The sequence below is a fragment of the Roseibium sp. AWQ4_254 genome (assembly GCF_056161025.1).
In genome coordinates, this window is record NZ_JBSWYH010000017.1 from 1 (window position 1) to 113,455 (window position 113,455).

General features: G+C 59.7%; 106 protein-coding genes and 1 pseudogene (1 of these 107 cut by a window edge). 61 read left to right on the forward strand and 46 right to left on the reverse strand.

Annotated features, from left to right (window positions below; genetic code table 11):
• The first annotated feature begins 621 nt into the window (after positions 1–621).
• A complete protein-coding gene (locus ACXAIC_RS14060) occupies positions 622–867 on the forward strand; it encodes a hypothetical protein (RefSeq protein WP_475180160.1) in 246 nt (81 codons plus the stop codon).
• Positions 868–1,199: 332 nt separating this feature from the next.
• Here ACXAIC_RS14060 and ACXAIC_RS14065 read toward each other — a convergent pair whose 3' ends face one another.
• Together ACXAIC_RS14065 and ACXAIC_RS14070 are read right to left on the reverse strand one after the other, a co-directional pair.
• Positions 1,200–2,279, reverse strand: coding sequence for a Gfo/Idh/MocA family protein (locus ACXAIC_RS14065; RefSeq protein WP_475180163.1), 1,080 nt, complete (start codon positions 2,277–2,279; stop codon positions 1,200–1,202).
• A gap of 55 nt (positions 2,280–2,334) precedes the next feature.
• Positions 2,335–3,120, reverse strand: coding sequence for a ThuA domain-containing protein (locus ACXAIC_RS14070; RefSeq protein WP_475180164.1), 786 nt, complete (start codon positions 3,118–3,120; stop codon positions 2,335–2,337).
• A 259-nt stretch (positions 3,121–3,379) separates the two neighbouring features.
• Here ACXAIC_RS14070 and ACXAIC_RS14075 point away from each other — a divergent pair, with 259 nt between their 5' ends.
• Positions 3,380–3,907 carry a hypothetical protein gene (locus ACXAIC_RS14075; protein WP_475180165.1) on the forward strand — a complete coding sequence of 176 codons (528 nt, stop codon included), beginning with the start codon at positions 3,380–3,382 and terminating at the stop codon, positions 3,905–3,907.
• On the opposite strand, the gene ggt is transcribed toward ACXAIC_RS14075, so the two are convergent.
• Positions 3,901–5,643: a gamma-glutamyltransferase gene (gene ggt, locus ACXAIC_RS14080; RefSeq protein WP_475180168.1), complete on the reverse strand. Its 1,743-nt coding sequence runs from the start codon at positions 5,641–5,643 to the stop codon at positions 3,901–3,903. The genes ACXAIC_RS14075 and ggt overlap by 7 nt on opposite strands.
• 178 nt (positions 5,644–5,821) lie before the next feature.
• Here ggt and ACXAIC_RS14085 point away from each other — a divergent pair, with 178 nt between their 5' ends.
• Entirely contained in the window at positions 5,822–6,190 is a 369-nt protein-coding gene (locus ACXAIC_RS14085; RefSeq protein WP_475180172.1) for a c-type cytochrome, read from the forward strand.
• A 29-nt stretch (positions 6,191–6,219) separates the two neighbouring features.
• Here ACXAIC_RS14085 and ACXAIC_RS14090 read toward each other — a convergent pair whose 3' ends face one another.
• Positions 6,220–7,179 carry an endonuclease/exonuclease/phosphatase family protein gene (locus ACXAIC_RS14090; protein ID WP_475180173.1) on the reverse strand — a complete coding sequence of 320 codons (960 nt, stop codon included), beginning with the start codon at positions 7,177–7,179 and terminating at the stop codon, positions 6,220–6,222.
• A 108-nt stretch (positions 7,180–7,287) separates the two neighbouring features.
• On the opposite strand from ACXAIC_RS14090, the gene ACXAIC_RS14095 reads away from it, so the two are divergent.
• The 3 genes from ACXAIC_RS14095 to ACXAIC_RS14105 all read left to right on the forward strand — a co-directional run bounded on the left by ACXAIC_RS14095 (position 7,288) and on the right by ACXAIC_RS14105 (position 10,647).
• Positions 7,288–7,686, forward strand: coding sequence for a YchJ family protein (locus tag ACXAIC_RS14095; protein WP_475180175.1), 399 nt, complete (start codon positions 7,288–7,290; stop codon positions 7,684–7,686).
• 407 nt (positions 7,687–8,093) lie between these two features.
• Complete coding sequence (locus ACXAIC_RS14100) at positions 8,094–9,518, forward strand: lipopolysaccharide biosynthesis protein (RefSeq protein WP_475180178.1); 1,425 nt, start codon at positions 8,094–8,096, stop codon at positions 9,516–9,518.
• On the forward strand, positions 9,508–10,647 hold the full coding sequence (locus ACXAIC_RS14105; protein WP_475180180.1) for a GNAT family N-acetyltransferase: 1,140 nt from the start codon (positions 9,508–9,510) through the stop codon (positions 10,645–10,647). The genes ACXAIC_RS14100 and ACXAIC_RS14105 overlap by 11 nt, the downstream gene beginning before the upstream one ends.
• Positions 10,648–10,664: 17 nt before the next feature.
• Here the strand turns inward: ACXAIC_RS14105 and ACXAIC_RS14110 are convergent, their stop codons facing one another.
• The 3 genes from ACXAIC_RS14110 to ACXAIC_RS14120 form a co-directional block, all read right to left on the reverse strand.
• Positions 10,665–12,281, reverse strand: coding sequence for an AMP-binding protein (locus ACXAIC_RS14110; RefSeq protein ID WP_475180184.1), 1,617 nt, complete (start codon positions 12,279–12,281; stop codon positions 10,665–10,667).
• A gap of 188 nt (positions 12,282–12,469) precedes the next feature.
• On the reverse strand, positions 12,470–13,393 hold the full coding sequence (gene xerD, locus ACXAIC_RS14115; protein WP_475180187.1) for a site-specific tyrosine recombinase XerD: 924 nt from the start codon (positions 13,391–13,393) through the stop codon (positions 12,470–12,472).
• Positions 13,393–13,536 carry a hypothetical protein gene (locus tag ACXAIC_RS14120; protein ID WP_475180189.1) on the reverse strand — a complete coding sequence of 48 codons (144 nt, stop codon included), beginning with the start codon at positions 13,534–13,536 and terminating at the stop codon, positions 13,393–13,395. Before ACXAIC_RS14120 ends, xerD begins: the two co-directional genes overlap by 1 nt.
• Positions 13,537–13,722: 186 nt before the next feature.
• On the opposite strand from ACXAIC_RS14120, the gene ACXAIC_RS14125 reads away from it, so the two are divergent.
• The 3 genes from ACXAIC_RS14125 to ACXAIC_RS14135 are packed head-to-tail and all read left to right on the forward strand — an operon-like array spanning position 13,723 to position 16,849.
• On the forward strand, positions 13,723–14,370 hold the full coding sequence (locus tag ACXAIC_RS14125; RefSeq protein ID WP_475180192.1) for a shikimate kinase: 648 nt from the start codon (positions 13,723–13,725) through the stop codon (positions 14,368–14,370).
• 17 nt (positions 14,371–14,387) lie between these two features.
• The gene (aroB, locus tag ACXAIC_RS14130) at positions 14,388–15,530 is read left to right on the forward strand and encodes a 3-dehydroquinate synthase (protein WP_475180196.1); all 1,143 of its coding nucleotides are present in this window, start codon (positions 14,388–14,390) and stop codon (positions 15,528–15,530) included.
• Positions 15,527–16,849, forward strand: coding sequence for an HlyC/CorC family transporter (locus tag ACXAIC_RS14135; RefSeq protein WP_475180197.1), 1,323 nt, complete (start codon positions 15,527–15,529; stop codon positions 16,847–16,849). Before aroB ends, ACXAIC_RS14135 begins: the two co-directional genes overlap by 4 nt.
• Before the next feature lie 48 nt (positions 16,850–16,897).
• Here the strand turns inward: ACXAIC_RS14135 and ACXAIC_RS14140 are convergent, their stop codons facing one another.
• The gene (locus ACXAIC_RS14140; RefSeq protein ID WP_475180199.1) at positions 16,898–17,200 is read right to left on the reverse strand and encodes a BolA family protein; all 303 of its coding nucleotides are present in this window, start codon (positions 17,198–17,200) and stop codon (positions 16,898–16,900) included.
• Between the two features lie 181 nt (positions 17,201–17,381).
• On the opposite strand from ACXAIC_RS14140, the gene ACXAIC_RS14145 reads away from it, so the two are divergent.
• From ACXAIC_RS14145 to ACXAIC_RS14160, 4 genes are all read left to right on the forward strand, one after another.
• The gene (locus tag ACXAIC_RS14145; RefSeq protein ID WP_475180201.1) at positions 17,382–17,972 is read left to right on the forward strand and encodes a DnaJ domain-containing protein; all 591 of its coding nucleotides are present in this window, start codon (positions 17,382–17,384) and stop codon (positions 17,970–17,972) included.
• Positions 17,973–18,037: 65 nt separating this feature from the next.
• The gene (gene cobS / locus ACXAIC_RS14150; protein WP_475180203.1) at positions 18,038–19,024 is read left to right on the forward strand and encodes a cobaltochelatase subunit CobS; all 987 of its coding nucleotides are present in this window, start codon (positions 18,038–18,040) and stop codon (positions 19,022–19,024) included.
• 7 nt (positions 19,025–19,031) lie between these two features.
• The gene (gene cobT, locus ACXAIC_RS14155) at positions 19,032–20,939 is read left to right on the forward strand and encodes a cobaltochelatase subunit CobT (protein ID WP_475180206.1); all 1,908 of its coding nucleotides are present in this window, start codon (positions 19,032–19,034) and stop codon (positions 20,937–20,939) included.
• Between the two features lie 2 nt (positions 20,940–20,941).
• Positions 20,942–22,015, forward strand: a complete 1,074-nt coding sequence (locus ACXAIC_RS14160) for an esterase-like activity of phytase family protein (protein WP_475180209.1) — start codon at positions 20,942–20,944, stop codon at positions 22,013–22,015.
• A 10-nt stretch (positions 22,016–22,025) separates the two neighbouring features.
• On the opposite strand, the gene ACXAIC_RS14165 is transcribed toward ACXAIC_RS14160, so the two are convergent.
• The 3 genes from ACXAIC_RS14165 to rpmB form a co-directional block, all read right to left on the reverse strand.
• Positions 22,026–22,400, reverse strand: a complete 375-nt coding sequence (locus ACXAIC_RS14165; protein WP_475180211.1) for a GFA family protein — start codon at positions 22,398–22,400, stop codon at positions 22,026–22,028.
• A gap of 138 nt (positions 22,401–22,538) precedes the next feature.
• Entirely contained in the window at positions 22,539–23,225 is a 687-nt protein-coding gene (locus ACXAIC_RS14170; protein ID WP_475180215.1) for a VUT family protein, read from the reverse strand.
• 17 nt (positions 23,226–23,242) lie between these two features.
• On the reverse strand, positions 23,243–23,539 hold the full coding sequence (gene rpmB / locus ACXAIC_RS14175; RefSeq protein ID WP_475180219.1) for a 50S ribosomal protein L28: 297 nt from the start codon (positions 23,537–23,539) through the stop codon (positions 23,243–23,245).
• A gap of 345 nt (positions 23,540–23,884) precedes the next feature.
• On the opposite strand from rpmB, the gene ACXAIC_RS14180 reads away from it, so the two are divergent.
• From ACXAIC_RS14180 to ACXAIC_RS14190, 3 genes are all read left to right on the forward strand, one after another.
• A complete protein-coding gene (locus ACXAIC_RS14180) occupies positions 23,885–24,715 on the forward strand; it encodes a DUF3108 domain-containing protein (RefSeq protein ID WP_475180223.1) in 831 nt (276 codons plus the stop codon).
• Positions 24,716–25,070: 355 nt separating this feature from the next.
• Entirely contained in the window at positions 25,071–26,030 is a 960-nt protein-coding gene (locus ACXAIC_RS14185) for an acetyl-CoA carboxylase carboxyltransferase subunit alpha (protein ID WP_475180225.1), read from the forward strand.
• Between the two features lie 401 nt (positions 26,031–26,431).
• Positions 26,432–27,595, forward strand: coding sequence for a L,D-transpeptidase family protein (locus ACXAIC_RS14190; RefSeq protein WP_475180228.1), 1,164 nt, complete (start codon positions 26,432–26,434; stop codon positions 27,593–27,595).
• A gap of 119 nt (positions 27,596–27,714) precedes the next feature.
• On the opposite strand, the gene ACXAIC_RS14195 is transcribed toward ACXAIC_RS14190, so the two are convergent.
• Positions 27,715–28,767: a MaoC family dehydratase gene (locus ACXAIC_RS14195; protein WP_475180229.1), complete on the reverse strand. Its 1,053-nt coding sequence runs from the start codon at positions 28,765–28,767 to the stop codon at positions 27,715–27,717.
• 399 nt (positions 28,768–29,166) lie between these two features.
• Between ACXAIC_RS14195 and ACXAIC_RS14200 the strand changes: the two genes are divergently transcribed.
• Positions 29,167–30,333: a glycine cleavage T C-terminal barrel domain-containing protein gene (locus tag ACXAIC_RS14200; RefSeq protein WP_475180232.1), complete on the forward strand. Its 1,167-nt coding sequence runs from the start codon at positions 29,167–29,169 to the stop codon at positions 30,331–30,333.
• Between the two features lie 189 nt (positions 30,334–30,522).
• Here the strand turns inward: ACXAIC_RS14200 and typA are convergent, their stop codons facing one another.
• Positions 30,523–32,346 carry a translational GTPase TypA gene (gene typA, locus ACXAIC_RS14205; protein WP_475180233.1) on the reverse strand — a complete coding sequence of 608 codons (1,824 nt, stop codon included), beginning with the start codon at positions 32,344–32,346 and terminating at the stop codon, positions 30,523–30,525.
• A gap of 200 nt (positions 32,347–32,546) precedes the next feature.
• On the opposite strand from typA, the gene ACXAIC_RS14210 reads away from it, so the two are divergent.
• The 4 genes from ACXAIC_RS14210 (at position 32,547) to folK (ending at position 35,712) form a co-directional block, all read left to right on the forward strand.
• Positions 32,547–33,008 (forward strand): MarR family winged helix-turn-helix transcriptional regulator, encoded by a 462-nt coding sequence (locus tag ACXAIC_RS14210; protein ID WP_475180238.1) that lies wholly within the window; start codon positions 32,547–32,549, stop codon positions 33,006–33,008.
• The gene (locus tag ACXAIC_RS14215; protein WP_475180242.1) at positions 33,005–34,216 is read left to right on the forward strand and encodes a multidrug effflux MFS transporter; all 1,212 of its coding nucleotides are present in this window, start codon (positions 33,005–33,007) and stop codon (positions 34,214–34,216) included. The genes ACXAIC_RS14210 and ACXAIC_RS14215 overlap by 4 nt, the downstream gene beginning before the upstream one ends.
• A 118-nt stretch (positions 34,217–34,334) precedes the next feature.
• Complete coding sequence (gene folP, locus ACXAIC_RS14220; RefSeq protein WP_475180245.1) at positions 34,335–35,153, forward strand: dihydropteroate synthase; 819 nt, start codon at positions 34,335–34,337, stop codon at positions 35,151–35,153.
• Between the two features lies 1 nt (position 35,154).
• Entirely contained in the window at positions 35,155–35,712 is a 558-nt protein-coding gene (gene folK / locus ACXAIC_RS14225) for a 2-amino-4-hydroxy-6-hydroxymethyldihydropteridine diphosphokinase (protein ID WP_475180247.1), read from the forward strand.
• Here the strand turns inward: folK and ACXAIC_RS14230 are convergent.
• Both ACXAIC_RS14230 and ACXAIC_RS14235 read right to left on the reverse strand, forming a co-directional pair.
• The gene (locus ACXAIC_RS14230; RefSeq protein ID WP_475180250.1) at positions 35,643–36,380 is read right to left on the reverse strand and encodes a hypothetical protein; all 738 of its coding nucleotides are present in this window, start codon (positions 36,378–36,380) and stop codon (positions 35,643–35,645) included. The two genes, folK and ACXAIC_RS14230, sit on opposite strands and share 70 nt — an antisense overlap.
• Positions 36,381–36,390: 10 nt before the next feature.
• Positions 36,391–37,611 carry an argininosuccinate synthase gene (locus tag ACXAIC_RS14235; protein ID WP_475180254.1) on the reverse strand — a complete coding sequence of 407 codons (1,221 nt, stop codon included), beginning with the start codon at positions 37,609–37,611 and terminating at the stop codon, positions 36,391–36,393.
• Positions 37,612–37,876: 265 nt separating this feature from the next.
• On the opposite strand from ACXAIC_RS14235, the gene ACXAIC_RS14240 reads away from it, so the two are divergent.
• The 3 genes from ACXAIC_RS14240 to ACXAIC_RS14250 are packed head-to-tail and all read left to right on the forward strand — an operon-like array spanning position 37,877 to position 41,002.
• Positions 37,877–38,287: a DUF3302 domain-containing protein gene (locus ACXAIC_RS14240; protein ID WP_475180258.1), complete on the forward strand. Its 411-nt coding sequence runs from the start codon at positions 37,877–37,879 to the stop codon at positions 38,285–38,287.
• The gene (locus ACXAIC_RS14245) at positions 38,284–39,435 is read left to right on the forward strand and encodes an HlyD family secretion protein (RefSeq protein WP_475180260.1); all 1,152 of its coding nucleotides are present in this window, start codon (positions 38,284–38,286) and stop codon (positions 39,433–39,435) included. Before ACXAIC_RS14240 ends, ACXAIC_RS14245 begins: the two co-directional genes overlap by 4 nt.
• Before the next feature lie 46 nt (positions 39,436–39,481).
• Positions 39,482–41,002: an efflux transporter outer membrane subunit gene (locus tag ACXAIC_RS14250; RefSeq protein WP_475180263.1), complete on the forward strand. Its 1,521-nt coding sequence runs from the start codon at positions 39,482–39,484 to the stop codon at positions 41,000–41,002.
• Between the two features lie 102 nt (positions 41,003–41,104).
• Here the strand turns inward: ACXAIC_RS14250 and ACXAIC_RS14255 are convergent, their stop codons facing one another.
• The gene (locus ACXAIC_RS14255; RefSeq protein ID WP_475180267.1) at positions 41,105–41,695 is read right to left on the reverse strand and encodes a TetR/AcrR family transcriptional regulator; all 591 of its coding nucleotides are present in this window, start codon (positions 41,693–41,695) and stop codon (positions 41,105–41,107) included.
• A gap of 168 nt (positions 41,696–41,863) precedes the next feature.
• Here ACXAIC_RS14255 and ACXAIC_RS14260 point away from each other — a divergent pair, with 168 nt between their 5' ends.
• The 5 genes from ACXAIC_RS14260 to ACXAIC_RS14280 all read left to right on the forward strand — a co-directional run bounded on the left by ACXAIC_RS14260 (position 41,864) and on the right by ACXAIC_RS14280 (position 48,984).
• Positions 41,864–42,325, forward strand: a complete 462-nt coding sequence (locus ACXAIC_RS14260; protein WP_475180270.1) for a (2Fe-2S)-binding protein — start codon at positions 41,864–41,866, stop codon at positions 42,323–42,325.
• Positions 42,326–42,328: 3 nt separating this feature from the next.
• Positions 42,329–44,518, forward strand: coding sequence for a xanthine dehydrogenase family protein molybdopterin-binding subunit (locus ACXAIC_RS14265; RefSeq protein ID WP_475180273.1), 2,190 nt, complete (start codon positions 42,329–42,331; stop codon positions 44,516–44,518).
• A gap of 355 nt (positions 44,519–44,873) precedes the next feature.
• On the forward strand, positions 44,874–45,164 hold the full coding sequence (locus tag ACXAIC_RS14270; RefSeq protein WP_475180277.1) for an XRE family transcriptional regulator: 291 nt from the start codon (positions 44,874–44,876) through the stop codon (positions 45,162–45,164).
• Positions 45,165–45,257: 93 nt separating this feature from the next.
• A complete protein-coding gene (locus ACXAIC_RS14275; RefSeq protein WP_475180280.1) occupies positions 45,258–48,359 on the forward strand; it encodes an HsdM family class I SAM-dependent methyltransferase in 3,102 nt (1,033 codons plus the stop codon).
• Positions 48,346–48,984: a hypothetical protein gene (locus tag ACXAIC_RS14280; RefSeq protein ID WP_475180283.1), complete on the forward strand. Its 639-nt coding sequence runs from the start codon at positions 48,346–48,348 to the stop codon at positions 48,982–48,984. The genes ACXAIC_RS14275 and ACXAIC_RS14280 overlap by 14 nt, the downstream gene beginning before the upstream one ends.
• Before the next feature lie 149 nt (positions 48,985–49,133).
• On the opposite strand, the gene rlmN is transcribed toward ACXAIC_RS14280, so the two are convergent.
• Complete coding sequence (gene rlmN, locus ACXAIC_RS14285; RefSeq protein WP_475180286.1) at positions 49,134–50,363, reverse strand: dual-specificity RNA methyltransferase RlmN; 1,230 nt, start codon at positions 50,361–50,363, stop codon at positions 49,134–49,136.
• Positions 50,364–50,708: 345 nt separating this feature from the next.
• The gene (locus tag ACXAIC_RS14290) at positions 50,709–51,218 is read right to left on the reverse strand and encodes an invasion associated locus B family protein (RefSeq protein ID WP_475180290.1); all 510 of its coding nucleotides are present in this window, start codon (positions 51,216–51,218) and stop codon (positions 50,709–50,711) included.
• Positions 51,219–51,721: 503 nt separating this feature from the next.
• Between ACXAIC_RS14290 and ACXAIC_RS14295 the strand changes: the two genes are divergently transcribed.
• A complete protein-coding gene (locus ACXAIC_RS14295) occupies positions 51,722–52,243 on the forward strand; it encodes a sigma-70 family RNA polymerase sigma factor (RefSeq protein WP_475180294.1) in 522 nt (173 codons plus the stop codon).
• Between the two features lie 14 nt (positions 52,244–52,257).
• On the opposite strand, the gene ACXAIC_RS14300 is transcribed toward ACXAIC_RS14295, so the two are convergent.
• Positions 52,258–52,806 carry an RNA methyltransferase gene (locus ACXAIC_RS14300; protein ID WP_475180298.1) on the reverse strand — a complete coding sequence of 183 codons (549 nt, stop codon included), beginning with the start codon at positions 52,804–52,806 and terminating at the stop codon, positions 52,258–52,260.
• A 213-nt stretch (positions 52,807–53,019) separates the two neighbouring features.
• On the opposite strand from ACXAIC_RS14300, the gene ACXAIC_RS14305 reads away from it, so the two are divergent.
• Positions 53,020–53,994, forward strand: a complete 975-nt coding sequence (locus tag ACXAIC_RS14305) for an NADPH:quinone oxidoreductase family protein (protein ID WP_475180301.1) — start codon at positions 53,020–53,022, stop codon at positions 53,992–53,994.
• A gap of 51 nt (positions 53,995–54,045) precedes the next feature.
• Here ACXAIC_RS14305 and xth read toward each other — a convergent pair whose 3' ends face one another.
• A complete protein-coding gene (gene xth, locus ACXAIC_RS14310) occupies positions 54,046–54,855 on the reverse strand; it encodes an exodeoxyribonuclease III (RefSeq protein WP_475180304.1) in 810 nt (269 codons plus the stop codon).
• Positions 54,856–55,498: 643 nt separating this feature from the next.
• On the opposite strand from xth, the gene ACXAIC_RS14315 reads away from it, so the two are divergent.
• The gene (locus ACXAIC_RS14315) at positions 55,499–56,626 is read left to right on the forward strand and encodes a porin (protein ID WP_475180307.1); all 1,128 of its coding nucleotides are present in this window, start codon (positions 55,499–55,501) and stop codon (positions 56,624–56,626) included.
• A gap of 209 nt (positions 56,627–56,835) precedes the next feature.
• Here ACXAIC_RS14315 and ACXAIC_RS14320 read toward each other — a convergent pair whose 3' ends face one another.
• Complete coding sequence (locus ACXAIC_RS14320) at positions 56,836–57,474, reverse strand: TetR/AcrR family transcriptional regulator (protein WP_475180310.1); 639 nt, start codon at positions 57,472–57,474, stop codon at positions 56,836–56,838.
• Positions 57,475–57,796: 322 nt separating this feature from the next.
• On the opposite strand from ACXAIC_RS14320, the gene ACXAIC_RS14325 reads away from it, so the two are divergent.
• The gene (locus ACXAIC_RS14325; RefSeq protein ID WP_475180314.1) at positions 57,797–58,516 is read left to right on the forward strand and encodes a glycoside hydrolase family 25 protein; all 720 of its coding nucleotides are present in this window, start codon (positions 57,797–57,799) and stop codon (positions 58,514–58,516) included.
• Between the two features lie 111 nt (positions 58,517–58,627).
• Here the strand turns inward: ACXAIC_RS14325 and ACXAIC_RS14330 are convergent, their stop codons facing one another.
• Positions 58,628–59,119: a hypothetical protein gene (locus tag ACXAIC_RS14330; RefSeq protein ID WP_475180318.1), complete on the reverse strand. Its 492-nt coding sequence runs from the start codon at positions 59,117–59,119 to the stop codon at positions 58,628–58,630.
• A gap of 196 nt (positions 59,120–59,315) precedes the next feature.
• Between ACXAIC_RS14330 and ACXAIC_RS14335 the strand changes: the two genes are divergently transcribed.
• The gene (locus ACXAIC_RS14335) at positions 59,316–59,732 is read left to right on the forward strand and encodes an SH3 domain-containing protein (protein WP_475180323.1); all 417 of its coding nucleotides are present in this window, start codon (positions 59,316–59,318) and stop codon (positions 59,730–59,732) included.
• 120 nt (positions 59,733–59,852) lie between these two features.
• Here ACXAIC_RS14335 and ACXAIC_RS14340 read toward each other — a convergent pair whose 3' ends face one another.
• Positions 59,853–60,353 (reverse strand): CAP domain-containing protein, encoded by a 501-nt coding sequence (locus tag ACXAIC_RS14340; protein ID WP_475180329.1) that lies wholly within the window; start codon positions 60,351–60,353, stop codon positions 59,853–59,855.
• A gap of 278 nt (positions 60,354–60,631) precedes the next feature.
• On the opposite strand from ACXAIC_RS14340, the gene ACXAIC_RS14345 reads away from it, so the two are divergent.
• Complete coding sequence (locus ACXAIC_RS14345) at positions 60,632–61,429, forward strand: response regulator (protein WP_475180333.1); 798 nt, start codon at positions 60,632–60,634, stop codon at positions 61,427–61,429.
• An 81-nt stretch (positions 61,430–61,510) separates the two neighbouring features.
• Here ACXAIC_RS14345 and ccrA read toward each other — a convergent pair whose 3' ends face one another.
• Complete coding sequence (gene ccrA, locus ACXAIC_RS14350) at positions 61,511–62,809, reverse strand: crotonyl-CoA carboxylase/reductase (protein ID WP_475180338.1); 1,299 nt, start codon at positions 62,807–62,809, stop codon at positions 61,511–61,513.
• A gap of 286 nt (positions 62,810–63,095) precedes the next feature.
• Between ccrA and ACXAIC_RS14355 the strand changes: the two genes are divergently transcribed.
• The 6 genes from ACXAIC_RS14355 to ACXAIC_RS14380 all read left to right on the forward strand — a co-directional run bounded on the left by ACXAIC_RS14355 (position 63,096) and on the right by ACXAIC_RS14380 (position 68,551).
• Complete coding sequence (locus ACXAIC_RS14355) at positions 63,096–65,093, forward strand: methylmalonyl-CoA mutase family protein (protein WP_475180341.1); 1,998 nt, start codon at positions 63,096–63,098, stop codon at positions 65,091–65,093.
• A 123-nt stretch (positions 65,094–65,216) separates the two neighbouring features.
• A complete protein-coding gene (locus ACXAIC_RS14360; RefSeq protein ID WP_475180344.1) occupies positions 65,217–65,594 on the forward strand; it encodes a hypothetical protein in 378 nt (125 codons plus the stop codon).
• 269 nt (positions 65,595–65,863) lie between these two features.
• The gene (locus ACXAIC_RS14365) at positions 65,864–66,838 is read left to right on the forward strand and encodes a sodium-dependent bicarbonate transport family permease (RefSeq protein ID WP_475180348.1); all 975 of its coding nucleotides are present in this window, start codon (positions 65,864–65,866) and stop codon (positions 66,836–66,838) included.
• A gap of 4 nt (positions 66,839–66,842) precedes the next feature.
• Positions 66,843–67,154, forward strand: coding sequence for a DUF3240 family protein (locus ACXAIC_RS14370; RefSeq protein ID WP_475180352.1), 312 nt, complete (start codon positions 66,843–66,845; stop codon positions 67,152–67,154).
• Between the two features lie 132 nt (positions 67,155–67,286).
• Positions 67,287–67,964 carry a carbonic anhydrase gene (locus ACXAIC_RS14375; RefSeq protein WP_475180554.1) on the forward strand — a complete coding sequence of 226 codons (678 nt, stop codon included), beginning with the start codon at positions 67,287–67,289 and terminating at the stop codon, positions 67,962–67,964.
• 68 nt (positions 67,965–68,032) lie between these two features.
• On the forward strand, positions 68,033–68,551 hold the full coding sequence (locus ACXAIC_RS14380) for a DinB family protein (protein ID WP_475180356.1): 519 nt from the start codon (positions 68,033–68,035) through the stop codon (positions 68,549–68,551).
• A 363-nt stretch (positions 68,552–68,914) separates the two neighbouring features.
• On the opposite strand, the gene ACXAIC_RS14385 is transcribed toward ACXAIC_RS14380, so the two are convergent.
• Positions 68,915–69,709 (reverse strand): MipA/OmpV family protein, encoded by a 795-nt coding sequence (locus ACXAIC_RS14385; protein WP_475180358.1) that lies wholly within the window; start codon positions 69,707–69,709, stop codon positions 68,915–68,917.
• A 125-nt stretch (positions 69,710–69,834) separates the two neighbouring features.
• On the opposite strand from ACXAIC_RS14385, the gene ACXAIC_RS14390 reads away from it, so the two are divergent.
• A complete protein-coding gene (locus ACXAIC_RS14390; protein WP_475180363.1) occupies positions 69,835–70,461 on the forward strand; it encodes a TetR/AcrR family transcriptional regulator in 627 nt (208 codons plus the stop codon).
• Between the two features lie 358 nt (positions 70,462–70,819).
• The gene (locus ACXAIC_RS14395) at positions 70,820–73,612 is read left to right on the forward strand and encodes a bifunctional aconitate hydratase 2/2-methylisocitrate dehydratase (protein ID WP_475180369.1); all 2,793 of its coding nucleotides are present in this window, start codon (positions 70,820–70,822) and stop codon (positions 73,610–73,612) included.
• Between the two features lie 198 nt (positions 73,613–73,810).
• Here the strand turns inward: ACXAIC_RS14395 and tnpB are convergent, their stop codons facing one another.
• Complete coding sequence (gene tnpB / locus ACXAIC_RS14400) at positions 73,811–74,224, reverse strand: IS66 family insertion sequence element accessory protein TnpB (RefSeq protein ID WP_475180373.1); 414 nt, start codon at positions 74,222–74,224, stop codon at positions 73,811–73,813.
• A 345-nt stretch (positions 74,225–74,569) separates the two neighbouring features.
• On the opposite strand from tnpB, the gene ACXAIC_RS14405 reads away from it, so the two are divergent.
• From ACXAIC_RS14405 to ACXAIC_RS14455, 11 genes and pseudogenes are all read left to right on the forward strand, one after another.
• The gene (locus ACXAIC_RS14405) at positions 74,570–74,860 is read left to right on the forward strand and encodes a DUF4189 domain-containing protein (RefSeq protein WP_475180557.1); all 291 of its coding nucleotides are present in this window, start codon (positions 74,570–74,572) and stop codon (positions 74,858–74,860) included.
• A gap of 393 nt (positions 74,861–75,253) precedes the next feature.
• Positions 75,254–75,796: pseudogene (locus ACXAIC_RS14410) on the forward strand (transposase family protein); the annotation flags it as partial.
• A 284-nt stretch (positions 75,797–76,080) separates the two neighbouring features.
• Positions 76,081–76,728: a helix-turn-helix domain-containing protein gene (locus tag ACXAIC_RS14415; protein ID WP_475180377.1), complete on the forward strand. Its 648-nt coding sequence runs from the start codon at positions 76,081–76,083 to the stop codon at positions 76,726–76,728.
• A gap of 132 nt (positions 76,729–76,860) precedes the next feature.
• On the forward strand, positions 76,861–77,748 hold the full coding sequence (locus ACXAIC_RS14420) for a class II glutamine amidotransferase (protein ID WP_475180383.1): 888 nt from the start codon (positions 76,861–76,863) through the stop codon (positions 77,746–77,748).
• A 2-nt stretch (positions 77,749–77,750) separates the two neighbouring features.
• Positions 77,751–78,479, forward strand: a complete 729-nt coding sequence (locus ACXAIC_RS14425) for a protein GlxC (RefSeq protein WP_475180389.1) — start codon at positions 77,751–77,753, stop codon at positions 78,477–78,479.
• A gap of 10 nt (positions 78,480–78,489) precedes the next feature.
• Complete coding sequence (locus tag ACXAIC_RS14430; RefSeq protein ID WP_475180394.1) at positions 78,490–79,815, forward strand: FMN-binding glutamate synthase family protein; 1,326 nt, start codon at positions 78,490–78,492, stop codon at positions 79,813–79,815.
• Between the two features lie 71 nt (positions 79,816–79,886).
• Complete coding sequence (gene glnT / locus ACXAIC_RS14435; protein ID WP_475180400.1) at positions 79,887–81,206, forward strand: type III glutamate--ammonia ligase; 1,320 nt, start codon at positions 79,887–79,889, stop codon at positions 81,204–81,206.
• 761 nt (positions 81,207–81,967) lie between these two features.
• Positions 81,968–82,852, forward strand: a complete 885-nt coding sequence (gene purU / locus ACXAIC_RS14440; RefSeq protein WP_475180406.1) for a formyltetrahydrofolate deformylase — start codon at positions 81,968–81,970, stop codon at positions 82,850–82,852.
• A 257-nt stretch (positions 82,853–83,109) separates the two neighbouring features.
• Entirely contained in the window at positions 83,110–84,066 is a 957-nt protein-coding gene (locus ACXAIC_RS14445) for a TAXI family TRAP transporter solute-binding subunit (RefSeq protein WP_475180412.1), read from the forward strand.
• 131 nt (positions 84,067–84,197) lie between these two features.
• Positions 84,198–85,994 (forward strand): TRAP transporter permease, encoded by a 1,797-nt coding sequence (locus ACXAIC_RS14450; RefSeq protein ID WP_475180417.1) that lies wholly within the window; start codon positions 84,198–84,200, stop codon positions 85,992–85,994.
• A 227-nt stretch (positions 85,995–86,221) separates the two neighbouring features.
• The gene (locus ACXAIC_RS14455; RefSeq protein WP_475180421.1) at positions 86,222–87,607 is read left to right on the forward strand and encodes a peptidoglycan DD-metalloendopeptidase family protein; all 1,386 of its coding nucleotides are present in this window, start codon (positions 86,222–86,224) and stop codon (positions 87,605–87,607) included.
• A gap of 139 nt (positions 87,608–87,746) precedes the next feature.
• On the opposite strand, the gene ACXAIC_RS14460 is transcribed toward ACXAIC_RS14455, so the two are convergent.
• The 7 genes from ACXAIC_RS14460 to ACXAIC_RS14490 all read right to left on the reverse strand — a co-directional run bounded on the left by ACXAIC_RS14460 (position 87,747) and on the right by ACXAIC_RS14490 (position 95,211).
• Positions 87,747–89,399 carry a methyl-accepting chemotaxis protein gene (locus ACXAIC_RS14460; RefSeq protein ID WP_475180425.1) on the reverse strand — a complete coding sequence of 551 codons (1,653 nt, stop codon included), beginning with the start codon at positions 89,397–89,399 and terminating at the stop codon, positions 87,747–87,749.
• 511 nt (positions 89,400–89,910) lie between these two features.
• Positions 89,911–90,624: a TenA family protein gene (locus ACXAIC_RS14465; RefSeq protein ID WP_475180431.1), complete on the reverse strand. Its 714-nt coding sequence runs from the start codon at positions 90,622–90,624 to the stop codon at positions 89,911–89,913.
• Between the two features lie 85 nt (positions 90,625–90,709).
• Positions 90,710–91,744, reverse strand: coding sequence for an aspartate-semialdehyde dehydrogenase (locus ACXAIC_RS14470; protein WP_475180435.1), 1,035 nt, complete (start codon positions 91,742–91,744; stop codon positions 90,710–90,712).
• Positions 91,745–91,853: 109 nt separating this feature from the next.
• Positions 91,854–92,003, reverse strand: a complete 150-nt coding sequence (locus ACXAIC_RS14475) for a hypothetical protein (protein WP_475180438.1) — start codon at positions 92,001–92,003, stop codon at positions 91,854–91,856.
• A gap of 130 nt (positions 92,004–92,133) precedes the next feature.
• Positions 92,134–92,883, reverse strand: coding sequence for a maleate cis-trans isomerase family protein (locus tag ACXAIC_RS14480; protein ID WP_475180443.1), 750 nt, complete (start codon positions 92,881–92,883; stop codon positions 92,134–92,136).
• 116 nt (positions 92,884–92,999) lie between these two features.
• Positions 93,000–94,136, reverse strand: a complete 1,137-nt coding sequence (locus ACXAIC_RS14485) for a M24 family metallopeptidase (RefSeq protein WP_475180446.1) — start codon at positions 94,134–94,136, stop codon at positions 93,000–93,002.
• Positions 94,129–95,211 carry a pyridoxal-phosphate dependent enzyme gene (locus ACXAIC_RS14490; RefSeq protein ID WP_475180450.1) on the reverse strand — a complete coding sequence of 361 codons (1,083 nt, stop codon included), beginning with the start codon at positions 95,209–95,211 and terminating at the stop codon, positions 94,129–94,131. Before ACXAIC_RS14490 ends, ACXAIC_RS14485 begins: the two co-directional genes overlap by 8 nt.
• Before the next feature lie 174 nt (positions 95,212–95,385).
• Here ACXAIC_RS14490 and ACXAIC_RS14495 point away from each other — a divergent pair, with 174 nt between their 5' ends.
• Positions 95,386–95,718, forward strand: a complete 333-nt coding sequence (locus ACXAIC_RS14495) for an ArsR/SmtB family transcription factor (protein WP_475180455.1) — start codon at positions 95,386–95,388, stop codon at positions 95,716–95,718.
• 84 nt (positions 95,719–95,802) lie between these two features.
• Positions 95,803–96,300, forward strand: coding sequence for an arsenate reductase ArsC (locus ACXAIC_RS14500; protein ID WP_475180458.1), 498 nt, complete (start codon positions 95,803–95,805; stop codon positions 96,298–96,300).
• Positions 96,301–96,347: 47 nt separating this feature from the next.
• Here ACXAIC_RS14500 and ACXAIC_RS14505 read toward each other — a convergent pair whose 3' ends face one another.
• Entirely contained in the window at positions 96,348–97,568 is a 1,221-nt protein-coding gene (locus ACXAIC_RS14505; RefSeq protein WP_475180462.1) for a multidrug effflux MFS transporter, read from the reverse strand.
• A 232-nt stretch (positions 97,569–97,800) separates the two neighbouring features.
• On the opposite strand from ACXAIC_RS14505, the gene ACXAIC_RS14510 reads away from it, so the two are divergent.
• The gene (locus ACXAIC_RS14510; RefSeq protein WP_475180468.1) at positions 97,801–100,014 is read left to right on the forward strand and encodes an esterase-like activity of phytase family protein; all 2,214 of its coding nucleotides are present in this window, start codon (positions 97,801–97,803) and stop codon (positions 100,012–100,014) included.
• A 68-nt stretch (positions 100,015–100,082) separates the two neighbouring features.
• Here ACXAIC_RS14510 and ACXAIC_RS14515 read toward each other — a convergent pair whose 3' ends face one another.
• Positions 100,083–100,985: a LysR family transcriptional regulator gene (locus ACXAIC_RS14515; RefSeq protein WP_475180472.1), complete on the reverse strand. Its 903-nt coding sequence runs from the start codon at positions 100,983–100,985 to the stop codon at positions 100,083–100,085.
• Positions 100,986–101,169: 184 nt separating this feature from the next.
• Here ACXAIC_RS14515 and ACXAIC_RS14520 point away from each other — a divergent pair, with 184 nt between their 5' ends.
• Positions 101,170–101,580, forward strand: a complete 411-nt coding sequence (locus ACXAIC_RS14520) for a DoxX family protein (protein ID WP_475180476.1) — start codon at positions 101,170–101,172, stop codon at positions 101,578–101,580.
• A gap of 77 nt (positions 101,581–101,657) precedes the next feature.
• Positions 101,658–102,455: a DODA-type extradiol aromatic ring-opening family dioxygenase gene (locus ACXAIC_RS14525; RefSeq protein WP_475180481.1), complete on the forward strand. Its 798-nt coding sequence runs from the start codon at positions 101,658–101,660 to the stop codon at positions 102,453–102,455.
• A gap of 303 nt (positions 102,456–102,758) precedes the next feature.
• On the opposite strand, the gene ACXAIC_RS14530 is transcribed toward ACXAIC_RS14525, so the two are convergent.
• From ACXAIC_RS14530 to ACXAIC_RS14580, 11 genes are all read right to left on the reverse strand, one after another.
• Positions 102,759–103,163 carry a VOC family protein gene (locus ACXAIC_RS14530; protein ID WP_475180484.1) on the reverse strand — a complete coding sequence of 135 codons (405 nt, stop codon included), beginning with the start codon at positions 103,161–103,163 and terminating at the stop codon, positions 102,759–102,761.
• Positions 103,164–103,169: 6 nt separating this feature from the next.
• Positions 103,170–103,589 (reverse strand): hypothetical protein, encoded by a 420-nt coding sequence (locus tag ACXAIC_RS14535; RefSeq protein WP_475180487.1) that lies wholly within the window; start codon positions 103,587–103,589, stop codon positions 103,170–103,172.
• A gap of 75 nt (positions 103,590–103,664) precedes the next feature.
• Complete coding sequence (leuB, locus tag ACXAIC_RS14540; protein WP_475180491.1) at positions 103,665–104,777, reverse strand: 3-isopropylmalate dehydrogenase; 1,113 nt, start codon at positions 104,775–104,777, stop codon at positions 103,665–103,667.
• A gap of 148 nt (positions 104,778–104,925) precedes the next feature.
• Positions 104,926–105,690, reverse strand: a complete 765-nt coding sequence (locus ACXAIC_RS14545) for a sulfite exporter TauE/SafE family protein (protein WP_475180496.1) — start codon at positions 105,688–105,690, stop codon at positions 104,926–104,928.
• A 4-nt stretch (positions 105,691–105,694) separates the two neighbouring features.
• On the reverse strand, positions 105,695–106,489 hold the full coding sequence (locus ACXAIC_RS14550) for an AlbA family DNA-binding domain-containing protein (RefSeq protein ID WP_475180499.1): 795 nt from the start codon (positions 106,487–106,489) through the stop codon (positions 105,695–105,697).
• A 128-nt stretch (positions 106,490–106,617) separates the two neighbouring features.
• A complete protein-coding gene (locus tag ACXAIC_RS14555) occupies positions 106,618–107,793 on the reverse strand; it encodes a M20 aminoacylase family protein (RefSeq protein ID WP_475180503.1) in 1,176 nt (391 codons plus the stop codon).
• A gap of 163 nt (positions 107,794–107,956) precedes the next feature.
• Positions 107,957–108,610: a class I SAM-dependent methyltransferase gene (locus ACXAIC_RS14560; protein ID WP_475180561.1), complete on the reverse strand. Its 654-nt coding sequence runs from the start codon at positions 108,608–108,610 to the stop codon at positions 107,957–107,959.
• 22 nt (positions 108,611–108,632) lie between these two features.
• A complete protein-coding gene (locus ACXAIC_RS14565; protein ID WP_475180507.1) occupies positions 108,633–109,058 on the reverse strand; it encodes an EVE domain-containing protein in 426 nt (141 codons plus the stop codon).
• Entirely contained in the window at positions 109,059–109,349 is a 291-nt protein-coding gene (locus ACXAIC_RS14570) for a YciI-like protein (RefSeq protein WP_475180510.1), read from the reverse strand.
• Between the two features lie 94 nt (positions 109,350–109,443).
• A complete protein-coding gene (locus ACXAIC_RS14575; RefSeq protein ID WP_475180514.1) occupies positions 109,444–110,451 on the reverse strand; it encodes an NAD(P)H-dependent glycerol-3-phosphate dehydrogenase in 1,008 nt (335 codons plus the stop codon).
• Positions 110,438–110,914, reverse strand: a complete 477-nt coding sequence (locus ACXAIC_RS14580) for an NUDIX hydrolase (RefSeq protein ID WP_475180518.1) — start codon at positions 110,912–110,914, stop codon at positions 110,438–110,440. The genes ACXAIC_RS14575 and ACXAIC_RS14580 overlap by 14 nt, the downstream gene beginning before the upstream one ends.
• A 462-nt stretch (positions 110,915–111,376) precedes the next feature.
• Between ACXAIC_RS14580 and pstS the strand changes: the two genes are divergently transcribed.
• Both pstS and pstC read left to right on the forward strand, forming a co-directional pair.
• Positions 111,377–112,432, forward strand: coding sequence for a phosphate ABC transporter substrate-binding protein PstS (gene pstS, locus ACXAIC_RS14585; RefSeq protein WP_475180522.1), 1,056 nt, complete (start codon positions 111,377–111,379; stop codon positions 112,430–112,432).
• A 128-nt stretch (positions 112,433–112,560) separates the two neighbouring features.
• Positions 112,561–113,455, forward strand: the 5' portion of a protein-coding gene (gene pstC, locus ACXAIC_RS14590; RefSeq protein WP_475180567.1) for a phosphate ABC transporter permease subunit PstC. It continues 83 nt past the right edge of the window; the window shows 895 of its 978 coding nt (coding positions 1–895); it begins with the start codon at positions 112,561–112,563; the stop codon falls past the right edge of the window.

The following is a 113,455-nucleotide window of genomic DNA, read 5'->3' on the forward strand; positions in this document are numbered from 1 at the left end:
TCATTAAGGGCCCTTAAATGTCCATTTAATTAAGCGGACACTTAACGCACCAAATCGAAAAGCGGCAGGTCGGGTTCAACGGACGCTCACGGTCCTGTTGCAGTGCGTCAACAAGTCTTTTGGTGAGTTTGGGCATTGCCGGTTTCCTTTCAACTTGAAATGTCGTTTGGAGTCAGTGGACTGCTGTGAACGTGGAGAGCGGTGGCGGCACGATTTGCTTCCCCACGCAGTTGCAGCATGAGCGGGGAAGCAGGGGGGAAGCAGATGAACGGAAATCAAGGGTATTTCCAGCGTACCGCCGGCGGCGCGCCGGTCAATGCAAGTTATTGACTGATCGTAGATTTTCGCGTTATGGCGTAGAATAACCAGGCATGGCGAAAACGATCTGGTCCGGTTGCCAAGGTTGGGGTCGAGGGTTCGAATCCCTTCGCCCGCTCCAGTTTCCAAAAGGCTCAGGAACCGTCCTGGGCCTTTTGCTTTTTTGCACGCCTTTCCAGATATTTGCCAACAAGAAGCTTTTTGGGAAGTCTGGCTTTGGCGGATCTGCCTGAAAGCCTTGAAATCATTTGGGTGCCACTTTATCGTGTGCTGTAAATATATTAGATTCGTGGTGAAATATCAGTGATTTATAGAAAATATTTGTTTGTGGTCCTGGCTGTCTGTCTGGTGTCAGGATGCCAGAGTGTTGTGTCGTCCAATCCGTCCAATGTGCTCGTTCAATACGATCCGGCCATGTATGATCCGGCCAAGATGGCGCAATTGGCGCAAGAGGAATGCCAGAAACACGGTAAGAATGCGGTTTACGCCTCCACCATTCCGACAGGTGGATGGTCGCTGCCGACGGCGTCTTTCCGCTGTGAAAAATAAGGGCGGCGCTGCTGAATAGACGGGTCAAAAAGCCGGCCCTGAAGGGGGGGGGGCTTTCGGGTCCTTGAAAAAAATCCGGATTTTTCTGCATCCTAGAACCGGGTTTTTTTCTCGTCTTTTTCTGGATCGGCGGGTTTCGTCTAAAATTATCGGAAAACCTGAAGACCGGGGTGAACGAAGTGTCAGAAAGACTGCGCTAGAGTTACCTCACATCGCGCGCAAACCGCTTCCAGAGGCCAGCGGGCGGTGGTGCCTTGCGAAAGTACCCTTGTGAACGGCGGAGCTTCCAGCTCCGCCGTTTGGCATTTCAAGCCGGATGACCGTGCCACGTGTCAAAGGATGTCAGGAACCGGCAGGAACCGGCCATTGTCCGCATCGGATTGTTCGGCGGTATCGAGGGCGGCCTGAAGCCGGGCGCCATGGGCAAAATCCGGCTCCGGGGACCCCTTGCCGCGGATGGCGCCGACGAAGCGCTCATAGACGGTTTTCACCTCGGGAACGTCCAGTTTTTCCCAGCGGGCGCTGTCAAGATCCGGCCCCTTGCAGATCCGCAGGCTTTCAACGGCGTTTTCAAACAGCACTTCGAGGCCGCCGAGATCACCATAGAGGCGCAGCCGCAGGTCATTCAGGTGGCCGGAGGCAAAGCGGCTGGCGCTGATGGTGCCAAGCGCGCCATTGGCAAGCTCCGCCTGCAGGGTGAAACTGTCATTGGCATCCAGCGGATACTCTCCGATCCGGTTGCCCTCTGCCTTGTCAAAGGTCTTCAGCCGGCAGGAGAGTTCGGTTACCGGGCTTCCGGCGGCAAAGGTGGCAAAGTCCAGAATGTGAATGCCCACATCCCCCAGGCCCCCCTTGGAGCCATGGGCCTTTGAAAGGCGCCACAGCCACTGGCTTTCCGTGCGCCAGTCGCCCCAGGCGGACTGGGTCAGCCAGCTTTGCAGATAGGAGGCTTCAAAGTGCCGGAGGTGGCCAACTGCCCCTTCGGCCACCAGCTGCGCCGCCTTTTGCAGGACGGCGACATTGCGGTAGCTGAGATTGACCATGGCAATGACGCCCTTTTGCCGGGCCCGCTCGGCCATCGCGGCCGCATCTGCCTGATTGGTCGCAAGCGGCTTTTCGCACAGGACATGTTTTCCGGCATCCAGTAGGGGCAGGGTGGTCGGGTGGTGGGCGGCATCGGGAGTGACATTGGAAACCGCGTCAAACGCACCCCAGGCGAGTGCCTCTTCCAGGGTGTCAAACCGGTGCCCGATGGCAAAGCGGTCGCAGAACGCATTCAAGGGGCCGGGGCGGCGGTCAACCCCGCCCACCACCTCAACGCCGGGCAGAGCCTGATAGGCCTCCACATGATGGGCAGCCATGTTGCCGGTGCCGAGGATCAGAATGCGGACCGGAGTGTCCTGTTGGGCCATGGTCTGTTTCTTCCTGAAAAGAGGGGGCGGGCCGGAAAAAAGGGCGCGCGCGGGATCAGCGGAAGCCGTCTTCGCCTTCAGCGTGAAGTTTTGGTCCACGTTCCTCAATGGGTTCGAGGGCCTCGGACACGGGTACATTCGGCGCCACATTGGGGTCTGCCAGCCGGGCCATGGGGTTGAAGGCCCATTTGACCCCGTTTTTCAAGACACGCTGTACGGTGGGGTCGTGATAGGTCGGGTAGGTCTCATGGCCGGGACGGAAATAGAAGACATTGCCCGCGCCGCGTTTGTAGGTGAGACCGGAGCGGAATACTTCTCCGCCCTGGAACCAGCTGATGAAGACGGTTTCCAGCGGCTCCGGCACACCAAAAGGCTCGCCATACATTTCTTCCATCTCCAGCTCGAAACTGTCGCCCAGCCCTTGCGTGATCGGGTGGTTGCGGCTGGTGACCCACAGGCGCTCGCGCTCTCCGGCCTCGCGCCAGGTCAGGTTGCAGGGGCTGCCCATCAGCCGTTTGAAGGGCTTGGAAAAATGAGCCGAATGCAGAAACAAGATGCCCATGCCGGACCAGACCGCGTCGCAGACCCGCTCCACCACCTTATCGTCCACATCTCCATGAGCGGCATGCCCCCACCACAGCAGCACATCGGTCTCAGCCAGCCTGGCAGAGCTCAAGCCATGCTCCGGCTCCTGCAAGGTGGCCGTCGTCGCGGAGATCCCGGGGTCGGTGTTCAGGGCATCGGCAATGCAGGTGTGCATGCCGCCTGGATAGGTCCGGGCGACAATCTCGTTATGCTGTTCATGGACGTTTTCGCCCCAGACCACGGTTCTGATCGGCATGACCGTTTCTCCCTGTTGATTTCATGTGTTTGGAAGGGCGCTCCGCAGAGGTTTCAAAGCGCTTTGAACTAGCGCTAGCACCGGGGTTTCAGGCTGTCAATCGCCGGAATGCCGGCAGCTCCGCAGGCGCTTGCGCATCGGGATTCGAGAAATGGTAACCTAAAGGAACTTTTTTGGGGCGCAGGACATTTTCCTTACCTTATTTCAAGTAATGGTTGCTAAGGGTTGTGTTATCTTCAATTTTACAATGTAAGATATTATGAACGTGTTTCGTCACCCCATTACTGCAAGTGTCATCCTGTTCTGGTTCTCATTCTGGCTTTTGAACGGGCTCGACAAATTCTTTGCCCGCACGGATCTGGGCCTGTTGAACTGGCACGGCAATCACCGGGTGGAAAAATTCACGCTCTATTTTGACAAGCTGGCGCTGGACCCGGCTTTTGTGCAGGCCACACTTGTCTTTGCGGGCTTGGTTGAATTTGCCGCTGCGGGCTTTTTCGTCTGGGCTGGCCTGCGCCTGCTGCGGGGGTTGCCGGGGGTGGCCTACCGGACGGATCTTGCAATTGCCGTCTCAATTGCCGTCTTCCTCGGCTTTACAGTTTTCGATGTCGTTGTTGGCGACCGGGCGGAGCTTCTGGAGCATTCCACCTATGTCGGCGTCCTGCTGGCCTCGTTCCTGGCCGTGTCGGTGGAAAGTTTCTTCCGCCACCTGAAGGATCTGGACGGGCAGGGCCTGGTGCCCCATCCGGACACCGGCCCTGACCTGCCGCCGCAAGCGGCTCAGTAACCAGCTGTCAGGGCGCCTTCCCGGCGTGGATCGGAAGCGCCCGCAAGCGCGCCGTCCACGGCCATGACCGACTGGGTCGAGCCCATGGCATTCTTGACCGTGACCGTGTGGCCCCGGCTTTCCAGCAGCCGGACCGTATCGGGAGAGACGCCTTCCTCGATGCGGATTTCGTCCGGCAGCCATTGATTGTGGATCCGGGGGGCGGCGGTCGCCTCGGCGATGTTCATCTTGTGATCGACGATGTTCATGATCACCTGCAAGGTGGTGGTGATGATGCGGCTGCCCCCGGGCGAACCGGTCGCCAGAAAGAACTTGCCATCCTTGAACACAAGCGTCGGGCTCATGGAGGACAGCGGGCGCTTGCCACCTTCCACCGCATTGGCGGTTCCCCCGATCAGCCCATAGGCATTGGGCGTGCCTGGTTTAGCGGAAAAGTCATCCAACTCGTTGTTCAGGAGAACACCGGTTCCGTCGGCGGTCAGGCCCGCGCCATAGGAAAAGTTCAGCGTGTAGGTGTTGGAGACCGCATTGCCGTCCTTGTCGACAACGGAAAAATGGGTGGTCTCGTTGCTTTCATAAGGATAGGGATCGCCGGGGCGGACCTCTTCGGAGGGCGTCGCGGCATCCATGCGGATGGCCTTGGCCAGTTCGGCGGCATAGGTCTTTGAGGTCAGTCCGGCCACCGGCACATCGACAAAATCCGGGTCGCCGAGGAATTTCGACCGGTCGGCATAGGCCCGGCGCATGGCTTCGGCCATCACATGCACAGTGTCGGCCGCGTTGGGGCCGAATTCGGCCATCGGAAAGCCTTCCAGAATGTTCAGGATCTGGACGATATGCACCCCACCGGACGAGGGCGGGGGCATGGAGGCGATCTCATAGCCCCGGTAGCTGCCAGTGACCGGCTTGCGCCAGACCGGCGCATAGGCCGCCAGATCCTCTGCTGTCATGCCGCCACCGGCCTGTTGCACCTTGGCGGCGATCCGTTCGGCGGTCGGCCCCTTATAAAAGCCGTCAGCGCCCTTCTCCGCGATCAGCTTCAGGGTCTGGGCCAGGTCCTTTTGCACCAGAGTTTCCCCCGGCTGATAGGGTGTGGTGCCGTTTTTGAAGAAAATCGCCGCCGTGGCCGGATCCTTGGTCAGCCGCTCGGCGCGGGCGGACAGGGCCGAGGAGAGCCCGGGGGTTACCGTAATGCCTTCCTCGGCCAGCTTGATGGCCGGCGCGAGCAGATCCGCCCAGGTCAGCTGACCGCTGCCATACTTTTGAAACGCGGCCTCAAATCCGGCCACCGTGCCCGGTACTCCTATGGCAAGGCCGGAAAAGCGCGACTTCTGCTTGTCCGGTTCGCCGTCCGAGCCCAGAAACATATCCTTGAAGGCCGCAACCGGAGCCTTTTCCCGGTAGTCGAGCGCCTGGGTGTCCCCCGTTCCGGCCATGTGGATCATCATGAAGCCACCGCCGCCCAGATTGCCCGCGCGCGGCAGGGTGACAGCAAGCGAAAAGCCCGTGGCAATGGCGGCATCCACCGCGTTGCCGCCTTTTTTGAGGATCTCAAGACCAACGCCGGTGGCCACCGCCTCCTGGCTGGCGACCATGCCGTGTTGTGCCGTCACCGGGTGAAACCGGTCCTTCAGGGAATAGATCGGTGTCGTCTCCTGGGCAAAGGACACCGATGCGGACAAGCTGAAGACGGCAGCAGCGGCCGCGCGGATCAAGGGTCTCAGGCGGGGGGACATATCACTCTCCTGGGATTGCACATGAGCTGAGTGTGTCGAAGCCTCAGGGCAGGTGCAACAGAAAAAGCGCGACTAAGTTGCTGATGCCGGTGCTGCAATTGACGTAGCGCAAGGAGAGGCGCCCGCAAACCCGGCAGGCTTCAGGTCTCAGAGATCCATCAGCCACAAGGAGCAATCCATGCACTGGTATGCCGATGACCTGGCCTTTTCCGCCCTGCCCAGGCTTCCCAAAGGCTTTCTGCACTTGGTGATTGCGGGTGTCCTGACTGCGGCAATGGCCTCCGCCGCACATGGGGCCGATCGTGTTGCCGGCAAGAAGCTGGCCCTGCAATGGTGCGCAGCGTGCCATATCGTTTCTGAAGATCAGGCGCGCGCGTCCAGCGTCTCCCTGCCGAGCTTTTACGATATGGCAAAAGATCCCGAGTGGAGCGAGGCGGCGCTGGCAACCTTTCTGGCCGATCCCCATCCCAACATGCCGGATATGAACCTGGGCACCATCGAGACGGCCAATCTGGCCGCCTATATCCGCTCACTCGCGCCAGACTGAGCCGCGGGCGGCCTGCTCTTGACCATCTTCTAGAGATCGAATTCGGCGCACATGGCGGCGTGATCCGATCCAGGGTCCTGCTTAGAAGCTTCTGCGTCGAGCCCGGCATTGAAGACACGGACGCTAATGGTTCTGCCGGTCATGGCGGGGCTGGCCAGGATATGGTCGAGCGCTCTGCCCTTGCCCCTGTGCAGCACGGTCTTGCGCTGTTCAAGCGGCAGGGACGCATCCAGCTGGTAAAGGCGCCGGTGCTCCAGCCCCGGCGTGCGGGTGTCCGCAGGGTCGGCCCTGAGCAGCCGCAAGGTAACCGCTTCGCCGCTGGCGTTGAAATCCCCGGTCACAATGATCCGGGCGCTCTCGTCCTGATCGAACACGGCATCCACCGCCAGCCGGAGCTCCAAAGCCTGCGAGATCTGCTTCAGCATGGACAGCTGGTAGCCCTCTGCCCAGGCCGCGGTGCTTTTCCAGGTCCGGGCGGAGGTCTTGCCGCCCCGGACCGGCGCGGCGCGCAGGGCGCGCAAGTGAACGGCAAAAAGATGCAGCGGGCCGCCGCCGCCCGTATCCAGCCTGGTTCTGAGGATCGGCCGTTCGAACGTGATCTCCTGCGGGCTGTCATAGGCGGGATCGGCGGTCACGGGCTGCCAGAGAGGAGGCCGGGCGTGCTGTTGAAACAGGCTGTCCTGGGCGAGTATCGGGTACCGGGACAGAATGACCAGATTGTGCCGGGAATTGGGGCCTTTGCCGGGCGCCCGTTCACTGGTGGCCCTATGGTAGTGCTCATAGGGTGTTCCGGTGATCAGACGGTCAAGGGCCAGGAACTGGCGTATGCTTGCTCCGGAGACTTTCTGGGCATTGACTTCCTGAAGGCACACGATGTCGGCCTCCAGCTCGCAGAGCCGGGGACGCAGGGCGGTGAGGCGCGGGGCAAGCGTCTCCGGATCAAACCGGTCCGAGCCGAAGGATTCAAGATTGAACGTGGCAAGTCGCATGAGGCTCGGCCCGGCTCCGTGGAAGCTGCCGGGAGACCATAGCCGGGCGGGAGAACAAGTGGTAGAGACCGCAGGACACTGTCATGAAACACCCCGGAGGATCACCCCGTGTCTGAGGAAATCTGTGCCTGTGGCTCCGGGCGGCCTTTCACAAGTTGCTGCGGACCTTTTCTGGATGGCCTGGCGGTGCCGGATACGGCCGAAGCCCTGATGCGCTCCCGCTACACCGCCTATGTGCGCCAGGAGATTTCCTATCTCAAGGCGACCTTGTGGCCAAAGTTCCAACCGGGATTTGATGAGACCGGGGTGGCCGCCTGGGCGGCGGAAAACCACTGGACCGGTTTGAGGGTGCTGGACAGCGAGGCGGGGGGACCAAAAGACCGGGACGGGACGGTGCTTTTTGAAGCGAAATATCTCTCCGGAGGCCGTTTGAACATTCACCGGGAATGCAGCCGGTTCCGGAAAAAAGCTGGCCGCTGGTACTATGTTGAGGCGGTGGACGCATAGAGTCCGGCCGGACCTGAGAGGCTGGCAGCTGGCGGTACCAGTCACCTGGTGTCAAAAAAATCCGGTCCCCTCTCAAAGCGGCGGGAGGGGGACCGGATCGAACAGGCGGGACAGTACACACCGGGGAGGCAATCCGGACAGCCCGCAAAACGGTTCAGCCGGAAGAAGATCTTCGGCCAGCTTGAATCGTTTGTTCCTTATTTGTTCTAATTTGCAGCCGCCTGTCAACAGGCAAAGCCCAAAGGCCTGCCGTCTTTGTGTCCAGAGAGGCCGTTTTGCCTCTTTCCAGGTCCCTGCAAGAGCCCATCTGATTGAAGAAACGCTGTCTTTCATGGGGGCATTCCGGCGACGGAATGTTAAGCCCCTCGTGTCATAAATACGGAAAGAGTGTTTCAAGGGCCTTGCACGTGCGATCTACCGCGACCTCCTGGACGAAGCGTTTCCAAGACGCCGCTTGGTTTCAGGGGCTGTGCCGGATCGTGCCACTGCTGGCGTCTCTTTGCGGGTCCGGCAGTTCGGACGACCGCGCGGCAGGCCGCATGGCCATGACCACTTTCGCCGTGCGTGTTGCGGGCGCTGCGCTTGCCTTTCTGTCCCAAATTGCCTTGGCGCGGCTCCTGGGGGCCCATAACTACGGCATTTATTCGGTTGCGTGGACCTGTGTGATTGTTCTTGGGGTGATGGCCTGCGGCGGCTTTTCCACCTCCGCCAGCCGCTTCATTCCGCAATACCGGCAATCGGGGGATCTGGACGGGCTGCGCGGGTTTCTGCGCACAAGCCGCCAGCTGGCCTTTGTGATCGGCGCCGGGGTCTCGGTGCTGGCTGCCAGTCTGGTTGCTCTGGCCCGGCCGCTTCTGGACCCGTCCTATGTGCAACCGCTGCTGATCGTTTCGCTGGCGCTGCCGTTCTTCGCCTTTGGGCTTGTGCAGGACGGGATTGCCCGCAGCCATGACTGGCCGTCGCTTGCCATGCTGCCGACCTATATCTGGCGCCCGTTGACCATTCTCGTCCTTCTGATCGTGGCCCTTGTCGCCGGATACCCGGCGACGGCCACCTCCGCTGCCACTCTTGCGGTCGTGGCGACCGGTCTGGTCGCCGTCTATCAATACCTCCATCTGCGGCGCAGATTGCCGCAACAGGTGCCAAAGGGGCCGGTGCGGATCGATATGAGGTCCTGGCTGGCGATTTCCCTGCCCATGCTGATGGTGGAAGGATTTTTGCAGCTGATCACCAGCGCCGATGTGATCATGGTCAGCCTGTTCCGGGACCCGCATGAGGTGGCTGTCTATTTCGCGGCCTCCAAGACGCTGGCGCTGGTGCATTTTGTCTATTTTGCCGTTCGTGCGGCTTCCGCCCACCGGTTTTCCAGCTACATTCACACCAGCGATCTTGCCGGCCTGGCCGCCTATTCCCGGCAGGCCACCTTGTGGACCTTCTGGCCTTCCCTGGCCGCCGGGGCCGGGCTATTGCTGGTAGCGCCCCTGCTGCTGCGGCTGTTTGGTAGCGGTTTTGAGGCCGGATATCCGCTGATCGGTCTGCTTCTGATTGGGGTGCTGGCGCGGGCATCGGTCGGTCCGGCGGATGCGCTCTTGTCCATGACCGGCCACCAGAACAGCTGCGCCGCCATTTACGGGGTCACTTTCGCGCTCAATGTGGGGCTGAACCTGCTGTTCATTCCCCTTCTGGGCCTGGAAGGAGCGGCGGTTGCCACCAGCCTGGCCATCATCGCCGAGGCGGCTCTGCTGGCCCGGGCCGCCCGGCGGCACCTGAACGTGACAACCTTCGTGCTGCCCCTCATGGCGCCGTCGAAAGGCCGCGCCCATGGCGGTTGAGGCGGGAGAGGCCAGCGCTCTGGAGGCCGTGTTTCTGGATCCTGTGGACGCGGATCTGCCGCTGGACGCCTGGTTGGCGCTCGCGGAGGCCGCGCTTGATCCCAATCCGTTTTTCGGGCCGGGCTTCTTGCGGGCTTATCTTGAGGGTATGGGCGTGGCGCAGGTCCGTCTTTTGGTGGTCCGGCACAAAACCACCGGGCTTTGGCTGGTGGCTGCGCCCATCGGGCGGCGTGCCGCCGGTCTTGTATGCCCCGCCGCCATGGTCTGGACAACGCACTATGCCCCGCTTGGCACACCGCTCCTGCATCCGCAGGCCGATGACGCGGCGCTCCGCCTGTTTGTCACGGCGGCGGCCGGGGCCGCTCAGGTGCTGGTTCTTCCCTATCTGCCCCTTGCGTCTGAGACGGCACACCGGCTTCAGGGTCTTGCCGGTGTGCAAATGGTGCTGGAAGGCCGCGCCGCGCGGGCGTGTCATGCCGGTGCAGAAGAGGGCGAAGACCAGTTTGAAGAAGCGTTTTCAGGCAAACGTCGCAAGGAAAAACGGCGCTTGCTGCGCCGGCTGGAAGATCATGGCCCGGTGCGCTTTGAGACCGCGCGCGGTGCGGATGCCTGTACGCAGTTCGAAGCCTTTCTGGATCTTGAGGCCAAGGGGTGGAAGGGCCAGGGCGGTACGGCCCTCAAGAGCCGCGACGGGACGGCCCGGTTCTCCCGGCAGGCGGTGCAGGCGCTTTCCGAGGCCGATGCGGTTCGCATCGATACGCTTTCAGCCGGGGACACGCTGGTGGCCGGTCTGGTGTCTTTCGAAGATGGCGGCCATGTCCTGACCTGGAAAATTGCCTTCGATGAAGACTTTGCGCGTTATTCTCCAGGTGTCCAGCTTATGATGAAAGTGTTCCGGGACAATCTGGCGCGGCCGGGATTCAGGCAGGCCGACTCTCTGGCCATTCCGGGCCACCCCATGATCGAGCCGCTCTGGCGCGGCCGTTTGGAACTGGCCACGCTGGTGCTGGGCACGGGCTCTGCAGGCGCCGTGGCCATGGGGATTTGCCGGGCCGATATGGCCCTGGAACGCCGCCTGAAACAGGCGGTGCGCAAGGTCAAAGCCTGGCTGGCGCGTAAACCAGGCTAATACTTCAGAAATAGTGTCTACCCCTGATCCCGCAGCAGGCGGCGGATCACCTTTCCGGTGGTGGTCATGGGCAAAGAGGTCACAAACTCCACCTCGCGGGGATATTCATGGGCCGACAGGCGGGTACGGACAAAATCGGTGATTGAAGCTTTCAGTTTTGCACTCGCGGTCTCACCGGGTTTCAGCACGATAAAGGCCTTGACGATCTCCGTGCGCAGCGGGTCTGGCTTGCCGACAACCGCGGCTAAAGCCACTGCGGGATGTTTGAGCAGGCAGTCCTCAATCTCCCCCGGCCCGATCCGGTAACTGGCGGATGTGATGATGTCGTCATCCCGTCCGATGAAATGGATATAGCCGTCTTCATCCCTCTGGCCCTGATCACCTGTGACCATCCAGTCACCGATGAATTTGGCAGCAGTTTCCTCTGGCTTGTTCCAGTATTCCAGAAACATGACCGGGTCCGGCCGTTTGACGGCAATCTGGCCCAGCACCCCTGCAGGCAGCGGGTGGCCGGTCCCGTCGATCACCGCCACCTCATGTCCCGGGGTCGGTTTGCCGATGGCCCCGGAGCGGCTCACCTTGAGCGCCGCAGCGGACCCAAGCACAGCATTGCATTCGGTCTGGCCGTAAAATTCGTTGACGGGAAAACCAAATTCTTGCGCGAACCAGTCGTAGGTTTCCCGGCCAAGGGCCTCTCCTGCCGACCCGACACTGCGCCATTTCAGGGTGAAGCGGCTGGCTGGGCGCTCGACGGCGCGCAGCATTTTCAGCGCCGTTGGCGGAATGAAGGCATTGCGGATCGCCTGGCTCTGAAGCAGGTGAAAAGCGCCTTCCGGGTCAAATTTGCGCACGGCCTGGGAGACAACCGGAACCCCGAGGGCCAGGGCGGGAAAGAGAGCGTTGAGCAGACCGCCGGCCCAGGCCCAGTCCGCAGGGGTCCACAAAAGATCTCCCTCTTGGCCGAGGAAGTTCTGGGAAAGCTCAATACCCGGCATATGGCCGATCAGGACCCGGTGCCCATGAAGCACACCCTTGGGCTGGCCGGTTGTGCCGGAAGTGTAGATCATCAGAGCAGGATCGTCCGGTGTGGTCGCAGCCGTGTCAAACCGGTCGCTCGCAGCCTCCAGCAGGGCGGTCAGGCTGTGAACATCTGCCTCAGGCCCGTCCACCGAGATGACGGTGGTCAGCTCCGGCAGACCTGCGCGCAGCACGGTGGCTTTTTCGAGACCGGCCGTATCGGTGACAAGCGCCTTGGCGCGGGAATCGGCCAGCCGGTAGCGCAGCGCGTCACGGCCGAAAAGGGCCGCAAGGGGCACGGCAATCGCGCCGAGCTTGTAGGCCGCAAGATGAGCCATGGCGGTTGCTGGGCCCTGGGGCAGCAACAGCGCCACCCGGTCGCCCCGCATAAGCCCAAGGCCGCGCAGCGCATTGGCAAACTGGTTGGCGGTCCGGTTAAGCTGGCGGTGGCTCCAGTCTTCTGCGGTGCCATCTGCCAGGATATGCCGGATGGCCAGCCGGTCCGGATCGCGTGCCGCCCAATGATCGCTGACAGCTGCGGCCATATTGTAGCTATTTGGAAGCGACCAGCGAAATCTGTCGATCAGCGTGTCATAGTCGCTGGTGGGCTGCAGCATGAAAGTGTCCGCTTGGAAAGGTCAGGCCAATGAAGTCAGGCGCGCGAGTTTAAGGTGTTGTTTGCTGCAGTGCAATAGAACCGGTTTGCAGTGTTTCGAATTTGGCTGGAAACACGCAGTATTCGTTAATGCGTTGAAGTCTTTTCTGTCAGGCAGCAACCGACGGTTCCGATTTTCCCGCAACCGTTCTACCGCTTGGCCAGCGGGTGGGCGCTCTCCACCAGGGCGCGCAACCGTTCGTCCAGCACATGGGTGTAGATCTGCGTCGTTGAAATATCCGCATGGCCGAGAAGCTGCTGGACCACCCGCAAATCCGCCCCGTTTTGAAGCAGATGCGACGCAAAGGCGTGGCGCAGCACATGGGGCGAGACCTTGGCCGTATCGAGCCCGGCAGCCAGGGCCAGATCCTTCAGGTCGCGCCCGAAATGCTGGCGGGTCAGGTGGCCGCTGCCACCATGGGAGGGGAATAGCCAGGGGCTTTTGTCATTGGCGCCTTGGGCAGCGCGCAGCGCCACATAGTCTTTCATGGCGGCCTGGGCCGCGTGGGACAGCGGGACCAGACGCTCCTTGCCGCCCTTGCCACGGATCTCGATCAGCCGCGCATCCCGCAAGGCGGCGGTCAGGGGCAGGGCAACCAGCTCCGACACCCTTAGCCCGCTGGCATAAAGCACTTCGATCAAGGTGTAGAGGCGCTGGGCGCGCAGGCGGGCGGCCGGGCTACTATGGGGTTTGAGAGTGCCCTCCCGGGCGGTTTCGATCAGCCGGTCCACTTCCTCCATGGACAGGACCTTCGGCAGGCTGGCCCGTTTTTTCGGAGCCGACAGGGTCCGGGTCGGGTCGTCTTGTCTCAGCCCTTCCGTATAGAGAAATTTGAAAAACTGTTTGAGGGCCGACAGGCGCCGCGCCTGAGAGGTTTCGGCAAAGCCGCGCCGGGTGAGGTCGCTCATATAGGCGGAAATGTCACCAGCCTGTGCTGCGGCAATCTTTGTCTTGCCGAGAAAGTCTGAAAAATCCTCCAGGTCGCGCCGGTATCCGGCGAGTGTGTTTTCCGCCGCGCCGCGCTCTGCGGCCAGCATTTCCAGAAAAGTCTCCAGATCGAAACCGGTTGCCATCAGCGTCCGAAGCCGTCCTTTTTCACCCTGACAGTGATCTCCCGTTCGCGCGGGTCGACATAGGTCGCAAGCGAATAGACGGCCCCATAGCCAAGCGCGCCAAGCAGGGCGATGACAACAATCAGACGGGTCAGGGTCGGCACGCGATATCTCCCGGTGCGAATCGGTTGGGGAAATGTTCCAAAACCGCAGCGTTCTGTGCAAGGCCTTGTGGGCCCTGAAAGCGCGGGCTGCAAGGCCGGAGGGTGAGCATGTCCGACAGCACGGCGGAAATGCGGCGGCTGTCTTCCACAGCGTGTCTTTTCTTCCGAATATGATACAACGCAGCCATGACTGAAACGGACAAGACGCGGGACAGTGACGTGTATACCGCCGAAACAAAAGCAAAACCTGTCGATCCCGGCCGTCTCGTTGCGGCACTCGGGAGGCGTTCGATCGTTCTGGTCGGCATTATGGGCTGCGGAAAATCAACGGTTGGCAAGCGCCTGGCGCACCGGCTCGGCCTTGAATTCATTGATGCCGATTCCGAAATAGAGCGGGCCGCCAACATGACGGTCTCTGAAATTTTCGCAGCGCATGGGGAGAGTTATTTCCGCTCTGGAGAAGAACGTGTCATTGCCCGGCTTCTGGGCGAGGGGCCACAGGTGCTGGCCACCGGCGGCGGCGCCTTCATGAGCGCGGCCACACGGGCCGAGATTGCGGCCAACGGCCTGTCGATCTGGCTGAAAGTGGATTTCGACACGGTCATGGCCCGGGTCCGGCGCCGGTCGACCCGGCCGCTGCTGCAGACCCCTGATCCGGAAGGCACCATGCGCAGGCTCATGGTTGAGCGCGAGCCGGTCTATGCCAAGGCGGCGTTGACGGTCACCTCAAAAGACGTGCCCCATGACGCGGTGGTGGATCAGATCATCACCACGCTGGCCGGGCACCTGTTTTCTGGTGAGGACACCGGGTCCTCGCCAGCTTCTTCTTCCTGATTTGGACTTTGATACCCATGACAGACACATCCGTCACGGACACCCTCCCGGACAGAAGGTCCGTTCATGTCGACCTCGGCGCGCGCAGCTATGAGATCAGGATCGGCCGGGGCGTTCTGGAGCGCGCCGGTGCGGAAATTGCGACCTTGCTGCCGGGCGCCCGCCTGGCCGTGGTTGCCGACGAAACCGTCGCAGGTCTTCATCTCGATGCTTTTGGCGCCAGTTTGCGGGCTGCCGGACTGGACTATACGGCGCTGACGGTTCCCCCTGGTGAAAGCACCAAATGCTTCCGGGAATTTGAACGCCTGTGTGACGAGGTTCTGGCAGCCCGACTGGAGCGCGGTGATGCGGTTGTCGCGCTGGGCGGGGGGGTTGTCGGCGATCTGGCAGGCTTCGTTGCCTCGGCCACCCGGCGCGGCATGGCCTTTGTGCAGGTTCCAACCTCGCTTCTGGCCCAGGTTGACAGCTCCGTCGGCGGCAAGACCGGCATCAATGCCCGCCAGGGCAAGAACCTGATCGGCGCTTTTTACCAGCCGGCGCTGGTGCTGGCCGACACCGCAGTGCTCGACACCTTGCCGCTTCGCGATTTCCGGGCCGGCTATGCAGAGGTTGCCAAATATGGCCTGCTCGGGGATGCGGCCTTTTTCGACTGGCTGGAGAACAACTGGCAGGCGGTCTTTGCCGGCGGGCCGGAGCGGGACGAGGCGGTGGCCTGGTCCTGCCAGGCCAAAGCGGATGTGGTCGCGGCGGACGAGTTGGAAAGCGGCCGCCGGGCGCTGCTCAATCTGGGTCACACTTTCGGCCACGCGCTGGAATCGGCCGTTGCCTATGAGACCGACCGGCTGGTGCATGGCGAAGGGGTCGCCATCGGCATGATGCTGGCCTATGAATTTTCCGAACGGCTGGGCCTGACCGGCGAGGACACGGTGCTTCGGGTGCGCAGGCATCTAAGCGACGTGGGCCTGCCGGTCACCATTCAGGACATTCCCGGGCAACTGCCGGGTGTGGACCTGTTCATGGATATCATCGCCCAGGACAAGAAAGTGAGCCGGGGGGCTCTGACCTTCATCCTGACCCGGGGCATTGGCGAGGCCTTCGTGGAAAAGGGCGTTGATCCGGCGCTGGTATCCGGTTTTCTCAAGGAGAAGCTTGACCCATGATGGAAACGGCTCTTTGGCTGGCGGTTCTCGCCATTTTTGTGCTTCTGTTCCTGTCCGGCTTCTTTTCCGGCTCGGAGACCGCGTTGACTGCGGCCTCCAGGGCGCGCATGCACCAGCTGGAAAAGACCGGAGACTGGCGGGCCCGGGTGGCTAGCCGCCTGATTGCCTCCCGCGAGCGGCTGATCGGGGCGCTGCTTCTGGGCAACAATCTGGTCAACATCCTTGCATCGGCCTTGGCAACCACCGTCTTTCTGAAGCTGTTTGGCGAGGCTGGTGTTGCGCTCGCCACTCTGGTCATGACGGCGCTGGTTCTGGTCTTTGCCGAAGTTCTGCCGAAAACCTGGGCGATTTCCAATCCGGAGCGGTTCGCGCTCATGGTCTCGCCCATCGTGCGCTTCATCGTGGCAATCTTTGGTCCGGTCGTGGTGGGGGTGGAATGGATCGTGCGGCTGCTCCTGCGTTTTGGCGGCGTGAAGATCGGCGATGATGCGTCGATCCTGTCCGCCCATGACGAATTGCGCGGCGCGGTGGATCTGCAGCATATCGAGGGTGGCCTGGAAAAAGGCGAGCGGGACCGTCTCGGCGGTCTTCTGGATCTGGCTGAGCTGGAAGTGTCCGACGTCATGGTGCACCGGACCAACATGCAGGCCCTCAATGCGGATGATGCGCCCGCCAAGCTTGTCGATGCGGCGCTGGCTTCCCCCTATACGCGCCTGCCGCTCTGGCGTGGCGAAAGCGACAATTTCATCGGGGTGCTGCATGCCAAGGATTTGTTGCGTGCGCTCCATGCGGCGGACGGCAAGGCGGATGGCATCGATATTCTGGAGATTGCGGCCCCGGCCTGGTTCGTGCCCGACACCACAAGCCTGCAGGATCAGCTCAACGCGTTTTTGCGCCACAAGGCCCATTTCGCCCTCGTTGTCGATGAATATGGCGAGGTGATGGGGCTGGTGACCCTGGAAGATATTCTGGAGGAGATCGTCGGCGAGATTGCCGATGAGCATGATCTGGAGCTGGAAGGCCTCAGGCCCCAGGCGGACGGGTCCGTGATTGTTGACGGCTCGGTGCCGATCCGAGATCTCAACCGGGCCGCCGACTGGAGCCTTCCGGATGATGAGGCCACAACCATTGCCGGGCTGGTGATCCATGAGGCCCGCATGATCCCGGAAGAGCGTCAGATCTTCACCTTCCACGGGTTCCGCTTCACGGTGCTGCGCCGGGAAAAAAACCGGATCACCCGGCTGCGGATCATGCCGCTTGGTCAGACCCGCCCGGTTGCGGGTGCTGAGGCGCCGCGCACGGCAGCCCCGGCGGAATAATCCGCCAGGGGCAAGAAGACTTGTTGTGATCGAGACGGGTGCTGCGGGTCAGCCCTGGTTCGCCAGACGCGCTGCACGCGGGTCCGTCTCACCGGTGGCCCGGATTTCCAGGGCCAGGGCATGAACGCCTCCGGCCAGTTCCTCAGCCAGCAATTCGTTGATGGCCCGGTGCCGGGCAACCCGGCTCATGCCCTCAAACGCTTTGGCGGCAATCTGAACGCGAAAATGCGTTTCACCGCCTTCCCGCCAGCCGCCATGGCCCCTGTGCTTGTCGGATTCGTCAATAACAGTCAGGGCATCAGGGGCATAGGCCGCTTGAAGCTTGGCGGTAATGGTTTCTTTTATGCTCATGGGTTCCAACGTGTGGCCGGAGTTTTCAAAGTCAAGTCTTTGCGGGTTCAGTCGCGGCTGATAGAGTATCGGGCTGTTCCTGAGCATTCAGCATCAGGCACCGGAAATTAGCTTTGGACACCGGCGAAATGCAACAGCCCGCAGCTTGCCCGCCGCCCTTCGGACATTGATATTCGACCATATGAAACTGAATTCAAAACTCTTCGACAGCATCCGGGTGAAACCGGACAAGGAGCGCGCTGCGCAGGAGACGCATCCGGTGTGCGATCACCCGGGCTGCAAGCGTCCCGGTGTGCACCGGGCCCCGAAAGGCCGGGACCGGGAAGGGCAATATTTCAATTTCTGCGTGGATCATGTCCGTGAGTACAACAAGTCCTACAATTATTTCATCGGTATGGGGGATGACGACGTCCGCTCCTACCAGAAGGACAGTCTGACCGGACACCGGCCGACCTGGAAAATGGGCGTGAACAAGCAGGCGGCGGACGGTCCGGACGGGTTCGACCCTCGTGCAAAAATGCGCGGCCACGCCCAGCAGCGGGCCGAGCAGGTGCGCCGTCCGCGGCAGAGAAAGCTGCTGACGCTTGAAAAACGGTCCCTGGATGTGCTCAATCTGCCCTATACAGCCCGTGGCGCGGAGATAAAAGCGCGCTATAAGGAGCTGGTGAAATTGAACCATCCGGACGCCAATGGCGGAGACAGATCTTCCGAGGACCGCCTGCGGGAGATCATTCAGGCCTATAACGTTCTGAAGAAAGCCGGTTTCCTTTAAGTTTGCAGGGTCCTGCAAACTTTCCCCAAATGATCCCTCCCGGCATCCGGGACAGCGGAGGACTAATGACTGAGACGACGACTGCCGCCATGGCCATGCCGGATATTGAAGTGTCTGTTGAAGAGGTGTTCGGATTTGCTTCCAGCCTCAAGGTTCCAGCCTTCTCTGCCCCGTCCGAGCACGTGCCGGAGCGCGACGAGGACTACCTGTTCGACAAGGCGACGACGCTGGCGATCCTGGCAGGCTTTGCCCATAACCGACGCGTCATGGTGACCGGCTATCACGGCACCGGCAAGTCGACCCATATCGAGCAAGTGGCCGCCCGGCTCAACTGGCCCTGTATCCGCGTCAATCTCGACAGTCACATCTCGCGGATTGATCTGGTCGGCAAGGACGCCATTGTCATCAAGGACGGCAAGCAGGTCACCGAATTCAAGGACGGCATTCTGCCCTGGGCCTACCAGCACAATGTGGCACTGGTCTTTGACGAATATGATGCGGGCCGCCCGGACGTGATGTTCGTGATCCAGCGCATTCTGGAATCGTCCGGCCGCCTGACCCTTCTGGACCAGAGCCGGGTGATCCGGCCCCATGCGGCCTTCCGCCTGTTTGCCACAGCCAACACGGTCGGCCTTGGCGATACCTCCGGTCTTTATCACGGCACCCAGCAGATCAACCAGGCCCAGATGGACCGCTGGTCCATCGTGACCACACTCAACTATCTGCCCCATGACAAAGAGGTCGATATCGTCCTGTCCAAGGCCAAGCATTTCCAGTCGGATGAAGGCCGCAACACGGTGTCGAAGATGGTCCGTCTCGCGGACATGACCCGCAACGCTTTCATCAATGGCGACCTGTCGACTGTGATGAGCCCGCGCACGGTGATCACCTGGGCGGAAAATTCCGAGATTTTCGGCGACACGGGCTTCGCCTTCCGCCTGACCTTCCTCAACAAATGCGACGACATGGAACAGTCGCTGGTGGCCGAATTCTACCAGCGCTGCTTCGGCGAAGACCTTCCCGAGTCCTCCGTTAATGTCGTGATGAGCTGAGGCACCCATGGCACCACGTCCTGGCAGTAATTCCATGCCGGGCAACAAGCCCGCGCCGACCACGGAACCGTTCAAGCAGTCGGTTACCGGAACCATGCGGGCGATTGCCGGCGAGGCGGAACTGGAAGTCGTCTTTTCCGGCGATCGGCCGGGATTGAGCGGCCTGACGGCCCGTTTGCCGGAGCCCTCGCGCAAGGTCACCGGGCGCGACATTGCCATCACACGAGGCCTGTCCGATGCCATGGCTCTGCGCCTTGCCTGTCATGACAAGACGGTGCATTCGAAGAACATGCCACAGGGCGCTGATGCGCGGGCAATTTTCGAGGCGGTGGAACAGGCCCGGTGTGAGGCGGTCGGAGCCCGGCGCATGCAAGGGGTGGCCGACAATCTGGCCATCATGCTGGAAGACCGGTTCCGCAAGTCCGGCGCGCCGGACATTGCCAGCCGGGAGGAGGCCCCGCTTCAGGACGCGCTTTCGCTGATCGTGCGCGAACGTCTGACCGGCGCCACACCGCCGGACAGTGCCAAACCGCTGGTGGACATGTGGCGTGGCTGGATCGAGGAGAAGGCCGGCGGGGATCTGGATCTCCTGTCTGACGCGCTTGAGGATCAGGACGGCTTTGCCACGCGGCTGCGCGACGTGCTGAAATCCCTCGATATGGGCGATGAGCTGGGCGATCAGGACCAGGACACCGATCCGGACCAGAGCGAAGACCAGGGCAACAATGACGACGCCGAGACCGGCGACGACGATGAAGAGACCGGCGGCGAGCAGGAAGCCTCGCCGCAGGAGATGGAGCTGTCCGGCGAAGAGCAGGACAGCGGCGAGACCGAAGCCGCCGATGCCGAAATGGACGAGTTTGCCGAGCAGGATATGGCGGAGGAGTCGGAAGACGCCGGTGAAAGCGACCGCCAGGAGATGCCGTTCTCCAATCGGCCGGAAACCGACTACCGGGTGTTCACCAGGCAGTTTGATGAAACAGTGACGGCGGAAGAGTTGTGTGATGCGGCCGAACTGGACAGGCTGCGCGGCTTTCTGGACAAGCAGCTCACCCATTTGCAAGGGGCCGTGGCCCGCCTGGCCAACCGGCTGCAGCGCAAGCTGATGGCGCAACAGAACCGCTCCTGGGATTTTGATCTGGAAGAGGGCCTGCTCGACACGGCCCGGCTCACACGGGCGGTCACGGACCCCATGGCGCCGCTGGCCTTCAAGCAGGAGCGGGACACGAATTTCCGCGACACGGTGGTGACGCTGCTTCTGGACAATTCCGGCTCCATGCGCGGTCGCCCGATCACGGTGGCGGCCACCTGTGCCGATATTCTGGCGCGCACCCTGGAGCGCTGCGGCGTGAAAGTGGAAATTCTCGGCTTCACCACCAAGGCCTGGAAAGGCGGACAGTCCCGGGAAAGCTGGATCGGGGCGGGCAAGCCGCCGTCACCGGGCCGCCTCAATGACCTGCGCCACATCATTTACAAATCCGCCGATGCGCCCTGGCGGCGGGCCCGGCGCAATCTCGGCCTGATGATGCGCGAGGGCCTGTTGAAGGAAAATATCGACGGGGAGGCGCTGACCTGGGCGCATGAGCGTCTTCTGGCCCGGCCGGAACAGCGGCGCATTTTGATGATGATCTCCGACGGCGCGCCGGTGGATGACACGACCCTGTCGGTCAATCCGGGAAATTATCTGGAACGGCATTTGCGCTATGTGATCGAGGAGATCGAGACCCGGTCCCCGGTCGAGCTGATTGCCATCGGCATTGGCCACGACGTCACCCGCTATTACCGGCGGGCGGTCACCATTGTGGATGCGGAAGAGCTGGCCGGGGCGATGACCGACCAGCTGGCTGACCTTTTCGACGATGAAGTCCAGGACGCCCAGCAGGGCCGCAGCCGGCGCCGGGGCGGGCGCAGATAAAGATGGCCTGGCAGTTCAGGAGCGCGCCCTGGCCGCGCCGGAGCCTGCGGGTCGCATCTGCCGTCTTTTTTTTTGGGGTGCTGGCGCTTGAGATAGTGTTTGGTCCCACTCAAGCTGCTGCCCGAACCGCGTCAGATCTGCTCTCGGAGGGCCGGCCGGTCACCGTGCGTACCAAGCCGATCGGCGCCTTTCATATCGGGTTCAAGGACACACGGTTCGGCGCCCTGACCTTTCTCGGCGGGCTGGAACTTCTGGCCTCCAGCCGCAACGTCGGCGGGCTGTCCGGGCTGCTTACGCTGGATGGCGGCGCAGAATTTCTGGCGGTCACCGACAATGGCCATTGGGTCACCGGCAAGGTTCGCCAGACCGGGGAGGGGGTGCCGCTCGGGATTGAAGAGGTGCGCTTTGCGCCGCTGGTGAATGCCTCCGGCAAAACACTCCGGGCGGCCTGGGGTCATGATACCGAGGCGCTGGCCCTGGCCGCCTCCGGTCTTTATGTGACGGCGGAATATCAAAACGCGATTTATCATTATCCATGGCCACTGAGAACCGGTCAGGAGCGGATGACCGGTCAGGTTGCTGTGTCTGAGGCGATCAAGACTCTGCCGCGCAATGCGGGGCTGGAAGCGCTTGCGGCGGGGCCGGCAGGTGGTCCGTTGGCAGGCAAGCTGGTGGCGGTGGCCGAATCCAGCCCGAGTGAAGCCCATGACCTGTCCGCTTTTCTCATCGGCTCCGAGGGGGGGGCGCGCTTTACGATCAAACGATCCGGCCGGTTTGACGCTACTGATGCGGCCTTTCTGCCCGGTGGCGATCTTGTTTTGATGGAGCGCCGGTTCAACCTGCGCGACCTGATTGGTCTGCGCCTGCGCCGTTTTTCAGGCGACAGGATCAAAGCCGGGGCCGTGCTGGAAGGCGAGGTGCTGCTGGAGGCCGGTTTTGACTATCAGATCGACAATATGGAAGGTCTGGCCGTTCATCAGACCCCAAAGGGCGACACCATCCTGACGCTTGTCTCCGACGACAACCGCTCGATCCTGCAGCGGACACTGTTCTTAAGGTTCCGGCTGGAGGAGTAGGTGGCGCTCGTCAAGGCTCCCGGTCCCGCTCATACCGGTCTTGCAGCGGAAACGGTGGCAGCCAGCTCTCGCGGCGCAGGGTCCAGAGTTCGTATGTCGGGGTGAGCTGATCCGGCGCGTCAAAAGATCCGAGATGCAGTTCTATCTCCTCTCCCGTGCAGGAAAAGACGGAGGAGCCGCAGGCGGGGCAGAAGTGGCGGCCCTGATACTGTCCTGTTTCTCCTTCAACCTGAACCGCGTCCCGGGGGAAGATTGCGGAGGCGTGAAACAGTGCCCCGTGGTGTTTGCGGCAATCCAGGCAATGGCACAGGCCGACACGCAGAGGGGGACCCGCTGCTTTGAAGCGGACTTTGCCGCATAGACAGCCGCCTTCATAGGGTTCCATGCTGTTTCTCCCGTGATCTGGTCACCTTCCAGACGCGATCAGCCTAACAAAAGGAACCTGGACCGACGCTGAGCGCTTTGAAATCCGGATTTGTGTCCAAACAAAATTGGCGCCGTGCGGCGACAGATTGCCGTGCGATCAAGCAGCTGTTCCGTTGGGCTCCTGCTGGAACAGGCTGAGCACAATCCGGTAGGGGGCGAGCAGGGCCAGGGCGACGAGCATTTTGACCAGGAAATCTCCGGCGGCCAGGGACGTCCACAGCAGAACGTCCGGCGCCGAGCCGATGCCTAAAAGCGGCACGGGAAAGGCAAGAGAGCTGTCCTCCATGCCGAACAGGCCGTCGACAAAGGCAAAGCTTGCTGAAAAAGCAATGCCGAAAAAGAGCAAGGTATCGACCACTGAGCCGATCAGGGAGGAGGTCACCGGGGCTTTCCACCAGGCTAGGCGGCGCAACCGGTCGAAAACCGTCACGTCCAGCAGCTGAGCCACCAGGAACGCGGTGCCGGAGGCAATCAGGATACGCGGTGTCGTGAAGGCTTCATTGGCGGCCCAGAACCCCAGCGGCACCAGAATGGCAAGGGCAAAGCCTGCCAGCACCACCTTGCGCGCGGCGGAGGGGCCGAAGCGGCGGTTGGTCAGGTCGGTCACCAGAAACGCTACCGGATAGGTGAAAGCGCCCCAGGTGAGGGTGTCGGCCAGATTGACGCCTCCGATCACCTGATCGACCGGAAACTGCACCAGATAGTTGGAGGCCAGAACGACAAGCGCCATCGCGGCAATCGCGATGGCGTTATGGCCCACGGAGAAGCTCCGGGTATCCGTCATGGGGTGTCCCCGAAAGGTTAAGCGGCAGCGGCCTCAGCCTGCTTGCGCTTGACGCTGACCTTGATCTTGCGGGCGGCGTCGGACAGCTGGTCGTCGGACGCCTTCAGCAGATAAGCGTCCAGGCCGCCACGGTGCTCAACGGAGCGCAGGGCATGGGCGCTGACTTTCAGCTTGAAGGTCTCGCCGAGCGTGTCGCTCATCAAGGACACATTGCACAGGTTCGGCAGGAACCGGCGGCGGGACTTGTTGTTTGCGTGCGAGACATTGTTGCCCGTCATCACATCTTTGCCGGAGAGTTCGCAACGGCGTGCCATGGTATCACCTTTTGTTTTCGTGGCTGGGCCGTTCCATGGAACCCAGCAAGTCCAAACCGGACCCGGCGCGGACCTGAGGCCCGGCGACATCGTCTCCGGCATTTCTCGGAAAAAGTTGCCCCGCTATAATGGCAGTGTGCGTCAACGTCAAGACATCTCATGCCCTTCGGCGCGATTCTGTGATTTTATTCGCATGAAGGCGACCTGTTAACCACTGAGTTACCATAATTGAGAATGATTGTGGCAGGTCTCCGGGCGGGTTTCATGGTACTGTGACGCACGGGGACCAGTGTTTGGCGCGGGGGCGCATGTCGTTGCCGGAAGGCGGCGCGGAGGTTTTTTGAAGTGTTTGGTCTGACGTCACTCGGACGCTTTGCCGTCCTTCCCATGCTCGCCGCTGCGCTGATGGTATCTCCGGCGCAGGCGAAGAAGAACGGCGTTGGCGGCGTCTATTCCATTTCTCTGGCCGGCTTCAAGATCGGGCGGGGCACCTTGTCCCTTGCCATGCAGGGCAATGCCTATTCAGCCAAGGTGACGGTGGAACCCGCCGGGATCGGCACGCTGTTTTCCACCGGCAAGGGCGGGGCGGAAGCCTCCGGCTGGCTGGTCGGCTCGAAAGTGGTGCCCTCCAAATACCGCATGGCCTCCCATGCGGCCAATCTGGATTTTTATGTCAACCTGACCCAGGGCTCGCGCAACATCCGCTCCATGGAAGTCGCACCCCAGTTCAAGCCCAATCCGGAGCGCATCAAGATCACCAACCGCCACAAGCGCAACGCCATCGATCCGCTCAGTGCGGCGCTGATGCCGGTGGGCCGGGCCAAAGACAGCCTCGGGCCCAAGGCCTGCTCGCGCAAGCTGCCGGTGTTTGACGGCTGGACCCGCTTTGACATCAAGCTGAGCTATTCGGGCACCAAGGAAGTGTCCGGGCGCGGCTATGACGGTACGGTTGTCGTGTGCAAGGCGCAGTGGGTTCCCGTTGCCGGGCACCGGCCCTCCAAAGAGTCGGTCAAATATATGGCCAAGGCCAATATGGAAGTGTGGATTGCCCCGATGGGCCGGGAGAATGTCCTGCTGCCCTACCGCATTTCCATCGACACCAAAAACGGCCGTCTGCTTGTGGAAGCCAGCAAGCTGGCCATTGATGGCGCCGGTGACGTCCAGGCGGCCCGCTAAGCTCCCGTTGCCAGCCGCCCGGACCCGCCGGGTGGTGAGCGCGGCAAAAAGGGCTCTCCTTTCTCTCCAGCCTTATATGCCTGCGCAGGTGGGCTGTGCTGCTCAAGACCGGCGGCGGGCGTAAACGGGTTCCCCCGGGCCGGGGAGATTTTCGCCTAAGTTTCAGAAGCCCGGATCAGGCCCAAGGCTTGCGCCCTCTTGCGTCTCTTGATAGAGCGCTCCACATTACGTCCCTGGAGCGGCGGGAGATCGGTCCTGCTGCCTGCCTTGGGCGTGGCCATAAGGCCGTACTGTCGGTTTACCGGTTCTGGCGGGCTGTTGCTCCCGGGCCGGGTTGTTTCGGGTAAACACATACATGCACAGCTATCTCGAGTTCGAAAAGCCCGTTGCGGATATTGAAGGCAAGATCCAGGAATTGCGGGCAATCGCGGCCGAAGATGGCGAAGCCGTCAATGTGGACAGCGAAATTGACCGGCTGAAGACCAAATCCGCCCAGACCCTGCAGGATCTTTACGCCCGGCTGACCCCCTGGCAGAAAACCCTGGTTGCCCGGCATCCGGACCGTCCCCATGCGGTCGACTATATTGCCGGACTGATCGAGGATTTCATGCCGCTGTCCGGCGACCGCAAATTTTCCGACGACCATGCGCTGATTGCTGGCATCGGCCGGTTCCGTGGCCAGTCGGTGGCCATTCTGGCCCAGGAAAAGGGCCATGACACGGAAACCCGGCTCAAGCATAATTTTGGCATGGCCCGTCCGGAAGGCTACCGCAAGGCGGTCCGCGTCATGGAGCTGGCGGAACGCTTCGGCATTCCCCTGATCAGCTTTGTCGACACGTCCGGCGCCTATCCGGGCCGGGGCGCGGAAGAGCGCGGCCAGTCTGAAGCCATTGCCCGGTCTACCGATGTGGGCCTGGGCCTTGGCACGCCGTCCATTGCGCTGGTGATTGGCGAGGGCGGCTCCGGCGGGGCGATTGCCATTGCTACGGCCAACAAGGTGTTGATGCTGGAACACGCAATCTATTCCGTGATCTCGCCGGAAGGGGCGGCCTCCATCCTGTGGCGAGACAGCGCCAAGGCCCAGGATGCGGCCACCGCGCTGAAGATCACTGCGCAGGACCTGAAACAGCTTGGCGTGATCGACGATATCATCTCCGAACCGGTCGGCGGTGCCCACCGGGCCCGCGAAATCGTGATCGATGCGGCTGGCCGCTCCATTGAGGCAGCTCTGGAAGATCTGGCCGGTTTGAGCGCCGAAGAGATCCGCAAACACCGGCGCGAGAAGTTCGTGGCCATTGGCCGCAACCTGACCTGACAGCAGGGTTAATGGGGCTAACGCTCTGGAAAATAGACCAAAACGGTGAGGAGGCGGCCTCGGGGTGCGCCTCTTTTGCCATTCTGTGGCCAGATTTTGCCTGCATTCAGGTGCTTCAAGGGCTTAAAGAGAGGGCCGGGACGGGGTTTTCTGTTCCTATCACCGGATTGTGCTTCGCGGGGATAGGAACGTTTCAGTAACTTATCGTCAACCATCCTTGCCTAGCCTTTGCGCGGGGGCATGACGCGGGAAACCGGCTCCGCTGGGCAGAAAATCTGCCGGGGCTCCAGGGTTTTCAGACAGTTTGGGAACGAAACATGGTCTTTGGGCGCCGTTCATATTTGCCAGCCGGTCTTCATAAAGGCCCAGCCGGGCCGGGCCGCCGCAGGGCGGTGCGGGCCGTGGCGCTGGCCGTTGCGGCCGGTCTTCTGGCGGCCTGTCAGGCCGATGAGTTCGGCACGGGCCCCAAACATCTTCGTCCGGTGTCGGACTCCGTCAAGCGCAAGATGTCCGACCTCAACATGAGCTCGACCTCGCCGATCATGATCCGCATCTTCAAGGAAGAATCTGAGCTGGAGGTTTGGAAACAGACCCGGACAGGCAAATACAAGCTGCTCAAGGATTTCGAGATCTGCAAATGGTCCGGCAAGCTGGGCCCGAAATTCAAGGAAGGCGACCGGCAGGCCCCGGAAGGCTTTTATGAAATCACCCCGGCGCTGATGAACCCGAATTCCAGCTATCATCTGGCGTTCAATCTGGGCTATCCGAACAAGTATGACCGGGCCCACGGGCGCACCGGCTCGCATCTGATGGTCCATGGCGCCTGCTCCTCGCGCGGTTGTTATGCCATGACCGACGAGCAGGTTCAGGACATTTATGCCCTCGCCCGCGACAGCTTCAAAGGCGGGCAGAAATCCTTCCAGGTGCAGGCGTTTCCCTTCCGCATGACACCGGAAAACATGGCCCGGCACCGGGACAGCGAGCATCTGGATTACTGGAAGATGCTGAAAACCGGATATGACCATTTTGAGGTCACCAACCAGCCGCCGAAAGTGGCGGTCTGCGAAAAGAAATACGTCTTTGACGCCACCCCGCTGGTGCAGGGCGTGCCCTTCCGGGCCAGCGCCAAATGCCCCGACTATCAGATCAGCCCGCGCATTGCCTCGGCCGTCGCCGCCAAGGAACGCAAGGATGATGAAAAGTTCCAGCAGCTTGCTGCCCGGTTCGAGGCCCGCGAAGAGCGCCAGAAGCGCTGGGAAGAACGCTCCGAGCGGTTTGCCGAAGCGCTTGGCGGCGGCAAGCAGGACGGCGAGGAACCGCTGACCACGGCGGCCATTCCGTCAGAAGGTTCCAAGACCGCCCAGACACCGGTTCCCGAGGCACCTCCGGCCGCTGCCGCTGCAGCAGGCACGCCGGTGGAAACCGCCTATGCGCCGGATGACAAGGCGAAGAGCGGCGCGGCTGGGGGCTTCCTGAAACGCTGGATGCCCTTTGGCAGCAAGACTGCGGAAGATGTTGCTGTCGGGCCGATCGCAACGGATGTGGTGCCAAGCGCCAAACCCTGACGTGCCGTCTTATACATAGCGTAATTCCGGCGGCCACTCTCCTTTTATGCCTCTTGGGGCGTGTGCTACGACCCCGCATCATAGGCTCAGGAGAGTGGCCGCCGGAATTACGCTATGTATTATTTGGGCATGAGCGCCCAAAGGTCGAAATCCAGAATGACATTGTCCTGATAGGCGCCGTCCGCGTCTTTCAAGGGAAAGTCGTGACAGGGGCGGTTTTTGGTGGCCACAAGGCGCAGGCGCAGGGCGCCCACATCTGCCCGGCCGTCGATGGAGGCCTTGTCCAGCACTTCTGACCAGGCATAAACGGTGTCGCCCGCAAAAAGCGGCGCCACATGGCGGCCGCCATTGATCCCGGCAATGTGGAACGCATTGGCCAGCCCGTTGAAGGACAGCGCCCGGGCCAGCGAAATCACATGGCCCCCATAGACCAGCCGTCTGCCGAACCGGCCCTTGGCTTCGGTATTCTGGTTGAAATGCACCTTGGCCGTGTTCTGGTACAGCCGGGTCGCCATCTGGTGCTCGGCCTCTTCCACGGTCATGCCATCCACATGGTCGATTTTCTCGCCAATGGCATAGTCGGAAAACCGGAAGCTGGCGCCCGACAGGTTGTCGTCCCAATGAAGCGTGTCCAGAAGGGGCACCGCCGTGCCAAGTGCCTGTGGGTCAAGGGCGGCGGGCAGCTCCGGCACCACCGGGTCTGGGGCGGGGCTGGCCGCCTCCCGCTTGTTCACCATCACCCAGCGCACATAATCCAGCACTTCTGTGCCATCGGACGTGTAGCCTGTGGAGCGCACATAAACGACCCCGGTCCGGCCGTTGGAATTTTCCTTCTTGCCGATCACTTCCGAGACGGTCGACAGGGTGTCGCCCGGATAGACAGGCGCCAGAAACCGCCCGCCCGCATAGCCCAGATTGGCCACCGCATTGAGGGAAATATCCGGCACGGTCTTGCCGAAGACAATGTGGAAGGTCAGAAGATCATCCACCGGCGCATGGGCATAGCCTAGGGATCTTGCCAAGGCGTCCGACGACTGGACGGCGAAGCGGGAGCCATAGAGCGCGGTATAGAGCGCCTGATCGCCGCTGGTCACCGTGCGCGGCACTGCATGGCGGATCACCTGGCCAATGTCAAAATCCTCAAAGAAATTGCCGCGATTGGTCTTGCTCACCAGATCCTCCCAGGCTGCGGGTGCAAAGCGGACGGATTAGAGCCTATCGCAGTGCACATGGGCAAGTCAGACGTTTTGCGGATGGGAAGTTCATTTGGGTCGTTTGACGATTGTTGTTCTGTTCCGGAAAGCTGATATGCGTTGAGCACAAATGAGTGCGGTGCGGACAAAACTGCCATCCGTCTTCCTCAAGACTGGTGTCGGTTTCGCTCGATATTGCGTCGTTCCAGACACACACAGAAAGGGGTTTGGGCCGCAGTTTAAGCATGATGCAATAGGACTATGCGCGTGGCCTGAACCCCTCAGGCGGGGCGGCGTATCCCAAGGGTCAAACGACGTGCCAAAACCAAGGGGCACGATGACGTATCACTCGGACATGGTAGGGTCCACACGATGTTAATGTCGCAGACCGTCACCCCGCAGCGCTTCGGCTTCGGCACGCAGATCCGAAAGTCGCCCTTTTTCGACGCCACGGTGCGTTGGGGGGCCAAAGCTTTTTCCGTCTATAATCACATGTACATCCCGCGCGATTTCGGCGATCCGGAGCAGAACTTCTGGAACCTCGTTAACAGCGCGATCCTTTGCGATGTTGCTGTCGAGCGGCAGGTTGAGATTGCCGGCCCAGATGCCATGCGCTTTGCCCAATTGCTAACGCCGCGCGACCTGTCGACAATGGCGGTGGGCCAGTGCAAGTACGTCCTGATGACGAACGCACAAGGGGGGATCCTCAACGACCCGGTTGCCTTGCGGCTGGCCGAGGATCGTTTCTGGCTTTCGCTCGCGGACAGCGACATCCTTCTCTGGGCTCAGGGGGTGGCAGTGCATTCAGGTCTGGATGTGACGATTCGCGAACCCGACGTTTCACCACTACAGCTACAAGGACCGCAATCGGGACGTATCATGCAGGCGCTATTCGGCGACGATATCCTAGATTTGCGATATTTCTGGCTGCGTGAGCTGGATCTCGACGGTATCTCGCTGGTCGTGTCACGAACCGGCTGGTCCAGCGAGTTGGGCTACGAAATCTATCTTCAAGACAGCTCCCGTGGCGATGAATTGTGGGAAAAAATCATGGCTGCGGGTCTGCCTTTCGGTTTGCAGCCGGGCCATACCTCGACCATTCGGCGGATCGAGGCGGGAATGCTCTCCTACCACGCAGACATGGACGCGCACACCAACCCCTATGAACTCGGCCTGGGTCGGCTGGTTAACGTGGACATCGAGTCGGACTTCATTGGCAAAGCTGCGCTGCGCCGGATTCGCGATGAAGGTATCGCGCGAAAACAGGTAGGATTGGTCCTGAACTGCTCACCGCTGCCTGGTCCGAATACTGTTTTTTGGCGGGTCGAGAAAGCCAACGCCGCCATAGGAAGGGTGACCTCGGCGGTGTATTCCCCGCGCCTGAACAAGAACATCGCGCTTGCGATGATTGCGGCCGAGGACGCGGTGCTTGGTGATACGGTCATCGTTGACGTGGACGGGAACGGGGTCGAGGCCGTAATCGTTGACCGCCCCTTCTACGATCCAAAGAAGGCACTTGCGACTGGTGCGTCTCAGGCCATTTGACCGACACCCCTGGGCAAATTCTCCCGGAACCCCTTGTATCAAGCGCAGTTGCTCATGACCTATTTGATGAGGCTGGTAAAATCGTCCCGCCTCATCCAAAGCCGTCCCGGCGCGTCGCCCCGCCAAAAGCAAAAAAGCCCGGGACACGGCCCGGGCCTTTCAGATCGTTTCAAGCAAAACCTGCCGCGTTTAGGCGGTTTCCTTGTTGGCGGCGCGTTCGGCGCGTTTGCGGGCGTGCGGGTCGAGTTCGGCCTTGCGCAGGCGGATGCTGTCCGGGGTCACTTCCACCAGCTCGTCATCGGCAATGTAGGACAGCGCGGCTTCCAGGGTCAGCTTGATCGGTGTGGTCAGCTTGACTGCGTCGTCCTTGCCCGCCGAGCGGATGTTGGTGAGCTGCTTGCCCTTCAGCACGTTGACTTCCAGGTCGTTGCCGCGTGTGTGCTCGCCCACGATCATGCCCGGATAGACCTTCGTGCCGGGGTCGATCATCATCGGCCCCCGGTCTTCCAGGTTGAAGAGGGCATAGGCCACAGCCTCACCCGTGCCGTTGGACAGGAGCACGCCGGTGTGGCGGCCGGTGATCGGGCCTTTATAGGGCTCGTAGCCGTGGAACAGGCGGTTGAAGATGGCCGTGCCGCGCGTATCGGACAGGAGCTCGGCCTGATAACCGATCAGCCCCCGGGTCGGCGCGTGGAACACAAGGCGTGTGCGTCCGCCACCGGAGGGTTTCATTTCCAGAAGATCGGCCTTGCGCTCCTGAAGCTTCTGCACGACCACGCCGGAATGTTCCTCATCCACATCGATGATGACCTCTTCCACCGGCTCCAGGCGGCTGCCCGCCTCGTCGAACTGGTAGACCACACGCGGGCGGCCGACGCCCAGCTCAAAGCCTTCGCGGCGCATGTTCTCAATCAGGATGGCCAGCAGCAATTCGCCCCGGCCGGAGACGATGAAGGCATCCGGCTCGTCGGTGTCTTCCACCTTCAGGGCCACATTGCCTTCCGCTTCCTTCAGCAACCGCTCGCGGATGACGCGGGACTGGACCTTGGAGCCTTCGGTGCCGGCCAGTGGGCTGTCATTGACCCGGAAGGTCATTGAGAGGGTCGGCGGATCAATCGGCTGGGCCTGCAGCGGCGTGTCCACGGCCGGAGAGCACAGGGTGTCAGCCACGGTGGCCTTGGTCATGCCGGCAATAGCGACAATGTCGCCAGCCTCGCCCTGCTCGATCGGCTGGCGCTCCAGGCCGCGGAAGGCGAGGATTTTCGAGACCCGGCCGGTTTCCACCTGGGAACCGTCCCGGGCTAGGGCCTTTAGTGGCATGTTGGGCAGGGCGGTGCCGGAGACAACCCGGCCGGTCAGGATGCGGCCCAGGAACGGGTCGGATTCAATGGTGGTGGCAAGCATGCGGAATTCTCCCGGCTCGGCTTCCGGCGGGGCCACCTTGTCGAGGACCATGTCGAACAGCGGGTCCATATTGTCCTGCGGGCCGTCGGTTTCCAGCGCCATCCATTCCTGTTTGGCAGAGCCGTAAAGCACCGGGAAGTCCAGCTGCTCCTCGTTGGCGTCAAGCGCTGCAAAGAGGTCGAAGACCTCGTCCAGCACCTCGTCGGCGCGCTGTTCGGGCTTGTCGATCTTGTTGATGGCGACAATCGGCTTCAGGCCCAGTTTCAGCGCCTTGCCGAGCACGAATTTGGTCTGCGGCATCGGGCCTTCGGCCGCGTCCACCAGCAGGATCACGCCGTCCACCATGTGCAGGATACGTTCCACCTCGCCGCCGAAATCGGCGTGGCCCGGAGTGTCGACGATGTTGATGCGGGTGTCTTTCCAGACCAGCGAAGTGACCTTCGCCAGAATGGTGATGCCGCGCTCGCGCTCGATATCGTTGGAATCCATCATGCGTTCTTCGGTGCGCTGGTTGTCGCGGAACGCGCCGGACTGTTTCAGCAGAACGTCGATCAGGGTCGTTTTGCCATGGTCAACGTGCGCGATGATGGCAATATTGCGAAGGTTCATATGTGGCTCCAAAAGACAGAGCGGGCCCGACCAGGGACCCGCAACACGTCTGGATTAAGAAAATCAGCCTCGGCGCAGCCGCCGAATTCGGCGCCTTTATACGTGGATCGGGCAAATTGTGCAATGCGGTGTCAAGAGTAACATTGACAGACCGGGGGCAGGCTCCTAGTTCGTAAGGATACCTTATGAATGGGGCACCCATGAACATTGCTTATCCCAATGTGAGCGTCACGATGCTGGTCGTGGATCTGGCACGGCTGCTGCGGCGCCGGTTTGAGGCCGCGCTCACAGAGGTGGAAACGGGGTTGACGGTGGGCGAAGCGCGCACGCTGGCTTATGTCTGGTGGCATCCTGGCCTGCGTCAGGCGGCCCTGGCCGACCTGATGTATGTGGAGCCGATGACCCTGGTCGGCTATCTGGATTCCCTGGAAAAAGCCGGGCTGGTGACACGGCGGGCCGACCCGAAAGACAAGCGGGCCAAGCTGGTGGACGTGACACGGGAAGCCGACCCGCTGCTGGAACGCATCAGCGCTGCGCTGCAAGCCGTGCGCGCGCAGGCCCTGGAAGATATGCCGGACGCCGACCGGTCCCAACTGGAAAGCCTTCTGCAGGACATGAAGGACAATCTTTTGGCCGAGGCGGACAAGGGCAAGCGCAAATGAAACTTTGCCCTGATCAGATGAGTGCCCGGCGCACCTCTGTTCTGGGCGCTGGATTGGTGGCCATCGGTCCGGTGTCGATGGCGCTCTATACCCCGGCCATGCCAGCACTGGTGCAGGCGTTCGGCACCACAGAGCCCGCCGTCAAGCTGACTTTGACCGCCTATTTCGCCGGATTTGCCCTGGCCCAGCTGGTTTGCGGGCCCTTGTCCGATGCATTCGGGCGCAAGCCGGTCACACTGCTGTTCCTGCTGCTTTATCTGGTGTCCAGCTGTCTGGCGGCCTTTGCTCCGACGGTTGAATTCATGGTGTTGGCCCGCGCGCTTCAGGGCATCGGGGCGGCGGTCGGCATTTCTGTTTCCCGGGCGATTGTGCGGGACCAGTTCACCGGGCAGGCCTCCGCCCGGATCATGAACGCCATTGCCATGATGCTGGCGCTCGGCCCTGCTATCTCGCCGACCATTGGCGGGGTCGTTCTGGAGCTTTTCGGCTGGCGTGAAATCTTCTGGTGCATGGTCGTTTACGGCATCGTTCTGATGGTTTCGGTGATGTTCTTTCAGGTGGAAACCAATGCCCGGCCCGGACTGCATCATCTTAATCCGGGCCAGCTTGCACGCAATTATCTGACCCTCTTGAAGGACCCGCGCTTTCTGGCGCGGAGCCTGCTGATCGGCTGCGGTCTTGGCAGTCTTTATGCGCTGGCTGCCGTTCTGCCCTTTGTGCTGATCTATGAGGTTGGCCTGACCCCGTCCCAGTTCGGCCTGACCATGATGATCCAGTCCGGCTCGTTTATGGCCGGAACCATGGTGACCGGGCGGCTGTTGCGCTTTTACGAGGCTCACCGGCTGGTGCCCTTCGGCATGGGGCTGTGGATTGTCTCTTCCTCGCTCATGTGTTTCCTGACGCTCACCCAGGAGCCCGGTATTGCAACGGTGATGGGGCCGGTGGCCCTGTTTGTCTTTGCCCTGGCGCTTGTGCTGCCAGCCTGTTTCACCGATTCCATGGCGCCCTTCCCCCATATTGCCGGGGCCGCGGCCGCCATGGTCGGCTTTCTGCAGTTTGGCGGCGGCATTGTCGCCAGCCTGATCGTGGCCTGGATGGGCAATCCGCTGCTGGGACTTGCCACCGTGCTGCCGCTGATGCCAATCGCCGGAATGGTCCTCTATCTCTTCTTCCGCAGCCAGAGCGCCCGCATGGCCGCCGCCGAATAGGCCGGTACAGACCCCAGGGCCGCTTTCTTCTGACGTGCAGATGGCCTTCGCGGACCGCTCCGCTTGACCGGGCGGCGGCAACAGGGCATCTGTCCCTCTTCAATTGAAAGGGACCTGAATGGCGAAAGCCCCTGACTATATCCTGCCGGGGACCCGGGCGCATGTGATGGGCATCTTGAATGTCACCCCGGATTCCTTTTCAGATGGCGGGCAGCATGACGGCAAGACGGCAGCGCTTGCGCATGCACGGGCCATGATCGCGCAAAAGGCCGACATTCTGGATGTGGGCGGGGAAAGCACGCGCCCCGGCTCGGTGCCTGTGGCGCTGGAGGAAGAATGGCGGCGTCTGGCTCCGGTTCTGGAGCCGGTCTGCGACCTGGGGGTGCCGGTCTCCATCGACACCTACAAGGCCGAGATCGCCCGGCGTGCCTGTGCGGCCGGGGCGGTGATCGTCAATGATGTCTGGGGCCTGCAGCGCGACCCGGCTATGGCCGATGTGGTGGCAGAGGCCGGTGTTCATGTGGTGATGATGCACAATCGGGAGACTGCGGATGAAAGCCTTGATATCCTGAGTGATATTGACCGCTTCTTTGAAACCTCTCTCAACCTTGCACAAAAGGCCGGAATTGCCGCGCACAAGCAGATCCTTGATCCGGGCTTTGGCTTCGGCAAGACCATTGACCAGAATTTTCTTGTGCTCAACCGGTTCGGCACTCTGCAAAAACATGGCTTTCCGTTGCTTGCCGGGGCCTCACGCAAACGCATGGTCGGCGCGGTGTTGAACGCGGAGATGGAAGACCGGCTGTACGGCTCCCTGGCCGTTCACATGGCCGCGATCCAGAACGGGGCCGGGATCGTGCGGGTGCATGATGTTGGTCCGCATGCCGATTGCGTGCGTATGCTGCAAGCCATTCACCTTGAAAGATCTTCTGCCTGACATGACCTCCACTTCGACTGCTCCCCTTGAAGCGCCGACCCGCTGTGCCCTCGGCCTTGGCTCCAATCTCGGCGATCCGGTGCACAATCTTCAAGCGGCCCTGGGCCTTCTGGAGGCCACGGACGGGCTGGAGCTGGTGGCCTGTTCCTCCAACTACCGGACCCCGCCCTGGGGACCGGTGCCGCAGGATGATTTTGTCAATATCTGCGTGATTGTTGATACGGTGCTGAGCCCGCGCGCGCTTCTGGAGCGCTGCCTTGCGGTGGAACAGGAGCTGGGCCGGGTGCGGGATGTGCGCTGGGGCCCACGCATCATCGACGTGGATGTCCTGATCTGCGGCATGCAGCGGGTGCAGGAGCCGGATTTGGAAGTGCCCCACCCGCGCATGGCCGACCGGGCCTTCGTGCTGATCCCGCTCGCCGAAATCTGGCCCGATGCCCCCCTTGCCGACGGCCGCACCGCCGCAGAGGCTCTGGAAACCTGCCCGGATCAGGAAGGGGTGGTGAGGTTCTCCGGGCCGTTGACGGTTGACCGCAAGCCTAAAAAGCTTTCCATGTGAAAGCGGGCATTGGCGGAAGCCGGCTTATGGCCCGTTCCAAAGGGGCAGGCGTGTCGGGCACCGCAGCCGGACCAGCAGGCCGCCTCGGGGGTCCTGTGCAAATGGGTCTGGCAGGCGGCAACGTCATAGCCGTTTTGTTCTGAAATCGCACTGACCGGGCAAGCGCTCAGACAGGGCTTGTCATGACAGGCCGTGCAGGGGCCGTTTTTCCCGCTGGAAGCCGATGGGCCTGTTTCAGGCAGAAAGGGCTCCGGGCTCAGAAACGCGGCTCGGAAGCCCGCCCAGGGGCCGAAGTCTTCGTGGACCAAGACACCAAGCGGGCTTTGGGAAAAGCCACCGCATTTCAGCGCCCATTGCTGAAACGGGCAATAGGGCGGCCCTTCGAAGGGAAAGGCAGCTTCGTAACCGCAGGTTTCGGCAAGGCCCTGAAGGCAGCGCCGGGTGTAACGGTCGAGCGGGTCCGGCTGGCCGCTCCTGTATTCCGGACTTGCCGTCAGGTGCGGCCAGATCGAGGGACCGGTGCTGCCGATCAGGAAAAGGCTTCGGGGCTCCTTGCCACCTGAAAGCAAGGGGACGGAGTCAGCTCCGTCCAGGGCAAAACCGCCGAGCAACAAAAACCCGGCGGCAGCAAGGTCCTGTTCGAGCTTTGCTGCCACTGGGCGTGTCATTTCAGGGGTCTCAGCTGAGCCGGTTGCGCTTGGCCAGGGTCCGCAGGCGCAGGGCGTTCAGCTTGATGAAGCCCGCAGCGTCCTTCTGGTCATAGGCGCCCTGGTCGTCCTCGAACGTAACGAGTTCTTCCGAATAGAGCGAATAGGGTGAGGCCCGGCCGGCGACAATCACGTTGCCCTTGTAGAGTTTTAGGGTCACGGTGCCGGTGACATGCTCCTGGCTGTGGTCGATCAGGGCCTGCAGCATTTCACGCTCAGGCGAGAACCAGAGACCGTTATAGATCAGCTCCGCATAGCGGGGCATCAGCTCGTCCTTCAGGTGGGCGGCCCCCCGGTCCAGGGTGATGGATTCGATGGCCCGGTGCGCGGATAGAAGGATCGTGCCGCCCGGGGTCTCGTAAATGCCGCGGCTCTTCATGCCAACGAACCGGTTTTCCACCAGATCCAGCCGGCCAATGCCATTGTCACGGCCATAGTCATTCAGCTTGGCAAAGAGTGTGGCCGGGGACATTTTTTCGCCGTTCAGGGACACCGCGTCGCCTTTTTCAAAGCCGATCTCGATCTCGGTGACCGCATCCGGAGCTTCGGTCGGGTCAACCGTGCGCTGGAACACGTAGTTCGGGGCTTCTTCGGCCGGGTCTTCCAGAACCTTGCCCTCGGAGGAGGAGTGCAGCAGGTTCGCATCAACGGAGAACGGGGCTTCGCCGAGCTTGTCCTTGGGCACCGGAATCTGGTGCTTTTCGGCAAAGTCGAGAAGGTCTGTGCGCGACTTGAAGGACCAGTCGCGCCAGGGGGCGATGACCTTGATATCCGGGTTCAGCGCATAGGCGGAGAGTTCGAACCGGACCTGGTCGTTGCCCTTGCCGGTGGCGCCATGGGCAATGGCGTCGGCGCCGGTTTCCTCGGCAATCTCGATCAGGCGCTTGGAAATGAGCGGGCGGGCAATGGACGTGCCGAGCAGATAGACCCCCTCATAGACCGCGTTGGCGCGGAACATCGGGAAGACGAAGTCACGGATGAACTCTTCGCGCAGGTCATCAATGAAAATTTCCTTGATGCCAAGCATCTCGGCTTTGCTGCGGGCCGGTTCCAGTTCTTCGCCCTGTCCGAGATCGGCCGTGAAGGTGACGACCTCGCAGTCGAGATCGGTCTGCAGCCATTTCAAAATGATGGATGTGTCGAGGCCGCCGGAATAGGCCAGCACGACTTTTTTGATGTCTCCAAGCGCCATCTTAGGGAAGGTCCAGTTCGAGGTTGTCGGCGGGTTGACCGCACTGTTGAAATTTTGCGGCAATTTAGCCGTTTCTTTGCGCTGCGCAAGCCCCACAATCTCGTTGAGGACCAGTCAGAAAGCGACCCTCTGGCGTGCAAAAGATGCGGTCAGCACGTTCGCTGAGGGCCGTTTCGGTTGACCTTCTGCCGGTGAACCATGTTAACACTACGTAAGAACAAGGTGTGTCCGGCTCACATTCTGTGACGCTTGGATTGGGGGTGGAATGGATCTGATCGACTTCCAGCTCGATAGATATGACTACGCAACGTTTGTCGTGCTGCTTCTGGGCGTAATTGCTTTCTTTTACGCCATGATCACACTGGGTGGCCTGCCTGGAAAGCTGGCGGAAAAGCGCAATCACCCCCATGCAGATTCGGTAAAGCTTGGCGGCTGGATCGGTCTCTTTACAGTCTTTCCCTGGATACATGCCCTGATCTGGGCCTATCACGACAGCCTGACCGTGGATGTGCGCAAGCTGCCTGGAAAGGGGGCTGAGGCGGGGCCTCAGAGTGCTGAAGCGGCTGCGGATGCGGACGGGGTACTGCAGTCACCGGTTCCAACCGCAGAGGCGCCGGGCCCGGTTGAAGCGCCGGAAGTCGCCGGGTCAGGTCCGAAGGACGGGGCAGCCTCATGACCGTCGCGTTGCTGATTCTGGCCTTTTACGCGCTGTTCATGTGGCTGGTTTTCTACAAGTTCCGCTGGCTGAAATTTAACATCGCCTGGGGCGTGGTCACGTTCTGGGTGGGGTTTCATGTCCTGTTTCTGCTGGTGGTGTTCCTGCGCTTTTATACGCCCTACACGATTGACGGGCATGTGATCCGCCAGACGGTCCAGATCGCCCCGCGCCTGCCGCATCCGACCCTGCTCACTGAGGTCTATGTGGCGCAGAACCAGAAGGTGAAAAAAGGCGACAAACTCTATCAGTTCGATACGGCGCTCTATGCTGCGCAACTGGCCGAGGCCCAGGCCAATCTGGCCAGCGCCCGCCAGAACGCGCTCATCCTGAACGAAGATGTTGCGCTGGCCCGGGACACACTGACTGAGGCGCAGGCCAATGAGGCCTTTGCGCAGGAGCAGGTCAAACGCTACACCAACCTGGTGCCAAAGGGTGGAGCAAAGCAGGAAACGCTTGATAAATGGACCTCCCAGCTGACTGCGGACACGGCGCAGGTGGCAGAAGCGCAAGCCGATTTGAAGAAGGCCCAGCTTGCGGTTGAGGCGACGTTTGACGGGGTCAATGCTCAGGTTGCAGCCGCCCAGGCCCAGGTGGATCAGGCGCAGTACTATCTGGACCAGACCACGGTCTATGCCCCCGAAGACGGGGTGATTATCAGCCAGCAGGCCCGGCCCGGTCTGGTGGTCGGCGGTTTCCGGATCGGGGCCATTGCGGCCTTCGTGGCGGATGCGGACCCCTATTTTCTGGCGACTTTCTATCAGGAGCATCTGAAATTCGTTAAGCCGGACCAGCCGGTGGAAGTGGCTCTGGACATTTATCCCGGCCAGATTTTCACCGGCAAGGTGAAGGCCATCTGGGAAGGCACGGGCCAGGGACAGATCGTGCCCCATGGACGTGTGCCGGAGTTCTTGTTCATGAGCCCCCAGGGGCGGTTCGCCGTCGAAATTGTTCTGGATGAGGATCCTGCCTTGAAACGCTATCCGGCGGGCGCCCATGGGGCTGCGGCGATCTATACCGGAGGTGGTGGAGGCTGGGTCGCGGTGCTGCGGCGCATGAACATGCGGCTTTACACCTGGGTCAATTTCATTGTGCCGTTTGATGTTTAGGGGCTGGGCGCAAATGGGGCGGCTGACACAAACAGGACAAAAGCTCGTGGTTGGCGCAGGCCTGCTGCTGGGCGGTTGCATGGTCGGGCCTGATTTTGAGCGCCCGGAAGCGCCCCGCCTGGACAGCTGGAGCGCGGGCACGGATCTGCCAGTCGACAGCCGCACCGGGTTCACCACCCGGAGCGCTGTGTCTGTGCCCTGGTGGCATGTGTTCGCAGATGACACGTTAAACGGCCTGATTGCCGAGGCCTACCGGCAGAATGTGGAGCTGCAGGCGGCCGGGGTGCGGGTCTATCAGGCCCGGGCGCAGCTCGGCATTGCCCGAGGCGAGCTCTTTCCCCAGGTGCAGGAGATCAATGGAGGCTCCAGGAGCATCCGCTTCAGCGCCAAGGACCCGTTCATCCGCGATCTGGAGCGGGTTGGCCTGGTCAATGATCACATCACCCGGGTCTCTACCGGCTTTGACGCGGCCTGGGAACTGGATGTCTGGGGCAAGATCCGCCGGGATGTGCAATCGGCCGATGCCAATTTGAAGGCGATGCTGGCCTCCTATGACGATGCCCTTGTCACTCTGACGGGCGACATTGCGGCGACCTATGTGACCGTGCGGGAATTGCAGCGCCTGATCGTGGCAGCCCGGCGGAATGCGGCGCTTCAGAAAAAGTCTCTCGAGATCACCCGGCTGAGGCTCGAAAACGGCACGGCGGCCAAGCTGGATGTGGACGAGGCAGAGGTGCTCTATAACAGCACTCTGGCCAGTATTCCCGGCTATCAGGCCGAGCTGGCACAGGCGTATAATGCGCTCAGCCTGTTGTTGAGCGTTCCTCCGGGCCGGATGAAGGCCCGGCTGGGCCCGTCCGGCCGGTATCCGAAGGTTCCGGCGGAGGTGGCGATCGGGGTGCCGGCCGATCTCCTGCGCCGGCGGCCGGATATCCGCTATGCGGAATATGTGGCGGCGGCGCAATCGGCTCAGATCGGTGTCGCCAAGGCGGATCTGTTTCCCGCTTTCTCGATTTCCGGTGCCATCGGGGTGCGGGCGGATGATTTTTCCAACCTGTTCAACAACGGCACCACAGCGGGGTTTATCAATCCGGGGTTTTCCTGGAACTTCCTGAATTACGGGCGCATCCAGAACAATGTGCGGGTGCAGGACGCCAAGTTTCAGGAAGCCTTGCTCAGCTACAAGAACACGGTGCTCAGCGCCTATTCGGAAGTTGAAAATGCGTTGACCGCGTTTTTGCGGTCCAAGCAGCAGGCGGTCTATCTGCGCCGTGCCGTGACAGCGGCCCGCAGCTCCGTTTCGGAGGTTGCGGCCCAATATGAGGACGGCACCGCTGCCTATAACCGGGTCGTGGATGCCCAGAAGAACCTGCTTACCGCTGAAGAGCGCCTGATTGCGGCCGAGGCGAATGTGCTGACCAACCTGATCGCGGTCTATAAGGGGATCGGCGGGGGCTGGGTGCCGGACAATGTTGAGGGCCTGATTTCGGAAGACACCCGCCGCCAGATGGCAGAGCGCACCCGCTGGGGCCAGCTTCTGGAAAAGACACCGGACGGGTCGGGGTAATACCGACCGCAATAAACAGGCTCCAAACACGGCCTCTGGCGGCGGGCGTCTACATCATCAGGCCCGGGTAGGGGGGGCGCCGGAAGGTGTCACTCTGGAGGCTCAAGCGCCGTATCGGGCCAAAAACAAATCCACGCTCTCTTCAATGATTTTGCCCACCTCGTTCCGGCCGGGCACGCGGGCGGCGTAGATATTCGGAAAGAAGGCGCGGGATTTTATCAGGCCCAGAAACTGCTCGGCGGCAACAGACGGGTCTCCGGCGGTCAGTTTGCCTTCCCGGGTCGCCTTGCCGATGATGTCTGCAAAGACGCTCAGTTTCGTCATGCGCGTATTCAGGTCGGCGGCCAGATCCGGGTCGCGGATGGTTTCGCTCAGGACCATGCGGGCAAGGCTCATGAAAGAGGGGGTGACCATCAGCTCGCCTTCCGCCCAGCCAAGGCGCACCAGCGCCTCGCGGATGGGAAGCGCGGGATCATAGGACAGCTCCAGCGCCTGGTTCACTTGATCGGCGAGCGACTGGCTGATCGCCCGGAACAAGGCGTCCTTGCTGTCGAAGTGGTTGTAGACTGTGCGTTTGGAGACATGGGCCCGCTCGGAAATCCGGTCCATACTGGCGCCTGCATAGCCCTTTTCCTGAAATTCCGCGATGGCCGCGTCAATGATCTGCTGTTTCTTCTGGTCGGATAAGGACATGTCCTGCGCGCGTCAGCTCCTTTGCATCTCTTGCCGCTCCGCTCTTTCTTCCCAAAAAAAGTACTCTATGTAAACTGAAGCGTTTACAAAAAGAAATCCGCGCAATAAACTGCACGGTGTAGTTTACATTCTTCAGCCAGTGAGAGCCAGCCAGGGGAGGAACCTTGCATGTCAGTGACACTCAAGATCAACGGGCAAACGCGGACGCTTGAAGCCGATCCGGACAGCCCGCTTTTGTGGGCCTTGCGCGACGAACTCAAGATGACCGGAACGAAATTCGGCTGCGGCATTGCCATGTGCGGTGCCTGCACCGTTCACTGGGACGGCGTGCCGGTGCGGTCCTGCCAGACCTTTGTCGGCGATCTGGACGGGGCCGAGATCACCACCATTGAAGGTCTTGATGGGGTTGCGGCTGCCGCTGTTCAGGACGCGTGGACCGAGCTGGATGTGCCCCAGTGCGGCTATTGCCAGTCCGGCCAGATCCTGGCCGCCGCCGCTCTTTTGAGCGAAACGCCCAAGCCAAGCGACGAGGATATCGACGCGGCCATGGACGGCAATGTCTGCCGCTGCGCCACCTATGCCCGTATCCGCAAGGCCATTCACCTGGCCGCCGACAAGATGGAGGGCTGACCCATGCTGCATCATCTGACACAGCCGTTGCAGACGGCCCAGCCAAGCCGCCGCTCCTTTTTGAAGCTCACCGCCGGAACCGCCGGGGGGCTGGTGCTGGCTCTTTCCCTGCCTCGCGGCGCCGAAGCCTCCGCAGACGCCGGGGAGTTTGTTCAGCCCTTTGTTCACATCAGCCCGGACAACAAGGTGATTGTGCTTTCCAAACATCTGGACAAGGGCCAGGGCACGGCCAGTGGTCTTGCAACCCTGGTCGCGGATGAGCTTGATGCGTCCTGGGATCAGGTGTCGGTCGAGTTCGCCCCGTCCAATCCCAAACTCTATGCCAATACGCTGTTTGGAGTTCAGGGCACCGGCGGGTCGACCGCCATGGCCAATTCCTTCCTGCAATACCGCCAGGCAGGAGCCGCCGCCAAAACCATGCTTGTGGCCGCTGCCGCCGCAGACTGGGGCGTGCCTGCAGGCGGCATCACCGTGTCCAAGGGCGTTGTCAGCCATCCGTCCGGACAGTCCGCCAGCCTCGGAGAGCTTGCCTCTCTGGCCGCCCGGCAGCCGGTCCCGGCAGATCCGGTTCTCAAAACCCCGGATCAATGGGTTTATATCGGCAAGTCATTCCCGCGTCTGGATGTGAAGAACAAGACGGTCGGTGCGCCCGGCACCTACACGATGGACTTCCAGCGCGATGGCCTGCTCGTGGCAACGGTGGCCCGGGCGCCCCGCTTCGGCGGCAAGGTCAAATCCTTTGACGCCAAAGAGGCCATGGCCGTGCCCGGTGTGGTCAATGTGCTGGAAATCCCGACCGGCGTGGCCGTGATCGCCACCTCCACCTGGCCGGCCATCAAGGCCCGGGATCTTCTGGAAATTGAATGGGATGACAGCGCGGCGGAAACCCGGTCCAGCGACGCGATGATGGGTGAGCTGAAGGAGATGACGGCCCGGCCCGGCATTCCCGTGCGCGAAGATGGCGATGTGGACGCAGCCCTTGCGGCCTCGAACCGGGTGATTGAAGCCGATTTTGAGTTTCCCTTCCTGGCCCATGGGGCGATGGAGCCACTCGATGCGGCGATCCTGTTTGACGGAGAGACGGCAGAGTTTTGGCTCGGTTCGCAGATCCAGACCATCGATCACAATGTGGCGGCCACCGTGCTCGGTATTCCCTTTGAAAAGGTGTCGATCAACACGCTGTGGGCGGGCGGCTCTTTTGGCCGCCGGGCGCAGCAGGACAGCCATCCGGTGGCCGAAGCCGCGTTCCTGGCCAAGGCCATGCTGGCAGACGGCATGGACCCTGCGCCGGTCAAGATTGTCTGGACCCGGGAGGATGATATGAGCGGGGGCTATTACCGGCCCATGTCCGCGCACAAGGTCAAGGTGGGGCTGGATGCGGAGAACAATGTCACCGCTTTCAAATACACCATTGCGGCCAAATCCATCATCAAGGGCTCGGCCTTTGAGGCGATGCTGATGAAGGATGGCGTCGATCACAACATGACCGAAGGCGCCCATGACACGACCTATGCCTTCCCGCTCATGAACATGGATCAGGCCTTTCAGGAAACGGCCGTGCCGGTCTTGTGGTGGCGGTCCGTGGGGCACACCCACACGGCCTATGTGATGGAAACCATGATGGACCGTCTGGCCAGGGAAGCGGGCAAGGACCCGGTGGCCTACCGGCTGGAGATGATCAAGGACGATCCGCGCAAGGCCGCCGTTTTGAAACTGGCGGCCGAAAAGGCGGGCTGGGACAAACCCCTGCCTGAAGGCCGTTACCGGGGTGTTGCCGCCCACAAGTCCTTCGGGTCCTATGTGGCGGAGGTTGCGGAAATCTCCTTTCGCGATGACGGCACGATCAAGGTGGAGAAGGTCGTGGCAGCTGTTGACTGCGGCATTCCGGTGAACCCGGACAATATCCGCGCCCAGGTGGAAGGCGGTATCGGCTATGGCCTTGGGGCCATCCTGCGCAATCAGGTGACGCTTGTGGACGGGGTGGTGGAGGAGACCAATTTCGACACCTATGAGCCGATCCGCATGTCCGGCATGCCGGAGGTCGAGGTGCATATCGTTGCTTCAAGCGAAGCGCCGACGGGCATAGGCGAGCCGGGCACACCGCCGATCGGACCGGCGGTCGCCAACGCGATTGCAGCCGCCAAGGACGAGTGGGTCACCAGCCTGCCGCTGACAAAGGCCGGTCTGGTCTGATCCCGTCTGACCGGCAAAAAAGAAAAGGCCGCCTTTCAGGCCAGCCCCTATCTTGAGTGCGGTTTCAAGTAAACCGGCTCTCGCCTCCCTTCAAAAGGCGAGAGCCGTGGCCCGGGGCAGCCGTTCTTTTGCCGTGCAGGTTTCGGCTCACCCGATGAGCAAAGTCGGCATTGACGCGGCGGGCGAAGAGTTGCTTCCGGCCCTTTGCAGTCGTTGATGCTCAGACTGTATGCGGCATTGCGGCGCTGCAAAGCGGACGTCCATGTGACGGCTCCCCACCCATGACACCGCGTGTACATAGTTGCAGCCTCACTATTTTATGTGTAGAACACATAAAATAGTGAGCATTCACGCAGTGACCTACGATGATTTCATTGTTGAACTAAATAAAGCCGGGCTTACCGTTCGGCGCTTTGCGGACCTTTTGGAAATGCAACCCAACTCCATTTCAAACTATAAGAAGAAGGGGGATGTTCCCGACCACCTCGCAGTTATTGCTGGTCTTCTAGCAGAGTTATCGCTTCATAATATCGATTTTGAACCAATTTTTTCTCGCCTCGAGCCAAGTAGGAAGAAACCGCGCGGCGCTGCAAAGCCTGGTAAGTTTGCAGGTGACCCTCAAGGGGTATTGGAGTTGGGCGAATGAACGTTTTCAACCAAATTCCGAAGCAAATGTTCTTTATTTGTTCCAGATTCCGTTCTAAGTTCTCAGGCCATGTAGATGCGAAGGGAACGGCTGATGGCTGATGGGTTGACGCCAGAATGGAGGATGGCTCTATCCCTTGATCGTCGTTCCTCTCCTGAATTTTACACGTCGACCGAAAAGGTCGTTCCTGGTCCTCATGCACCTGCGATCAGCTTTGCACTGGATGAACTCGGCCTCTCTGCCGTTTTTTGCATTGAGGGCGTCCCGACGATTGGGTTTCTGAGCCAAACTGAAGCAGATCTGTCCAGAATTGACGAATTGCATCGTATCCTTTGGAACCAAGGACTTATGAGCTTGCTTCTCGTCCTCAGAGAAGAGGAACTTGTTGCATATTCTTTGGTTCAACGGCCTTTCCAGCGTGAAGAGGGGCAGATGAAGGATCCTCGGCTTGTTAAGACGCTTTCGCTCATTACCGATGCAGTAGCGCTTCGCGGGCTAATTGATTCCACAGAGTCAGGCAGGTTTTGGTTCGAGAACGATGAATTCTTCGAACCCGATGATCGTGTCGATAGTGTTTTGCTGGCCAATCTTCTGGAAGCATTTCGCGACCTGCGCCAAGACCTGGGTGGTGACGGGGCTCAAGCACTGTTGATGCAGACGATGTTCATCGCGTACCTTGAGGATCGTCAAGTAATCAAAGAAGATGTTTTCCAAAAATCTTCAAATGATGCCTGTTCATCGCTCGCCAACATGTTGGAAGCGGATACTTCAGAGTATTTCGAAACACTATTCACATGGCTGAATGATGCCTTTAATGGCAATGTATTTAACGCCCCATGCGCCTTCGAAGCTGGGGATGAGTTGCCGCCGAAGCTATCTTCTTCGCATTTGAAGGTTCTTGCTCGCTTTCGCCACGGTCGCGAAGAAATGGCTTCCGGCCAGCTCCGGTTGTGGGGCTACGATTTTCGATATATGTCCATCGGGCTCATCAGCGCTGTTTACGACCGCTTTCTGAAAGAAGAAGCTGACAAAAAGAGCGCAGATGGCGCTTTCTATACACCGATGTTCCTAGCGGATGTCGCGGTAAATCAGCTTTGGGACGAACTCTCTGAAAACCAGCGTAACAGCGGTATCTTTTGCGACCCGGCTTGTGGTTCAGGCATTTTTCTTGTGCGGTTGTTCCAGCGTCTCGTAGCCTACCATTGCCGGATTAATGACAAACAGCACGCAAGTTGGGACGAGTTGCAGGTTATGGCACGCCGCCTTCACGGCGCTGACATCAACCCCTCGGCTGTCCGGGTGGCGGCTTTCTCCTTGTATATCGCGCTTTTGGAATTATCCAATCCGCCCGACCTACCTGCCCTGATCGAAGCAGGTAAACTCCTACCTTCGCTTTATGGAGATACACTTCTTCCCGCCTCCGATTTTTTTACCAACGAAGACACTCAAATATTTGATGCAATCATTGGCAATCCCCCTTGGAAAGGGCGAAGCGGGCAGGTCACGACTGCACAAAATTGGGCAAATCTGCATGGGCATCCAGATCCGGCAAAGGATATTGCTTGGAGCTTCGTTTGGAAGGCCCTGGAAGTTGTAAAACCAGATGGTTTCGTCGCATTTTTGCTACCCGCAATGGGCACTTTGCACAACACTTCGTCAGAAGCTCTCAAAGCCAGACGAAAACTCTTAGAGCAAACAAAGGTAAAGCGGATCATCAATCTTTCAGATTTGTGCTTTCAATTGTTTGATGGCGCACAACGCCCAACGGCATTTGTGCTGTACGCTCCAGGAAGTAATGACCAAATACCTTATCGCTTCGAGTATTGGGTGCCGAAAGCCGATTTGAATTTGCGCCTCAAGCGCCTGATGACGCTTTCTCGCTCAGATCGGATCAGATTCCGATCTGATAGGGTTAGTGAGGACCCTACACTGTTCAAGCGACGTTTGTGGACACGCGGGCCGGAAGAAAAACTTCTTCAATACCTGCGCACTGTATCACCTTTGAGCGACTTGGTTTCTGAAAACTCGGAAATCAAAAGGTCCAAGCGTGCGATAAACCGCGAGACCGATTGGATAATCGGACAGGGTTTCCAACCTACATACCCAGACCGTGTGGCTGAAGGAAAATACACACCTAAAGTGTCCGATACGATCACGCTGTATCCTCACTTGGATAAGAGTGCGTTTAGAACGATCGCCATTCCAACTCATGCAGGAGATCCGTGGCCTACAGCAGAAGTTAGACGTACTGGCTTCGAAGAAGGCTTTGTAGGTCCCCACATTCTTATCCCCCAGGGGGTTGAGCGTTCAACCGGACGAGTGCGTGCCGCCTACTCAGAGCAAGACCTAACCTTTCGAGATTCCATTCAAGCTATCGCTTTTCCTTGGTCAGAAAAGCGGCTTGCCAAAATCCTCACAGCGACGCTTAACAGTAGTCTTGCAGCGTGGATCTATTTTCACGATACCGCGAATTTAGGTGCAGAACGGGCCAAAGTTCATCAAAGCGAATTGCTCAAACTACCATTCGCTGCTCCTGAAAGCATGCCAGATCCAATCAGAGCAAATGCTGTTGCAGATAAGATTGTTCAGTTGGTGGACCGGGAAATTACAGAAGCCAACCAACTTTTGACGATTCAAGGCGATCCGCTAGCTGAAATTGATCAGTTGGTGTTTGAATACTACGGCCTCGATGGGCAAGACATAGCGCTGATTGAAGACACATTCCAATACATCATTCCAGCAATGCAACCACGACGAAATGCTGGAATGCAAATGATTTGGGCCAATAGTCAATCAGACCATCGTGCGTCTTACACATCTATGTTGTGCGATGCGCTTAAACCATATTTTCAGCAGCCAATAGGCGCTTCACTAGCAGCAATGTCTAGCGACATCGCCGTCATGAAATTGACGATCAATTCTGAAGTCCGTGGTTATTACGAAAGCTCCGTACCAGAGTTCTCGTATTTCATTGATTCAATTAAGGAAAACTTACCCGTGCAGCTGCCTGGTAATGTTCAAGCCATGCCGGATTTCCGTTTCGTAGTCGGTACCGATATGTATCTCGTGAAACCCTTGCAGCTTCGGCATTGGTTACGATCAGCCGCACTGGCCGACGCAGAACAAATTGCAGCAGATTTCAGTATTGCTCTAGCGCGTCATTCTGCGGAAGGAGTTGTACATGCTGGAAGGTAACTTGGAAGGTTGGCTGCCACATTTTCAAAGCTTAGAGCAAAAAGTTTCGGACGCTGTAGAGGTTGCTTGGCCAAAATGTGTCGCGCCTCTTTTGTCTTTGAAAAACGATATGACGCTTGAAGATCGAATTACCGATCACCTCGTGCAGTCCTTAATTCGCACAAGATCCTTGCCAGGTCGTCTCGTGAGCCAGTACGTCCTGCTGGTTGAGGATGATAGTGGCAATGTCTCACTATCAAGCAAGATCGACTTTGCCCTGACAGTCGGCGACGATGAAGATGTTTATTTGGCTTGCGAGTGTAAGCGATTGAACGTGCCTTACGGGAAAGGCACCAAGGGGCTTTTCGGCGAGTATGTTGAAGAAGGTCTAATGCGTTTCGTAAGTGGCCAGTACTCAAATGGGCTGCCTGTTGCAATGATGCTAGGCTATGTGATGGACGGAAGAGTAGATCACGCACGCAGTGGTATCGCACGTGCTATGAACGCTCGCAGTTCGTCAATTCGATTGAATTCCGAAAGAGATGTTTCGGTGGCAAAAGGGAAACCTCCTCGGTTTTACACCAATCACACCAGTGTCCCCGGGCATGAAATCGAAGTGGGTCATTCACTTTTGGCATGGCCTTAGGTCATCATCAATCGCGATTGGTATGAATGTCGCGTTTTCTTACTCAAAGGTTGTCTTTGGCGCATACAGAAAACGTCCGCTCCCCGCCCACATCTCCGTTCGGGAGCTGGCCTTTCGGGCGGCCTTTTCTTTCTTCAAATATTAAGAGCTCAGGAGGCGGTGGCGGCGAGTGCGTCCCGGTCCTTCTTGCGCATCCGCTCAGAGGCCGATTTCAGCTGGCCGCAGGCGGCAAAGATATCGCGGCCGCGTGGTGTGCGGATCGGAGAGGCATAGCCGGCCCGGTTGACGATGTCGGCAAATTCCTCGATCCGCTCCCAGTTCGAACACTCATATTCGGAGCCCGGCCAGGGGTTGAACGGGATGAGGTTGATCTTGGCCGGAATGCCCTTCAGCAGGCGCACCAGTTCCAGCGCATCCTGATTGCTGTCATTCACGTCCTTGAGCATCACATATTCAAAGGTGATGCGTTTGGCGTTGGACAGGCCCGGATACTGGCGGCAGGCATCCAGCAGGGCGTCAATGTTCCATTTCTTGTTGATCGGCACCAGAACGTCGCGCAGCTCGTCCCGCACCGCATGGAGCGAAATGGCAAGCATGCAGCCGATTTCATCGCCGGTGCGGAAAATTTCCGGCACAACGCCGGAGGTCGACAGAGTGATCCGGCGTTTTGACAGGGACAGGCCGTCACCGTCCGAGGCGATCAGCAGGGCTTTCTTGACATTGTCGAAATTGTAGAGCGGCTCGCCCATGCCCATCATGACGATGTTGGACACCAGCCGGCCTTCGGACGGCACAATCATGCCCTGGGGCGTGTCGGCGTCGGGAAAATCTCCCAGCCGGTCGCGGGCCATCAGCACCTGGGAGAGGATTTCCTCAGTGGTCAGGTTGCGCACCAGCTTCTGGGTGCCGGTGTGGCAAAAGGTGCAGGTGAGCGTGCAGCCGACCTGGGAGGACACACACAAGGTGCCCCGGCCTTCTTCAGGGATATAGACCGTTTCCACTTCGACCGGCCGGCCGGCACCGCGCGGGGGAAAGCGGAACAGCCATTTGCGGGTGCCGTCGACCGAAATCTGTTCAGAGACAATCTCCGGGCGGGCAATGGAAAAGGCTTCGCTGAGTTTTGCGCGCAGGTCCTTGGCAATGTTTGTCATGCCGGCGAAGTCGGAGACGCCGCGCACATAGAGCCAGTGCCAGAGCTGGGAGGCGCGCATGCGCCATTGCTTTTGCGGCACACCGATGGTGCCGAGGGCTTCGCCCAGTTCCTCCCGGGACAGGCCGATCAGGGTCGGCTTGTCTTCGCCTGCCAGACCAAGCGGTGCTGCGGCGGTTACGGTTTGCGCATTCGGATTGTCCCGCGCAATGTCGAGCGTGATGGCCATGTCGTGATCCGTTTCACATCCGGAAAATCTGTCACACGGCCCTGGAACATCTCGTGTTTCACAGGATTTGCCTTGCGCTGCCTGACATCCGGGATGTCAACGCAAAAGACGCTGAAGGTCCAATCCATATGAACGTGACACGCTCCCGGGCCGCGGCTGCCGGGTGTCTGCCTGCGCAGACTGAAAATCAAGCGCTTCCAAAACCACAAAACCGGTCAAAAATCAAGCTGGGCTCTGCAGAGCAGCCATGCACAAGAGCCCGGCCGGGACACCCGGCCGGGGCGATAAATGCATCTGAAGGAAGACTGCCGCAAACAGGGCCGTGCGCTTGAAACGCGCCGGTGTTTAGCGGCAGGCCTGTGCGGCGGTTTCGATGGCAGCGGTGACACCGGACAGGGAGAATTTGTAGGTCGTGCGGGTGCCACGGCTCGATTCGCCGTTCACCGTCATTTCCCGTCCAGCCTTCATGGCGCTGATGAGCTGGGCTTCTGTCGCGGCATTTTCGACCCAGGCCCCGTCATTGTTGGTGAACAGGGTGAAGGTCTTGCCATCCACATCCACGGTTACGGACGATTTTTCCTTGAAAGGATATCCGACCACGAGGCTGGGCTCGGAGGAAACGCCTTCAGCGGGACGGTTTGTCACGAAGAAGAACACCTCCCCGTGGTTCCGGTCTGCTGGAAGCATGCTCGTCGGTTTTGTCAGCGCATAACACACCTTGCCGCCGCTGCCTGAAAGCGAATAGGCCGCCCAATTCTTGTGCTGCTTCAGGGACGTCGGGGTTTGTGCGAAAGCTGCTGCACTCGAAACGGCCAGGCCTGCAAGGACCAGTACCAGCGATTTTGCTTTCATCATCTCCACACCGTTTGGCTATGAGTTTTCGTCAAGTTTGATGCAATTGCCGTCTGTCATATAAACCTTGCTTTAATGATAACTTAAAGCGGGTTACGAAAGTGTTGAAGCTGCGACGCGGCAATTTCGGGTTTCTGACGTTTCTGCCTGTTGATTTCAGTTCTCTTTGTTGTGTTTTGGGTCCGGACTCATGAAGGAAACCGATTCGACCCCTTGCTGGCGCCTGAGCCCTCAAGACGCCGCGTGGCGGGGCCGCTTCGGCGCCGGGCACGGCGCTTCGCTCCTTTGCAGGCACACGTGCCACGATTTTGAAGGAGCAAGCAAATCCTCTTCCTTCATGAGTCCGTACCCTAGGCTGTTGCGGTAAATCGCGGCAAGAGTGAGGCGGAAAGGCTTGAACCCTCTTTCGAAAAGTTTCGAACCTGCTAAAGAATAGGGACGCATAGGGAGCAAGTTGGTTTTTGGTGCAGGCTGAGTATTTTTCAGATCTGATTGTGAAGGTCGCGGTGGATCGCGACAAGGCCGCGTTTGTTGAATTGTTTGATCATTTCGCGCCGCGCCTGAAGGGCTATCTCATGAAACAGGGGGCGGATGACGCCGTCGCCGAAGAGATTGCCCAGGATGTCATGGTCACCCTGTGGCGCAAGGCAGAGTTGTTTGATCCGTCCAAATCCTCTGCCAGCACCTGGCTGTTCCGCGTCGCCCGCAACCGGCGGATTGACCGGCTGCGGCGCCAGAAAACCGCCGAGCTTGATCCCGATGAACCGGCCCTGCAGCCGACACCTCTGCCCGACGTGTCTGAGGAGATGGATGCCAGGCTGCGGGAGACGCGGATCAGGGCTGCTCTGGAAAAACTGCCGAAGGAACAGGTGGAGGTCGTGCATCTTGCCTTTTTCCTCGGCCAGTCCCACAGCGAGATTGCCGAAACCACCGGTTTGCCGCTGGGCACGGTCAAATCCCGCATCCGCCTGGCCTTCGGGCGGCTGCGCCAGTTGATCGAGGCGGATTCCGCCGTCGACGTGGACTGACCGCCCGTCCGTTTTCAAGAGGTTCCTGGCACCTTCCTTCCCGTTCGCATGACCGGGCCGCCGCTGACATGTTTCGGCCGCTCGATCTTGGGAGCCCCGGCGGTCAGGGACCGCTCCGCATAGCGGCCCAGGGCCCGGTGGCGGTCATACATGACAATGGCGCCCGCCATGGCAACATTGATGCAGAACTTGGTCGGGATCTTCACCACATGGTCGCACCGCTCCAGCATCTGGGGCGACAAGGACCCGCGCTCAGGGCCGAGCACATAAGCGGCCTGGAGCGGATGGCCGAAACTCGGCAGATCAATGGAGTCGTCCGTCAGTTCGATGCCCACAAGCTGGCACCCGGCAGGCAGATCCATGGTCCCGACACTGTCATAGGTGAAGACGGGCAGGTGCCCGGGGCTTTTGGAGGTGTCGGAGGGCGGGGCCTTGCGGATCTTCTGGTCCGCATCAACCGTGAAGAAGAAGCTGGCGCCAAAGGCATGGGCGGACCGCATCAGGGTGCCGAGATTCATCCGTTTGGAAAGGCCTTCCGCTCCGACCGCAAAATATCCGCGCATTCTTGATCCTGCCGAGTTCTGTTTGCTGCCTCATAACCGAAACCGGTGCGGATTTGAACCGGTGGTCACTTTCTGCCCCGGGCAGCTTGTTTAGCCGGAAGGCCTATAGGGCTGCCGCCCGGGACTTGTTAGGGTTCTTTAGATTGGCTGCCCGCCCTGTCTCTTACAGGCCGGGCAGTCTGTGCCAGCGTGTTGGAAATGAGGTCTGCCCCTGTGAAAGCCTGTCTTTGCAAATCCTTCGGCCCGCCCTCCAGCCTCGTGATCGAGGAGATCGCGGAGCCTGCCGCCGGGCCCGGGCAGGTGCTGGTGCGGGTCGAGGCTTGCGGGCTCAATTTTTTCGACACGTTGATCATTGAGGGCAAATACCAGTTCCAGCCGGCCTTTCCGTTTTCACCGGGGGCGGAGTTTGCGGGCCATGTTGAAGCGCTGGGGGAGGGCGTAACCGGTTTTGCGCCGGGCGACCGGGTCATGGGCTATCAGAAATTGGGCGCTGCCCGGGAAAAAATGGTGGCTGCAGAAACGGAACTGATCCTGGTGCCGGAGGGGGTTTCCCTTGAGGTAGCGGCCGGTCTGGCGGTCACCTATGGCACAACCCTTCATGCGTTTCAGGACCGGGCAAAGCTGAAGGCGGGTGAAACGGTTGCTGTCCTGGGAGCCTCCGGAGGGGTCGGGCAAGCGGCGGTGGAAATTGCCGCGCTGATGGGCGCAAGGGTGATTGCCTGTGCCTCCTCAGAAGAAAAGCTGGCCTTTGCCCGCGAGGCTGGAGCCCACGAAACGGTCGACTATTCCAGCGAACCTTTGAAGGAGCGCCTCAAAGCGCTGACCGGCGGCAAGGGTGTGGATGTGGTCTATGATCCGGTTGGAGGTGCTTTCAGTGAGGAGGCTTTGCGCGCAACTGGATGGCAGGGACGGTTCCTGGTGATCGGCTTTGCGGCGGGCACCATTCCGAAGATGCCGCTCAATCTCGTTATGCTGAAAGGCTGTGATGTGCTGGGTGTCTTCTGGGGGGCGGCCGTTGAGCGGGACCCGCACGGGCATCGGGCCAACATGTCCCGGCTTCTGGACTGGGTGCAAGCAGGCCGCCTCAGGCCCCATCTTCATGGGGTTTATCCGCTGGAACAGACTGGCAAGGCGCTTGCGGAGATTGCGGAGCGCAAGGTGCGCGGCAAGGTGGTTGTCAAACCATGATGCCCGGAGTGCCGACCTTCAGGGCTGCTGGTCCTTCGTGGCACTGGCGGATCAGGCGGCGAATTCGACGATCACAGGTGCGTGATCAGACGGCTTTTCCCAGCCGCGCGCGTCGCGGAGCACGCGGGTGCCGGTCACATTTGCGGCCAGCGGCTCGGAGACCCAGACATGGTCCAGGCGTCGGCCCTTGTCAGCCTTCGACCAGTCCTTGGCCCGGTAGCTCCACCAGGTGTAGAGCTTTTCCTCAAGGGGGGTGAACTGGCGCATGGCATCCAGCCAGCCGCCCGCTTTGCGCACCTTTTCAAAAAGCTCCGTTTCGATGGGCGTGTGTGAGACCACTTTCAAAAGCTGCTTGTGGGACCACACATCCTGCTCATAAGGGGCGACATTGAGATCCCCGACCAAAACGGCTGGCCGGTCCGTTTCGGGACCCTGTAGCCAGTCCTGCATCTCAGCCATGAAATCCAGCTTGTGGGCGAATTTCGGATTGATCTCCCGGTTCGGTTCATCTCCGCCAGCCGGAACATAAAAATTGTGAACGCGCAGGCTGGTGCCTTTGAAGGGCACATCAACAGCCACATGGCGGCTGTCGCCCATCTGGCAAAAGTCCCGCTTTTCGATGTTTTCCAGCGGCCGCCTGGAGAGGGTGGCCACCCCGTGATAGCCCTTTTGTCCGTTGATCGCCATGTGCTCATACCCGGCCTTGCGGAAGGCGCTTTCCGGGAAATTGGCATCCGGGCACTTGGTTTCCTGCAGGCAGATCACGTCCGGCGCGATCTCGTTGATAAGCTGCTCGACAATCGGCATGCGCAAACGCACGGAATTGATGTTCCAGGTCACAAGCTTGAGCCGGTCGGTCATAAGGATCCTTGTCAGGCGAAATTGCAGTCAGCCTAGTCATAAGGATTTGGCTGCTTAGTGCAACACGTTTGCCGATTGACGCCCCCCTTGCTGTGTTGCCTGTCTGCCGCGCCTCGTCCGGTGCTGCCGTTTCTGCACGTGCCGGGTCTTGAATGTCATATTTGGGCTCCCATCTGGGGGAGGCGCTCAAAATCTGGACAAATAGACAAAAAGACAATTTGACAAAATAATAAAATTTGTCTATCTGTCTTGCTGATGGTGCTGATGGTGCTGCTGGTTATGAGGCTGGGGCACTCCGATGGATGTATCGCGTGGGTCGTAAGTAATCTTCTGAATCTCGTTAGTGTTGAAAAGTAAAACTCTGCCTCCCTGAAAAATCGAGGCTCGGAGCGTGTTATGCTGAAAAAATCTAATTTTCTTATATTTTTCAACGTGTTGCAAAAATATGACTCCAAAACTCAATCAACAGCAGAAGCGGATTTTGCGCTTGAGATGTTTTGGAGAAAATGATTTTTGCTGAGTGAGCAGGCTCACTAAGGGAATCGGTACTTGAGAAATCGGTTTCGATTCGGGGTAAAGGTCGAAAATTTCGATATTTTACCAAAACTTATTTGCTTGTGACTGGTATAGATTGGAGATGAACATGAAACTCAAGAGCTTGATGCTCGGCGCCGCCTCCGTTGCTGCCGCCACCACTGCTCAGGCAGCTGACCTTCCGGCTGCTCCGGAGCCGGTTGACTACGTTCGCGTCTGCGACGCTTACGGCTCTCGCTTCTACTACATCCCGGGTACGGAAACCTGCCTGCGCGTTGGCGGCCGTCTGCGGACGCAGTTTGTTGTGAACAACGTTATGGACGATGGGGCCTGGGGCGACCGTGACAGCGATGGCTATAGCTGGCTGACCCGCGGATACACTTACCTTGATGCGCGTACGGCGACCGAATACGGCACGCTGCGCACCTATGTTGCTCTGCGCATGCAGGTTCAGAATGGCGATAGTGACTTCACACTGGACAGCGGTTATATCCAGTGGGGCGGCCTGACAGCTGGTTATCTGACGTCGAACTTCGACATCTTCACCGGTCAGGCTCTCGTCGGTGTTGTCGATCGTGACTGGTCGGATGTGACCAACAACCAGATCGCTTACACTGCTGCTTTCGGCAACGGCTTCTCCGCAACTCTTGCTCTTGAAGATCGTTCTGGCCGTGAATACGGTGACTATGGTGGAACGCGGATGCCGGATGTCGTGGCTGCTCTCGGCGTGTCCCAGGGCTGGGGCTCCGCACAGCTGTCCGGTGCTCTGCATCAGGTGTACCCTGATGTTGCCAACAACGAAGCGGATGGCGGTGAAGACACGCTCGGCTTCGCAGTTGGCGGTGGTGCAGCTATCAATCTGCCGTTCGCAAACGCTGGCACGAACATCTTCTTCCAGGGTTTCTATGCTGACGGCGCTCTGGCCTACATCACCACCTATGACGGTGTTGATGACTTCAATGGCGACGACACCTCGACCGGTTACTCCCTGTCCGCAGGCGTCTTCGTCCAGGCTACCAGCACGGTCGGTCTTGCTCTTGACGGCTCTTATGTCGACATCGATGCCGCTGAAGGCCTCAACGACGTGACCCGTTACGCCATCGACGGTTCTGTTCAGTGGGAGCCGGTCTCCGGCTTTGTCATGGGCGCTGACGTTGGCTATGCGAACGTTGATCAGGACAACGCCGACGATCAGGACGAACTCCTCTTCGGTGTTCGTATGCAGCGTACTTTCTAACCAATTTATTGGTTAGTTAGACTGACTGAGAAACTCTGACCTCCTCTCAGTCATTTTGGCCCGGCAGACTCCAAACTGCCGGGCCTCCCCCTTTTTGAGGAAGACGTTTCGTCTTAGCCCTGAGCTAGGTTGCAAACAGACCGCCAGTGCATGGGGCTGTCTGATCTCTCTCTGCAAAGGCCGGAAATCTGACCCTTGAGCCTTGGAGGTCAGTGCCGGATGCTGTTTTCCACCAGCACCTTCAGGGGGGCGAAGGAGGAATAGATGTCTTCGGACGTTTCCGACCTTTGTCTGATCTGCTGAAAGCACATCCGGAGGAAGTCGCACAAATCTTCAAACGAAATTGGGCCCAGGGCCAGCCTGTTCCTGTAAGGGTCGAGGGCTTCCCCGATGGCTTCATTGCAAATTCGGATAATGGTCTGCTTCTTGTCCTGCCCCATCGCGCCAACCACCTGCATGATCTCTTCCCGGTGGGGCATTTGCAGCATCATCTCGCACGGCGTCGCGCACAGGTGGTGAAACGCCACCTCCAACCGTTCGCCAAGCCCTTCCAGATCGCGGCATTCTTCCGAAATGGCAGTTGCGGATTTGCTGACATGATGTTGAACCGCGTCATAGATCAGTTGTTCTTTGCAATCATACGCATTGTAAAGCGTTTGTCTTGCAACTCCGGCGGCGGTCGCAATTTCGCTCATTGTCGTCTTCTTGACGCCATAATGCGAAAAGAGCTGCAATGCCGTTTCGACAATTTTGATTTCACGTTCATTCATAAAGGCCTCTGGACTTTTCGTCTTTTGATGATTGTTTAGAAGCTCCCGGCGAAATAGTCTACACGAATGACGCTTCATGGCCGCGCCTGTAAGTTTCTATTTTACATTTCGACGACCTGCGATTTTTATCATTTTCCTTTGGCTTGTTATTCAAATTTATATTTTGAGATAACGTAACGTCTTTAATTTGGCAGTGCGGAGCCGGGACCTTGCCGTTGCACAAGCCGCGATGATGTCTGAGAGCGGTCAAATGTTCACAAGCGCGTTATCTGGTCCTGGAAAAGCCGGATTTTTTGGAAAAGCGAAACGGCGTCCACGCTCCGTTAGGAAATTGCGCGCAATTTGCGCGGCGAAAGAAAGTTTTTGTTAACCTGCCGAGGGTGCCGTGCTGCTGCAGTTGATGAAGTCTCTTTGTCCGATCCTTGGATTTTTGCTGTTGAGCGCTTGTTCCGCTTACGACTTTCCAGATCCGACGCCGGAAGATTATGCCGTTCACGGCATTGATGTGTCCCGCTGGCAGGGCGAGATTGACTGGAAGAGGGTCAAGAAGTCCGGCGTCGCTTTTGCCTGGATCAAGGCGACGGAAGGCGGTGACCATGTCGATCCCATGTTTGAGCGGAACTGGATCGAAGCGCGTAAGGCGGGGGTGCCGAGAGGCGCCTATCATTTTTATTATTTCTGCCGGCCGGTGGAGGAGCAGATAGCCTGGGTCAAGGAAATCATTCCCCGCGATCCGCAGGCGATCCCGCTGGTTTTGGATATGGAGTGGAATGCCCATTCAAAGACCTGCCGCATCCGGCCGGAGCGGGCGCAGATCCTGCGGGACATGAAAGTCTTTCTGGATGAGATGGAGCGCCATTACGGCAAGAGGCCGGTCATCTATTCTTCGGTGGATTTTCACCGGGACCGGCTGGTCGGGGCCCTTCATGGTGAGCACTTCTGGCTGCGCTCCGTCGCCACCCACCCCAAAAACATTTATGACAAGCGGGACGACTGGGTGTTCTGGCAATATACAGCCGAAGGCCGCGTTCCCGGAGTGAAGGGCGATGTGGACAGAAACGCGTTTTTTGGCACCCGCTCGCAATACCGGGACTGGCTGAAGGGCGAACTGGAGCGGTGACTGGGCGCGGCGCCGTTTAGAGATTGGCCACCGAAACCTGACCGCCTGCCCCCCAGTTGACTGGTTCTCCTGTTCCAGGCGCGGGGCCGCTGCTTCTTGTGCCGTCCGGCCCTACTCGATCCTGATCTGATGGGCGATGTCCCGGCCGTTGCTGACCGTGACCTGTTCAAAACCGATCAGTTTGCAGAAATCGAGAAAGTTCAGGTCCTCGGGCTGGCTGGAACGGGCAAAAATCTCGGTTGATCTGGCTTGGGAGGTCAGGGAGGCGAGCAGGGCCCGCAGGCGGTAAAGCGTGTCATACTGGACATCTCCTGTGGCCACGATGATCAGTTTTTCCAGCTTCGCGCCCTTGGCAAAGAGGTGATATCCGGGGGCATGAGCCATTTTGGCATGTTGTGCGGCAAGCCCGATGACGAAGGCGGCACGTGAGCGTTCCTGAGCGTCGGGAGCAATGGTCAGGCCGGAGACGTAGTCTTCCCGGGTCTGGGGGGCGGGATAATAATAGCCGGCATGAGCATCAGCCCCCTGGGCGGCCACAGGCATTACGAGCGGCAGGAGTAATACCAGGGCGAGGCCTGGTAACTGTTTGTGAAAGTTGTTCATGAAGGGGCCCCTTGTCTTCCTGGGCTCATCAAGCCGGGGGAGGGCTGCCAGGGCAAGGAAAAATCGAGGGCCTTTTGAAATGTGGGTGTGACCTTTCGGAAATTGCTGTAATTTTGCCATGATCTGATCCCAGATCTCAGGCGTGTGGGCATGAATGTCCGGCGGGGTGGCGCCGGCCGGTTTGTTCGGAGTGAAAATGATGTTGATCCGTTTGCCGCTGGCCTTGTGTGCCGTTGCGTTTCTGTCGCTTCCGGCCCAGGCGCAGTCCGGCCCGGCCATCGCTTATACGACTGCAAATCTGAACATGCGGGCTGGTCCGGGGACAGGCTATCCGGTTCTGGCAACCGTGCCTCGGGGCGGCGGTGTGACCGTTTTTGGCTGTACGGCGAATTTCACCTGGTGTGATGCTGCCTTTGCCAATGTCAAAGGTTGGGTCTCCGGTCGCTATCTGAGCTATGGTGTTCAGGGCAGATATTATGGCCGGCCGATCCCCAATGCGGGCGTCTATATCGGCGTGCCGCGCTATACCGGCAACTATCCGATCTACCGGCGCCCGCCGCCGCCCCCATTCCAGCCGCGCCCTGTCCGGCCTTACTATCCGCGGCGATACTGAAGCAATTCCAGCAAAAGTGGGTACCGGTTTTGCGTCCGGAATTGCGGTTTGCCAACACTTTGCAGCAATTCCGGCAAAAGCGGGTGCCGGGTCTGACTGCGTAGCGGCTCGTGCTGTCTCTCAGTTGCCGGGTTTGGGGTTTGCCAGAACGAGGGACCAGAAAACCTTGTGTTTCGCCTTTGCAGAATAGGCGGTGGCAATCCCGAGCCGGGTTACGCCCTGGCTCAGCAGCACGTCATTGTGCTTGGGGGACTCCCGCCAACCGGAAAAGGCTTCGGCAAAGGTTCTGTAGCCCGCGCTGACATTTTCCGAAGCTGCGGTTTTGGCCTCGCCGATAGAGGCCATGCGCGTTGCCAGCTGCCGGTCCGGGGCAAGGGAGGCCTGCACATTGCCGGTGGCGGCCATGGCGTCGGCCTGGGCCTGAGCCAGAGCGGTCAGTTGCGGGTCCGGGCGGACGGCCGGAAGGCCGTTATTGATCCGGTATTGCGAAATCATCTGTGCTGCGGTGGCCGGGTCAACTTTGCTGTCGGCACCGCTCAGGTCCTTGTAAAAGGGCGGGGTTTGAAACCGCTCGCTTTGACAGGCGGTGAGCGCAAGCGCCGCGGCCAAACCTGCGGCCATTACCGGCAGCCTTGTTTTTGTTCTGAAAATTGGCGTCATGGCTCCTGATTAGCCCTCCAGGCGCAAACGAATCAATGCTACGTAACGTTTGCTTTCAATCGAAGCAGAAATAGGGCTGCGCAAGGAGCAATCACAAGTTTTGTAATTTTGGTACATTTAAGGCTTGAGCATTTGTGCGGAATTGTTCAAATTTTAATTCTGAAGTTACTTTTTTTGCGTTAGGTTACTGTGTAAATGCTGCATAAGTGCAGGTCTCTTCAAAGGTTTTTGGAATGTCCGTGAATGAGAATACTGGGCGCATCCGGACAATCATTGCTGATGACTCCTCCACAGTTTGCAAGTTTGTCGAGCGGGCGCTCCTTCAGACCGGCCGCGACTTTGATATTATCATGGTCCGGGATGGGCAGGAGGCCGTTCAAACCCTCAGCAAGAACGTCTTCGATCTGGCGTTTCTGGACATCAACATGCCGCAGATGAATGGCGTGGAGGTGATGGCGGCGATCCATGTCATGGGCGCCAAGACGTTTGCCATTTCCATGTCCAATGATCTGGACAAGGCGGCGGAAGAGAAACTGAAATCCTTCGGAGCCTATGACTTCCTGGAAAAACCCTTTTCCAACAAAAGCGTTCATCAGATCGTCAAGACCTATGAAACCATCCAGGCAAAACACAGTGTGCTGGTGGTGGATGATTCTGCGACTGTGCGCAGGATCGTCTCGAAAGTCCTGCAGAAGAGCATTTTCGATCTGGATATCGACGAGGCCGAAGACGGTCCCTCCGCCCTGGAAAAGGTGAAGGCCAAGACCTATCAGCTCATCTTCAGCGACTTCAACATGCCCAACATGAGCGGCATTGAATTGGCGCAGAAACTGGCAGCCTATGCATCCAATTCTGATGTGATCATCATGTCGACCGAAATGAATGATGCGCTGGACAAGGCGGCCGAGGAAGTTGGCGCAAAGGCGTTTCTGCGCAAGCCGTTCTACCCTCAGGACGTGGACACGATCCTGCATCACACGTTCGGTCTGCGCCATTCCCGGTTTTCCAAACAGGTGCGCATGTTCGCGACCACCTGATGCATGGCGTAATTGCGCTTGGTATTATGAGTGCCGCCCGGCAGGCCCGGCGGCCAAGCCGTATCATGGCCTTTGGAAAACTCAGCGGCTGCCCGCCTCGAGCACGTCCTCAAATGTTCTCAGGCCGGTGGTTGGCGCGCAGACAAGCACGGACATATTGCCCGGTGCATGCTGGTTCTTCCACATTTTCGTATGGGCCTTGGGGATCTGGTCCCAGGCAAACACTTCCGACATATAGGGGTCGATCCGCCGTTCGATCATCAGCTTGTTGGCGGCTGCTGCCTGTTTCAAATGGGCGAAATGCGAGCCCTGCAGCCGCTTCTGGTGCATCCACATATAGCGGACGTCGAAGGTGCAGTTGAAGCCGGATGTCCCGGCGCAGATCACGACCATGCCGCCCTTCTTGCACACAAACGTGGAGATCGGGAAGGTGGCTTCGCCCGGATGCTCAAACACGATATCGACATTGTTGCCCTTGCCGGTGAACTCCCAGATGGCCTTGCCGAACTTGCGTGCCTCAGTGAACCATTTGCCATAGTCTGAGGAGCCGACCGTAGGCAACTGACCCCAGCAATCGAAATCCTTCCGGTTGATTACCCCTTTGGCGCCAAGGTCCAGAACAAACTGGCGCTTGTCTTCATCTGAAATCACGCCAATGGCATTGGCGCCCGCCGCCGTGATCAGCTGGATCGCGTATGAGCCGAGGCCGCCGGACGCGCCCCAGACAAGAACATTCTGCCCCGGTTTCAGCTCATGGGGATGATGGCCGAACAGCATCCGGTAGGCCGTGGCCAGGGTCAGCGTGTAGCAGGCGCTTTCCTCCCAGGTCAGATGCTTGGGTCTTGGCATCAGCTGCTGGGCCTGGGCCCTTGTGAACTGAGCGAAGGACCCGTCCGGCGTCTCGTAACCCCAGATACGCTGGGAGGTGGAGAACATCGGATCGCCGCCATTGCACTCCTCGTCGTCCCCGTCATCCTGATTGCAGTGAATGACAACTTCGTCTCCGACCTTCCAGCGCTTGACCTTGTCGCCGACTGCCCAGACAATCCCGGAGGCGTCTGATCCGGCAATGTGATAGGGCGCGCCATGGCCGTCAAACGGGCTGATCGGCTCGCCGAGCCCGGCCCAGATGCCGTTGTAATTGACGCCGGCCGCCATCACCAGAACCAGCACCTCGTGGCTGTCCAGTTCCCAGGTGGGCACGACTTCCAGCTGCATGGCGTCCTCCGGAGCGCCATGGCGTTCCCGGCGGATGGCCCACGCGTACATGTTTTTGGGAACATGGCCGAGCGGCGGGATTTCGCCGATTTCGTATAGGTCTTTCACCGGAGCATCCTCGCGCGTTCGGTTGTCATTGGCCTCGGCTGCTGCTGTTGTCATCCTTCCCCCTCCCAGGGCTGTCTGGCACCACTGAATTTCGCATCTGCACACGTTGAACGCGGCTGAAACAGGCAATTTGCGCAACTATTGTTCAAAATATGCCTATCATCTATACGACTATTGCTTAACTTGCGTTTTGATGCCAAGCATATTTTGCATTGCACATCGGGATTCCGCAGGCGCACTTTCCCTTTTGCAGTGTTGCGAATGGCCGGAGACTAGGCGGTCAGAGCGTTGCGTTAAGTGGAATAGAGCAGTCGGTTGAGGGCCTTAGGAGGAGACGGGCATGACCCAGAAGGATGAGACAGCACGGGAGCGGGACCGTCCGTGGATCTTCCGGACCTATGCGGGCCATTCCACAGCGGCAGAATCCAACAAGCTCTACCGTGGCAATCTTGCCAAGGGTCAGACCGGGCTGTCCGTTGCCTTCGACCTGCCGACCCAGACCGGCTATGACCCGGATGACCTGCTGGCGAAAGGGGAAGTTGGCAAGGTTGGTGTGCCGGTTGCGCATCTGGGCGACATGCGCGCACTTTTCAAGGACATTCCGCTGGAGCGGATGAACACCTCCATGACCATCAACGCGACGGCCCCCTGGCTGTTGTCGCTTTATATCGCCGCTGCCGATGAACAGGGGGCCGACCGGTCATTGCTTGCAGGGACCACGCAAAACGACATCATCAAGGAATATCTGTCCAGGGGCACCTATGTGTTTCCGCCGGCGCCGTCCCTCAAGCTGACAACGGATGTGATTGCCTGGACCTATTCCAATATGCCGAAATGGAACCCGATGAATGTGTGTTCCTATCACTTGCAGGAAGCAGGGGCGACACCGGTTCAGGAACTGTCTTTCGCATTGGCAACGGCCGTCGCGATCCTGGATTCCATGAAGGCCGGCAAAGCCATTCCAGAGGAAGACTTTCCGAAGGCGGTCGGTCGGATTTCGTTTTTTGTCAATGCGGGCATGCGCTTTGTCACAGAGCTCTGCAAGATGCGCGCCTTCACCGAGCTTTGGGATGAGATCTGCCGGGAACGCTATCAGGTGGAAGAGGAACGCTACCGGCGTTTCCGCTACGGGGTGCAGGTCAATTCGCTGGGCCTGACAGAGCCCCAGCCGGAAAACAACGTCTACCGCATCCTGATCGAAATGCTGGCGGTGGTCCTGTCGAAAAACGCTCGGGCGCGGGCGGTGCAGTTGCCAGCCTGGAATGAGGCGCTCGGTCTGCCGCGTCCCTTTGACCAGCAATGGTCACTGCGCATGCAGCAGATCGTGGCCTATGAGACGGACCTTCTGGACTATGGCGATATTTTTGACGGCTCCACAGAGATCACCCGCAAGGTTGAGGCTCTTAAGGAGGAGGCCCGCGCGGAGCTGGCCCGGATCGATGCCATGGGCGGTGCGGTGGCCGCAATTGACTCAAGCTATATGAAACGCCAGCTTGTGGAGGCGAATTCGGCCCGGCTGGCCGCCATCGAGGCGGGAGATCAGGTTGTGGTCGGGGTCAACCGCTGGACCGAGACCGAGCCGTCGCCTCTTGGGGCGGGCGAAGACGGGGCCATTCTTACGGTGCCGGAGCATGTGGAGGCGGAGGCTGTCGGCAGGATCAAGGCCTGGCGGGAGGGCCGTGACGAGGAGGCGGTCTCAAGCGCGCTTGACCAGTTGGCATCTGCCGCCAAGGAGGGCCGCAACATCATGGAACCGTCCATTGCAGCGGCCAAGGCCGGGGCGACCACGGGGGAGTGGGGGCGGATCCTGCGGGAGGTGTTTGGCGAATACCGGGCCCCGACCGGGGTCGGTCAGGCCGCACGCGACGAGGCCGGAGACTTGGGCACGGTACGCGCCGGGGTTGAGCAGGTGTCCGGGGCCTTGGGCCGCCGGCTCAAGTTTCTGGTCGGCAAGCCCGGGCTGGACGGTCATTCCAATGGAGCGGAGCAGATCGCTGTACGCGCCCGGGATTGCGGTATGGAAGTGGTCTATGAGGGGATCCGGCTGACCCCTGCCCAGATCGTCAATGCAGCGATTGAGGAAGATGTCCACGTCATTGGCTTGTCGATCCTGTCCGGGTCCCATCTGGCGCTGGTGCGCGATGTGGTGGACCGGCTGCGGGCGGCTGGTGCGCAGGATATTCCTGTTGTGGTGGGCGGCATCATTCCCGATGAGGATGCCACAAAGCTCACTGCCATGGGCGTTGCTGCCGTCTATACACCGAAAGACTTTCAGCTGACCGATATCATGGCTGATGTCGTCAGAATCGTCGCCCGTGCCAATGAAAAGGCGGCTTGATTTTCTGAAGTGTTCTGTTTGAAAACAGCGGGTTAACTTAACGTAAACATTTATTAACGCTTTGTCGAGATCCTTGAGCCGTTCCGCCAGAAGGCGGTGTTCTGTGATGGCCAGGAGGCCCATATGGCGACGATCGACAGGCCGCAAACGGCCCAGGTCGTGGCGCATGCGACAGAGTATCCAGCGGACAAGGACGGTGATGGCACCGGCTACGACCGCAAACACAAGCGTAACAGCGCGCAGCGCCCCGACGCAGAGACCGGACCGGAAGAAGACGGACCGGCCGTGTTTTTCGATACGAGACACCCTGACACCCATGCCCTTGATGGCGTGGCCGCCTACCGTGCGGCTGCGATTAAGGCGCTTGAACCGGGCATCGATCACGGACCGGTGCGTCCGATGACAGGCAAGATGGAGGGCATGCAGCCGGAGGAGATCCGTCATGCCTATGAAGATCATGGCGAGGAGCCGGTCCCCCACGCGCTTAATGTGGCAACCTAGGACGTGCCGCGTTCAAATGGTTTCAAACCGTTTTGTCTTTTGCTTTGAAATCTCTGATCTCAGGCAGTGAAAGGCCCATCCGGTGACGCGCGATTTGGCTCAAGAGCGGACTATTGCCTTGAACTGCCCTGAAAGGGCTCCCATATGGGCGCGGATACGCATTTTCACGTAAAGGCTTGCGTGGGGATGATGTGTCCAGCCGCGGGATGGGTGGCTTTTGGAACAGGCAAGAAGGGGCTGGGCAGGTCTTGGCAGAAACGATTTTATCATTGGCGGCAGAAAATCTGCTGTCGCCGATCATCCTCTTTTTTGCGCTCGGCCTCGGGGCCGCACTGGTGCGCTCGGATCTGTCCGTGCCAGAGGCTGCCGCAAAGGCGCTGTCGATTTATCTGCTGTTTGCCATCGGCTTCAAGGGCGGTGTCAGTGTCAGTGCCCATGGGATCGATGCAACGCTGTTGCTGGCGCTCCTGGCCGGGGTGGTCCTGTCTTTTGTGCTTCCCTTTGCTGCCTTTTGCCTGCTGCGCGGCATGACCCGGCTTGGTGCTGTGGATGCGGCAGCGGTTGCGGGCCATTACGGCTCGATTTCCATTGTGACCTTTGTTGCGGCCACATCGGTTCTGCAAAGCCAGGGCATTGCCAGCGAAGGATATCTGGTGGCGGTTGCCGCAGCCATGGAGGCGCCGGCCATCCTCTCCGCACTATGGCTGGCGGCCAAATTCTCAGCACCGGACGCCAATGAGGCGCGCTCGCGCGACTCCAAGGGCCTTTTGCGTGAGATTCTGCTCAACGGATCCATCGTCCTTCTTGTGGGCTCGTTCTTCATCGGCTTTTTGTCTGGTCCCAAGGGCCTGTCGGACATTGAGAGTTTCATCGTGTCCCCGTTCAAGGGCGTGTTGTGCCTGTTCCTTCTGGACATGGGTCTTGTGGCGGGCCGGGGGCTGCGCAGCAGTGCGGGGCTCTTGCGGCCGGGCTTGATCCTGTTTGGTCTGTTGATGCCGATGACCGGCGCCCTTGCCGGGCTGCTCGCGGGCAGCCTGATCGGCCTGTCCGTTGGCGGCACTCTGCTCCTGATGACCTTAAGCGCTTCTGCGTCCTATATCGCGGTTCCGGCTGCCATGCGTGTTGCCTTGCCGGAGGCAAACCCGTCAATTTACCTGACAATGTCGCTCGGGATCACCTTTCCGTTCAACCTGACCCTGGGCATTCCGCTTTATCTGAGCCTTGCCAAGGCCGTGGGAGGATAAGTCCATGGAAATGAAAGATGCCAAGCGGGTGGAAATCATCATCGAAGCCCCGATGGAGACACGGCTGACCGATGCGCTGGAAGAGGCGGGTGTCACCGGGTTCACCATCTTGCCGGTCATGGGCGGCAGCGGCCGGTCCGGGCGCTGGAGCCGGGAAGGCCAAGTGTCCCGCGCTGGCGGCATGGTGGCGATCATCTGCCTTATCCGGCCGGAACGGCTGGATGGACTTCTGGAAGCTGCGTTCTCGGTTGTGGACCGCCATATCGGGGTCGTCAGCGTGTCGGATTGCGCGATCCTGCGGGCGGAACGGTTCTGACCAAGGCGGCGGAGGCGCTTCTTTTGGCCGCTACGGCGGCTGCCCTTAAACGCGTTGGCCAGCTTGCATTCATTCCGGCAGGTGCTAAGAACCTCCTAATCTCCGGCATGGGCCGGCAGAGTAGGAGACGCGCTGTTGAAATTTCCCAAGCCGCTTCTGGACGGCTATGTCCGGTATCTGAACAAGGGCTTCGTCCGTTACAAGGAAACCCATGAGCGCCTCGCGGTCTATGGGCAGACACCGGAAGTTTTGGTGATTTCGTGCTGCGACAGCCGAGTAACGCCGGAAGGGATCTTTCACGCGGGGCCGGGCGAATTGTTCGTGGTGCGCAACGTGGCCAATCTGGTGCCGCCTTATGAGGATACCGCAGGCCAGCACGGCACCAGCGCGGCGATCGAGTTTGCAGTCAACAGCCTTAAGGTCAAACATATCGTGGTGCTGGGCCACGGCCAGTGCGGCGGCGTGATGGCGTTCCGCCAGAATGCCAATGCACCCATGGCCACGGGTGAATTTATAGGCCGCTGGATCAAGCTCCTGGAGCCGGCGGCCATCGCCATGGCCTGTATGCCGATAGACAAGGCCGACGACCCGCAGCTGGCCATGGAATATGCGGGCATCCGTCAATCCCTGAAAAACCTGCTGACCTTCCCTTTTGTCGACACGGCTGTCGAAGAGGGAGGCCTGATGCTGCACGGGGCCTGGTTCGATATCGGCTCCGGGGAATTGCGCCTGATGGACCCGGACAGCCAGCGGTTTGAAAAGGCGGCTTCCGGCGCTGAAGAAGCGGACGGGGATGCCGCCGCAACCTGACCAGATCCTGCTCCTGAACCTGGGAGCAGACCTTTCAAGAAAGGCCCTCCATGTCAGCAGATCCTGTAATGTATCAACGTCTTGCCGCGTATAATGCCTGGATGACGGACAAGGTCTATGCGGCGGCGTCCCAGATGAGCGATGCACAGCGCAAGGAAGACAGGGGCGCATTTTTCAAATCCGTCCATTCCACGCTGAACCATCTGCTTTTTGGCGACCGGACGTGGCTTGGCCGGTTTACGGGCAAGGCGTATGAGGTCAAAGGCATGGGCGTTGACATTTACGATGCGTTTGATGACTTGCGCGTTGCCCATAAGGAGATCAGCCAGGACATCGTCACCTTCACGGGCGGTCTGTCGCCGGACTGGCTGGCGGCAGACATGAGCTGGAGCCGGAGTGCTGACGGGCTCACGCGCACGCGGCCGCGCTGGCTGCTTCTTACCCATATGTTCAATCACCAGACCCATCACCGGGGTCAGCTGTCGACTCTGCTCACCCAGGCGGGCGCAGATATCGGCGTGACGGATCTGCCCTTCATGCCGGATCTGGTGGAGGCGTGGGGGGACTATACCAACGTCAATAGATAGAAACCCATCTGATTGCGCTGGTCCGGATTGGCCGGCAAGGCGCTTTGCGCAGGACGGCCTGGTTGGTCGTTCAAGCGGCGCAACGCAGTCCGGCGGGCCGGAGCAGGCCACCGAGGCCGTGTTTGAGGACTGTTCAGCTGCGTCCCAGGTTTTGAACGATAAACCATATCGCCCTGCAACCTGCTCCTTGCCGAACAGTCCCCAAACACAGTCAGATCGGTTCCTATCTATTGAGGTTGGTATCAGATCACGCCCAGCAAGAAACGGCCTTCGCATGACCTCTTTGCTGCCGATTTGCGTTCAATGGCCAGATGCATCGTGCGGCCCGGTCTGGTTGGCCGGTCAAGCGGTGCCCGGTGGCCTTTACCAGCGGTACCACAGAAACAGCCCACCCTGGGCGGAGGCCGCCTGACCACGTTCGTCCACAATGGGACTGTCGGCAAAGTCCCCTAGCAGAAGGGAGCCTCCGGCTAAGCCTCCAAGGCCCCAGTTTTCGGTCACCGCGTATCGTGAAGTCACGCTAAGCGAAATATCCCGGAACCCGGCATCGGCTTCATAGGTGTTGAGGCCGCTGGCGGCGGAACTTTCCGAGCCGACCGAATAATAGGTATCGGCATAGGTGCCATCCACGAAGGTGGTGGCAAGGTCTATGCCCAGAGCCAGCCTTCGGGTGGCGTTGAGTTCATACCCGACGCTGAACGTGGCCGTTGTGCCGCTGTCGCCCATCACGTCATGCGCGATCTCGATGCGGGCGCCGATCTTGTCCCGCTGCAGCATGAGCCCGTCATAGCCCGCTCCAAAGGCACCGCCGACCCAAAGTTCCGAGTCTACTTCCGGCAGTTTTTTCAACACCTTGTCAGAGAGGTCCTTGCGTCCGCCGCCGTAGGCGACGAGGGGACCGGCGTAAAACTGGTCGAATGGCAGAATGTTGGCTGTCGCCTTTGGCCCAGTTATTTTCAGAAAATACGGCCCTTTCTGGATCGTGCCGATGACGATTGGCAGGGCGGTGTAGTCAGAAGAGCCAAGAAATTCCGGGGCTGCAAGGGCCCCTGCCCCCACAAGGACGCTCCAGTCCTTGCGTTCGTCTGCAAGGGCGGCGGAACTTAAAAGGCATTGGCTTGCAAAGAATGAGGCTCGAACATAACACTGGGGCCGCATGAAAGCATCCTATGGCTCGTGGAGAGTTGAATGTTGACAGTGTCAATATGCGGTTGTGCGTGCGGTCCGTCAAGTGTTGACGGTGTCTATTTTATGCGGGGCATGACGAGGGGAGGGCTTGGCCGTTGGGCGAAGCGGGTTATCATCACGGCAATCTGAAACAGGCCTTGATTGAGGCTGGGCTGGACATTTTGAAAGAAAAAGGCCTGTCAGGCCTAACCCTGCGGGCCTGTGCGGCCCGTGCCGGGGTGTCCCATGGGGCGCCGAAGAACCATTTCTGCTCCCTGGCGGTTCTCCATGCGGCCATTGTGGCGCAGGGCTTCTATATGTTTGCCGGGAAAATGACGGAAAATATTCCGGCAGTGCAAAATGACGGTGCGGCATATGTTCTGGCGGTTGCCCGGGGATATGTGGCGTTTGCCGACGAAAATCCGGACCTGTTCCGGCTGATGTTTTCCTTGGAGCGGGAGGTGGAGCTCTATCCGGAGCTGGAGCCGGCCGCCCGGGCTGCCTATGATGTGTTGCGCGATATGTGCCGCTGGATCGACTTCGGCACGGCCGGGACGGCGCAGGAGCGGCTGGCGAAGGAAACCATGCTGTGGAGCTGGATCCATGGCTATGCTTCCTTGCGCATCAATGGCCAGTTCTACAAGGCGCACCGGGAAATCGGGCGGAATCCGGAGCTGGAGGAAATCTTGCTGGATCTCACATACCGGGCTACGCCCTTGCCACCGGTGGATGAAGAGGTCTGAGGGGCCTTCGTTGGCGGGACTTCAAACCGCAGGTTTTCAAGGAAGCCTGCCGTCACGGGGCGCGCCTTCAAGGGGGCAGTCTGATTTTGCAACTTTGTAAGAAAGTCGGCGTATCCTGCCCCTTCCTGGATTTCGGCCTTCCAGGGAAGCCCTGAAGCCAGACGAGAGGGGCGGGACCATGCGTGGGCTCAAGACGCCGGACGGGGAAATCTGGGAAAAGGCGGCCCCCTCGCACGGCCGGTGTCTTGCATTTGACACCTTTTTAGTATACGGCCGCATACAATCATAGCGACCGGGGCGCCGAGAGGAGGCAATCCGGGGCTGAAGCGTCGCGAAACACTAGTTGGTAGGGAAAGCCATGAGCCTGTACTCAGCTTACTTGGATGAGATCGAAAGCCGCAAGGAGCAGGGGCTGCACCCCAAGCCGATTGACGACGGCGCGCTGCTGAAGGAGCTGATTGCGCAGATCAAGGAACCGGGCAACGAGCATCGCGAAGCGTCTCTCAACTATTTCATTTACAACACCTTGCCCGGCACTACGAGCGCGGCGGGCGAAAAGGCAGCGTTTCTGAAAGAGATCATTCTGGGCACGGCCGAGGTTGCTGAAATCACGCCCGCCTTTGCCTTTGAGCTTCTCTCCCACATGAAGGGCGGCCCGTCCGTGGAAGTCCTGCTGGATCTGGCCCTGGGAGAAGATGCGGCCATTGCCAAGGATGCTGCCGACGTTCTGAAGACCCAGGTCTTCCTTTATGAGGCGGATACAGACCGGTTGAAAGCGGCTTTTGAAGCGGGCAATCCGGTTGCGAAAGACATCCTGGAGAGCTACGCGAAGGCCGAGTTCTTCACCAAGCTCCCCAATGTGGACGAAGAGATCAAGGTGGTGACCTATGTTGCTGCCGAGGGGGATATCTCCACCGACCTTCTGTCCCCGGGCAATCAGGCCCACTCCCGCTCCGACCGGGAACTTCACGGCAAGTGCATGATCTCTCCGGAAGCACAGGCGGAGATCCGTGAGCTGCAGAAACAGCATCCGGACAAGCGCGTCATGCTGATCGCTGAAAAGGGCACTATGGGCGTTGGCTCCTCGCGCATGTCCGGCGTCAACAACGTCGCGCTGTGGACCGGCAAGCAGGCCAGCCCCTATGTGCCCTTTGTCAATATCGCCCCGGTGGTCGCCGGAACCAACGGCATTTCCCCGATCTTCCTGACCACCGTGGGGGTGACCGGTGGCATCGGCATTGACCTTAAAAACTGGGTCAAGAAGCTGGATAGCGAGGGCAACCCGATCCTCAACAATGATGGCAACCCGGTTCTGGAGCAGAAATACTCCGTTGAAACCGGCACGGTTCTGACCATCAATACCAAGGACAAGAAGCTTTACAGCGCAGCAGGCGACGAAGAGCTGGTTGATGTTTCGGCCTCGTTCACACCTCAAAAGCTGGAATTCATCAAGGCTGGCGGGTCCTACGCGATTGTCTTCGGCAAGAAGCTGCAGACGATTGCTTCCGATATTCTCGGCATTGAGCTGAAATCCGCCTTTGCCCCGTCCAAGGAAATCTCCCTTGAGGGCCAGGGGCTGACGGCGGTTGAAAAGATCTTCAATGCCAATGCGCTCGGTGTTGCGCCGGGCACGGTTCTGCATGCGGGGTCCGATGTCCGCGTCAAGGTGAACATTGTCGGCTCCCAGGACACGACCGGTCTGATGACCTCTCAAGAGCTGGAATCCATGGCCGCGACCGTGCTGTCGCCGACCGTGGACGGGGCGTATCAGTCCGGCTGTCACACGGCTTCGGTCTGGGACCTGAAAGCCCAGGCGAACACGCCCAAGCTGATGGCCTTCATGCACAAATTCGGCCTGATCACCGCCCGCGACCCCAAGGGCGTCTATCATTCCATGACCGACGTGATCCACAAGGTGCTGAACGACATCACCGTGGATGACTGGGCCATCATCATCGGCGGGGATTCCCATACGCGCATGTCCAAGGGTGTGGCGTTCGGAGCCGATTCCGGCACCGTTGCGCTGGCTTTGGCGACCGGGGAGGCGACCATGCCGATCCCCGAATCCGTGAAGGTCACCTTCAAGGGCAAGATGGCCGATCACATGGACTTCCGCGATGTGGTCCACGCCACCCAGGCCCAGATGCTGAAACAGTTCGGCGACAACGTCTTCCAGGGCCGGATCATCGAGGTTCACATTGGAACGCTGCTCGCCGACCAGGCCTTCACCTTCACTGACTGGACGGCTGAAATGAAGGCAAAGGCCTCCATCTGCATTTCCGAGGACGCGACTTTGATCGAGTCTCTGGAAATCGCCAAGAGCCGGATCCAGACCATGATTGAAAAGGGCATGGACAACGAGCAAAAGATGCTTCAGGGCCTGGTCGACATTGCCGAAAGGCGCATTGCCCAGATCAAGTCCGGCGAAAAGCCGGCGCTGGCGCCGGATGCCAACGCCAAATATTTCGCCGAAGTTGTTGTTGATCTGGACGAGATTTCCGAGCCGATGATCGCCGACCCGGATGTCAACAATCCGGATGTGTCCAAGCGCTACACCCACGACACGATCCGGCCGATTTCCTATTACGGCGCGGAGAAAAAGGTTGATCTCGGGTTTGTCGGCTCCTGCATGGTGCACAAGGGCGACATGAAGATCGTCGCCCAGATGCTGCGCAATTTGGAAGGCCAGAATGGCAGCGTCGAGTTCAAGGCGCCGCTGGTCGTGGCCGCCCCGACATACAACATCATTGACGAGCTGAAGGAAGAAGGGGATTGGGAAGTCCTGCAGAAATATTCCGGCTTTGAATTTGATGATCTGGCGCCCAAAAGCACCGCCCGCGTGGACTATGAGAACATTCTCTATCTGGAGCGTCCGGGCTGTAACCTTTGCATGGGCAACCAGGAAAAGGCGGCCAAGGGCGATACGGTTCTGGCCACGTCCACGCGCCTCTTCAAGGGGCGTGTGGTGGAGGATTCCGCCGACAAGAAAGGCGAATCCCTGCTCGCCTCAACCCCGGTTGTGGTGCTCTCGGCCATTTTGGGCCGGACCCCGACAGTGGATGAATACAAGACCGCCGTCGACGGCATCGACCTGACCAAATTCGCCCCGCCGCTGCAAAAGCCGCTGGATACGAAGTCGGTTCACTTCTGATCCCTGTGGCCTGATGGGCCGCAAGCGACCTGAAGAGTGGAAGGGGGCACCGGGTGCCCCCTTTTTGGTTGGGAGGCGGCGGTTCAGTGTTTTTGACTTGAACCCCGGAGAGGAGGGAGCGATCGTCAAAGGCTGCCTTCGGTTGCGAGAAATGTGCTATAGGGTGAGCGTTTGGTGAGCTCCACTCGGATCGGCGCGTCATCGTCCTGTTACGCTCATGTTTGAGCGTATCGGCAGGGCATCATTTCGTGTTCCGTGTGCCCGCGACGGCCAGATGAACCGGCCCCGTTCCGGGCGATTGGAGAACAGGCAAGCCCCTTGCCTGTCCCACCAAATCACCTTGATCAGATCGCAGCGCCGACCACGGCAGACGAATAGATGACCCAAATATGGATCTCGGTGCAAAACCGTATCGGTCAACGCCGACAGACCGACAACCCCCTTCCGCATGCCAATTAAGCCAGCCGCCAACCAGACCTTCGCATTTGCGCGAACCGGGATCATCGGCTTCGACCGCGTAGTAAACCCGAGTCTTAGAAACGATCTCACGCTTCTCGTCATCAGACCAATGCTGGTGCTTGCGACGCTTGCTTGCCATCGATATACCCACATAGTGCCCACCAAAGATAGTAGGCACCATCAGCCCGCCATCTCCAAAAGGATCGCATCAGATTTTGGATTGAGACAAGGTCCGAGACGCCGGACGGTTACCCCGCGCACCTGGATGGAGGAGCTCAAGGCTTACATCGAAAGTCAGCGGACGCGGCGTTTATCACATGGCGGTAGAAACAGTCGCCTTGATTACCGGCTTCACACAAAAAGCTACATAAAAAATCTTTGAAATTGACATTGGTCTTCTCTCGCTTAGATTGAGATCGTTTATAAAGCTATCTGAACTAGATCTCGTTTCACTACACAACTAATCGGGAGATTTGATTGTTAAGATTGTTCTTATTTATGTCTTGTTTGTGTCTAGCAACAGCAGCGACGAATTTAAGTGTCTCGCTAGCCTCGGAGAGATCTAAGAAAGTCTGTGCCAAAAGGGAAAAAGATAAATCAATACAAAAGGGATATTACGCGTTCGCTATTAGTTCCGATAGGGAGCATTGTGGGTGGAGCTGGGGACGAGATTCTGTACGACATGCAGAACTAACGGCTTTAAGAAGCTGCAAGCAGTTCAAAGGAAATGCGTGCAAAGTCGTTCACAGTGGTTGCAAACCGCATTTAACCAACACGTGCACCAAGTGATCTCACTGTGACAAAAGGCTGCGCCTAATGATTTGGGCACACTGATATCTACGTCTGCGGGCTGGATAATGAAGAAACTAGTGTCGGCAGAGGTACTCGAACGTTAATCGATCAGAGTACCGAGATACTATTGTTAAGCTGTGACAGGAGGGGCAGCTCAGAAAACCAACACAATTTTTCGTGGTGGTATCTGAACATAACGATCGTGAGCTTCCCCCATACCCCCTCCTGCACATCTGAAGCACGCGCTGTGCAACATAGTTGTCGCAGAAGCAGAGTTGATCGGATGGCGGCCTGTAAATAGGGGCAGGGTACTGCCTTATCGAGTAGCTAAAAATGTTTAGTCCCGAAGTGTGATGGAGTAGCAATGTGTCATCACCGACATGAGGGATTATGGGCCAGCTACTTCACGGATCCGCCGCGACTACGCACGCTGTAAGAGCAGCAATACAGCGATCGCAAGCTTCGATCGCGGAGCTGAGTCGAACCTATGGTCTGAACCCCAAGACAGTCGCAAAGTGGAAAAAGAGAGATGGTGTGGTCGACGTTCCGATGGGGCCGAAGGAGCCACGATCAACTGTTCTCAGCAAGGAAGAGGAGGCCCTGGCGATTACCTTCCAGCGCCAAACGTTGCTTCCGCTTGATGATTGCCTCTACGCGCTACAGGCCACGATCCCACACTTGACGCGATCCACGTTGCATCGTCTGTTTCAGCGCCACGGCATCAGTAGGTTGCCCGATGTCGAGGGATCGAAGCCCAGGAAGAAGTTCAAGACCTATCCCATTGGGTATTTCCACATAGATATCGCCGAGGTGTGGACCGAAGAAGGCAAGCTCTACATGCTTGTCGCCATCGACCGCACAAGCAAGTTCGCTTTCGCCGAGTTGCACGAGCGCGTGACCAGGCGTATCGCCGGAGATTTCCTGCACAGGATGAATTCGTACGCGTCGTCAATGGCGATCAGCGGGTCTTTTGAGAATTTCCGCTGCACTTCCCCGTCAGTTCCTATTGGGCAGATTGGTTTGATTGCTTCAGGTCGTGACTTTGGCTCATCATTGCCATCAAGGAGAAAATGGTGAACCGACTTGCCTTCGGTTGAACGCGACACGCTGCAAACTGAAGGATAGGCCAAAGGACGTAAGACAGGCCGGTTTCGGTGCAGGTGATGCTGTGGCATGTGGTATCTCCTTCAGGTGATGACCCAGGAAAAAGGCGCGACATGACGCAAAAGCCTAAAGAGATCGAGACCGCCCTCAGCCAGGACCCGCATGCAGTGCGCGAGTTGCGCGAGAAGAATCTCGAGGTGGCCATCGGGCGGCAAGTGCGGGAGTTGCGCAAACGCCAGCGCATGACCGGGGCGGATCTTGCGGCGCATACAGGCCTGTCCGTCGGCATGCTGTCCAAAATCGAAAACGGCCTGATCTCGCCCTCGCTCACGACCTTGCAGACCCTGGCCAATGCCTTGCGTGTGCCGCTGGTGCAACTTTTTTCCGGCTTCGAGGAACAGCGCGGCGCCATGCATGTGAAGGCGGGCAAGGGGGTCGAAATCGAGCGGGCCGGGACCCGGGCGGGCCATCAATACAGCCTGCTGGGCCATATCGGCTCCAATGCGTCGGGGGTGGTGGTCGAGCCTTACCTGATCACGCTGACCAGCGAGAGCGACCGGTTCCCGACCTTTCAGCATGAGGGAATCGAGATGCTCTACATGCTGGAAGGCGAGGTGCAATACCGCCATGGCGACCAGCTCTATCTTCTGGAGCCGGGGGACTCGCTTCTCTTTGATGCGGACGCGCCCCATGGTCCGGAAGTGCTGATCAAACTGCCGGCCATGTTCCTGTCGATCATCACCTATCCGCAACGGAAATAGGTGCTTTTTCACCGGCTTGCGCGTGCGGAAAAATTTTTTACAAACACGAAATTTATTTTCTTGATAAGAAAATATTCTTCTGGTTAGTTGTGCTCCCGAGGCGATCCCGTCTGACAATCAACGGAGACAGCTATGTGTGGCATTGTTGGCCTGTTCCTCAAGAAGGACGCATTGCACCCGAAGCTGGGTGATATGCTGACCGACATGCTGATCACCATGACCGATCGCGGCCCGGATTCAGCGGGCATTGCGATCTATGGTGACGAGGGCAGCGGACTGAAGGTGACCGTCCAGTCGGACAGCCCCGATGCAAGCTTTGACGGCCTTGGCGAGGCGCTTGGCGCTGCCTTGAATGTGCCGGTCGAGATCAAGATCAAGGACAGCCATGCGGTGCTGACCGTGCCGAAAGACACCGGTGAGGGGGCTGTGGCTTTTCTGGAGGACAAGGGCCTGCGCATCATGGGGGTGGGCGAGGCCATGGAGATCTTCAAGGATGTGGGCCTGCCGGAATCCGTGGCCGAGCGTTTTGGTCTGCGCGCCATGGGCGGCACCCACGGCATCGGCCATACGCGCATGGCAACGGAATCGGCAGTGACCACGCTGGGCGCCCACCCGTTTTCGACTGCCAGTGACCAGTGCCTGGTCCATAATGGGTCCCTGTCCAACCACAACCGGATGCGCCGGGTGCTCACCCGCAAGGGCTTTGCGCCCAAGACGGAAAACGACACTGAGGTTGCCGCTTGCTACATCTCCTCGCGGATTGCCGAAGGGGCGGATCTGGGCGAGGCGCTTGAGGGCACGCTGGAAGATCTGGACGGCTTCTTCACTTTTGTGACCGGCACCAAGAACGGCTTTGGCGTGGTGCGCGATCCGATTGCCTGCAAACCGGCGGTGATGGCTGAAACGGAAGACTATGTCGCCTTTGCCTCCGAATACCGCGCCTTTGCGGACCTGCCGGGCATTGAGACTGCACGTGTCTGGGAGCCGGAGCCGGCAACCGTCTATTTCTGGGAGCGTTGAACATGACCGCTGCTGATCAAGTATCCTCCGGCCAGGATTCGGCTGGCACACAGACAATCGACATGGCGGCCACTAGCCTGCGAGAGCTGAATGCCGCGCTGCAGGGCCAGGCTTCCGGCACCAATCAGGGCTCCTGGGTGATCGAGAACCCGCGCGGCAGCCATGCGGTGGCCGTCGGCCTGGACGCCCCCATAGACGTGACCGTGAAGGGCTCCACCGGCTATTACTGCGCGGGCATGAACAAGCAGGCCACCGTGCATGTGACCGGCTCTGCCGGTCCGGGCGTTGCGGAAAACATGATGTCCGGCACGGTCATCATCGAAGGCGATGCCAGCCAGTATGCCGGGGCCACCGGCCATGGAGGCCTTCTGGTGATCAAGGGCAATGCCTCCTCGCGCTGCGGGATTTCCATGAAGGGCATCGACATCGTGGTCCATGGCAATATCGGCCACATGTCTGCTTTCATGGCCCAGAAGGGCAACCTTGTGGTGTTGGGTGATGCGGGCGATGCGCTTGGCGACTCCCTTTATGAAGCCCGGCTGTTCGTGCGTGGCTCCGTCAAGAGTCTCGGGGCGGATTGCATTGAAAAGGATATGCGCCCGGAACATCTGGAGATCCTTAAAGACCTTCTGGAGCGCGCCGGAGCTGACGCGCGGCCCGAAGAGTTCAAGCGCTACGGCTCGGCCCGGAAGCTCTACAACTTCGACATCGACCACGCCGGCGACTATTAAGGACAGGACCATGGAAGAGACACCGCACACACTGCCGCGTCAGTCCAGCACGTTTTCAAACGAGATCAATTCCGAAATCCGGCGCGCAGCGGCCACAGGCATCTATGATATCCGCGGTGGCGGCGCCAAGCGGAAGGTGCCCCATTTCGATGATCTCCTGTTTCTTGGTGCCTCCGTCTCCCGCTATCCGCTGGAAGGCTACCGGGAAAAATGCGACACGGCGGTCACGCTTGGCACACGCTTTGCCAAAAAGCCGATCGAGCTGAAAATTCCGGTCACCATTGCTGGCATGAGCTTTGGCTCCCTGTCCGGTCCGGCGAAGGAAGCCTTGGGCCGGGGGGCGACCATGGCGGGCACCTCCACCACCACCGGTGATGGCGGCATGACCGAGGAGGAGCGCGGCCATTCGGAAAAACTGGTCTATCAGTATCTGCCCTCGCGCTATGGCATGAACCCGGATGATCTGCGCCGGGCCGATGCGATTGAAATCGTGGTTGGTCAGGGCGCCAAGCCGGGCGGCGGCGGCATGCTGCTGGGCCAGAAAATCACCGAACGGGTTGCGGGCATGCGTGATCTGCCGGTCGGGATCGACCAGCGTTCGGCCTGCCGTCACCCGGACTGGACCGGCCCGGATGATCTGGAAATCAAGATCCTGGAACTGCGGGAAATTACCGGCTGGGAAAAGCCGATCTATATCAAGGTTGGCGGGGCGCGGCCCTATTACGACACGGCGCTTGCGGTGAAGGCCGGGGCTGATGTGGTCGTTCTGGACGGCATGCAGGGCGGTACGGCCGCCACCCAGGATGTGTTTATCGAACATGTGGGCCTGCCGACACTGGCCTGTATCCGGCCCGCGGTTCAGGCCCTTCAGGATCTGGGTATGCACCGGGAGGTGCAGCTTGTGGTCTCCGGCGGCATCCGCACCGGGGCGGATGTGGCCAAGGCTCTGGCGCTTGGCGCCGATGCGGTGTCTATCGGTACGGCGGCTCTGGTGGCGTTGGGCGACAACGATCCCAAATGGGAAGCGGAGTATCAGGCGCTCGGCTCCACGGCCGGGGCCTATGACGACTGGCACGAGGGCCGGGATCCGGCGGGGATCACCACCCAGGACCCGGATCTGATGGCCCGGCTCGACCCGGTTGAAGCCGGGCGGCGCCTGCGCAACTATCTCAGCGTCTTGACGCTGGAGTGCCAGACCATTGCCCGGGCCTGCGGCAAGAGCCACGTGCACAATCTGGAACCGGAGGACTTGTGCGCGCTGACCATCGAGGCGGCGGCAATGGCCCAGGTGCCGCTGGCGGGCACTGCCTGGATACCGGGCTCAAACGGACTTTGACCTGCAAAACTGGCGGCGGGGGGCAACCTCCGCCTGATTTGCGACGGAACAAGACAAACAGGGGAACACCGATGACAGATCTGGCCGCCTTCGCGAAAGACAAAGGCATCAAATACTTCATGATCTCCTACACCGATCTTTTCGGTGGCCAGCGGGCCAAACTGGTTCCGGCCCAGGCGATCGCGGAGATGCAGGTGGAAGGAGCCGGCTTTGCCGGGTTCGCCACCTGGCTCGACATGACACCGGCGCATCCGGACATGCTGGCAGTGCCGGATCCGGACACGGTGATCCAGCTGCCCTGGAACCGGGACGTGGCCTGGGTTGCGGCAAACCCGGTCATGGAAGGCGAGGAAGTTGCCCAGGCGCCGCGCAACGTGCTGCGCAAGCTGATCGGGGAAGCGGAAAAGGAAGGCTTGCGGGTCAAGACGGGTGTGGAGGCCGAGTTCTTCCTCCTGACCCCGGAAGGCGACCGGATTTCCGATCCGGCGGATGTGGCGGAAAAACCCTGCTACGACCAGCAGGCAGTGATGCGCCGCTATGACGTCATCTCCGAGATCTGCGACTATATGCTGGAGCTGGGCTGGGGCCCTTACCAGAACGATCATGAGGACGCCAATGGCCAGTTCGAGATGAACTGGGAATTTGACGATGCGCTGGTCACCGCCGATCGGCATTCCTTCTTCAAGTTCATGGTCAAATCGGTTGCCGAAAAGCACGGCTTCCGCGCCACATTCATGCCCAAGCCGATGGAAGGGCTGACCGGCAATGGCTGCCATGCCCATGTCTCCGTCTGGGATCTGGATGGCAAGACCAACGCCTTTGCCTCCACCGATGGCCAGGGGCAGACAGGTGAGGTGGGTCTGTCCCAGCAGGGCGCCCATTTCCTGGGGGGGATCATGAAACACGCTACGGCCTTGGCCTCGATCACCAACCCGACCGTGAACAGCTACAAGCGTATCAACGCGCCGCGCACCCTGTCCGGGGCAACCTGGGCGCCGAACACGGTGACCTGGACTGGAAACAACCGCACCCATATGGTGCGTGTCCCCGGCCCTGGCCGGTTTGAACTGCGCCTGCCGGACGGAGCGGCGAACCCCTATCTGCTGCAGGCGGCCATCATCGCGGCGGGTCTCTCCGGCCTGCGCAGCAAGGCCGATCCGGGCCCGCGCTACGACATCGACATGTATGCAGAAGGCCATAGGGTGACAGACGCACCAAAACTGCCGCTGAACCTTCTGGATGCGATCCGGGCACTGGACGCCGATGGCGAGTTCAAGGCAATGCTTGGCGAGGCTTTTGCAGCCTCTTACATGAAAATGAAACAGCAGGAATGGAATTCCTTCGTGTCCCATTTCTCCCATTGGGAGCGCGAGCATACGCTTGATATCTGAGGCTTAGAAGACCTAAGCCTTACGCTTCTCCGGATCCCGAATTGTCAGAGAGGCCTTTGTCCGGGTGCTCAAGCTGCATGTGCCCGGTGCCTCCGTGACCGAGCAGACGGATGGTTGGGTGATTGTTGAAATCACCGCTCCTCAGGGGGATAGAGCCTGTGCTGCGCCTTCTGGAATGGCTGGTGGACCTTGATCCGGACAGTTTTGGCGCGCGGGCAGGGCAACCTGCACCGGCCTTGAGCATATGATCGTTTTCTGATCCGCCGGGCGCCGGATCGGCCGGCGGTTCTTGGCATGCGCTTGCAACGGCAGCGGCGCCATTGGCGTTGCCGGGGCCGTGCACATCCTCCTTCAGGCGATCCGCAATTTCAGCGCGGTTGTGTCGTAAACGGAACAGGACACGCGCTGAAACCGGCTTGCGGACGCCTTCGAAAGAATGACAGAACGGATGCGGATTTGGTCAGGCGCTGGCTTTATACCAACCTGAACACATAAGACCGTATTGGATGGTTTTTTCAGCTTCTCCGGCAAGGAAAGGCGCAGACCGGCCGTGTTGGCCGGGCAAGCGGCGTGACACAGCCCGGCGGGCCTGAAAAAGCCTCCGGAGGCCATGACATGAGAGTGTTCCGCCCTGTCGCGCGTCCTGGACGATCCCCGCATCGCCCTGTGACACGCTCCTTGCTGAACCCGCGCATGTAACAGCCCAATTGGTCTTTGTTGTTCAGGTTGGTCTGAGGCCAGCGGCTTGAAAGGAGATGGACATGAACACCTTTACGTTGACAGTTACCTGCCCGTCCCGGCGCGGCATCGTGGCCGCCATTTCAAGCTATCTGGACGAGCAGGGCTGCAATATCACCGACAGTTCCCAGTTCGACGACAGCGAAACGGGTAATTTTTTCATGCGGGTCAGCTTTCTGTCCGAACTCGGGGCGGATCTTGAAATGCTGGAGGCTGGATTTCAGAAGGTCGCCGAAGGCCTCTCCATGACCTACATGTTCCATGATGAGAGCACCAAATTGAAGGTCATCATCATGGTCTCCCGGTTCGGCCATTGCCTGAACGACCTGCTCTACCGCTGGCGGATCGGGGCCCTGCCGATCGATATTGTGGGCGTGATCTCAAACCATCTGGACTACCAGAAACAGGTGGTCAACCACGACATCCCTTTCCACTATATCAAGGTGACCAAGGAAACGAAGGTGGCCGCCGAAGCGCAGCAGATGGCCATCATCGAGGAGACCGGCGCCGAACTGATCGTGCTCGCCCGCTACATGCAGGTTCTGTCCGATGAGATGTGTCAGAAAATGTCCGGACGGATCATCAACATTCACCACTCCTTCCTGCCCAGCTTCAAGGGGGCCAATCCCTACAAGCAGGCTTATCAGCGCGGCGTGAAGCTGATCGGGGCGACGTCGCATTATGTGACGGCCGATCTGGATGAGGGCCCGATCATCGAGCAGGACACGATCCGCGTGACCCATGCCCAGAGCCCGAATGACTATGTTTCCCTCGGCCGTGACGTGGAAAGCCAGGTTCTGGCCAGGGCAATCCATGCCCATATCCACCGGCGGGTGTTTTTGAACGGCAACAAAACCGTGGTCTTCCCGGCCTCTCCGGGCTCCTATGCGTCCGAGCGCATGGGTTGAGGCGGCTTGTCTGATCTGGCGGGCCTGGATCAGGAGGGCAGGACCAGGGGAAGCCCCGACGGATTGTCAGCAAACTGCCCTTGTCGGGACGGACCAAATGCGCTGAAAAGCTTTGGGAAAAAGCCGTTGTGTCGCCGCAGCGCGGGAAATACACTTATGCGCCGGTTGATCAAGACCGGATCAAGAGGCGTCGGCCAGCGTCCCTTCGGGGTCTGGGCGGCGCGTTTTGTCATAAAAGAGATTTATAGGGAGCCCCCATGACATCCAAGTTTCTCACGCTCGCCGCCGGGCTGGCCTTGACCTTTGCCGCCTCCAGCGCCCATGCGGAAACGCGCATCACGTATAAATCCGCCAAGTCCAGCTCGTCCTATTACCAGATGGCTGTCCAGATAGCCGAGGCGGTCAAGGAAGGCAGCAATGGTGAGATGATCGTCACCGTGGAAGAGAGCCAGGGCTCGGTTCAAAATGTCATGGAAGCCCGGGCCCGTGGCGCGGATTATGTGTTCACGACGCCGCCGGTTCTGGTGAAGCTGGCCCAGGGCGGCAAGGCGATGTTCGAAGGCAAGGGCAGCCCTAAATTTGACGAGATCCGGGCCCTGTTCCCGATCCCCTCGCTGACCATGCATTTTGTTATGTCGGACAAAAGCGGCGTAACGGATTTTTCCGGGCTGGAAGGCAAGACGCTGCTGCTCGGGAAAGGCTCTTTCGGGGCCCGCGAAGGCGAAAAATACCTGAAGCTGTTTGGCCTTGAAGGCAAGGTCGACCTGGCAGAGGTGGAACTGTCCAATGCGGTGGCCGCACTCAAAAACGGGCAGATCGACGGGTTCGTGACAGCCGGGTCCTGGCCGGCGCCGAATGTGATCGAGGCGGCCGCCTCGACCGGTGTAAAGGTTCTGTCTCTTTCAGATGACCAGATCAGCAAGTCCAAGCGGGCCAAGCTGGTCATTCCGGCCGGAACCTATGCGGGCCAGAGCGAAGACATCACCACCACGTCCCTGCCGGTGGTGGCGTATACGACCACGGCCATGGATGACGACACCGCCTATGCGCTGACCAAGACCTTCTGGGAGCAGAAGGCGGAAATGGGGGCAGAAGCCCCGTGGTGGAACGGTGTCGATCAGGGACTGATGGCCAATATCACCGGCAAGATCCATCCGGGGGCCGCACGCTACTATGAGGAAGCCGGGATCGCGCTGACCGACGCGCAGAAATAATCTGTCCGCATCCCATCGTGTAAAGGTCTGGCCTCTTGGGCCGGTCCTGCAGCACCGGGTCATTGCCCGGTGCTGCCCCGTCTTCTGAGAGCCGTTGCTCCGGCCCGCCCGCGCCAGTTTCGAAAATTCAAATGATGCTCAACAGCGATCCCGCACAGACGTCCGCCGCGCGCATGGCCATGCTCGGCCTTGCCATCGCCCTGGTGGTGTTTCACCTGGGGCTGATCTTTTCCGGTCTTGTGCCCAATCTCGTCAGCCGCCCTCTTCATCTGGCCCTGGCCCTGCCATGGATCTTTCTGTTTACCGGAGGCGGGCTGGCAACGCGGGTCAGCGGCGCGGTTTTGTGTCTGGCCGGTGTGTCCGCCTGCCTCTGGATCGCAGGCCATCAGAACAGCCTGTCGGACCAATACGGCTTTCTGGAAGGGGACTTTCAGATCCTTGTTGCCGCGGTGCTTCTGGTCACGGTTCTGGAAGCCGCGCGCCGGGCAATCAGCTGGCCCTTGCCCACCGTCGCCCTGCTGGCGCTCGCCTATGGGTTCTTTGGTCAGCATATTCCGGGGGAATTCGGGCATTCGGGCACCCCGGTGGCCAGTTTCCTCGGCACGCTCACTATTGCGGAAGGCGGGATCTGGGGGCCACTCACCGGTGTCTCCGTCAATGTGGTCGCGATTTTCGTGATCTTTGGCGCCGTTCTCAATGCGGGTGAGGCCGGGCAGGGCTTCATGAACCTGGCCGCTGCCGCTGCCGGACGCCTGAAAGGCGGCGCGGCCAAGGTGTCTGTTTTGTCCTCGGCGCTGTTCGGCTCGATCTCCGGATCGGCCTCGGCCAATGTGGCCTCCACCGGTGCGATCACCCTGCCTGCCATGACACGGCTTGGCTATCCGAAACGGCTTGCCGGGGCGGTGGAAGCTGTCGCGTCCTCCGGCGGCCAGATCATGCCGCCCCTGATGGGGGCCGGGGCCTTTGTGATGGTGGAACTGACCCGGGTCCCCTATACCCAGATCATGATGGCCGCGCTCCTGCCGGCGGTGCTGTATTTCTTTGCCGTCTGGGTCGGCATCAACGCCTATGCGCGCAAATTCGATCTGGCGGCCCTCTCGCGCGACGAGCGCCCGGACCTTCGCCGGGTGGCGGTCACCTCCGCGTTTTTCCTGGCGCCGTTTCTCGTCCTGCTCTATGGCATGTTCATCGCCCGGTTCACCCCTCAATACGCTGCCTGCCTGGCCATTGTCGCCGGATTTCTGTTGTTGTTTTTCAATGCCTCCGGCACGTTCAACCGGCCGCAGATCCTCGCCCGGCTGGAAACTGCGGTTTTGACGGCAGCCCGGCAGGTGTCGGTCATCGCCTCCATCATCGTCTGCGCGTCGATTATTGTCGGCGTCCTGTCGGTCACCGGGCTCGGGGTCAAGATCACCTCGCTGATCCTCTCCGGATCCGGAGGCCTGTTATGGCCGTCGCTGCTTCTGACGGCGCTTGCCTGTCTGTTCCTCGGCATGGAAGTGCCAACGACCGCCGCCTATGTGATCTGCGTGTCCGTCGCCGGGCCTGCCTTGATCCAGCAGGGGCTGGATCCACTGCAGGCGCATCTCTTCGTGTTCTGGTTCGCGCTGATTTCCACGATCACGCCCCCGGTCTGCGGCGCCGTTTTCATTGCCGCCGGTATGATCGGCGAGAACTGGCTGAAAGTGGCCCTGACGGCCATGGCGCTCGGAATCGGCCTTTACATCATCCCCCTGGCGATGATCGCCAATCCCTCCGTGATTGCGCTGGCAAACAGCCCGCTGGCCGCCCTTGCGGCCATGGCGAAGATCGGAGTGGGGCTGAGCCTGATTTCCTATGGCGTCATCGGTTTTGAACGGCCCTTTGCAAAACTCGCCGCCATTATTGCTGGCGCGGCAGCGATCTTTGTGCCGGTCGCGGGGCTGTGACCCGGCGCGGAGGGCGGGGCCGGGCTCGCCATGCGGGGGTTTTTCAAAAGACTGAAACGCGGCGCATTTGCATGCCATAGATTTGCCTCAAAGGCCGCGCCAAGCTCTGGAGATCCAGCAACAGGTTGGGTCGAGACGAGTCTGGCGTTGCCGACAGATGTGTCGGCTTGCGCGCTGTGCGGAGGTGTGGAATGGGGCAAGGGCTGGCGGGCTTGGTATGCAGCATCTTGGCGGTTTTTGTAACAGCGTTGCCCGGGATTGCCGCTGATCGCGGGCTTGAGGCTTTTATACCGGGAGGCGCGATTTCCCGGCCCTTCGCTGGCAGCCACAGGGGCGTGGATGTCGCCGCTCCGGTGGGGACCCCCATCCATGCACCGGAGGACGCGGTGGTGCTTCAGGCAACGAATCTGTTCCGGGACCAGCCGCTCTACGGCAAGGCCGTGGTGCTGGAATTTGATGGAGGGTTGCAGGTCTGGGTCACGCATTTGAACGCCTATTCGGTCAAAAAAGGCGATCATCTGTCCAAAGGCGAGGCGTTTGCGACTGTTGGACCGGCGCCCGTGGGCAAACGGGCGCATGTTCATATTGAAGCGCATCTATCTGTGGGCGGATTTCAATTCCGGGTCGATCCTGCTTCCAAGTTTTCCTTTCTCTGGGATGGCAAAACACCGATTCAAACGGATGCGGAAGAGTTCTACCGTTCCGCTCAGCTTGTGCCCTATCAAAGCTACGGCACGGATACGATTGCGGAGATCTATGAAGGCTCCTGGCAGCACGACCCGGTAGACCTCTCAGGTTTACTGTTTCTGCCCGATGGCGACGGACCGTTTCCGGTGGTGGTCCTGCAGCATGGCAGCGGGTTTCCATCCGGGCTTGACGGCTGGTGGCGAGCGATTGTGCCGGAGCTGACAAAAGCAGGGATCGGTGCCTTCATTGCGGACAGCTACAGCGGCCGGGCTCTGGCGCAGACGACCCGCAACCAGGCGCTGCTGCCACGTGCAGCTCGGGCGGTTGACGTGTTCATGGCCCTGAACACCCTGGCGAAATTGTCTGAGGTTGACCCGCGAAGGATCGGAATCACAGGCTATTCCTCTGGGGGGCGGGTGGCAATTGACGCTGCTGATGAGCGTATCGCGCGGGCCTTGTCCGGTCCGGATTTACGCTTTGCAGGGCACCTGCCGGTCTATCCGTCCTGCACCTTGCTGGAAGACCCGCTCATGACCGGCGCGCCGGTCCGGTTTCTGCTGGGAGAAGATGATGACTACACGCCCATTGGCCCGTGTTTGCAGCTGGCCGAGGAACTGAAGGGCATCGGTCTGGATGTGTCTCTGCGCCGCTTTGAAAATGCCGGACATGGCTTTGTGCGCAACCGGGTGACCTATATTCCGACGGCCCAGACGGCACGTGGCTGCCCGGTGGCCACAGTCACAAAGGACGGTTATCTCACGGTTGATGGCATTTCCGATAAGGAAGGCGGCTGGGCGTCCTACGTCAAAGCCGTCATGAAACATTGCGGTACGCGGGGCGTTCACCTGAAGGGAACGGCAGAGAGCCGCCAGAGGGCACTTGATGAAACGGTTGGCTTCTTCAAGGACGTCTTTGAAAACGGCTGATACATAGCGTAATTCCGCTATGTAAAATATCAATCACATTTGATAGAGCGCCACCTGATGGGGTTTTCCAACTTGCAGGCAAGGCGGGGTGTGCAAGGCGTTGCGGCCGGCGTTGAGCGCCGGCCGCGAGGTCTCGGGGTCAGGCCGCAGCGACATTTTTCAGGAAGGTTTCAACTTCCTGCTGCAGCTCTTCGGTACGGGAGGACAGAAGGTCCGAAGCATCCAGTACCGACTGGGAGGACTGGGAGGTGTCGTTGACCGTGCCGGACAATCCGGACATCCGCGACGACACGAAGGTTGTGCTTTCGGCCGCCTTCTGCGCGTTCTCTGAAATCTCCCCGGTGGCGGCGCCTTGCTCGTTCACGGCTGCGGCAATGGTGCTTGTGTAGGAATTGACCTCTTCCATGATCGTGGTGATTTCAGCAATGGCGCCGACGGATTCCTTGGTGGCGTCCTGGATGGCGGTAATCTGCGCGCTGATTTCTTCCGTTGCCTTGGATGTCTGGGTCGCCAGTTCCTTCACCTCGGCTGCAACAACCGCGAAGCCTTTGCCCGCTTCGCCTGCGCGGGCCGCCTCGATGGTGGCGTTGAGGGCCAGAAGGTTGGTCTGTTCGGCAATCGCCTGGATAAGGGTAACCACCTCGCCAATCTTGGAGGCGGAGGAGGCAAGGCCTTCAACCTTTTCGTTGGTGATGCGGGTGCCTTCGGTCGCCCGGTCGACGACTTCCGTTGTCTGCGCCACCTGACGGGAGATTTCGCTGATGGAAGCGGACAGCTCTTCCGCGGCGCTGGCAACGGTCTGAACGCTCGAAGTTGCATCGTCCGCAGAGTTGAGCGTTTCGACCGCGCTGGAAGCACTTTGACCGGACAGGTCGGTCAAGGTGCCGGCGGTTCCCGCCAAATTCTGGACCGTGTCGTTGACGGAGGTCAGCACTGCCGAGACATTGGTGCGGAAGCCTTCGATCAGGTGCTGAATAGTGCTCTGCCGGTCGGCTGTTTCACTCTCGCTGTGCCGCTGTTTCTCCGTCAGGAGGATCCGTTCTTCGGCCCTGGTTTTCAAGGTCGCGACGGCCTGGGCCAGAGTCCCGATCTGGTCGCTGCGCTCCATGAAGGGGATGTCGCTTTCCAGATTGTCCTGGGAAATTTGCGATGTGATATCCGCAAGCCGGGTGACCGGCCGGAGCTGCTGGCGGATGGCGAAAACCAGCAGCAGGACCGAAATCAGGACAACAGGCAGGGCCAGCATGGTATAGCGGCTCATCAGGCTCCAGACATTCGCCTGAACCTGGGCCTTTTCGACACCGGCATAGAGAATCCCAAGTATCTCTCCCGTACCGGAAAAGATCGGCTTGTAGACGGTGAAATAATCTTTGCCGAGGATCGTTGCCTGCCCGTGGAAGGTCTTGCCGCTGGTCACCACCGGATAAACAGCGCCTTTTTGTCCAAGGGGGGTGCCAACCGCCCGTTTGCCGTCATTCTTGATGATGTTGGTGGTCTTGCGCCAGAAATCTTTCGTCTCAGGATCCCATGCAAAGACGGTGGCCGTTTCTCCGGTCATCCGTCCGATGCTGTCGATCATGTCATGACTTGTGAACTCCGGGATGCCGGCCAGTTCAATGCGGGACACGTTCCCATCGGAGGTCCAGGAAATGTTGGCGCCGTCTACGCGTTCCTGAAAAATCGTTGCGGCAACGCGCAGGTTTACATCCTGCTTCTTGAGCGCGGCCGTGTTGGCCTGGCCCATGGCAACTTCATACAGAATGAACCCGACGACAAGCATCGAGAGTGTCAAGACACCTGCTGATACGAAGGCCAGCGTTGACGTAATGCTCAGACGAGCGAATAAAGTCCTCATCACAATCCCTCACGAATCCTCTCTCGCCGGGAGCTTACGTAGTTTTTCGTAAATTTTTTGAAAAAAACTTTGAGTATCAAAGTGACGGCTCTCTAATTTTATATCGTTTGAAATGAGTTAAAATTCCTTTCTGATATCGTTATTTATGTCAATAAATTATAGGAATATATAAAGTTACGCAGTGTTTCTAAGGAAAACGGATGGTTTTTGCGGTGTTGGAAAATTCTAATACATAGCGGAATTCCAATGGTCGCTTTCCTTCCACGCCTCCTCGGGCCTTTGCCACGATACTCCGTCTTACTCAGGAGAGTGGCTGCCGGAATTGCGCTATGTTCAAAACCCGGCGGCTGACCTGCATAGACTGGCCCCGCGCAGGCGAAGGGGGGCAAAGACATTGGAACTGGATTTCAAGCCGTGAAAGGCAGGCCGCAATGAAATGCGGCTTGCTTTAAATGGATGCGTCGCCTGTCCAGGCGGTCTCGAAAAAGGCGGCTTCCAGAAGGCTCATCTTCTTGAAGAACTTCGCCAGCCGGTCCTGATCTTCGAGTGGCAAGGCCGGTCCGATCCTGTCGATCTCATTCCTGATCCAGGTCACAAAGGCTTCAAATCCGGGCGTCGCATGCAGTTCGATCCATTCGGAAAGGTAGAACGCCGCGGGCAGAGGGGGCTTGTATTCGCGCTGCGCCCAGGTGAGATAGCACCACTCGGCGCAAAGCAGGCAGGTCAGGCCTTCCGCGTAAGTGCCTTTGCCGGAGGTTGTCAGAAGTAGGTCGGCAAAGGCCCGTGTGACGGGCCCCTGGGCCGCTTGCTGATAGACTTGCGGATCGACCCCCAGCGCCTGAAAGGCACGCAGAAAATAATCGTTTTCGTCCGAGGTCAGCACCGCCAGAAACCCGGCGAGCCGGGATTTGGCTGGCTTATCAGGCGCTTTCGCGACCAGGTATCCAAGCGTTGAGGCCAGATCCGTGACGAAAGTGTAGTCCTCGAGCAGATAGCGGATATAGGCCTCTTCGGGCATCGAACTGTCGCCAATGGCGCGGGTGAAGGGATGCCCGGTCGCGCTGGTCCAGTGTGGTTCGGCTTTTGCGGTGAGCCAGCTGGTAAAGCTGGCGTCAGAGTGAAGCGTAAGAAAATCCTGAAAGGAGCCGTGAAAGGGGGGCATTGGCAAGCCGCAAGCCGCTTTGGGGCTGTGAAAGGAGAAGAATAAGGGAAAGGGGCAGGCGCCTGCAGGCGCCTGCCGGACCGCGTCAGGCCGCAGCCTTTTTCGGCGTGATCAGGCCCCGGTTGACCAGAACCTCAGCGATCTGAACGGTGTTGAGGGCCGCACCCTTGCGCAGGTTGTCGGAAACGACCCAGATGTTGAGACCGTTTTCGACGGTCGCGTCTTCGCGGATGCGGGAAATGTAGGTCGCGTCTTCGCCGGCAGCCTCATACGGCGTCATGTAACCGCCGTCCTCGTGCTTGTCGATAACGAGGCAGCCCGGGGCTTCGCGCAGAATGCTGCGGGCCTCGTCCGCCGTGATCTCGTTTTCAAACTCGATATTGACGCTTTCCGAATGGCCGATGAACACCGGAACCCGAACGGCCGTGCAGGTAACCTTGATGGCCGGATCGAGCATCTTCTTCGTCTCGGCCAGCACTTTCCATTCTTCCTTGGTGTAGCCGTCTTCCATGAAGGTGTCACAGTGCGGAATGACGTTGAAGGCGATCCGCTTCGGGTATTTGTTCGGCTCGATCGGGTCGTTGACGAAAACGGCACGGGTCTGGTTGAACAGCTCTTCCATCGCTTCCTTGCCGGTGCCGGATACAGCCTGATACGTGGACACGACAATACGCTTGATCCTGGCATGATCGTGCAACGGCTTCAGCGCGACCACCAGCTGCGCGGTGGAGCAATTCGGGTTTGCGATGATGTTCTTCTTGGTGAAATCGACAACGGCATCGGCGTTCACTTCCGGCACGATCAGCGGCACATCCGCGTCATAGCGCCAGGCCGACGAGTTGTCGATGACGACACAGCCCTTGGCGCCGATCTTCGGAGCCCATTCCTTGGAAACCGTGCCGCCGGCGGACATCAGGCAGATATCGGTGTCTGAGAAATCATAATTCTCAAGCGCCTGAACCTTCAGTGTCTTGTCGCCGAAGGAAACTTCAGTGCCTTGTGAGCGACGAGAGGCGAGTGCAACCACTTCGTCGGCCGGAAAGCCGCGCTCATCGAGAATATCCAGCAGTTCGCGGCCAACATTGCCGGTGGCGCCTGCAATTGCGATCTTGAAACCCATTTTCGGTCTAGTCCTTGTCCGTCTCCCCGCTTCGCCAGCTGCCCGGATCGGATGGGCTGGCCGGCTTCCGGCGCCTCCCATCCCCGGGGAGGCGGGATGAGCGGCTCCGTTAGACGGTGGTCTTGGCGGTGGTTTTGGTCGTTTTGGTCGTGCGTTTGAGATCGGTCGCGGCAGCCGAACGGGTCCCGCCGGGCAGGAACGCTGCGCTGGCAAGGGCCTTGGACATGATATCCAGAATGTCGGCAGGAAGCCGGGTCATCGGAAGCTCGCAATCGTCAAAACGTGAGACGGCGGAGTTTTTGCCCGGAAATGGCTGGAAGTCAACATGGAATGCTGAGAAAGCGCTCTTTCACGGCATTCACTCCGTCAAGCTGGAAGCGCCGGGGCCGTCAGGACGAAAACAGCCGGCCCGGTCCGCATCCTTGTGTTGGAAGACCGGCCAGCTGCAGCATGTGCCAGGCAAGGGCCAGATTTGAGCTGATCACCGGCTTGCCGATGGCGCGTTCGCAGTCCTCAATGACTGAAAAGCTGCGCAGATTGGTGCAGGAGGCGAAGACCGCATCAATGGTCTGGTCCCGGCCAAGGGCCTTCACGGCTTCGAAGACGGACGCCGGAGAGATCCGGGCAACAACTTTCTCTTCGGCCTGCCCGAAAGTGCCGACAGAGACCGGGTCGATACCCTGGCCTTTCAGCAGGCCGCAGACCGCATCCGTGACCGGCGCAATATAGGGGGACACAAGGGCGATGCGGCGCGCGCCCTGATAGGTGAGGGCTGCGATGACTGCACGGGCCGGATCGGTCACGGCGGCGTCCGGGTGGGCCGTGCGGATGGCAGCTGCGACCGCATTCGAGCCGATCAGGGTGGAGGCGGAGGTACAGCCATAACCGATCACGTCCAAAGGACGGTGCCCCGGCAACAGGGCGGCGGCACTTGCCAGATGGGTTTTCATCTCCATCAGCGTCTCGGTGGTTACGTCCGGGGCACTGGCAATGCGGCTGTGATAGAGGCTGCCCCCTTGGCGCAAGAGAAGCGGGCTGACCTCCGCTTCAAGCGTCTCGTCCGCCTGAAGCACGATCAGGCCAAGGGCCGCTGCGCGGGGCAGTCCGCCATCACATTCGAAATCCAGCATCCTGACCATTGCAAATCCTCCTCAGAGCAAATTGCGGTTGATTGTCTTTGTCTTTCACTGCCTGACAATCAGAGATCTCTACGCAAAAGACAAAGCAGTTTGAATCCGAGTGCGCGCGACACACTTTAGATAACCGGGATATCAGGACCGGTCCGTTCGCTTAAAAAATCCGGCGGGCCATCGCGCAAAACGATGTTCTCTTCATGCACCAACATTTTTCCCGGGCCTAAGGTCAGGCTTGGCTCCAGCGTCAGCACCATATTTTCGCAAAGCTCTGTCTGGTCAAACGGGGTGAGAGACGGGCCTTCGGTGAGCTGCAGGCCGAGCCCGTGGCCGAGACGGCCCACATCGCCACCGCCCGCGCCGAGACTGTCCGCCATGGCGTGGTAAAGATCGGCGCATGTCTTGCCGGGCCGGGCAATGGCTGCCGCCGCCGTGACGGCGTCTACGAGCCGTTCATGGGCGCTGCGGACCCTAGGGGAGGCCTGGCCAAGGGCAAAATTGCGGTCAAAATCGCAGAAATAGCCGGATGTGGTTGCGCCGGTATCGAGCATGAAGACATCGCCCTCCGCCAGTGTCTGATCTGTCGGCGGGGAAATCACATCGCCATAGCCGCCAGCGCCCGCGCCGCCAACAAGATAGGGCACGTCATCAGCGCCCTGGGTTAAAAGCTCGATCCGGAAGGCCCGGAAAGCGTCTTTTAACGTCTGGCCCTCGTGAAAAAGGTGCGGGGCCTTGGCAAAGGCACGCGATGCACTGGTGCAACTTTCCCGGATCAGCGCGATTTCCGGCTCTGACTTGACCAGCCGCAGCGTCTGGAGCAGGCCGGATGCGTCCTTGAAGGCCACAAAGGGGAGGCGGGCTTGCAGGGTCAGAAAGTCTTCAAGGGGCATGCGCAGCATGCTTTCCGGTCCCATGGGCAGGCCGACCCGGGCGAACGGGGTCAGTGCTTCTTCAAGCAGGCGGAGTTCCTCCCTGCTTGGATGGGGTGAGGCGAAAAGGCGGATATCGTCAATCCAGGTGGAGGCCATCAGCTGGGCGCCAATCTGCGGAATGACGGCCACCGGCTTGCCGCTGCCGGGCACAATCAGGAACCAGGGCCGGGTCGGGCTTTGCCAGAACAGGGTTCTGAAACCGGTGAAATAGCGGATCTCCGCTTCGGCGGTCAAAAACAGGGCGTCCAGCCCCTGCGCCCGCATGGCGCGTTGGGCCCGCTCCGTGCGCGCGGCAAATTCACTCTCTGGAAAATCCGGCTCAGACATCTTCCGGACCTTCAGAGAGGTAACAGAGCGCGCGGGAGGTTGCCTCTAGTCTCAAGGCCTCAACGTGGCCTGCTGCGTGGCGCAGCGCAGCGAGGCCAGCGGCGCCGGAAGGGGTGGTCTCAAGGCCGTTTTGCGCAAGCCAGGCGACTGTGTCTGCAGCTTCCTCTTCTGAAACCGTCAAAAAGGCATCCGCTTCCCGGGCCAGATAGGTCAGGGCCAGATGTGAGGGCTCCTTGCAGTCGAGGCGCCCCATGGAGGAGACCGGACCGCCAGCTTTCACCGGACGGCCTGCGGCAATGCTCGCCTGAAGCGCGGGGGCTGCCTCCGGTTCAACAATCACGATGGTGACACCATCCCCCCAACTCTGGCGGGCACTGGCCGTGCAGGCGGCAGCCAGGCCGCCGACACCGGCCTGCAAAAACACATGGGTGGGCGGTTCTGCGATCTGCCGGGCGATCTCCTCACCCATTGTCAGATAGCCTTCCATGACATCGCGGCCGGGTGCGGTCATGCCGGGCCAGGTACTGTCAGACAGAAGCTGCCAGCCCTTGTCTTGCGCCGCCTGTTCGGCCGCTGCCATGCTGTCTTCGTAAAGGGCGCCTTCGCGCACCACCTCGGCCCCCCGCGCCCGCAGCCGGTTTGCAAAGGCGTCCGGGACGGTTTCGGCAACATAGACCACCGCCTTAGCTCCGAAAATGCGGGCACCCTCGGCAAGGGACAGGCCGTGATTGCCCGCGCTGGCACAGACAAAGGTCGTGTCCGTTAACGCACTGCCCGCATCCGGGGCTGGCTGGCTTCGGGATCTGTCGTGGGACTGTTTCGCAATTGCATATGAGGCCCCAAGGGCCTTGAAACTGCCAAGCCCGAGCCGGTCGCGTTCGTCCTTCAGATAGAGCGCGCCAATGCCAAGAGCTGCGGCAAGATCGGGGCGGGTCAGCAGAGGGGAGGGGGCAAGGCCTGTGGCGGATTTGAAAAAAGCGCTGGCCGGACCCTGGCTCAGAGAAATCTCACCCGTTGCCAGGCCATCGGCCGGGTCCAGGCCTTTGCCGCGCCAGCTGTTCCCTAATATGTTCATGCCGTGTCCTTCTTTTGCGGGCCCCAGTGTGTGATCTACAGATCATCAGGCCGGACAGGGAAACACAAGCCCGCGCAACCGGCTCTCCCGAGCGGGCTGTTGAGGTTGCTTTTGTCTTTGCTTGGCGGATGGATTTTCCGTTGCGGAAGAATTAAAATCTATATATCATGAAGTATGGATATAAATTCTGCTCTGGCCGCTTTTGCGGCCCTTAGCCAGAAAACCCGGCTGGAGGTCTACCAGCTGTTGATTGCGGCCGGGCCGGAGGGGCGGCTGGCGGGTGAGATTGCGGAGGTGCTGCACGTCCGCCAGAACACCATGTCGGCCAACCTGTCGGTGCTGTTGCAGGCCGGGCTGGTACGCAACAAACGGGAGGGCCGCTCGATCCGCTACTTTGCCGATCTTGAGACCACCGGGGAGCTTTTGACTTTTCTGATGGCCGATTGCTGCGGCGGCCAGCCTGAGCTGTGCGCAAAGGTCATGGAGGCGGTGGCCAGAAAGACCTGACCCAAACCGGAAACGTGACGTTGTTCAAGGGGTATGGCCGGACCGGTCTATTTTAAAAAAATGCCCTGGAAACTGGAGGAAACAATGCCTGAAAATGTTTATAATGTCCTGTTCCTGTGCACCGGGAACTCAGCCCGTTCCATTCTGGCTGAAGCGATTTTGAACCGTGAAGGGCAGGGTAAGTTCAAGGCATTTTCGGCCGGGTCCAACCCGGCGGGCGTTGTGCGGCCGGAGACCCTGGTGCTGCTCAAGAAACTCAACTTCAAGACGGATGGGCTGCGCTCCAAGGACTGGAGCGAATTTGCGGTTCAAGGGGCGCCGGTTCTGGATTTTGTCTTCACCGTTTGCGACAACGCGGCCAAGGAAACCTGTCCGGTCTGGCCGGGGCAGCCGATGAGCGCCCATTGGGGCGTGCCGGATCCGGCGGCGGTCGATGGCAGTGAAAGTGAACGGGGGCTGGCCTTTAGCGATGCTTTCCGGATGCTCAACAACCGGATCTCGATCTTCCTGAATTTGCCAATGGCGTCTCTCGACAGACTGTCCCTGCAAGAGCGGCTCGACGAGATCGGCCGGTCCGGGTGAGACCCGGCTGATCCCGTCATTGCCTTGCCTTTGCGCTGGCGCCGCCGTCAGGCGGGGGCGTTGTTGTCTGGCGTGGAAGCGTCGCCTGCCGGGTCGAGCCGCAAGGTGAGCAGGGCCAGAACAAAGGCGAGCAACGCGCACGTGGTCACCGCACCGGCCAGCGGCAAGGCGGTCCGGTCGAACAGTGGCGTGAACAGGAAGATCATGACACCGCCTGCGACCATCTGGAACGTGCCGCCCAGGGAGGAGGCCATGCCCGCATGTTCGCCATGCTCTTCCAGAGCCATGACCATGGTCGGGGCAATGACAAGGCCAAGGCAGGTATTGCCGAGGAAGAAGAACACCATCAGCACCGGCAGGGAATCGAAGCCCATCCAGATGAGCAGGAACAGGCTTGCATTGGCGGCGGTAAAACCGCAGACGGCCCGGAAGGCCACCCGCCCCATCCCGTAAGCCTGGCCGAGACTGGCCGCAAACTGGGACGCGGCGAAGAACCCGACCGCATTGGCAGCGAAGACCAGGCTGAACTCCGTCGGGGAGAGGTGGTAGCTGGTCATATAAACCAAAGGTGCGGCGGCGATGAACACAAAGAAACTGGCAATGGAAAAGCCGCCGATCATGGTCAACCCCATGAATCTGGCATCTTTCATCAGATAGATGGAGCTGCGGATCAAATCCGTCACATTGATCGGGCTGCGCTTGTCAGCCGGCAGGGTTTCCGGCAAACGGAAGGCGGTCAGAATGATCGCCAGCAGGGCAATGAAACCAAGGACGATGAAAATCGTGCGCCAGTCGCCGAAGGCAATGATCGCGCTGCCGCTCAAAGGCGCAAGCAGCGGCGAGATGCTGATGACCAGCATCACCAGCGCCATCAGCCGTGTGGCCTGGGGCCCCGTGGCGAGGTCCCTGACGACGGCGCGCACGATCACCATGGGCGCAGCAGCTCCCAGAGCCTGAACGAAACGCCCGAGCGCCAGCGTGGAAATATCTGCCGCGCTCGCACAGATGGCCGAACCGGCGACGAAGACAGCCAGGCCAATAAAGATTGGCGCCCGGCGGCCGGTCCAGTCGGCCACCGGCCCGTAAAACAGCTGGGCCACACCAAAGGCGATGAAATAGACCGTAAAGGTCATTTGTGCACCGGCGTCGTCCGTGTTCAAGTCCTTGACGATTTGCGGTGTGGCCGGCAGGTAAAGGTCTATGGCAAATGGCCCAACGGCGGCCAGCAGCCCAAGCACCATGGCGGCGCGGACAAATCCGATCTGCATAAAACTATCCGAGAATTCTGAGAAGCGCAGCTCGCGCCTTAGGTTTGTTGCACCGCAACCTGAGAGAAAAACGCGGCCATGTCCAGTAAAATCTGACGGCCATCCGCCGGATTCGAGCAGGTGAAAGCTTCTTCAAGGTGTCATGCAAGCTTCACCTGAATGTCACCAATTCGGTAATTTCGGCCACTAGCTTTCGTCCACCTTAACCCAGAACAGTGTGGGAGCTAGTGCAATGTCTGATCTACGCGGACGCTTTTTGAAAGGTGTCAGCCTTGCGGTTTTGTTCGGTCTCTGGGCCGTTTCTACTGCACAGGCCGAGTTTTTTGAGCGGATCAATTCTTACCCGGTCTACAAGACCCTTCCAGAAGGGGCCGGCAAGGCGACCGAGACCGTGGCTGAAATCATCTATGCGTCCAAGGATGGCCGGACTCTCGTTTTCACCGACAGCCCGGGTGAGGACATCGTCTTTGTGAATGCGGCGAACCCGTTGAACCTTCAACCGATGGGCCGCACGGCTCTTGGCGGTGAGCCGACCTCTGTCGCCGTTGGCCAGAGCTACGCCTATGCAGGCGTCAATACGAGCGCAGACTATGTGAACGCCTCCGGCCATCTGGCCGTTATTGCCCTGGAGGGTCTGGGCATCACCGCCACATGCGATGCCAAAGGTCAGCCGGACAGCGTTGCCATTTCGCCGGACGGGAAATATGTGGCCATAGCGATCGAGAACGAGCGCGACGAAGATCTGAATGACGGCGAAATCCCGCAAATGCCGGCCGGCCATCTGGCGATCTTCGATCTGGATGACCAAGGCGTTCCGGTCAATTGTGATGCGGTGCGCATTGTCGATCTCACCGGGCTGGCCGAGGTTGCCCCCAGTGATCCGGAGCCGGAATTTGTTTCCATCAATTCCAAGAACCAGGTTGTGGTCACCTTGCAGGAAAACAACCACATTGCCGTTGTTGACCTGGCCTCCGGCAAGGTTGTGTCCCATTTTTCCGCCGGCACTTCGACGGCTGAAAATGTCCCGGTGAAAAAGGCGCGCTCCAGCGATGCTTCGGGGTCTGCGGAAAACGTTGCCCGGGAACCGGATGCAGTGGCCTGGATCGATGACGAGCGTTTCGTGACGGCCAATGAAGGCGACTACAAGGGTGGTTCGCGCGGGTTCACTATCTGGAATGCCAAGGGCGATGTTCTCTTTGATAGTGGCAACCAGATGGAACATCTGGGCATGTCCCATGGCCATTACCCTGCCAAGCGGGCGCACAAGAAGGGCACAGAGCCGGAAGGCGTGGCCGTTGGGGAATTCGGCGGCGACACGCTGATCTTCGTCAACTCCGAGCGCGGAAATTTTGTCGCCGTCTACAAGGACACCGGTGCCGAACCGGAATTCGTCCAGTTCCTGCCGACCCATGTGGGTCCGGAAGGCCTTCTGGCCATTCCGAACCGGGACTTGTTTGCCGTGGCCAACGAAGTGGATGAAGATGGGGTTCGGGCGCATGTGTCGCTGTACCAGTTCGGCGCCGAAGCGCCGTCCTATCCGTCCATCATTTCGGAAATGGATGAGGAAACCAAGGCACCGATCGGCTGGGGCGCATTGTCGGCTCTGGCCGCTGACCCGAAGGACCCGAACAAGCTTTTTGCCGTGAATGACAGCTTTTACGAAAAGGCCCGGATCTACACGCTGGATATTTCCTCCAAGCCTGCCCGGATCACCGGCTACAAGAACGTGACCGGCGCCTCCCAGGCACTTCTGGATCTGGAAGGCATTGCCGTTGCCGGGGATGGCGGGTTCTGGCTGGCCTCTGAAGGCAATCTGGAAAAAGACCGTCAGCATCTGCTGATCAAGACCGATGAGACCGGAGCCGTGCAGCAGGAAATTACCCTGCCGCAGGCACTGATCGATCAATCCAAGCGGTTTTCCTTCGAGGGCGTGGCCGAGTTTGAGATGGACGGGAAGCCGCTTGTGGCTGTTGCGGTTCAGCGCGAATGGAAGGACGATCCGGAAGGCTTGACCAAGATCGCGATCTACAACCCGGACAACAAGTCCTGGGGCTTTGTCCACTATCCGCTCGACGCTCCGCGCAGTGCGGCTGGCGGCTGGGTTGGCCTGTCTGAGATTGTCTCCCTTGGAGACGGCAAGTTTGCCGTTCTGGAGCGGGACAACAAGGGGGGCGAAGACGCTGCTATCAAGCAGATCACGGTGGTGTCGCTGGACGGGGTCACACCCGCTGCCTATGGCGAAGCTTTGCCGGTTCTGGAAAAGCACTTCGCGATGGACATTCTGCCCGCCATGGCCAAGAGCAAGGGCTGGGTTCTGGACAAACCGGAAGGCCTGGCGGTGACCGCTGACGGGCGTCTGATCCTGGTGACCGACAATGACGGCGTGGATGATGCTCCGGGGGAAACCCAGCTGATCGATCTCGGTCCGGCGTCCCGCCTGAACTAGGGCAAGCCGGTTTACCCCCTGGGAACGCGGCGCATCTTAAGGCCGTCTGGAGGGATGACCAAAAGATATCAGGGCCCGGCAGCGCTCGCTGCCGGGCTCTTTTTCAGCTCCAGCGCGGTGGCCATGAACGCCTTGACGGTTGGTGGCACGAAGGTTTGGGACGGATAGACGAAATAGACCGACATTTGTGCGCTGCCGAACTCCGGCAGGACAGGGACCAGGGACCCGGTCTCCGTGCTGGCGGACAGAAAGAAATCGGGCAGCATGGCAATGCCAATGCCCCGTTCGGCATAGGTCTGCGTGGTTTGAATGTCGTCGCAGGCAAGGCGGCCGGAAATATCAACATCGGCGCTGGCACCGTCTTGGCCAATCAGCGTGATCTGCGGGCCTGCGGGCACCAGTTGAATGAAACGGTGGGCTTTCAAGTCATCCGGGTGCCTGGGAGTGCCATGGCGTTTGAGGTAAGCGGGCGAGGCCCAGAGCGAGATCTGTCCGCTAACGAATTTGCGGATGATCAGGCTGGAGGTTTCAAGCTTGCCCACCCGGACGGCCAGATCAATGCCGTCGGCAATCAGGTCCATATGCCGGTTGGTGACACTCAGATCCACGTTCACCTGCGGGTAATGATCCAGATAGCGTTCGATAACGGGGGGCAGCAGGGAATTGGCCAGGTCCGGCGGGGCCGTCAGGCGCAGGGTGCCGGCCGGTTGTCCGGCGCTCTGGGCCAGCGCCTGCTCTCCCGCCTGCAGGGCGTCCAGGGCCTGTTTGCAGGAGCGATAGTAGCGCTGTCCCGCCTCCGTCACGCTGAGCTTGCGCGTGGTCCGGTGGAGTAAGGTGATACCCAGCCGCTTTTCCAGCCGGGCGATCTTGGCGCTGACCGTGGTTGTCGGCATGCCAAGGCGCTGGGCGGCCTGGGAAAAGCTCTGCGCGTTGACGACTTCAACAAAGACGTCGATCCCGTCAAAGGCCATGCTCGGATCCTCTTTGCAGTGTTGATCTTCTACTGTCCCAGATTCAGGATAGTTTTTCCAAATTTTGCCGTCTAGTGCCTAACCAGGCCGTTGTCTATCTTCGGGGCCGCAAGTAATGCCAAGCCGGGCAAGGCATCCAGATGGTGCCGGACGTGAGACCGGCCCAGAACATGGAGACGGCACAATGAAGACGATCGCAATTGAATCGGGCCAGACGAAATGGCTCAATATCGGCCTTTGGACGGCCCAGATCCTGCTGGTGCTGGTCTATGGCCTTGCAGGTTTCATGAAAGTATCGCAGCCGATACCGGATCTTGCCGCCATGATGGTGTGGCCGGGCATGGTTCCAGCTCCTTTCGTCAGGCTTCTCGGGGTGGCTGAACTTGCCGGGGCAGCGGGGCTTGTGCTGCCAATGCTGACTGGTATTCTGCCGAGGCTGACCGTGGCAGCAGCTCTTGCACTTGCTCTGCTGCAAATCTGCGCAGCTATCTTTCATGTGACCAATGCCGAACTTTATGTGCTGCCCGTCAATTCGGTTCTGTTCGCGCTCGCGGTCTTTATCGCCTGGGGACGGGGCCGCAAACTGCCGCTTTGACAACAGTCGAGCCCGTAGGCCGGGCCCGCTGTCCTGGAGCTGCAGACCGCTCCGCACCTGACAAGAGAGACCGGACAATGCCTTCAAAACTGCCAACCTATTTCATTTCTCATGGCGGTGGCCCGTGGCCGTGGCTGCCGGACATGCGGGCCATGTTCGCCACTCTGGAAGCTTCTCTGGTGAATATGGTGGAAGACCTTCCGCAAAGGCCTGAAGCCATCCTCATGGTCTCCGGCCATTGGGAAGCAGAACTGGTGTCGGTGATGGCCTCTCCCAATCCGCCGATGGTCTATGATTATTCCGGTTTTCCGCCGGAGACCTATGAGATCGTCTATCCGGCACCCGGTGCCCCTGCTTTTGCAGAGCGGACGCTGGCATTGTTGAAAGAGGCTGGCATCACAGCGCGTCTTGACCGTGAGCAAGGATTTGACCACGGCACATTCGCCCCGATGGAAATCATGTATCCGAAAGCGGATATGCCGTTGTTCCAGGTTTCTCTGCTGAAGTCCTACGACCCTCAGGCCCATTTCGCCATCGGGCGTGCGCTGGAGGCCTTGCGGGAGGAAGGCGTGCTGATTGTCGGTTCGGGCCTGAGCTTTCACAACCTGGCGCTGATCGGGCCTGGTGCCAAGGCGCCGTCGGAAGCCTTTGACGCCTGGCTCGGTGATGCACTGGCGCTTGCACCCGAGGCCCGGTCACAGGCTCTGATGGATTGGGAACTGGCACCTTATGCCCGGGTTTGCCACAAGAACGAAGATCATCTGGTGCCTCTCTTCGTGGCCCTGGGGGCTGCGGAACAGGAACCGGCAGTGCGGATCTATCACGAAGGGGACATCATGGGCGGTGTCATGGCGTCCAGTTACCGATTTGGATAACGCGCAGGCTCATACCAATCTCAAGCCGGAATCGCTGCGATCTGCGCGACGCGCTTTGCCGAATGAGCTGTGTTCCAACATCAAATCGCGCAGGCTTGTTGCCCGAGGCTTTAGCCAAAAGACCTTTCAAACCGGTCAGATGGATTTCTATCAGGCGAGATGGGCATCAATGGTTTCCCGGATGGCCTGCGCAAAGGCAATCCGAACTTGGTCTCAGGCAGGGTGGCCATAGGTCTCATTGAGGCGTTTGAAGGGACCAAGATCCTGGAGACAGGCCGTGCCGCTAGGTTAGCGCATGATGCTCTAAGCGCGGTTTGCACCCGCCGGTTCGATCAGGTCCCAACGGTTGCCAAATGGATCTTCAAAGACCGCAACCTTGCCATAGGGCTCCTGGCGGGGGGCTTCAAGAAAGACAACGTGCTTGGCCAGCATGGCCTGATGATCCCGGTCAAAATCATCTGTGTTGAGGAACAGGAAGACCCGTCCGCCGGTCTGGTGACCGATGGTGGCGGACTGGCGGGGGCCGTCGGCCTTTGCCAAAAGCAGCCGGGTTTGTGTGCTGCCCTTGGGCGCGACCAGAACCCAGCGCTTGGTTTCCGACACTTGCGTGTCTTCAATCAGATCAAAGCCGAGCTGGCCGACATAAAAGGCAACGCCCGCCTCATAGTCGGGAACCAGAAGCGCGATCGCGCCGATATGCTGTGGCATGAGCGTTTACTGCGCTTTCCGGTAGACGGAGGTGTTGGTGAAACTGGCGACATCCACCAGATGCACGGTTTGCGTTACGGTCAGGGTCCGGCCGTCTTCGGAGAGCTCCCGGTCGGCCTTCATGATGGTCAGGCCGCCGCGCCGGGCTTCGGAAATCAAGTTCCTGCTGCCTTGGAACACCAGCCGCATGGCATCCACCAGCCCGCTTTTGCCAAGTTTGACTTCCGGACCGTCCGGAACCGCCTCGAAACTGTCGCTGGTCTCACTGCCATCGGCGGCAATCTGATTCATGGTGAAAGAGACCATGCCGAAGGTGTCTTCGATCTTCAGTGTCGCGCTTTGCGGCGGGTCCCCCTGTTCAAACTCGCTTTCATCCGCGTCCAGAATCCAGGTTCCGAGAAAGGGGGCGATTTTGTCTTCGGTCATGCGGCCAACTGCCTTGGAATGAAAAACCGCCCACGGGATACCTGCGGGCGGTTTTCTTTGCAATCGGAATTGCGGTCAGGCGCTGAGCGCGGTCAGTTCGGTCAGGATGGCATCGCCCATTTCGGAGGTGGTGACGACCGTATCGCCGTCCTTGGCGATGTCCTTGGTGCGAAGGCCCTTGTCGAGCGCCGCTTCGATGGCTTTTTCAACCTTGTTGGCCGCATCGGCTTCCTCGAAGGAATAGCGCAGCGCCATGGCGAAGCTGGCGATCATGGCGATCGGGTTGGCTGCGCCGGTGCCGGCAATATCCGGGGCCGAGCCATGGACCGGCTCATAAAGCGCCTTGCGCTTGCCGGTCAGCGGGTCCGGGGCGCCGAGGGAAGCGGAGGGCAGCATACCCAGGGATCCGGTCAGCATGGCGGCAACGTCGGACAGCATGTCGCCGAACAGGTTGTCGGTGACGATGACGTCAAACTGCTTGGGCCAGCGTACCAGCTGCATGCCGCCGGCATCGGCGAGCATGTGTTCCAGCACCACATCTTCATAACCGTTTTTGTGGGTCTCGGTGACCACCTCGTTCCAAAGCAGGCCGGATTTCATGACGTTCCGCTTTTCCATGGACGTGACCTTGTTGTTGCGCGTACGCGCCAGTTCAAAGGCAACCTTGGAAATGCGTTCGATTTCGTAAGTGTCGTAAACTTGGGTGTCGATGCCGCGTTTCTGGCCATTACCCAGATCGGTGATCTCCTTCGGCTCGCCAAAATAGACGCCACCTGTGAGTTCGCGCACGATCAGGATGTCGAGCCCTTCCACCACGTCCGGCTTCAGGGAAGACGCATCGGCAAGGGCAGGGTAGCAGATGGCTGGGCGCAGGTTGGCAAAGAGCTTCATTTCCTTGCGCAGGCGCAGCAGACCGGCCTCCGGGCGCACGTCATAGGGCACTTTGTCCCATTTCGGTCCGCCGACAGCGCCGAAAATGACCGCATCTGCCTCCAGGGCTTTGGCCATATCCGTATCGGAAATCGCCTGGCCATGGGCGTCATAGGCCGCCCCGCCCACGAGGCCATCGGTCGTGTCAAAGCTCATGCCGCTGTTCTCGTTGAACCAGGCGATGACCTTTTCCACTTCCTTCATGATTTCGGCGCCAATGCCGTCACCGGGCAAAAGCAGAAGACTGTGAGAAGCCATGGACGTTCCATCCCGCATTATTGAAAACTGATCGCGCTGAGTTACCCCGTCACGCCGGGGCTTGCAAGGTCACGTCAGTTGCGAAGAATTCAAGCATGGCCCTGCTGCGGGTCAAGAGAGGCCAGAGATCCGTCTCTTCGATGGGGGGCTAGAGGATCCCTTCTATGGACTGCCAAAGGAGATTGAGCGCCAGTGCGGTCATCACCCATTTAAAGCCGGTCCGGAAGGTGGCTTCGTTCATCTTGCCGAGCAGGCGCGATCCGGCCAGCGTGCCCAGAAAACCGCTGAAGATCATCAGGACAATCAGCCACACCCAGGGGGCAAAGGCAAAGCCGAGCAGGCCGAAGGCAAAGATCTTGAAAATATGCATGGTCAGGGCGGTCACGGCCTGATTGGCGACAAAGCCGTGGCGGGGCAGGCCGAAGGTGGACAGAACCGCCCCGCCAATCGGACCGGCGGCCCCGAAAAACATGGACAGGAACGTTGAGGCAAACCCGGCAGCGGCCATGGCGCGTTTTTGCATATTGCCGAATTTCGGCGGTTTGCCCCAGACCACCCAAAGCACGAAAGCAGCCAGGCCGAGCCGCAGGCCTTCGGCCGGAAGCTGGATGGCAAGGGTGCCCCCGAGCGCTGCCCCCAACAGGGCACCAAGGGTGAACCAGGCTACGATGGTCCAGTCCACGTGTCTTATCTGCACGAGGGCGCGCCCGCCATTTGAGCCGATCTGAACAACCCCGTGGACCGGAACAAGTGCGTTCAGCGGCATCAGACTGGCCATGACGGCGATCAGCGCTACGCCGCCCCCAAGGCCGACGGCGGCGGTCAGGGCGGAGGTGAAAAAGCTGGTCAGGATGAGAAGGGAAGCAGCAGGCAGGCTGACAGGATCCGGCAGCAGCGCGGACAGGAAATCCATTTGGTCAGGTCCATCGGGTTTTGGCGTAGTTCAGCGCTTCACGCACATCCAGTTGACGGGTCGAATTGCCGCTGCGCACATAGAAGATCGAGGCCTTGCCCTCTTCCATATAGACGGCGCGCGGGGCCGGACGGATGATGATCATCGCCACGTCGAAGGTGTTGATCCTGGCAAAGACGGTGTGAATGAAGGGACAGAGATCCCCGCCGAGGTTCTTTGAGACGATATCATTCACCGTGCGTTCAAAGGCATCAAGATCCGGGCTCTTGAGCGTCGACAGGTCCTTGTCGAGGCCAAGCGGTGTGCCGTTGTCATCCACCCCGACAACAAGATGGCCGCCCTCGGCGTTGAAAAATCCGGCGACCGTCTTGGCAATGACCTTTTCCAGGCCCCGGTTGATCCGGTTCTCCTTCACGTCCCAGCGCAGGGTCGACTTGAATTCCACATTGTCCGATTCCCCATTCTGCAACAGGCTCGGAATGAGCGCGACCTGTTCTTCGCGCAAGGACCGGTAGGCTTCCGTGGTCATCATGTAGTTGCGGGTGAAGATGCCGAAGGCCAGGCCGACAACGGCGCCGACACAGGTATAGGCCATCGCAACGTCCATGTGGCGCGGCAACAGAACCAGCCAGAGGCGGGCACTCAGGAATTCCATGAGGCCAGGCGCCGTTTCGGAAAAACGGGCCAGCTCCCACCAGACCACAATCAGATTCAGCGGGTGAATGACAAGGACGCCAACCACAGCGCCAACAAGAAGATAGATCGCAAGAAAGGGAAGTTTGAACCGGGAAAGAACCATCGTGAAGTGCCTGTTGGGGACATGCCGGCCCGAGGCCGGGCCAGCATCTGTTCTACAGGTAAACAGACGTTACGTCATCCCGGAGGTGGCGGCCTGTGGGGCCACCCAAAACGGGTTGCCGGACCGGCTCAGGCCGCCTTGGCAGGCAGAGCGGTTTCCACCAGCTTGACCCAGTAGGAAGACCCGAAAGGGATCAGCTCGTCATTGAAGTCATATTCGGGGTGATGCAGACCGGCGCTGTCGCCATTGCCTGCAAAGATGAAGGCGCCGGGGCGCTCTTCCAGCATGTAGGAAAAGTCTTCCCCGCCCATCATCGGGTCGATATTCGTATTGACCTTGCCGACACCGGCAATGTCCTCGGCGATTCCGGCGGCAAAATCCGTCTGGGCGTCGTGGTTGGCGGTGACCGGATAGCCCCGGCGGAAGTTGAAGTCGGCGGTCGCGCCGAAGGCTTCGGCAACTGATGTGACAATGCCAGCCATGCGCTTTTCGGCCAGATCGCGCATTTCCGGGCTCAGGGTTCTGACCGTGCCACGCAAGGTCGCTTCCTGCGGAATAACGTTGAAAGCGTTGCCCGCGTTGAACATGGTTACAGAGACCACCACGGAATCAAGCGGATCGGCGTTGCGGCTGGCAATAGTCTGGAGCGCATTGACCATGTTGGCGCCGATCACAACCGGGTCGATGGTTTGGTGCGGTTTGGCCGCGTGGCCGCCAAGGCCCTTGATCGTGATGGCGAATTCGTCGGTCGCAGCCATGATCGAGCCTTTGCGGATGGCAAATTCCCCGACCGGCATGCCCGGGAAATTGTGCATGCCGTAAACTTCGTCAATGTTCCAGCGGGTCATCAGGCCATCGTCGATCATGGCCTTGGCACCGGCGCCGCCCTCTTCGGCGGGTTGGAAAATGACGATTGTGGTGCCGTCGAAATTCCGGGTCTCGGCAAGGTATTTGGCCGCGCCAAGCAGCATGGCCGTGTGGCCGTCATGGCCGCAGGCATGCATCTTGCCGGGCACTTTGGACGCATAGGGCTTGCCGGTGGCTTCCTCAATCGGCAGGGCATCCATGTCGGCGCGCAGGCCGATGGTCTTGCCTGCCCCGCCATTGCGGCCCTTGATGACGCCGACAACGCCGGTCTTGCCGATGCCGGTCGTGACGTCGTCAACCCCGAAACTTTGCAGCAGCTCGGCAACCTTCTCGCCGGTGCGGACGGTTTCATAGAGGATCTCGGGGTTTTCGTGAAAGTCGCGGCGCCAGACGGCGATCTCGTCAGCCAGGTCTGCGAGGCGGTTAACGATGGGCATGTGGAACTCCTGAAAGCACCAAAGGGGGAGGGGGGAGCGCAAATCGCTTGGCGGCTAACCTATCGCAAGCGCGAAAAAGGGAAAGTCCCGACAGGAGAAAACTTTTGATTTTTCATCCACTTTGAATCTTTGACCCAAGGAAACGGACTTTCTTGGGTCAATTTCACTCGTATCGGAAGACCCGCGTCTTTTTCACGTCGCTGTCTTCCAGCGCTCCGACCACAGGAACCTCATAGACACCAAGTTCCCTCAAGCGGTCTTTCGGTAGATAGGAGCGGCCCGGATCCCCGACATAGACCGTTGAGCCGCTGGTCAGCAGCCTGTCTAGAAAGGGGAGCACAGCCTCCGCCATGGGCTTGTCATAAAAGACATCGCCGCAGAAAACGACCTCTGCATCCGGCGGCGGAGCGCTGGTGATGTCGCCGGTCTGAAGGCTGAGTGTGACCCCGTTCAACTCCGCATTCAGCCTGGCGGCAGCAATGGCGAACGGATCGATGTCGACACCGTGGCAGGTCTTTGCACCGGCCATTTTGGCCGCGATGCCGACCAGTCCGGAGCCGCAGGCAAAATCCAGCACCTTTTTGCCGTGCACCAGAGCGGGCGTGTCCAGAATATGCCGTGCCAGCCCCTGTCCCCCCGCCCAGGCAAAGGCCCAGAAGGGTGGGGCGAGGCCAAGCACGCCCAGATCTTCTTCCGTCTTCTGCCAAAGCGCCAGGGCTTCATCTGCCAGGTGAAGCCGGATCTCCTCCGCATGGGGCACGGGTTTGACCCGGGTCTCCTTGCGGATGAAGGCGGCAGCATCCTCAATCGGGTGCATGGTCACGGGTCATGAAACATCCTCAGACCGGCTCTTCGAGGCCGCCCATCTCGCAGACAATGGCCCATTCGTCCGGTGTGACCGGCTGCACGGAGAGGCGCATGGAGGTGACGAGGGACATTTTTTCCAGCCGGGGCTCGGCCTTGACGTCTGCCAGGGTGACGGGCTTGGGCATGTCGCAAACGGCTTTGAAGTCAACGCATTCCCAGCGCGGATCGTCTGTGGTGCTGTCCGGATGGATGCCGCTGCACACTGCGACAACTCCGACAACTTCTTTACCGATATTGGAGTGATAAAAGAAGGCCTTGTCGCCGATCTCCATGGCGCGCATGTTGTTGCGGGCCTGGTAGTTGCGGATGCCGTCCCATTCCTCACCGGCTTCGCCCTTGGCTTTCTGCTGGTCCCAGGACCATTTGTCGGGCTCGGACTTGATCAGCCAGTACTGCACTTATGACACCTCCGGGTTCTTCACCACCCAGTTCCAGGGGCGGATTTCAACGCTTTCAAACAAACCGGCCTTGGCATAAGGGTCCTGCTCTGAAATTGCCAGCGCTTCGTCGCGGTTCGCCGCCTCAATCACCACAAGCGAGCCGGTCATGGCGCCGTCATCGTCCAGAAACGGGCCTGCGGCCTTCAAGCCATCGCCAAGGCCTTTTAGGAAGGCAAGGTGCTCGCCGCGTGTGTCGAGACGGATTTGCAGAGCACCGGGTTTGTCGGTGCAGATCAGGGCATAAAGCATGAGATGAGATCCCGGGTCAGAAAAACTGGCACGACCCTATGGGGACGCTCCGGGAAACTCAATGGGCAAGTGCTGGGGGACAAAGGGGGAGCCGTCAAAGACCCTCGGTCTCCGCCTTCAGCGGCCGGGCCATCAGAGTGTTGAGCGCATCGTCAATCGACAGGTCCTCGTCAATCATCCGGGCGACCGTGTCACAGATCGGCACGTCGATGCCGTGTTTCTGAGCCAGTTTGACCGCCACTCGGGCCGAATAGGCGCCCTCGGCGAGTTTGCCCCCGGCAGCGATCAGCTCGGAGGCCATGAAGCCTTCGCCAAGGCGCAGGCCGAAGGAGAAGTTCCGGGACTGGCTGGACGAACAGGTGAGGACCAGATCTCCCAGGCCGGACAATCCGGTAAGGGTTTCCCCTTGGGCGCCCATCGCGGCGCCAAGGCGGGAGAGTTCGGCAAAGCCGCGGGCGGTCAGCGCCGCCTGGGCACTGGCTCCCAGCTTGCGCCCGACCACGGCCCCGCAGGCAATGGCCAGCACGTTTTTCAAGGCGCCGCCAATCTGTGTGCCCAGAATGTCGATCGAGGCATAGGGGCGGAAACAGGCTGATTGCAGCGCCTCGCACAGACTGAGTGCCGACTTCGCGGAACTGGCTGCGATGGTAACGGCAGTGGGCAAGCCCCGGGCCACATCATCGGCAAAGCTCGGGCCGGACAGCACGCCCGTTTCGATGCCGGGCAGCTCCTCGCTGACGACCTTGGACAGAAGCTTGCCGGATGTCTGTTCAATCCCTTTGGCGCACAAGACCAGAGGACCGCGCACCTTGCCAGTGTCCTTCAGTGCAGCCAGGAGCGCACGCGTCGTCTGCGCCGGGGTGACCAGCAACAGGGCATCGGCATCGGCCACTTCGCCCAGGCTGGCCGTTGCATTCAGCGTTTCGTCAAAAGTGATACCCGGCAGATAGCGCGGGTTCTGGCGGCGGGAGCGGATATGGGAGACGGTTTCCGGTTCCCGTGCATACAGGCGGACGTCCCGCCCGGCCCGGGCGGCTGTCAGCGCCAGGGCCGTGCCCCAGGCGCCGCCTCCGATGACGCCAACTGTTTTAATGGCGCCCATTGCTCTGCCTTTCCACGCGCGTCCGTAATGTTTCAAGCTGCGCTCCAAATTCTTCAAAGAACAGGGTCACGTCAGCTGCTTCATCTGAAAACAGATCAATCCAGAACAGGCGGAACCTTATCGGGGCGCCACCGCTGCTTGGAGAGGTTTCGAAATGTTCCCAGGTGTCCGCGGGCTTTTCCCGGATTGTTCCGTGAAAATGCCGCCGCCGGTGCAGGCCGTCGAGACAATGGGGCACATTTTCGATGATGCGGTCCTGGTCCGCGAACGATTCGATTGCGATATCCAATGAAAGTCCGGTCTCTTCGCAAAACTCCCGCCGTGCGGCCTGAAGATAGCTCTCGCCCGGGTCCAGCGTTCCGCCGGGAACCTGAAGGCCCACATGCGGGAAGTCCGGTTCGGAGAAAACCAGAAGGTCACGGCCGCAGGTCAGATAGACATAGGCCTTATGGTAGACGCGCATTCTTTCAAAGTCTCCAAGGGCGAGCCGGACCAGGATGAAAGGGCCGGAAAGGAACCAGTAGGGGAGGGACTGGAAAATTTCCACCTTCAGGTGCCGATCGGATGCAGAAAGTCAAGGACAAGGCTGCGAAGCCATGCATGCCGACGGGCTCACCCTAGTCCAAACCTTGGTGTGGGAATGCGGAAATCATTGAAAATGAACTTTATTTAACGCGGTGGTTTGAAGACTTCAACGCAATGCGTTCTCAGATTTTTTTATTTAGCCAAATAAGTAGAATTTTTCAGGGCTCCAGGAAAACACTTTCTCGCCACATATCATACGCACCTACCGACTGCGCGGGCCAGACTTCTCCGGCAAGACCGGTGTGGCCAACCCGGCAGACTGCCCGGTTTCAGACCGGACATCCTTCCTGAAATCAGAACTTACATCCCAGTCTTACTTTCGAAACCACGGAGCAAATCCATGAAATTTTCGAATAAATTGGCTGTCGTGGCCACGGCTCTGGCCATGAGCGCTGCTGTCGCGTCACCGTCTTTTGCCTCCGACATTGTCGGGGCCGGATCAAGCTTCATCTATCCGGTTTTTGCCAAATGGGGCGATGCCTACCATAGGGAAACCGGCATCAAGCTGAATTACCAGTCCATCGGTTCCGGCGGCGGAATCAAGCAGGTTGAGGCCAAGACAGTCACCTTCGGCGCCAGCGACAAGCCGCTGTCGGATGCCGAACTCGACAAACACGGCATGACCCAGTTCCCGATGGTGATGGGAGGCATTGTGCCGATGTACAATATTCAGGGCATTAAGCCGGGAGATCTCGTGCTCGATGGGGAGACGCTCGCCAATATCTATCTGGGCAAGGTCACCAAATGGAACGCCCCTGAAATCGCAGCTCTCAATCCGGGTCTGAAACTGCCCAACCAGCCGATCGTGGTTGTTCACCGTTCTGACGGGTCCGGCACCACCTTCAACTTCACCAACTACTTGTCCAAAGTCTCTTCAAAATGGAAAAGCCAGGTTGGCTCCGATACGGCAGTTCAGTGGCCTGTCGGTCTGGGGGCGAAAGGCTCTGAAGGGGTGGCCAACACCATTAAGCAGACCGCCGGCTCCATTGGCTATAATGAATATGCCTATGTCATCCAGAACCATCTCGGCTACGCCCGGATGAAGAATTCTGCGGGCAAGGTGCTGCAGCCTTCGCTGAAAACCTTTGCGGCGGCTGCAGCCAATGCTGACTGGGCCCATGCGAAGAACTTCCGTCTGATCATCACCGACCAGCCCGGCGACCAGAGCTGGCCGATTGCCGCCTCCACCTGGGTGATCATTCACAAACAGCCCCAGGATCCGGCTGCAGCAGGCGAAGCGCTGAAATTCTTCGACTGGGCCTATCAGCATGGCCAGAAAGAAGCCAAGGCCCTGCAATATGTTGCGATCCCCCGTTCGGTCGTCAAACTGATCGAACAGTCCTGGTTGTCCATCCAGTCCAACGGCAAACCGGTCTTTACCAAAAACCATAGCTGAGCGCTGCCCGGACTGAAACACGTTCGACAGAGCGGGCCGGCCGCCCGGCCCGCTCTGCCGCTGCCAGCATCCCCCCGCAAGATCTTTCATTGCCTTCACCAGACGCCCAGCTGCAGGTTATCACCAACATGGCTTTTCAGGATCTTTCCAGCGCACCTGTTCCTGCCATTGAAGAGGGGCAACGGTCCCGGCGCGGTCCCACCGCCGATACCGTGTTCATCCGCCTGACCTGGGGCGCCGCCACCCTCACGGCTCTGGTCCTCATCGGTATTCTGCTGTCCCTCCTCCATGGCTCCCTGCCAGCCTGGCGCGCATTCGGCACCGGATTTCTGGTCAATGAGAACTGGAACCCGGCCAAGGATGTTTATGGCGCTGCCGCGCCGATTTTCGGGACGTTGGTCACATCGGCCATTGCCATGGTGATCGGGGTTCCGGTCAGCTTGGGCATTGCCATGTTTTTGACCGAGATGTGCCCGGACCGGCTGCGCATACCCATCGGCATTGCGATTGAACTCCTGGCCGGTATCCCGTCCATCATTTACGGCCTTTGGGGGTTCTTTGTATTCACGCCCTTCTTGCAGACAATCGTGCAGCCGGTCCTGATCAATTATTTGGGGCCGCTTCCGGTGATCGGGCCTCTGTTTGACGGGGCGCCCTATGGCATCGGCCTTCTGACCGCCGGTCTGGTTCTGTCTGTCATGATCCTGCCCTTCATGACATCCGTCTCCCGCGATATCTTCCTGACCGTTCCGCCGATGCTGCGCGAGTCGGCCTATGGCATGGGCATGACGACCTGGGAGGTCACGCGCTCCATCGTGCTGCCGTATACGCGCCGGGCACTGGTGGGCGGGTTGATGCTCGGTCTTGGCCGGGCGCTCGGGGAAACCATGGCGGTCACGTTCGTGATCGGCAATGCGCACCGGATCTCCGCATCGCTGCTGTCACCGTCCACCACCATTTCCGTTTCCATTGCCAACGAATTTTCCGAAGCGACTACACCGCTCTACACCTCAAGCCTTGTGG

Coding starts and splice junctions, on each gene's coding strand:
- ACXAIC_RS14500 (WP_475180458.1), top strand. CDS start 95,803: ATGCCTGAAAATGTTTATAATGTCCTGTTCCTGTGCACCGGGAACTCA.
- typA (WP_475180233.1), bottom strand. CDS start 32,346: ATGAACCTTCGCAATATTGCCATCATCGCGCACGTTGACCATGGCAAA.
- ACXAIC_RS14530 (WP_475180484.1), bottom strand. CDS start 103,163: ATGCCACAGCATATCGGCGCGATCGCGCTTCTGGTTCCCGACTATGAG.
- xth (WP_475180304.1), bottom strand. CDS start 54,855: ATGACCGACCGGCTCAAGCTTGTGACCTGGAACATCAATTCCGTGCGT.
- cobS (WP_475180203.1), top strand. CDS start 18,038: ATGACTGAGACGACGACTGCCGCCATGGCCATGCCGGATATTGAAGTG.
- ACXAIC_RS14360 (WP_475180344.1), top strand. CDS start 65,217: ATGGCGACGATCGACAGGCCGCAAACGGCCCAGGTCGTGGCGCATGCG.
- ACXAIC_RS14420 (WP_475180383.1), top strand. CDS start 76,861: ATGTGTGGCATTGTTGGCCTGTTCCTCAAGAAGGACGCATTGCACCCG.
- ACXAIC_RS14300 (WP_475180298.1), bottom strand. CDS start 52,806: ATGCGCGGATATTTTGCGGTCGGAGCGGAAGGCCTTTCCAAACGGATG.
- ACXAIC_RS14110 (WP_475180184.1), bottom strand. CDS start 12,281: ATGCTGCAGCCCACCAGCGACTATGACACGCTGATCGACAGATTTCGC.
- ACXAIC_RS14200 (WP_475180232.1), top strand. CDS start 29,167: ATGTCGCAGACCGTCACCCCGCAGCGCTTCGGCTTCGGCACGCAGATC.
- ACXAIC_RS14335 (WP_475180323.1), top strand. CDS start 59,316: ATGATGTTGATCCGTTTGCCGCTGGCCTTGTGTGCCGTTGCGTTTCTG.
- ACXAIC_RS14505 (WP_475180462.1), bottom strand. CDS start 97,568: ATGCAGATCGGATTTGTCCGCGCCGCCATGGTGCTTGGGCTGCTGGCC.
- ACXAIC_RS14185 (WP_475180225.1), top strand. CDS start 25,071: ATGCACAGCTATCTCGAGTTCGAAAAGCCCGTTGCGGATATTGAAGGC.
- ACXAIC_RS14575 (WP_475180514.1), bottom strand. CDS start 110,451: ATGGGCGCCATTAAAACAGTTGGCGTCATCGGAGGCGGCGCCTGGGGC.
- leuB (WP_475180491.1), bottom strand. CDS start 104,777: ATGGCTTCTCACAGTCTTCTGCTTTTGCCCGGTGACGGCATTGGCGCC.
- ACXAIC_RS14385 (WP_475180358.1), bottom strand. CDS start 69,709: ATGCGGCCCCAGTGTTATGTTCGAGCCTCATTCTTTGCAAGCCAATGC.
- ACXAIC_RS14520 (WP_475180476.1), top strand. CDS start 101,170: ATGAAGACGATCGCAATTGAATCGGGCCAGACGAAATGGCTCAATATC.
- ACXAIC_RS14545 (WP_475180496.1), bottom strand. CDS start 105,690: ATGGATTTCCTGTCCGCGCTGCTGCCGGATCCTGTCAGCCTGCCTGCT.
- ACXAIC_RS14380 (WP_475180356.1), top strand. CDS start 68,033: ATGTATCAACGTCTTGCCGCGTATAATGCCTGGATGACGGACAAGGTC.
- ACXAIC_RS14275 (WP_475180280.1), top strand. CDS start 45,258: ATGGCTGATGGGTTGACGCCAGAATGGAGGATGGCTCTATCCCTTGAT.
- ACXAIC_RS14515 (WP_475180472.1), bottom strand. CDS start 100,985: ATGGCCTTTGACGGGATCGACGTCTTTGTTGAAGTCGTCAACGCGCAG.
- rlmN (WP_475180286.1), bottom strand. CDS start 50,363: ATGGCCATCACGCTCGACATTGCGCGGGACAATCCGAATGCGCAAACC.
- ACXAIC_RS14135 (WP_475180197.1), top strand. CDS start 15,527: ATGATGGAAACGGCTCTTTGGCTGGCGGTTCTCGCCATTTTTGTGCTT.
- ACXAIC_RS14475 (WP_475180438.1), bottom strand. CDS start 92,003: ATGACCCGGCTTCCTGCCGACATTCTGGATATCATGTCCAAGGCCCTT.
- tnpB (WP_475180373.1), bottom strand. CDS start 74,224: ATGTGGGTATATCGATGGCAAGCAAGCGTCGCAAGCACCAGCATTGGT.
- ACXAIC_RS14510 (WP_475180468.1), top strand. CDS start 97,801: ATGTCTGATCTACGCGGACGCTTTTTGAAAGGTGTCAGCCTTGCGGTT.
- ACXAIC_RS14075 (WP_475180165.1), top strand. CDS start 3,380: ATGAACGTGTTTCGTCACCCCATTACTGCAAGTGTCATCCTGTTCTGG.
- ACXAIC_RS14070 (WP_475180164.1), bottom strand. CDS start 3,120: ATGCCGATCAGAACCGTGGTCTGGGGCGAAAACGTCCATGAACAGCAT.
- ACXAIC_RS14085 (WP_475180172.1), top strand. CDS start 5,822: ATGCACTGGTATGCCGATGACCTGGCCTTTTCCGCCCTGCCCAGGCTT.
- ACXAIC_RS14240 (WP_475180258.1), top strand. CDS start 37,877: ATGGATCTGATCGACTTCCAGCTCGATAGATATGACTACGCAACGTTT.
- ACXAIC_RS14395 (WP_475180369.1), top strand. CDS start 70,820: ATGAGCCTGTACTCAGCTTACTTGGATGAGATCGAAAGCCGCAAGGAG.
- cobT (WP_475180206.1), top strand. CDS start 19,032: ATGGCACCACGTCCTGGCAGTAATTCCATGCCGGGCAACAAGCCCGCG.
- ACXAIC_RS14105 (WP_475180180.1), top strand. CDS start 9,508: ATGGCGGTTGAGGCGGGAGAGGCCAGCGCTCTGGAGGCCGTGTTTCTG.
- ACXAIC_RS14215 (WP_475180242.1), top strand. CDS start 33,005: ATGAAACTTTGCCCTGATCAGATGAGTGCCCGGCGCACCTCTGTTCTG.
- ACXAIC_RS14280 (WP_475180283.1), top strand. CDS start 48,346: ATGCTGGAAGGTAACTTGGAAGGTTGGCTGCCACATTTTCAAAGCTTA.
- ACXAIC_RS14405 (WP_475180557.1), top strand. CDS start 74,570: ATGTCTTGTTTGTGTCTAGCAACAGCAGCGACGAATTTAAGTGTCTCG.
- ACXAIC_RS14320 (WP_475180310.1), bottom strand. CDS start 57,474: ATGAAGCGTCATTCGTGTAGACTATTTCGCCGGGAGCTTCTAAACAAT.
- ACXAIC_RS14160 (WP_475180209.1), top strand. CDS start 20,942: ATGGCCTGGCAGTTCAGGAGCGCGCCCTGGCCGCGCCGGAGCCTGCGG.
- ACXAIC_RS14125 (WP_475180192.1), top strand. CDS start 13,723: ATGACTGAAACGGACAAGACGCGGGACAGTGACGTGTATACCGCCGAA.
- ACXAIC_RS14210 (WP_475180238.1), top strand. CDS start 32,547: ATGAACATTGCTTATCCCAATGTGAGCGTCACGATGCTGGTCGTGGAT.
- ACXAIC_RS14330 (WP_475180318.1), bottom strand. CDS start 59,119: ATGAACAACTTTCACAAACAGTTACCAGGCCTCGCCCTGGTATTACTC.
- ccrA (WP_475180338.1), bottom strand. CDS start 62,809: ATGACAACAGCAGCAGCCGAGGCCAATGACAACCGAACGCGCGAGGAT.
- ACXAIC_RS14445 (WP_475180412.1), top strand. CDS start 83,110: ATGACATCCAAGTTTCTCACGCTCGCCGCCGGGCTGGCCTTGACCTTT.
- ACXAIC_RS14470 (WP_475180435.1), bottom strand. CDS start 91,744: ATGGGTTTCAAGATCGCAATTGCAGGCGCCACCGGCAATGTTGGCCGC.
- ACXAIC_RS14165 (WP_475180211.1), bottom strand. CDS start 22,400: ATGGAACCCTATGAAGGCGGCTGTCTATGCGGCAAAGTCCGCTTCAAA.
- ACXAIC_RS14230 (WP_475180250.1), bottom strand. CDS start 36,380: ATGACACGCCCAGTGGCAGCAAAGCTCGAACAGGACCTTGCTGCCGCC.
- ACXAIC_RS14415 (WP_475180377.1), top strand. CDS start 76,081: ATGACGCAAAAGCCTAAAGAGATCGAGACCGCCCTCAGCCAGGACCCG.
- ACXAIC_RS14550 (WP_475180499.1), bottom strand. CDS start 106,489: ATGGTTCTTTCCCGGTTCAAACTTCCCTTTCTTGCGATCTATCTTCTT.
- ACXAIC_RS14490 (WP_475180450.1), bottom strand. CDS start 95,211: ATGAACATATTAGGGAACAGCTGGCGCGGCAAAGGCCTGGACCCGGCC.
- ACXAIC_RS14265 (WP_475180273.1), top strand. CDS start 42,329: ATGCTGCATCATCTGACACAGCCGTTGCAGACGGCCCAGCCAAGCCGC.
- ACXAIC_RS14140 (WP_475180199.1), bottom strand. CDS start 17,200: ATGAGCATAAAAGAAACCATTACCGCCAAGCTTCAAGCGGCCTATGCC.
- folP (WP_475180245.1), top strand. CDS start 34,335: ATGGCGAAAGCCCCTGACTATATCCTGCCGGGGACCCGGGCGCATGTG.
- ACXAIC_RS14170 (WP_475180215.1), bottom strand. CDS start 23,225: ATGACGGATACCCGGAGCTTCTCCGTGGGCCATAACGCCATCGCGATT.
- rpmB (WP_475180219.1), bottom strand. CDS start 23,539: ATGGCACGCCGTTGCGAACTCTCCGGCAAAGATGTGATGACGGGCAAC.
- aroB (WP_475180196.1), top strand. CDS start 14,388: ATGACAGACACATCCGTCACGGACACCCTCCCGGACAGAAGGTCCGTT.
- ACXAIC_RS14355 (WP_475180341.1), top strand. CDS start 63,096: ATGACCCAGAAGGATGAGACAGCACGGGAGCGGGACCGTCCGTGGATC.
- ACXAIC_RS14260 (WP_475180270.1), top strand. CDS start 41,864: ATGTCAGTGACACTCAAGATCAACGGGCAAACGCGGACGCTTGAAGCC.
- ACXAIC_RS14290 (WP_475180290.1), bottom strand. CDS start 51,218: ATGATGAAAGCAAAATCGCTGGTACTGGTCCTTGCAGGCCTGGCCGTT.
- ACXAIC_RS14315 (WP_475180307.1), top strand. CDS start 55,499: ATGAAACTCAAGAGCTTGATGCTCGGCGCCGCCTCCGTTGCTGCCGCC.
- ACXAIC_RS14485 (WP_475180446.1), bottom strand. CDS start 94,136: ATGTCTGAGCCGGATTTTCCAGAGAGTGAATTTGCCGCGCGCACGGAG.
- ACXAIC_RS14465 (WP_475180431.1), bottom strand. CDS start 90,624: ATGCCCCCCTTTCACGGCTCCTTTCAGGATTTTCTTACGCTTCACTCT.
- ACXAIC_RS14495 (WP_475180455.1), top strand. CDS start 95,386: ATGGATATAAATTCTGCTCTGGCCGCTTTTGCGGCCCTTAGCCAGAAA.
- purU (WP_475180406.1), top strand. CDS start 81,968: ATGAACACCTTTACGTTGACAGTTACCTGCCCGTCCCGGCGCGGCATC.
- ACXAIC_RS14235 (WP_475180254.1), bottom strand. CDS start 37,611: ATGGCGCTTGGAGACATCAAAAAAGTCGTGCTGGCCTATTCCGGCGGC.
- ggt (WP_475180168.1), bottom strand. CDS start 5,643: ATGTCCCCCCGCCTGAGACCCTTGATCCGCGCGGCCGCTGCTGCCGTC.
- ACXAIC_RS14065 (WP_475180163.1), bottom strand. CDS start 2,279: ATGGCCCAACAGGACACTCCGGTCCGCATTCTGATCCTCGGCACCGGC.
- ACXAIC_RS14580 (WP_475180518.1), bottom strand. CDS start 110,914: ATGCGCGTCTACCATAAGGCCTATGTCTATCTGACCTGCGGCCGTGAC.
- ACXAIC_RS14090 (WP_475180173.1), bottom strand. CDS start 7,179: ATGCGACTTGCCACGTTCAATCTTGAATCCTTCGGCTCGGACCGGTTT.
- xerD (WP_475180187.1), bottom strand. CDS start 13,393: ATGGCAACCGGTTTCGATCTGGAGACTTTTCTGGAAATGCTGGCCGCA.
- ACXAIC_RS14570 (WP_475180510.1), bottom strand. CDS start 109,349: ATGCTTTATGCCCTGATCTGCACCGACAAACCCGGTGCTCTGCAAATC.
- glnT (WP_475180400.1), top strand. CDS start 79,887: ATGACAGATCTGGCCGCCTTCGCGAAAGACAAAGGCATCAAATACTTC.
- ACXAIC_RS14450 (WP_475180417.1), top strand. CDS start 84,198: ATGATGCTCAACAGCGATCCCGCACAGACGTCCGCCGCGCGCATGGCC.
- folK (WP_475180247.1), top strand. CDS start 35,155: ATGACCTCCACTTCGACTGCTCCCCTTGAAGCGCCGACCCGCTGTGCC.
- ACXAIC_RS14255 (WP_475180267.1), bottom strand. CDS start 41,695: ATGTCCTTATCCGACCAGAAGAAACAGCAGATCATTGACGCGGCCATC.
- ACXAIC_RS14555 (WP_475180503.1), bottom strand. CDS start 107,793: ATGCCCATCGTTAACCGCCTCGCAGACCTGGCTGACGAGATCGCCGTC.
- ACXAIC_RS14245 (WP_475180260.1), top strand. CDS start 38,284: ATGACCGTCGCGTTGCTGATTCTGGCCTTTTACGCGCTGTTCATGTGG.
- ACXAIC_RS14370 (WP_475180352.1), top strand. CDS start 66,843: ATGGAAATGAAAGATGCCAAGCGGGTGGAAATCATCATCGAAGCCCCG.
- ACXAIC_RS14560 (WP_475180561.1), bottom strand. CDS start 108,610: ATGCACCCGATTGAGGATGCTGCCGCCTTCATCCGCAAGGAGACCCGG.
- ACXAIC_RS14340 (WP_475180329.1), bottom strand. CDS start 60,353: ATGGCCGCAGGTTTGGCCGCGGCGCTTGCGCTCACCGCCTGTCAAAGC.
- ACXAIC_RS14535 (WP_475180487.1), bottom strand. CDS start 103,589: ATGACCGAAGACAAAATCGCCCCCTTTCTCGGAACCTGGATTCTGGAC.
- ACXAIC_RS14430 (WP_475180394.1), top strand. CDS start 78,490: ATGGAAGAGACACCGCACACACTGCCGCGTCAGTCCAGCACGTTTTCA.
- ACXAIC_RS14480 (WP_475180443.1), bottom strand. CDS start 92,883: ATGGTCAGGATGCTGGATTTCGAATGTGATGGCGGACTGCCCCGCGCA.
- ACXAIC_RS14325 (WP_475180314.1), top strand. CDS start 57,797: ATGAAGTCTCTTTGTCCGATCCTTGGATTTTTGCTGTTGAGCGCTTGT.
- ACXAIC_RS14525 (WP_475180481.1), top strand. CDS start 101,658: ATGCCTTCAAAACTGCCAACCTATTTCATTTCTCATGGCGGTGGCCCG.
- pstS (WP_475180522.1), top strand. CDS start 111,377: ATGAAATTTTCGAATAAATTGGCTGTCGTGGCCACGGCTCTGGCCATG.
- ACXAIC_RS14145 (WP_475180201.1), top strand. CDS start 17,382: ATGAAACTGAATTCAAAACTCTTCGACAGCATCCGGGTGAAACCGGAC.
- ACXAIC_RS14425 (WP_475180389.1), top strand. CDS start 77,751: ATGACCGCTGCTGATCAAGTATCCTCCGGCCAGGATTCGGCTGGCACA.